The sequence below is a fragment of the Dyella japonica DSM 16301 genome, from assembly GCF_001010355.1.
Classification (GTDB): Bacteria; Pseudomonadota; Gammaproteobacteria; order Xanthomonadales; family Rhodanobacteraceae; genus Dyella; species Dyella japonica.
On record NZ_JPLA01000041.1, the window covers coordinates 1 to 111,088 of the forward strand.

109 protein-coding genes (1 of these 109 cut by a window edge) are annotated in these 111,088 nt (G+C 64.5%); 59 read left to right on the forward strand and 50 right to left on the reverse strand.

The genetic code is table 11. The features are described 5' to 3' along the window. Positions 1-951: 951 nt before the first annotated feature. Positions 952-2,673 (forward strand): copper resistance system multicopper oxidase, encoded by a 1,722-nt coding sequence (locus tag Y882_RS13640; protein WP_046972587.1) that lies wholly within the window; start codon positions 952-954, stop codon positions 2,671-2,673. 23 nt (positions 2,674-2,696) lie between these two features. Continuing rightward, positions 2,697-3,599 carry a copper resistance protein B gene (locus Y882_RS13645; RefSeq protein ID WP_052950002.1) on the forward strand — a complete coding sequence of 301 codons (903 nt, stop codon included), beginning with the start codon at positions 2,697-2,699 and terminating at the stop codon, positions 3,597-3,599. A gap of 67 nt (positions 3,600-3,666) precedes the next feature. On the opposite strand, the gene Y882_RS13650 is transcribed toward Y882_RS13645, so the two are convergent. Beyond that, positions 3,667-4,308 (reverse strand): NAD(P)-dependent oxidoreductase, encoded by a 642-nt coding sequence (locus Y882_RS13650; RefSeq protein ID WP_046972489.1) that lies wholly within the window; start codon positions 4,306-4,308, stop codon positions 3,667-3,669. A gap of 170 nt (positions 4,309-4,478) precedes the next feature. Here Y882_RS13650 and Y882_RS13655 point away from each other — a divergent pair, with 170 nt between their 5' ends. Continuing rightward, the gene (locus Y882_RS13655) at positions 4,479-5,375 is read left to right on the forward strand and encodes a LysR family transcriptional regulator (RefSeq protein WP_046972490.1); all 897 of its coding nucleotides are present in this window, start codon (positions 4,479-4,481) and stop codon (positions 5,373-5,375) included. A gap of 5 nt (positions 5,376-5,380) precedes the next feature. On the opposite strand, the gene Y882_RS13660 is transcribed toward Y882_RS13655, so the two are convergent. From Y882_RS13660 to Y882_RS13675, 4 genes are all read right to left on the reverse strand, one after another. After that, positions 5,381-6,493 (reverse strand): calcium:cation antiporter, encoded by a 1,113-nt coding sequence (locus Y882_RS13660; protein WP_046972491.1) that lies wholly within the window; start codon positions 6,491-6,493, stop codon positions 5,381-5,383. Between the two features lie 84 nt (positions 6,494-6,577). Then, positions 6,578-7,507, reverse strand: a complete 930-nt coding sequence (locus tag Y882_RS13665; RefSeq protein ID WP_046972492.1) for a DMT family transporter — start codon at positions 7,505-7,507, stop codon at positions 6,578-6,580. Positions 7,508-7,559: 52 nt separating this feature from the next. Continuing rightward, positions 7,560-9,719 carry an AsmA family protein gene (locus Y882_RS13670; RefSeq protein ID WP_046972493.1) on the reverse strand — a complete coding sequence of 720 codons (2,160 nt, stop codon included), beginning with the start codon at positions 9,717-9,719 and terminating at the stop codon, positions 7,560-7,562. 100 nt (positions 9,720-9,819) lie between these two features. Then, positions 9,820-10,755 (reverse strand): peptidylprolyl isomerase, encoded by a 936-nt coding sequence (locus tag Y882_RS13675; RefSeq protein ID WP_046972494.1) that lies wholly within the window; start codon positions 10,753-10,755, stop codon positions 9,820-9,822. 193 nt (positions 10,756-10,948) lie between these two features. On the opposite strand from Y882_RS13675, the gene Y882_RS13680 reads away from it, so the two are divergent. From Y882_RS13680 to poxB, 3 genes are all read left to right on the forward strand, one after another. Further along, positions 10,949-11,773 (forward strand): ParB N-terminal domain-containing protein, encoded by an 825-nt coding sequence (locus Y882_RS13680; RefSeq protein WP_046972495.1) that lies wholly within the window; start codon positions 10,949-10,951, stop codon positions 11,771-11,773. Between the two features lie 242 nt (positions 11,774-12,015). Continuing rightward, positions 12,016-14,346 (forward strand): isoamylase, encoded by a 2,331-nt coding sequence (locus tag Y882_RS13685; RefSeq protein ID WP_046972496.1) that lies wholly within the window; start codon positions 12,016-12,018, stop codon positions 14,344-14,346. Positions 14,347-14,502: 156 nt separating this feature from the next. Beyond that, positions 14,503-16,218 (forward strand): ubiquinone-dependent pyruvate dehydrogenase, encoded by a 1,716-nt coding sequence (gene poxB, locus Y882_RS13690; RefSeq protein WP_425479465.1) that lies wholly within the window; start codon positions 14,503-14,505, stop codon positions 16,216-16,218. A 15-nt stretch (positions 16,219-16,233) separates the two neighbouring features. Here the strand turns inward: poxB and Y882_RS18960 are convergent, their stop codons facing one another. Then, entirely contained in the window at positions 16,234-18,414 is a 2,181-nt protein-coding gene (locus Y882_RS18960; RefSeq protein ID WP_052950004.1) for a PAS domain S-box protein, read from the reverse strand. A gap of 130 nt (positions 18,415-18,544) precedes the next feature. After that, positions 18,545-19,375 (reverse strand): alpha/beta fold hydrolase, encoded by an 831-nt coding sequence (locus tag Y882_RS13705; protein ID WP_046972498.1) that lies wholly within the window; start codon positions 19,373-19,375, stop codon positions 18,545-18,547. A 421-nt stretch (positions 19,376-19,796) separates the two neighbouring features. Here Y882_RS13705 and Y882_RS13710 point away from each other — a divergent pair, with 421 nt between their 5' ends. Beyond that, positions 19,797-20,036: a hypothetical protein gene (locus tag Y882_RS13710; protein ID WP_082121122.1), complete on the forward strand. Its 240-nt coding sequence runs from the start codon at positions 19,797-19,799 to the stop codon at positions 20,034-20,036. 186 nt (positions 20,037-20,222) lie between these two features. Here Y882_RS13710 and Y882_RS20515 read toward each other — a convergent pair whose 3' ends face one another. Continuing rightward, positions 20,223-20,378, reverse strand: coding sequence for a hypothetical protein (locus Y882_RS20515; RefSeq protein WP_169748747.1), 156 nt, complete (start codon positions 20,376-20,378; stop codon positions 20,223-20,225). 341 nt (positions 20,379-20,719) lie between these two features. Here Y882_RS20515 and Y882_RS13715 point away from each other — a divergent pair, with 341 nt between their 5' ends. Further along, complete coding sequence (locus tag Y882_RS13715; protein WP_046972500.1) at positions 20,720-21,913, forward strand: aminotransferase class V-fold PLP-dependent enzyme; 1,194 nt, start codon at positions 20,720-20,722, stop codon at positions 21,911-21,913. Positions 21,914-21,968: 55 nt separating this feature from the next. Here the strand turns inward: Y882_RS13715 and Y882_RS13720 are convergent, their stop codons facing one another. Next, entirely contained in the window at positions 21,969-22,763 is a 795-nt protein-coding gene (locus Y882_RS13720) for an SDR family NAD(P)-dependent oxidoreductase (protein WP_046972501.1), read from the reverse strand. Between the two features lie 203 nt (positions 22,764-22,966). On the opposite strand from Y882_RS13720, the gene Y882_RS13725 reads away from it, so the two are divergent. Next, the gene (locus Y882_RS13725) at positions 22,967-23,299 is read left to right on the forward strand and encodes a putative quinol monooxygenase (RefSeq protein WP_046972502.1); all 333 of its coding nucleotides are present in this window, start codon (positions 22,967-22,969) and stop codon (positions 23,297-23,299) included. Positions 23,300-23,343: 44 nt separating this feature from the next. Here Y882_RS13725 and Y882_RS13730 read toward each other — a convergent pair whose 3' ends face one another. The 9 genes from Y882_RS13730 to Y882_RS13770 form a co-directional block, all read right to left on the reverse strand. Further along, on the reverse strand, positions 23,344-23,550 hold the full coding sequence (locus Y882_RS13730; RefSeq protein ID WP_046972591.1) for a dodecin: 207 nt from the start codon (positions 23,548-23,550) through the stop codon (positions 23,344-23,346). A gap of 111 nt (positions 23,551-23,661) precedes the next feature. Beyond that, positions 23,662-24,549: a GTP cyclohydrolase FolE2 gene (gene folE2 / locus Y882_RS13735; RefSeq protein ID WP_046972592.1), complete on the reverse strand. Its 888-nt coding sequence runs from the start codon at positions 24,547-24,549 to the stop codon at positions 23,662-23,664. Between the two features lie 68 nt (positions 24,550-24,617). Next, on the reverse strand, positions 24,618-25,928 hold the full coding sequence (locus Y882_RS13740; protein WP_046972503.1) for a S8 family serine peptidase: 1,311 nt from the start codon (positions 25,926-25,928) through the stop codon (positions 24,618-24,620). Positions 25,929-25,938: 10 nt separating this feature from the next. Beyond that, entirely contained in the window at positions 25,939-26,568 is a 630-nt protein-coding gene (locus tag Y882_RS13745) for an anti-sigma factor family protein (protein ID WP_046972504.1), read from the reverse strand. Then, positions 26,565-27,149, reverse strand: coding sequence for a sigma-70 family RNA polymerase sigma factor (locus Y882_RS13750; protein ID WP_046972505.1), 585 nt, complete (start codon positions 27,147-27,149; stop codon positions 26,565-26,567). Before Y882_RS13750 ends, Y882_RS13745 begins: the two co-directional genes overlap by 4 nt. A 63-nt stretch (positions 27,150-27,212) precedes the next feature. Beyond that, entirely contained in the window at positions 27,213-27,971 is a 759-nt protein-coding gene (locus Y882_RS13755) for a TorF family putative porin (protein WP_046972506.1), read from the reverse strand. Between the two features lie 172 nt (positions 27,972-28,143). Further along, complete coding sequence (locus Y882_RS13760; RefSeq protein ID WP_052950019.1) at positions 28,144-28,491, reverse strand: c-type cytochrome; 348 nt, start codon at positions 28,489-28,491, stop codon at positions 28,144-28,146. 70 nt (positions 28,492-28,561) lie between these two features. After that, positions 28,562-29,896, reverse strand: a complete 1,335-nt coding sequence (locus Y882_RS13765; RefSeq protein ID WP_046972507.1) for a hypothetical protein — start codon at positions 29,894-29,896, stop codon at positions 28,562-28,564. A 52-nt stretch (positions 29,897-29,948) separates the two neighbouring features. Beyond that, the gene (locus Y882_RS13770; protein WP_082121116.1) at positions 29,949-30,557 is read right to left on the reverse strand and encodes a cytochrome b/b6 domain-containing protein; all 609 of its coding nucleotides are present in this window, start codon (positions 30,555-30,557) and stop codon (positions 29,949-29,951) included. A 233-nt stretch (positions 30,558-30,790) separates the two neighbouring features. Here Y882_RS13770 and Y882_RS13775 point away from each other — a divergent pair, with 233 nt between their 5' ends. Genes Y882_RS13775 through Y882_RS13845 form a run of 15 tightly spaced genes read left to right on the forward strand, consistent with a single transcriptional unit; the run spans position 30,791 to position 45,716 of the window. Further along, on the forward strand, positions 30,791-31,228 hold the full coding sequence (locus Y882_RS13775; RefSeq protein WP_046972508.1) for a sugar 3,4-ketoisomerase: 438 nt from the start codon (positions 30,791-30,793) through the stop codon (positions 31,226-31,228). Further along, a complete protein-coding gene (locus tag Y882_RS13780; protein ID WP_046972509.1) occupies positions 31,213-31,878 on the forward strand; it encodes an acetyltransferase in 666 nt (221 codons plus the stop codon). The genes Y882_RS13775 and Y882_RS13780 overlap by 16 nt, the downstream gene beginning before the upstream one ends. 5 nt (positions 31,879-31,883) lie before the next feature. Then, the gene (locus tag Y882_RS13785) at positions 31,884-32,828 is read left to right on the forward strand and encodes a glycoside hydrolase family protein (RefSeq protein ID WP_046972510.1); all 945 of its coding nucleotides are present in this window, start codon (positions 31,884-31,886) and stop codon (positions 32,826-32,828) included. Continuing rightward, entirely contained in the window at positions 32,821-33,753 is a 933-nt protein-coding gene (locus tag Y882_RS13790; protein WP_046972511.1) for a GNAT family N-acetyltransferase, read from the forward strand. Before Y882_RS13785 ends, Y882_RS13790 begins: the two co-directional genes overlap by 8 nt. Further along, on the forward strand, positions 33,753-34,865 hold the full coding sequence (locus Y882_RS13795; RefSeq protein ID WP_046972512.1) for a DegT/DnrJ/EryC1/StrS family aminotransferase: 1,113 nt from the start codon (positions 33,753-33,755) through the stop codon (positions 34,863-34,865). Before Y882_RS13790 ends, Y882_RS13795 begins: the two co-directional genes overlap by 1 nt. Next, positions 34,862-36,112 (forward strand): O-antigen translocase, encoded by a 1,251-nt coding sequence (locus Y882_RS13800; RefSeq protein WP_046972513.1) that lies wholly within the window; start codon positions 34,862-34,864, stop codon positions 36,110-36,112. Before Y882_RS13795 ends, Y882_RS13800 begins: the two co-directional genes overlap by 4 nt. Before the next feature lie 2 nt (positions 36,113-36,114). Beyond that, positions 36,115-37,059, forward strand: coding sequence for a glycosyltransferase (locus Y882_RS13805; RefSeq protein WP_046972514.1), 945 nt, complete (start codon positions 36,115-36,117; stop codon positions 37,057-37,059). Then, positions 37,056-38,231, forward strand: coding sequence for a hypothetical protein (locus tag Y882_RS13810; RefSeq protein ID WP_046972515.1), 1,176 nt, complete (start codon positions 37,056-37,058; stop codon positions 38,229-38,231). Before Y882_RS13805 ends, Y882_RS13810 begins: the two co-directional genes overlap by 4 nt. 11 nt (positions 38,232-38,242) lie before the next feature. Continuing rightward, positions 38,243-39,100 carry a GumC domain-containing protein gene (locus tag Y882_RS13815; RefSeq protein WP_046972516.1) on the forward strand — a complete coding sequence of 286 codons (858 nt, stop codon included), beginning with the start codon at positions 38,243-38,245 and terminating at the stop codon, positions 39,098-39,100. A 54-nt stretch (positions 39,101-39,154) separates the two neighbouring features. Next, the gene (locus Y882_RS13820; protein ID WP_425479461.1) at positions 39,155-40,006 is read left to right on the forward strand and encodes a class I SAM-dependent methyltransferase; all 852 of its coding nucleotides are present in this window, start codon (positions 39,155-39,157) and stop codon (positions 40,004-40,006) included. 4 nt (positions 40,007-40,010) lie between these two features. Beyond that, positions 40,011-41,240, forward strand: coding sequence for an amidohydrolase family protein (locus Y882_RS13825; protein ID WP_046972518.1), 1,230 nt, complete (start codon positions 40,011-40,013; stop codon positions 41,238-41,240). Next, the gene (locus tag Y882_RS13830; protein ID WP_046972519.1) at positions 41,240-41,941 is read left to right on the forward strand and encodes a class I SAM-dependent methyltransferase; all 702 of its coding nucleotides are present in this window, start codon (positions 41,240-41,242) and stop codon (positions 41,939-41,941) included. The genes Y882_RS13825 and Y882_RS13830 overlap by 1 nt, the downstream gene beginning before the upstream one ends. 23 nt (positions 41,942-41,964) lie before the next feature. Further along, a complete protein-coding gene (locus tag Y882_RS13835) occupies positions 41,965-43,479 on the forward strand; it encodes a B12-binding domain-containing radical SAM protein (protein WP_046972520.1) in 1,515 nt (504 codons plus the stop codon). Positions 43,480-43,533: 54 nt separating this feature from the next. Next, the gene (locus tag Y882_RS13840) at positions 43,534-44,607 is read left to right on the forward strand and encodes a glycosyltransferase family 4 protein (protein WP_211259184.1); all 1,074 of its coding nucleotides are present in this window, start codon (positions 43,534-43,536) and stop codon (positions 44,605-44,607) included. Next, positions 44,604-45,716: a glycosyltransferase family 4 protein gene (locus tag Y882_RS13845; protein WP_046972522.1), complete on the forward strand. Its 1,113-nt coding sequence runs from the start codon at positions 44,604-44,606 to the stop codon at positions 45,714-45,716. The genes Y882_RS13840 and Y882_RS13845 overlap by 4 nt, the downstream gene beginning before the upstream one ends. Here the strand turns inward: Y882_RS13845 and Y882_RS13850 are convergent. Together Y882_RS13850 and Y882_RS13855 are read right to left on the reverse strand one after the other, a co-directional pair. After that, positions 45,680-46,930: a nucleotidyltransferase family protein gene (locus tag Y882_RS13850; RefSeq protein WP_046972595.1), complete on the reverse strand. Its 1,251-nt coding sequence runs from the start codon at positions 46,928-46,930 to the stop codon at positions 45,680-45,682. The genes Y882_RS13845 and Y882_RS13850 overlap by 37 nt on opposite strands. 22 nt (positions 46,931-46,952) lie before the next feature. Next, complete coding sequence (locus Y882_RS13855; RefSeq protein WP_046972523.1) at positions 46,953-48,431, reverse strand: B12-binding domain-containing radical SAM protein; 1,479 nt, start codon at positions 48,429-48,431, stop codon at positions 46,953-46,955. Positions 48,432-48,618: 187 nt separating this feature from the next. On the opposite strand from Y882_RS13855, the gene Y882_RS13860 reads away from it, so the two are divergent. Continuing rightward, on the forward strand, positions 48,619-49,641 hold the full coding sequence (locus Y882_RS13860; RefSeq protein WP_046972524.1) for a phosphoenolpyruvate carboxykinase (ATP): 1,023 nt from the start codon (positions 48,619-48,621) through the stop codon (positions 49,639-49,641). A gap of 149 nt (positions 49,642-49,790) precedes the next feature. Beyond that, entirely contained in the window at positions 49,791-51,503 is a 1,713-nt protein-coding gene (locus Y882_RS13865; RefSeq protein WP_052950006.1) for an ATP-binding cassette domain-containing protein, read from the forward strand. On the opposite strand, the gene Y882_RS13870 is transcribed toward Y882_RS13865, so the two are convergent. After that, entirely contained in the window at positions 51,500-52,015 is a 516-nt protein-coding gene (locus Y882_RS13870) for a hypothetical protein (protein WP_244466345.1), read from the reverse strand. The genes Y882_RS13865 and Y882_RS13870 overlap by 4 nt on opposite strands. Positions 52,016-52,384: 369 nt before the next feature. Between Y882_RS13870 and Y882_RS13875 the strand changes: the two genes are divergently transcribed. Both Y882_RS13875 and Y882_RS13880 read left to right on the forward strand, forming a co-directional pair. Beyond that, on the forward strand, positions 52,385-53,521 hold the full coding sequence (locus Y882_RS13875) for a response regulator (protein ID WP_046972526.1): 1,137 nt from the start codon (positions 52,385-52,387) through the stop codon (positions 53,519-53,521). Between the two features lie 9 nt (positions 53,522-53,530). Then, positions 53,531-57,646 carry a PAS domain S-box protein gene (locus tag Y882_RS13880; RefSeq protein ID WP_052950008.1) on the forward strand — a complete coding sequence of 1,372 codons (4,116 nt, stop codon included), beginning with the start codon at positions 53,531-53,533 and terminating at the stop codon, positions 57,644-57,646. Positions 57,647-57,651: 5 nt separating this feature from the next. Here the strand turns inward: Y882_RS13880 and Y882_RS13885 are convergent, their stop codons facing one another. Next, on the reverse strand, positions 57,652-58,116 hold the full coding sequence (locus Y882_RS13885; protein ID WP_046972527.1) for a hypothetical protein: 465 nt from the start codon (positions 58,114-58,116) through the stop codon (positions 57,652-57,654). Between the two features lie 312 nt (positions 58,117-58,428). Here Y882_RS13885 and Y882_RS20090 point away from each other — a divergent pair, with 312 nt between their 5' ends. Further along, positions 58,429-58,665, forward strand: coding sequence for a hypothetical protein (locus Y882_RS20090; RefSeq protein WP_156171476.1), 237 nt, complete (start codon positions 58,429-58,431; stop codon positions 58,663-58,665). A gap of 70 nt (positions 58,666-58,735) precedes the next feature. Here the strand turns inward: Y882_RS20090 and Y882_RS13890 are convergent, their stop codons facing one another. Next, entirely contained in the window at positions 58,736-59,281 is a 546-nt protein-coding gene (locus tag Y882_RS13890; protein ID WP_046972598.1) for a DUF4142 domain-containing protein, read from the reverse strand. Positions 59,282-59,528: 247 nt separating this feature from the next. Here Y882_RS13890 and Y882_RS20095 point away from each other — a divergent pair, with 247 nt between their 5' ends. Continuing rightward, positions 59,529-59,711: a conjugal transfer protein TrbI gene (locus Y882_RS20095; RefSeq protein ID WP_156171477.1), complete on the forward strand. Its 183-nt coding sequence runs from the start codon at positions 59,529-59,531 to the stop codon at positions 59,709-59,711. A 41-nt stretch (positions 59,712-59,752) separates the two neighbouring features. Here the strand turns inward: Y882_RS20095 and Y882_RS13895 are convergent, their stop codons facing one another. Next, positions 59,753-60,292 carry a carboxymuconolactone decarboxylase family protein gene (locus Y882_RS13895; RefSeq protein WP_046972528.1) on the reverse strand — a complete coding sequence of 180 codons (540 nt, stop codon included), beginning with the start codon at positions 60,290-60,292 and terminating at the stop codon, positions 59,753-59,755. Between the two features lie 129 nt (positions 60,293-60,421). Between Y882_RS13895 and Y882_RS13900 the strand changes: the two genes are divergently transcribed. Then, entirely contained in the window at positions 60,422-61,354 is a 933-nt protein-coding gene (locus Y882_RS13900) for an AraC family transcriptional regulator (protein ID WP_046972529.1), read from the forward strand. Here Y882_RS13900 and Y882_RS13905 read toward each other — a convergent pair. Continuing rightward, complete coding sequence (locus Y882_RS13905; RefSeq protein ID WP_046972530.1) at positions 61,351-62,310, reverse strand: GlxA family transcriptional regulator; 960 nt, start codon at positions 62,308-62,310, stop codon at positions 61,351-61,353. The two genes, Y882_RS13900 and Y882_RS13905, sit on opposite strands and share 4 nt — an antisense overlap. 115 nt (positions 62,311-62,425) lie before the next feature. On the opposite strand from Y882_RS13905, the gene Y882_RS13910 reads away from it, so the two are divergent. From Y882_RS13910 to Y882_RS13935, 6 genes are all read left to right on the forward strand, one after another. Beyond that, the gene (locus tag Y882_RS13910) at positions 62,426-63,229 is read left to right on the forward strand and encodes an SDR family NAD(P)-dependent oxidoreductase (RefSeq protein ID WP_046972531.1); all 804 of its coding nucleotides are present in this window, start codon (positions 62,426-62,428) and stop codon (positions 63,227-63,229) included. Positions 63,230-63,384: 155 nt separating this feature from the next. Continuing rightward, the gene (locus Y882_RS13915; protein WP_244466346.1) at positions 63,385-64,419 is read left to right on the forward strand and encodes an NAD(P)H-dependent flavin oxidoreductase; all 1,035 of its coding nucleotides are present in this window, start codon (positions 63,385-63,387) and stop codon (positions 64,417-64,419) included. 92 nt (positions 64,420-64,511) lie between these two features. After that, complete coding sequence (locus Y882_RS13920; RefSeq protein ID WP_046972533.1) at positions 64,512-65,483, forward strand: LysR family transcriptional regulator; 972 nt, start codon at positions 64,512-64,514, stop codon at positions 65,481-65,483. A 104-nt stretch (positions 65,484-65,587) separates the two neighbouring features. After that, positions 65,588-66,298, forward strand: coding sequence for an SDR family NAD(P)-dependent oxidoreductase (locus Y882_RS13925; protein ID WP_046972534.1), 711 nt, complete (start codon positions 65,588-65,590; stop codon positions 66,296-66,298). Between the two features lie 89 nt (positions 66,299-66,387). Next, a complete protein-coding gene (locus Y882_RS13930) occupies positions 66,388-66,624 on the forward strand; it encodes a tautomerase family protein (protein ID WP_046972535.1) in 237 nt (78 codons plus the stop codon). Between the two features lie 80 nt (positions 66,625-66,704). Beyond that, positions 66,705-67,994 carry an MFS transporter gene (locus Y882_RS13935; protein WP_046972536.1) on the forward strand — a complete coding sequence of 430 codons (1,290 nt, stop codon included), beginning with the start codon at positions 66,705-66,707 and terminating at the stop codon, positions 67,992-67,994. A 48-nt stretch (positions 67,995-68,042) separates the two neighbouring features. Here the strand turns inward: Y882_RS13935 and Y882_RS13940 are convergent, their stop codons facing one another. Both Y882_RS13940 and Y882_RS13945 read right to left on the reverse strand, forming a co-directional pair. Beyond that, complete coding sequence (locus Y882_RS13940) at positions 68,043-68,237, reverse strand: hypothetical protein (protein WP_046972537.1); 195 nt, start codon at positions 68,235-68,237, stop codon at positions 68,043-68,045. Next, positions 68,218-68,889, reverse strand: a complete 672-nt coding sequence (locus tag Y882_RS13945; RefSeq protein ID WP_046972538.1) for a glutathione S-transferase family protein — start codon at positions 68,887-68,889, stop codon at positions 68,218-68,220. The genes Y882_RS13940 and Y882_RS13945 overlap by 20 nt, the downstream gene beginning before the upstream one ends. 122 nt (positions 68,890-69,011) lie before the next feature. Here Y882_RS13945 and Y882_RS13950 point away from each other — a divergent pair, with 122 nt between their 5' ends. Then, positions 69,012-69,491 carry an Lrp/AsnC family transcriptional regulator gene (locus Y882_RS13950; RefSeq protein ID WP_046972539.1) on the forward strand — a complete coding sequence of 160 codons (480 nt, stop codon included), beginning with the start codon at positions 69,012-69,014 and terminating at the stop codon, positions 69,489-69,491. Positions 69,492-69,500: 9 nt separating this feature from the next. Here Y882_RS13950 and Y882_RS13955 read toward each other — a convergent pair whose 3' ends face one another. After that, the gene (locus Y882_RS13955) at positions 69,501-70,058 is read right to left on the reverse strand and encodes a VOC family protein (RefSeq protein WP_046972540.1); all 558 of its coding nucleotides are present in this window, start codon (positions 70,056-70,058) and stop codon (positions 69,501-69,503) included. Between the two features lie 341 nt (positions 70,059-70,399). Here Y882_RS13955 and Y882_RS13960 point away from each other — a divergent pair, with 341 nt between their 5' ends. From Y882_RS13960 to Y882_RS13970, 3 genes are all read left to right on the forward strand, one after another. Next, a complete protein-coding gene (locus Y882_RS13960; RefSeq protein WP_046972541.1) occupies positions 70,400-71,236 on the forward strand; it encodes an enoyl-CoA hydratase/isomerase family protein in 837 nt (278 codons plus the stop codon). 22 nt (positions 71,237-71,258) lie between these two features. After that, a complete protein-coding gene (locus Y882_RS13965) occupies positions 71,259-71,651 on the forward strand; it encodes a GlcG/HbpS family heme-binding protein (RefSeq protein ID WP_046972542.1) in 393 nt (130 codons plus the stop codon). A 149-nt stretch (positions 71,652-71,800) separates the two neighbouring features. After that, complete coding sequence (locus tag Y882_RS13970) at positions 71,801-72,670, forward strand: TolB family protein (RefSeq protein WP_052950013.1); 870 nt, start codon at positions 71,801-71,803, stop codon at positions 72,668-72,670. 202 nt (positions 72,671-72,872) lie between these two features. Here Y882_RS13970 and Y882_RS13975 read toward each other — a convergent pair whose 3' ends face one another. Genes Y882_RS13975 through Y882_RS13985 form a run of 3 tightly spaced genes read right to left on the reverse strand, consistent with a single transcriptional unit; the run spans position 72,873 to position 74,683 of the window. Next, on the reverse strand, positions 72,873-73,502 hold the full coding sequence (locus Y882_RS13975) for a DNA-3-methyladenine glycosylase (RefSeq protein ID WP_046972543.1): 630 nt from the start codon (positions 73,500-73,502) through the stop codon (positions 72,873-72,875). A 1-nt stretch (position 73,503) separates the two neighbouring features. Next, the gene (mug, locus tag Y882_RS13980; protein WP_046972544.1) at positions 73,504-74,043 is read right to left on the reverse strand and encodes a G/U mismatch-specific DNA glycosylase; all 540 of its coding nucleotides are present in this window, start codon (positions 74,041-74,043) and stop codon (positions 73,504-73,506) included. A 10-nt stretch (positions 74,044-74,053) separates the two neighbouring features. Next, a complete protein-coding gene (locus Y882_RS13985; protein WP_046972545.1) occupies positions 74,054-74,683 on the reverse strand; it encodes a TetR/AcrR family transcriptional regulator in 630 nt (209 codons plus the stop codon). Between the two features lie 107 nt (positions 74,684-74,790). On the opposite strand from Y882_RS13985, the gene Y882_RS13990 reads away from it, so the two are divergent. The 4 genes from Y882_RS13990 to Y882_RS14005 all read left to right on the forward strand — a co-directional run bounded on the left by Y882_RS13990 (position 74,791) and on the right by Y882_RS14005 (position 79,885). After that, positions 74,791-75,900 (forward strand): HlyD family secretion protein, encoded by a 1,110-nt coding sequence (locus tag Y882_RS13990; protein WP_082121118.1) that lies wholly within the window; start codon positions 74,791-74,793, stop codon positions 75,898-75,900. Continuing rightward, positions 75,897-77,378: a DHA2 family efflux MFS transporter permease subunit gene (locus Y882_RS13995; protein ID WP_046972546.1), complete on the forward strand. Its 1,482-nt coding sequence runs from the start codon at positions 75,897-75,899 to the stop codon at positions 77,376-77,378. The genes Y882_RS13990 and Y882_RS13995 overlap by 4 nt, the downstream gene beginning before the upstream one ends. A gap of 17 nt (positions 77,379-77,395) precedes the next feature. Further along, positions 77,396-78,865 carry an efflux transporter outer membrane subunit gene (locus Y882_RS14000; protein WP_046972547.1) on the forward strand — a complete coding sequence of 490 codons (1,470 nt, stop codon included), beginning with the start codon at positions 77,396-77,398 and terminating at the stop codon, positions 78,863-78,865. Between the two features lie 78 nt (positions 78,866-78,943). Next, a complete protein-coding gene (locus tag Y882_RS14005; RefSeq protein WP_046972601.1) occupies positions 78,944-79,885 on the forward strand; it encodes an aldo/keto reductase in 942 nt (313 codons plus the stop codon). Positions 79,886-79,905: 20 nt separating this feature from the next. On the opposite strand, the gene Y882_RS14010 is transcribed toward Y882_RS14005, so the two are convergent. Both Y882_RS14010 and tehA read right to left on the reverse strand, forming a co-directional pair. Beyond that, a complete protein-coding gene (locus Y882_RS14010; protein ID WP_046972548.1) occupies positions 79,906-81,660 on the reverse strand; it encodes an MOSC and FAD-binding oxidoreductase domain-containing protein in 1,755 nt (584 codons plus the stop codon). A gap of 61 nt (positions 81,661-81,721) precedes the next feature. Beyond that, positions 81,722-82,678 carry a dicarboxylate transporter/tellurite-resistance protein TehA gene (tehA, locus tag Y882_RS14015; protein ID WP_046972549.1) on the reverse strand — a complete coding sequence of 319 codons (957 nt, stop codon included), beginning with the start codon at positions 82,676-82,678 and terminating at the stop codon, positions 81,722-81,724. A gap of 290 nt (positions 82,679-82,968) precedes the next feature. Here tehA and Y882_RS14020 point away from each other — a divergent pair, with 290 nt between their 5' ends. Beyond that, positions 82,969-83,217 carry a hypothetical protein gene (locus Y882_RS14020; RefSeq protein ID WP_052950015.1) on the forward strand — a complete coding sequence of 83 codons (249 nt, stop codon included), beginning with the start codon at positions 82,969-82,971 and terminating at the stop codon, positions 83,215-83,217. Positions 83,218-83,438: 221 nt separating this feature from the next. Here the strand turns inward: Y882_RS14020 and Y882_RS14025 are convergent, their stop codons facing one another. The 5 genes from Y882_RS14025 to Y882_RS14045 all read right to left on the reverse strand — a co-directional run bounded on the left by Y882_RS14025 (position 83,439) and on the right by Y882_RS14045 (position 88,872). Next, a complete protein-coding gene (locus Y882_RS14025; RefSeq protein ID WP_046972550.1) occupies positions 83,439-83,753 on the reverse strand; it encodes a hypothetical protein in 315 nt (104 codons plus the stop codon). Positions 83,754-84,186: 433 nt separating this feature from the next. Further along, complete coding sequence (locus Y882_RS14030; RefSeq protein WP_046972551.1) at positions 84,187-85,233, reverse strand: DUF2955 domain-containing protein; 1,047 nt, start codon at positions 85,231-85,233, stop codon at positions 84,187-84,189. Next, positions 85,230-86,396 carry an HlyD family secretion protein gene (locus Y882_RS14035; protein WP_082121120.1) on the reverse strand — a complete coding sequence of 389 codons (1,167 nt, stop codon included), beginning with the start codon at positions 86,394-86,396 and terminating at the stop codon, positions 85,230-85,232. Before Y882_RS14035 ends, Y882_RS14030 begins: the two co-directional genes overlap by 4 nt. 20 nt (positions 86,397-86,416) lie before the next feature. Then, positions 86,417-87,949, reverse strand: coding sequence for an efflux transporter outer membrane subunit (locus tag Y882_RS14040; RefSeq protein ID WP_156171479.1), 1,533 nt, complete (start codon positions 87,947-87,949; stop codon positions 86,417-86,419). Between the two features lie 80 nt (positions 87,950-88,029). Continuing rightward, positions 88,030-88,872: a hypothetical protein gene (locus Y882_RS14045; protein ID WP_046972552.1), complete on the reverse strand. Its 843-nt coding sequence runs from the start codon at positions 88,870-88,872 to the stop codon at positions 88,030-88,032. Positions 88,873-89,287: 415 nt separating this feature from the next. Between Y882_RS14045 and Y882_RS14050 the strand changes: the two genes are divergently transcribed. Further along, positions 89,288-89,746: a hypothetical protein gene (locus Y882_RS14050; protein WP_046972553.1), complete on the forward strand. Its 459-nt coding sequence runs from the start codon at positions 89,288-89,290 to the stop codon at positions 89,744-89,746. A 63-nt stretch (positions 89,747-89,809) separates the two neighbouring features. Next, positions 89,810-90,166, forward strand: a complete 357-nt coding sequence (locus Y882_RS14055; RefSeq protein WP_046972554.1) for a hypothetical protein — start codon at positions 89,810-89,812, stop codon at positions 90,164-90,166. A gap of 14 nt (positions 90,167-90,180) precedes the next feature. Here the strand turns inward: Y882_RS14055 and Y882_RS14060 are convergent, their stop codons facing one another. Beyond that, a complete protein-coding gene (locus tag Y882_RS14060) occupies positions 90,181-90,699 on the reverse strand; it encodes a cytochrome P460 family protein (protein ID WP_046972555.1) in 519 nt (172 codons plus the stop codon). Between the two features lie 55 nt (positions 90,700-90,754). After that, on the reverse strand, positions 90,755-91,660 hold the full coding sequence (locus Y882_RS14065) for a LysR family transcriptional regulator (protein WP_046972556.1): 906 nt from the start codon (positions 91,658-91,660) through the stop codon (positions 90,755-90,757). A 130-nt stretch (positions 91,661-91,790) separates the two neighbouring features. Between Y882_RS14065 and Y882_RS14070 the strand changes: the two genes are divergently transcribed. Further along, positions 91,791-92,573, forward strand: a complete 783-nt coding sequence (locus Y882_RS14070) for an SDR family oxidoreductase (RefSeq protein WP_046972557.1) — start codon at positions 91,791-91,793, stop codon at positions 92,571-92,573. A 73-nt stretch (positions 92,574-92,646) separates the two neighbouring features. On the opposite strand, the gene Y882_RS14075 is transcribed toward Y882_RS14070, so the two are convergent. Continuing rightward, positions 92,647-95,112: a TonB-dependent receptor gene (locus Y882_RS14075; RefSeq protein ID WP_046972558.1), complete on the reverse strand. Its 2,466-nt coding sequence runs from the start codon at positions 95,110-95,112 to the stop codon at positions 92,647-92,649. Between the two features lie 287 nt (positions 95,113-95,399). Between Y882_RS14075 and Y882_RS14080 the strand changes: the two genes are divergently transcribed. Continuing rightward, positions 95,400-96,197 carry a TOBE domain-containing protein gene (locus Y882_RS14080; protein ID WP_046972559.1) on the forward strand — a complete coding sequence of 266 codons (798 nt, stop codon included), beginning with the start codon at positions 95,400-95,402 and terminating at the stop codon, positions 96,195-96,197. A gap of 94 nt (positions 96,198-96,291) precedes the next feature. Here the strand turns inward: Y882_RS14080 and Y882_RS14085 are convergent, their stop codons facing one another. After that, the gene (locus Y882_RS14085; RefSeq protein WP_046972560.1) at positions 96,292-96,738 is read right to left on the reverse strand and encodes an Ohr family peroxiredoxin; all 447 of its coding nucleotides are present in this window, start codon (positions 96,736-96,738) and stop codon (positions 96,292-96,294) included. A gap of 371 nt (positions 96,739-97,109) precedes the next feature. Between Y882_RS14085 and Y882_RS14090 the strand changes: the two genes are divergently transcribed. After that, positions 97,110-97,568 (forward strand): MarR family winged helix-turn-helix transcriptional regulator, encoded by a 459-nt coding sequence (locus Y882_RS14090; protein ID WP_046972561.1) that lies wholly within the window; start codon positions 97,110-97,112, stop codon positions 97,566-97,568. 6 nt (positions 97,569-97,574) lie between these two features. On the opposite strand, the gene Y882_RS14095 is transcribed toward Y882_RS14090, so the two are convergent. Then, the gene (locus tag Y882_RS14095; RefSeq protein WP_046972562.1) at positions 97,575-98,147 is read right to left on the reverse strand and encodes a zinc ribbon domain-containing protein; all 573 of its coding nucleotides are present in this window, start codon (positions 98,145-98,147) and stop codon (positions 97,575-97,577) included. Between the two features lie 137 nt (positions 98,148-98,284). On the opposite strand from Y882_RS14095, the gene Y882_RS14100 reads away from it, so the two are divergent. From Y882_RS14100 to Y882_RS14110, 3 genes are all read left to right on the forward strand, one after another. Further along, a complete protein-coding gene (locus Y882_RS14100) occupies positions 98,285-98,491 on the forward strand; it encodes a type 2 periplasmic-binding domain-containing protein (protein ID WP_046972563.1) in 207 nt (68 codons plus the stop codon). A gap of 220 nt (positions 98,492-98,711) precedes the next feature. Continuing rightward, positions 98,712-98,888, forward strand: coding sequence for a type II toxin-antitoxin system HicA family toxin (locus Y882_RS14105; RefSeq protein ID WP_046972564.1), 177 nt, complete (start codon positions 98,712-98,714; stop codon positions 98,886-98,888). Between the two features lie 100 nt (positions 98,889-98,988). Further along, positions 98,989-99,408 (forward strand): type II toxin-antitoxin system HicB family antitoxin, encoded by a 420-nt coding sequence (locus Y882_RS14110; RefSeq protein ID WP_046972565.1) that lies wholly within the window; start codon positions 98,989-98,991, stop codon positions 99,406-99,408. A 62-nt stretch (positions 99,409-99,470) separates the two neighbouring features. Here the strand turns inward: Y882_RS14110 and Y882_RS14115 are convergent, their stop codons facing one another. Together Y882_RS14115 and Y882_RS14120 are read right to left on the reverse strand one after the other, a co-directional pair. Beyond that, positions 99,471-99,818 carry a DoxX family protein gene (locus Y882_RS14115; protein ID WP_046972566.1) on the reverse strand — a complete coding sequence of 116 codons (348 nt, stop codon included), beginning with the start codon at positions 99,816-99,818 and terminating at the stop codon, positions 99,471-99,473. A 2-nt stretch (positions 99,819-99,820) separates the two neighbouring features. Further along, on the reverse strand, positions 99,821-100,744 hold the full coding sequence (locus tag Y882_RS14120) for an NAD-dependent epimerase/dehydratase family protein (protein WP_046972567.1): 924 nt from the start codon (positions 100,742-100,744) through the stop codon (positions 99,821-99,823). 32 nt (positions 100,745-100,776) lie between these two features. On the opposite strand from Y882_RS14120, the gene Y882_RS14125 reads away from it, so the two are divergent. Continuing rightward, entirely contained in the window at positions 100,777-101,475 is a 699-nt protein-coding gene (locus Y882_RS14125; protein ID WP_211259183.1) for a TetR/AcrR family transcriptional regulator, read from the forward strand. 26 nt (positions 101,476-101,501) lie between these two features. On the opposite strand, the gene Y882_RS14130 is transcribed toward Y882_RS14125, so the two are convergent. Beyond that, on the reverse strand, positions 101,502-101,999 hold the full coding sequence (locus tag Y882_RS14130; protein ID WP_046972568.1) for a YkgB family protein: 498 nt from the start codon (positions 101,997-101,999) through the stop codon (positions 101,502-101,504). A 110-nt stretch (positions 102,000-102,109) separates the two neighbouring features. Between Y882_RS14130 and Y882_RS14135 the strand changes: the two genes are divergently transcribed. After that, on the forward strand, positions 102,110-103,126 hold the full coding sequence (locus tag Y882_RS14135; protein ID WP_244466347.1) for an AraC family transcriptional regulator: 1,017 nt from the start codon (positions 102,110-102,112) through the stop codon (positions 103,124-103,126). Positions 103,127-103,134: 8 nt separating this feature from the next. Here the strand turns inward: Y882_RS14135 and Y882_RS14140 are convergent, their stop codons facing one another. From Y882_RS14140 to Y882_RS14150, 3 genes are all read right to left on the reverse strand, one after another. Then, positions 103,135-103,842, reverse strand: coding sequence for an acid phosphatase (locus tag Y882_RS14140; RefSeq protein ID WP_046972570.1), 708 nt, complete (start codon positions 103,840-103,842; stop codon positions 103,135-103,137). Then, entirely contained in the window at positions 103,842-106,052 is a 2,211-nt protein-coding gene (locus tag Y882_RS14145) for a TonB-dependent receptor (RefSeq protein ID WP_046972571.1), read from the reverse strand. Before Y882_RS14145 ends, Y882_RS14140 begins: the two co-directional genes overlap by 1 nt. Positions 106,053-106,338: 286 nt before the next feature. Continuing rightward, positions 106,339-108,441, reverse strand: coding sequence for a S9 family peptidase (locus Y882_RS14150; RefSeq protein ID WP_046972572.1), 2,103 nt, complete (start codon positions 108,439-108,441; stop codon positions 106,339-106,341). Between the two features lie 317 nt (positions 108,442-108,758). Here Y882_RS14150 and Y882_RS14155 point away from each other — a divergent pair, with 317 nt between their 5' ends. From Y882_RS14155 to Y882_RS14165, 3 genes are read left to right on the forward strand one after another with little or no spacing between them, the layout of a single operon-like run. Further along, positions 108,759-109,121, forward strand: coding sequence for a PadR family transcriptional regulator (locus tag Y882_RS14155; protein ID WP_046972573.1), 363 nt, complete (start codon positions 108,759-108,761; stop codon positions 109,119-109,121). Then, positions 109,121-110,038: a sensor domain-containing protein gene (locus Y882_RS14160; protein WP_046972574.1), complete on the forward strand. Its 918-nt coding sequence runs from the start codon at positions 109,121-109,123 to the stop codon at positions 110,036-110,038. The genes Y882_RS14155 and Y882_RS14160 overlap by 1 nt, the downstream gene beginning before the upstream one ends. 3 nt (positions 110,039-110,041) lie before the next feature. After that, a complete protein-coding gene (locus Y882_RS14165) occupies positions 110,042-110,488 on the forward strand; it encodes a DUF1579 family protein (protein WP_046972575.1) in 447 nt (148 codons plus the stop codon). A gap of 94 nt (positions 110,489-110,582) precedes the next feature. On the opposite strand, the gene Y882_RS14170 is transcribed toward Y882_RS14165, so the two are convergent. After that, positions 110,583-111,088, reverse strand: partial view of a DUF1501 domain-containing protein gene (locus Y882_RS14170; RefSeq protein WP_046972576.1) — the 3' end only. 697 nt of this gene lie beyond the right edge of the window; 506 of the gene's 1,203 nt are visible here — the last part of the coding sequence; its start codon lies beyond the right edge, outside the window; it ends in the stop codon at positions 110,583-110,585.

Consider the following 111,088-nt stretch of genomic DNA (forward strand, 5'->3'; position numbering starts at 1 on the left):
AACCAAAAGAAAGGGCCCCCCGGATGACGCGCCTTCCGGGCCTTCGGCCCTCCAGGTGCGCGGGCGGGCTCCGGGGTTTTTCGACAGGACATCCCTGTCCTGTCGAAAAACTGGCCGCATCCATGCGGCCACCCTGCGGGCTTTCCTCCACCCGCCCGCCGCGTCATACGGGGACCCCGGGGGTCAAGAGCCACATCAAGAACCACAATCAAGAACCACATCTGGAGCCACATCTGGAGCCAAAGGGCGGGTGTCTCGTTGGGATATGGGCGGAGCGGCCATTTGTGGGAGCGCACCCTGTGCGCGACAAACCTACGGAGCGATACACCCGGGCGGGGCTGTCGCGCACAGGGTGCGCTCCTACAGGTAAGACGGCGCGACAGAGATGAGGGACGAATCGGAGGTGGAAAGCCAGAGCCGGCCATGTGCGGCCATCACGAATCTCTCTCAGCCCAACCAGACCCACCTCCAGAGTTGAGCCCCGACCCGCGCCGTCGCTATCCTCCACCCATGCCCCGCCTCCTGCTCCGCCATCTCCGCCGCTGCCGCACCTTGCTGGTGTTGGCTATGTGCGCGTGGCTGGCGCTGTCCAGCGTGGCCTGGGCGATGCCGCGGCAGGGCGATTGCTGTCCTGCGTCGACGGCGGCCATGGGCACGATGGGGATGCAGCACGCATCGCCGGACCACATGGCGGCACATGGCTCGAATGCGCTGTCCGACAGCTGCTGCACGCACGCTCCGGCGAATGTGCCGGCATCGATGCTGCCGCATGTGCTGCAGGTGCAGTCCGATGCTTCTCCGCGGCAGTCGCATCGCGAGGCTGCGCCGCAGCCTGTCTACGAACCGCCGTTGCGGCCACCGGTCGCCAGATTCTCCGTTGAAAGCAGCAGGCCGGCAGTGGTCGGCCGATTCGATGCGTCTGCGTGCGGACGCGCGACACGGAGCAATGCGATGAACAAGCAGGAACCGCGCGGGTTTCAGTTGCCGCGCCGGCGATTTGTACAAGGTCTGGCGCTGGGCGGCGTGGCGGCGGGGCTGGGCCTTTGGCGCGGCAATGCGATGGCGCAGATGGCGACGCCGCCCGCGGAGTTGCGCGGCCATCATTTCGAGCTGGACATCGATGAGCTGCCGGTCGATTTCACCGGACGCAAGCGCATCGCCACGGTGGTGAACGGTCAGCTGCCGGCGCCGCTGCTGCGCTGGCGGCAGGGCGAGACGGTGACCTTGCGTGTGCGCAATCGCCTGAAGGTGAGCAGTTCCATCCACTGGCATGGCATCGTATTGCCGGCTGATATGGACGGCGTGCCGGGGCTGAGTTTCGACGGGATTCCTGCCGGCGGCGAATACACCTATCGGTTCACCGTGAACCAGTCGGGCACGTACTGGTACCACAGCCATTCGCGCTTTCAGGAGCAGACCGGCCTGTACGGTCCCATCGTGGTCGAGCCGCGTGATGGCGAGCGCCATTCGACCGAGCGCGATTACGTGGTGATGCTCAACGACTGGACTGATCTCGATCCGGAAACGATCTACACGAACCTCAAGAAGCAGAGCGGCTACTACAACATCGGCAAGCGCACCGTGGGCGACTTTGTCCACGACGCCGGCAGCGCAGGTATCGCCAAGGCCCTGGACGAGCGCCGCATGTGGAACCAGATGCGGATGGATCCCGCCGACCTGGCTGACGTTTCCTCGGTCGCCTATACGTATCTGACCAACGGCTGCACGCCGGCAGGCAACTGGACCGGGCTGTTCAATGCCGGCGAGAAGGTGCGGCTGCGCTTCATCAATGGTTCGTCGATGACGTTCTTCGACGTGCGCATCCCGGGCCTGAAGATGACCGTCGTCGCGGCGGACGGGCAGGCCATTGAACCGGTGAGCGTGGACGAGTTCCGCATCGGTACGGCCGAGACCTATGACGTGATCGTGCAGCCTTCGGCTGATCGCGCCTGGACCATTTTTGCGCAGAGCATCGACCGTACCGGCTATGCACGGGCCACGCTCGCGCCGCGCGCCGGCATGACGGCCGAAGTACCGTCGCTCGACGCCCGCCCTTTGCTAGCCATGGGCGACATGATGGGCGTGATGGATCACGGCGCCATGGGACATGACATGCCCGGCATGGCCATGGGCGGCATGTCATCGATGGCGCATGGCCACGGCATTGCCGAGTCCTTGAAGACCGGGCCCGAAGTGGATATGCGCGTGCCCACGCCGCGCAGCAATCTCGACGACCCGGGCGTGGGCCTGCGCGACAACGGTCGCCGTGTACTCAGCTACGCCGATCTGCACGCGGTCGATGCGCCGATCGCTCCACGCGTGGATCGCGAGATGACGCTGCGCCTGACCGGCAATATGGAGCGCTATCTGTGGTCGTTCGACGGCCAGCGTTATTCCGGCGCCGAGCCGCTGCGCCTGCGTTACGGCGAGCAGGTGCGGATCGTGCTGGTGAACGACACCATGATGACGCACCCCATCCACCTGCATGGCATGTGGAGCGAGCTCGAATCGCCGGACGGCAATTTCCAGGTACGCAAGCACACGGTGATGGTGCAGCCGGCCCAGCGCATTGCTTATCGCGTGAGCGCCGATGCCCTGGGCCGTTGGGCCTATCACTGCCATCTGCTCTACCACATGGAAGCGGGCATGTTCCGCGAAGTGGTGGTGGCATGAAGTGGGCTTCTACACGATGGATCATGGCGTGTCTTGGTGCACTGCCGATAAACGTGCTGGCGCAAAGCATGGAGATGCAGGACATGCCGGGCATGGCGATGCCGATGCCTCAAGGCAGCGCCACGGAATCGCATGCAAATCATGACGACATGCAGCATGCCGGCCATGACATGACGAACACGCGGGACGCCAGCGCGCTGCCGCCCAACGACCACCTGGCGCCACCGCCACCGCAAACCGCGCCGCACGACATGTCGCCATCGCAGATGAAGGACATGATGCAGATGGACGACGACGAAGCGATCGGCATGCTGCTGGTCGACCGTCTCGAACGTAGTCGCAGTACCTCGGGTGACTATGCGACGAACTGGGAAGCCGAAGGCTGGTACGGCAGTCCGATCAACCGCCTGTGGTTGAAGACCGAAGGCGAGCGCGGCAGCGACGGCACGCAGGATGCGCGCATCGAGGCGCTGTGGAGTCATGCCTGGACCAGCTTCTGGGATGGGCAGCTGGGAGTACGCCAGGAATTTGGGCAGGGGCCGAACCGCACGTGGCTGGCGCTGGGCGTGGAAGGCCTGGCGCCGTACTGGTTCGAAACGCAGGCCACGTTCTATGTGGGCGAGCAAGGGCGCACCGCGCTGCGCGTGGAGACCAGCTACGACCTGCGCTTCACGCAGAAACTGATCCTGACCCCAAAGCTGGAGCTCAACGTCTACGGCAAGGATGATCCGCAGCGCGGCATCGCATCGGGACTCTCCGAGGCCGAGGCGGGTCTGCGTCTGCGCTATGAAATCAGCCGCAAAGTTGCGCCGTATATCGGCGTGGATTGGACGCGGCGGTTCGGTGATGTGCAGAGCGAGCCCGGTGTGCCGACCGTGCATGCGCGCGAGACAACCTGGGTGGCCGGCGTGCGCTTGTGGTTTTGAACTGGGCAACGGGATGCCGACCATCGTCGGCATCCCGTGTCCTCAGTAAATTTGGAAACCCGAGGCCTCAATAGCCCACCGTGATGCGCTGCCGGCGCGCATCGTTCTTCTCGACCCGGTCGAGCAGCGCGACCGCATAGTCCGGCACGCTGATATGACTCTTGCCGTTGGCATCCATCAGCAGCTGGTCGCTGCCGACGCGGTATTTGCCGGTGCGCGGGCCATCCTCCAGCAGCGCCGACGGACTGATAAACGTCCATTGCACTTCGCCCTTGTCGTGGCGGAACACTTCCAGTGCCTTGATCTGACCCTGGGCCTCGTCCTTCCACGCCGCCGGAAAGTGCGGATCATCGATCACCCGCACACCAGGAGAGGTTTCCAGCGAAGCGGCGCCGCCTACCCATACCAGGCGCTTCACGCCGGCCTTGGGCAGGTAGTCGAGCACCGTCGCGGCGATCGCCGGCACCGCATCGTTGGAGCCGTCGCGACGGGCGGAGATGCTCACGATCATCACATCGGAGCCGCGCACGGCGTCGAGCCAGCTTTCCGGATTGGCGATATCGCCGGTGACAACCTTGACGCGGTCGTCCTTGGTGGTCAGGCGCGACGGATCACGCACGATGGCGGTGACATCGGCACCGCGTGCAAGCGCTTCGTCGAGGATGGCGTGGCCGACATGGCCGGTCGCGCCGAACAAGGCGATCTTCATGGGTAGAGCTCTCCAGCGGGGATGGGGGAGTGCGAGGGACGATGACGCGGGCACCGTGAAAAAACTGCCAGCACCACCAACAGCGCCCAGCATGCGCCCGCGGCAGATGCAGATAAACGCATCAAATGGGAATTCACTGTAAAGTTTCAGTTGACAGTAAGGAGAACGGCATGGCCGAGGTCAATCTCAATCGCTTGTCGGTGTTCACGGCGCTGGTGCGCGCAGGCTCATTCACTGCGGCGGCCGATGTGCTTGGCATGACCAAGGCGATGGTGAGCCAGCATATCGCCCGTCTGGAAAGCGAGCTGGGGGTCACGCTGTTGTCGCGCAGCACACGGCGCATGACGTTGACCGAGGCCGGCAGCACGTTCCACGCCTCGTGTTTGAGCATCCTTGCCGAAGCGAACGCCGCCATCGCCCAGGTCGGGCGCAGCCAGGAACAACCCAGCGGCACCTTGAGGCTCACCGCGACGGGCGATTACGGCACGGCCGTGGTTGCGCCGGCACTGGCGCAATTCCTGCGCGAGCATCCTTCGTTGCAGGCCGACCTGGTGCTCAACGATCACATGAGCGACCTGATTGCCGAGCGTTTCGATCTGGCCATCCGCATGGGCTGGTTGCGCGATTCCAATCTGCGTTCGACGCGCCTGAGCACGTTTCGCCAGCTGATGGTGGCTGCACCCGCGTATCTCGCGCGCTGCGGCCAGCCACGGCTCATCACCGATCTCGCATCGCACGACTGGGTGGCGCTCACCTTGCTGGCCACGCCGCTGCGCTGGACCTTCACCGCGCCCGACGGCACGCGACGCACCGTGCGCATGCGCCAACGCGTGCAAGCGAACAATGTGACGACGGCACATGCGCTGGTACGCCATGGCGCGGGCGTCAGCGTGCTGCCGGACTATCTGGTCACGGAAGATATCCGCCAGGGCAAGCTGGTCGTGCTGATGGCGCAATACAGCTTGCCGGTGTGCGGCATCTACGCGGTGTATCCCGGACGCCAGCCGCCGGCCAAGGTGCGCGCCTTCATCGACCATCTGCGCGCGACGTTGGCCGCGCCGGGCTGATGGCCTCAGACCTGGAACATGTAGAACAGATAGGCCGCGAACAGGATGAGGTGCACGGCGCCTTGCAGCACGTTGGTATGGCCGCTGGAAAACGTCACCAGGCTCACCGTCAGCGTGAGCAGGAACAACACCAGGTCGGTGTGCTGCAGGCCTAGTTCGATGGGATGCGCGGTGAGCTGGCTGATGATGAGGATGGCCGGAATGGTGAGGCCAATCGTCGACAACACCGAGCCCAGGAAGATGTTCACCGAGCGCTGCATATGGTTGCCGCGCGCGGCACGCACGGCGCCGATGCCCTCCGGCGTGGCGACCAGCACGGCCATCACCAGTCCAGCCAGCGCCGCCGGCTTGCCCATCGTTTCCACGACGTAATCGATCGGGTGGGCGAGCTTTTCCGCCAGATACACCACGGGAACCATATAGGCCAGCAGGAGCAGCGCGTGGAAGGTGCTGCGCTTTGCGCCGCCTTGCACCTCCGATGAGCTCTCGTCATGGTCCTCCACGGCCGCGAAATAGTCGCGGTGGCGGCGGGTCTGCAGGCCGATGAACGCGATGTACAACCCGGCGCAGATCACTGCGAGGAAGATCTCCTGAGCCAAGGTGAGCGTCTTGTGCGGGTCGACGGTGTAGTTGGGCATCACCAGCGCCAGGATGCCCAATGGAATGACGACGGCCAGATAGGCGTTCGCGCCCTGCAGGTTGTACTGCTGCTCGCGATGCCGCCAGCCGCCGACCAGCAGCGACAGGCCGACCATGCCGTTGAGCACGATCATGGTGACGGCGAACAAGGTGTCGCGCGCCAGCGTGGGGTTGTTCGCCCCGTGCAGCATGATGGCGGTGATGCTGATCACCTCGATGGTGGTGATCGACAGCGTCAGCACCAGGGTGCCATAGGGTTCGCCCAGCTGTTCGCCCAGGTGCTCCGCATGTCGCACCACGGCCAGCGCGGAACCCAGGATCACGGCGAACAGCCATCCAAAAATGACGGCGAGCCACAGCGGGCGATCGAGCCCGTCCAGCAGTCGTGGACCGTAGAGCAGAAAGACGAGGGCAGTGGCCGCACTGATGGCCAGGAACCATTCGCGCCGTACGATTCTTGGGAATCCGAGCCGCGTCATCGCAAGCACCTCCCCGAAGCCGTGATCGACGCTGGGCGTCGCGAGCGTTCACCCGGCAGCGTATTTCACCGTGGCGACGACGGCCTATTCAACCACATTGTGGCTTTCAGCCGTGCCGAGCAACTCCGGTTGGGAAGCCGGGGCCTGCTTGCGCGTTAACAGCGGATGGATGAACACGGCGCCCAGGATGACTGCCACGCCGGCGTAAAACCAGCCGTCCAATTGGCGCTGCTCGCCCAGCAACAGGATCGCCAGCACGATGGCGTAGACCGGCTCCAGGTTGGTCACCATCTGCGTGCCGAAGGCGCTCATATGCCGCAAGGCGACCAGCGCCAGGGCGAACGGCAGCAGCGTGCAGCCGAAGGAGAGCACGGTCAGCAGCGCGGCGTCATGCAGGCTGGGCAACACGAAGGCGGGTCCGGCGTGCGGCAACAGCGGCGCCAGCAAGGTGAGGAACAAGGTGCCGGTGCCCAGTTCGATGCAGGTGACGGTGAGCGGGTCGCCGTGTTCCACCATGCGCTTGTTGAAGGCGCTGAACAGCGCCACCAGTAGCGCCGAGAGTGCGCCCACGACGATGCCCATGCGCATGTCCATCGGCACGCCGCCCACCACCATGGCCACTCCGGGCACTACTGCCACACCGATCAACAGCTCGCGCGGGTCGAACTTGCGGCGGGCGATCCACGGTTCCACCAGCGACAGAAACACCGGCCCCAGCGCGATGCAGGTGGCGCCCACCGAGGCATTGGCCAGCTTGATGGCCGCATAGAAGGTCAACCAGTGCAAGGACACCAGTACGCCGATGCCGGCATACCCCCAGCGTAGCTTCGCCGGCATGGCCTTGAGGCCGCGCCACACGCGGGGCACCAGCAGCAGCGCGCCAGAGACGAGCAGCATGCGCCACCACACCAGTTGCATGGCCGGCAGGGTGATCAGCTTGCCCAGGATGGCGGTGAAGCCCCAGAGCAGCACGCAAAAATGGATCTGCCAGCGGGCCTTGTTGACCGGTTGCATGCACGAATGTCGACGAAGAGGGAGTCCGGCATTCTAGCGTTGCGGCAGCCCCTTAGTGCGTGGCGGCAGCCTTGGTTTTCTGCGGCAGCGGTGCCGTACGCGCCTTGGATGCGCCACGCATCTGCTCGAGCACGGTGGCGCAGGTATTGTCGGGCTCGCCCTTGCTGGTGGCGACCAAGGGCAGCAATGCGGCCACCGGCGCGGCAAACACAGCCAGCGCCACGGCGCCGCCGCCGCGCAGGATCAGCGGCCCTGGCTGTACGCCCACATCGGGGTCCTTGAGCGTGCCCTTGACGTAAAGCGGCGAGCGCAATGAGAGGATGCGCAGGCCCTTGGATTCCGGCCGCACGTCGAGGTCGAGCTTTTCGTTGGCGAAGTTGACCGTGCCGTTCACACGGATGGTGGCGTCCTCCGTGTCGAACACGAACAGCTGGGTCTGGTACAGGCCGTTGGTAGCCGACAGGTCCGAGGCGGCGCAGTTGATCTTCACCGTCTTGTCGCCGAACAGCTTGACGATCACGATGTTCGCCACATTGAGTCCGGCCGTCTCCAGCAGCGCCTTGCTGATGGCGCCGTCGTTCATCAGCAGCTTCAGCTCGCCGGTGGAGGTGCCCATCAGTTCGCTCACCGAATTGCCGCGCGCATTGAGCGCCGCGTCGCCGTTGATTTCGCCAAAGCTGGTCTGCATGGGCGCGAACTTGGGAAACAGTTCCTTGAGCTTGAGGTGACGCGCCTTGAGCTTGATGTCGCCCTTCATCGGCGTGGTGCTGCCATCGAGGCGCAGGTTGCTGTCGATCTTGCCGCTGGCGAAATCGAAATCCAGCGGATTGAGCGTCAGCACGCCGTTGTCCATCTGCAGGTGGGTCTGCAAGGCGTGGATGGGCAGGGCGGTGTCGCGCACGATCTTCTCGGCGCTGAAGGTCACGTCGGCATCCATCGCGCGCCAGCGATCCGTGCGGAAAGGTTCCACCGGCAACACCTTGTCCGAGGGCTGCGGCGTGGCGTCGCCGCGCTGCTCTTTTTCGCTGTTGGTATCCGCGCCGATCAGCGGCGCCAGATCGGAGAAACGCAGCAGCTGCGACTTCACCGCGCCGGTCAGCTTCGGACGCGCGGCGCCCGTGTCGAAGGCGAGATCGCCGGCCAGATCGCTGCCGCCCACGCGTCCGCGGAAGTGATCGTAGGAGAAATGGCTGGCGCCTTTTTTCAAGGTCGCGCGCAGATGGCCTTCCGTCGCATACGGCGGCGTGTCGGGCAGGGTCACGCCGATCAGCGGATACAGCTTGGCCATGCTGCTGCCGGAGAACCACAGGCGGATATTGAGCGCCGCCAGATGCAGCGGGTCGGTGAGCGTGCCCACCATGGCGATATGCGTATCACCCACATGCATATCGGCCTGCAGCGGAAACGGCTGGTCGGTCTCCTGCAGCGCCAGCACGCCGCCGGTCTTGCCGTTGCCGTCGACCGCGGCGCCCTGGTATTTGCCCTGGGCCTGGAACGCAAACTGGTAGGTGGCACTGGTGTGGCCGGGTTGGTTTTCCTGTGTGCCGGCATCCTTTTCCAGCTGGGTTTTCGCATTGGCGCCGACCGTCTTGCTGGCCTGCTCGCGCGCGTCGGCCGACTGCTGCGAGACGATGTCGCCATAGGGGATGGCGCGCTGCAGTGCTTCCATGGTGATCTGCAGATCGGCCTTGTTGATCGCGTCGTTGAGCATGATATGGCCGCGGTCGAAACCGATCGCGTGCAGATCGAGTTTCCATGCCGAGGGCGTCGTGTTGTTGGTGAACGCGAACTCCCAGTTCGCCTGGCCTTGTGCGTTGCGCTCCAGGTCGATAGTGGGCTGGGTGAGATAGAGCACCGGGATTTCCACCCGATGCACGATCAGCGGCAGCGGCGAAACGCGAAAGCGCAGCGCATCGAGCTGCGCAAAATGCGGCTGGCCGGTCCAGTCCGGATTGCCGATGCTGATGTTCTGCGCGATGAACTCCGGCCAGGGCACCCAGCTTTCCATGCCGCTGGCGCGCTCCTCACGGCGCCAGCGCACGCTAAGGTCGCCATTGATGGCGAACGGCCGCCCCAGCGTTTCGCTGGCGCGCGCGTTGATGGTGGGTTTGAGACGGTTCCAGTCGAAGGTGGCGATGACGATCAACAACACCACGATCAGCGCCAGGCAGACGCCGATGATCCATGACACTATTTTCCAACCCCGCCGCATTCGTGGCTCCCGACGCCCTATGGCGCCGCCATCCTGCCAATGCGGCGGGTGAAGGGGGTGTCGTTGTGTAGTGAGGACCGCTGGCGCGGGTTCACTTACATCAATGCGACGTCTTGGCCTCGCGCACCGGAATGCTCACGCTGCACAGGTCCACCTTGTGCACCGGCAATCGGTAGAAGTCATCCAGGCGATTGCGCTTGGCATCCACCAAAGCCGCGAAGGTGGCACTGTCGGTGCGCATTACTTCCACATGGGGACGCTGGTCGGCGGGCAGGTCGGCGGCGAGGCGCACGGAAGCGATCGCCACGCGCTGCTCGGGCTTTTCATAGAAGCCCAGCGGACCGGTGCCGCGCGGCAGGCCGGAGAGGTACTCCATGCCTTGCAACACGCGGCCGACCACGGCGATGTTGCGATCGAGTGCGCGCGGTGACTGGCCGATCACCGCATACAGCTCGCTGCCGCTGCCGGTTTCCGGATCGATGTCGCGGCCCACGCCCACCATGCCGTAGCAATGGGTCAGCCACTCCTGCTGGCTGGCCTTGTCTCTCGCTACCGGGAAACCTTCGGAAAAGCCGACTTCCGCGGCGTAGAAGTCGCCATCCTTCAAGGCCGTGAAAGGGAGCTTGGCATCGTAGGGGCGGGTGTATTCCGGCGGCAGCTTGTCCTTGGCCGAGCCCAGGGACTTGAGCTTGCTCTTATCGCCCTGGTCGTCGCTGGCCGGATCGCCCCACTGGGTGACGAAGTTGTCGTGCACACGCACGATGGCGAGACCGTCGTAATAGTGCTCGTGCGCCATGGTGCGGATATTGGCGGCATGCAGCGGCGCATAATCGGGCGCCAGCTCAATCAGCACGCGACCCTGCGGCAGCTGCATGACCAGCAGGTTCTGCGGGTCGGGCGTGCGCCACTCCTGTGCCTGCGACTTGGCCAGCAATTCCCTGGGCGAGGGCGTATGGGCAGGCTTCGCTTCGTCGGCCGCCACCGTGGCGGACAGCGAGACAGCGAGCGCAAGGGCAAGGCAATGGCGCAGCAGCATGGAATCCCCCTCGTCGGAAAGCCAGCAAGGTAGCAGAGCCATCCCGGCCTCCGCATGCCCCTCCTGTGGGAGCGCACCCTGTGCGCGACGGCCTCGCCCATACCTGTGCACGTTCCGCCGCCCGGCGCAAGCCGCGAAACGAGCGGCCAGGTTCTCTACAATGCCGCCCCTTTGCCCGCTGCAGCACGCCCCCATGGACATCGTCGTCAACGAAGAACTCAAGGCCTATATCGACCCGCTCACCGCGGACGAATACGAGGCGCTGGAACGCAGCCTGCTCGCGGAAGGCTGCCGCGATTCGCTGGTGCTGTGGGGCAACGTCCTGGTGGACGGACACAATCGCTATGGCATCTGCCGCAAGCACGAGCTGCCGTTCAACACGGTGCAGAACACGCGCTTCCAGTCGATGGAAGACGTGCACCTGTGGATGATCGAGCAACACCTCGGGCGCCGCAGCGTGTCGGACTTCCAGCGCGGCGTGCTGGCGCTGCGCAAGCGCGAGATCCTGCAGGAACGTCGCTCGCGCAAGCAGCCGGCGGAACAGGACGCCGCGCCTACCACCGAGAGCTTGCCCGCATCCGAAGCTGCGCCGGCCACCGAAACGCCCGCCAAGTCCGAGCCGCTGCCGAGCCGCCAGGCCATCGCGCGCGAGGCGCGGCTGAGCAACAACCAGGTGGTGATGATCGAAAAGATCCAGAAGCAGGCCGCGCCGGAAGTGGTGGCCGCGGTGAAGTCCGGCGTGCTGTCGATCAATGCGGCGGCGGCAGTGGCGACCTTGCCGGAGGATGAGCAGCGCGCCGCAGCCAGCGCGGGTGACGACGAACTCAAACAGGCCGCCAAGCGCGTGCGCGAGGCCAAGCGCAAACCCAAGCCGGTGGTCGAGGCAGGCGAGGGCGAGGACGTGCCGACCCTGCAACGCCGCGTCGCCGAGCTCAAGGCCGAAGTGGCGGAGCTCAAGGCCGACAACGACGCCTTGCGCGAACAGCTCGCCCGCTGGGAGCGCTCCGCCGGCGAGTGACGGTTTTGCGGACCGTGTTCGCAATGAATACGTATGCAGCCGCTGGTTGCTGCACTGCGATGCTTTCTACGATGCGACGCACTGCCGCCCGATGGCTGCCGCGCGTGGGGAGTGCGCGCGGCTGAGCCTTTAGTTGCGAACGACAGTGGTGTTCGCTAGTCCGCCAGCCGTGGCAGGGATGTGCCCCATGGCGTTGCTGCTGTTCGACCTGATCGTCAACGAAGCAGGATGGAGGCTCACCCATGAAGTGCTCGAAGATTCTCGCCGCGCTGCTGGCCTGCGCGGCGCTCGCCGGCGTGCCTGCAACATCGACCCACGCGGCCATCAACAGCATGAGTCTTGGCGCCAGCTACAACGCGGCCAAGACCAGCATCACCTTTCGCGTCTACTCGTCCAGCGCCACGCGCATCGTGCTGTACCTGTACGCCAGCGGTTATGGCGCGCAGGAATCGGCGACCTACACGCTCAGTTCCGTCGGCAGCGGCGTCTGGGCGGCGACGGTACCGGTGTCGTCGATCCAGGCGGCGGGCATCACCGGTTCCGTGTATTACGGCTACCGCGCCTGGGGACCGAACTGGCCGTACAGCAGCAGCTGGGGCAAGGGCTCGCAGGCAGGTTTCGTGTCCGATGTCGACGCCAGCGGCAATCGCTTCAATCCCAACAAGCTGCTGCTCGATCCGTATGCGCAGGAAGTGAGTCAGGATCCGCTCAACCCGTCCAGCCAGAACGGCAACGTGTTCGCTTCCGGAGCGAGCTATCGCACGACGGACAGCGGCATCTACGCACCCAAGGGCGTCGTGTTGCCCGCGAGCACGCAAAGCACCGGCACCAAGCCCACGCGTGCGCAGAAGGACGACGTGATCTACGAAGTGCACGTGCGCGGCTTCACCGAGCAGGACACCTCCATACCCGCGCAGTATCGCGGCACCTATTACGGGGCAGGGCTCAAGGCCAGCTACCTCGCCAGCCTCGGCGTCACCGCCGTGGAATTCCTGCCCGTGCAGGAAACCCAGAACGACGCCAACGATGTCGTGCCCAACTCGGATGCCAACCAGAACTACTGGGGCTATATGACCGAGAGCTATTTTTCGCCGGATCGCCGCTATGCCTATAACAAGGCACCGGGAGGCCCCACGGCGGAATTTCAGGCGATGGTGCAGGCCTTCCACAACGCCGGCATCAAGGTGTACATGGACGTGGTCTACAACCATACCGCCGAGGGCGGTACCTGGACCAGCAACGATCCGACCACGGCAACGATCTATTCTTGGCGTGGCCTGGACAACGCCACGTACTACGAGCTGACTTCAGGCAATCAATATTTCTACGACAACACCGGCATCGGCGCCAACTACAACACCTACAACACGGTGGCGCAGAACCTGATCGTGGACTCGCTCGCTTATTGGGCGAACACCATGGGCGTGGACGGGTTCCGCTTCGATCTCGCCTCGGTGCTGGGCAATAGTTGCCTCAACGGTGCGTACACCTCGGCGGCACCCAATTGCCCGAACGGCGGCTACAACTTCGATGCGGCTGATTCCAATGTCGCGATCAACCGTATCCTGCGCGAGTTCAGCGTGCGCCCCGCGAGTGGCGGCAGCGGCCTGGATCTGTTTGCCGAGCCGTGGGCCATCGGTGGCAATTCGTACCAGCTTGGCGGCTTTCCGCCGGGATGGTCCGAATGGAACGGCGTGTTCCGCGACAGCCTGCGCCAGGCGCAGAACGAACTGGGCAGCATGACCATCCATATCACCCAGGATGCGAACGACTTCTCCGGTTCGTCCAACCTGTTCCAGGCCAGTGGACGTTCGCCTTGGAACTCGGTGAACTTCATCGACGTGCATGACGGCATGACGCTGAAGGACGTCTATTCGTGCAACGGTTCCAGCAACAGCCAGGCATGGCCTTATGGCCCATCCGACGGCGGCACCAGCACCAACTTCAGCTGGGACCAGGGCATGTCCGTCGGTACCGGCACCGCAGTTGACCAGCGCCGCGCTGCGCGCACCGGCATGGCCTTCGAGATGCTGTCGGCCGGCACGCCGCTGATGCAGGGCGGCGATGAATACCTGCGCACGCTCCAGTGCAACAACAACGCCTATAACCTGGACTCGAGCGCGAACTGGCTTACCAACAGCTGGACCACGGACCAGAGCAACTTCTACACCTTTGCCCAGCGGCTGATTGCGTTCCGCAAGGCCCATCCCGCCCTGCGTCCGGCCAGCTGGTATTCGGCCAGCCAGGTGGTGTGGTACCAGCCCAGCGGCGCGGTGGCGGATACCAACTACTGGAACAACACCAGCAACTACGCGCTTGCATACACCATCAATGGTCCGTCGCTGGGCGACAGCAACTCCATGTACATCGCCTACAACGGCTGGTCGGGCAGCGTGACCTTCACGCTGCCGGCGCCGCCCTCGGGCACGCAGTGGTATCGCGTCACCGACACCTGCAACTGGAACGATGGCGCCAATACCTTCGCATCGCCCGGCAGCGAAGCCTTGATTGGCGGCGGCGGAACGACGTATGGACAGTGCGGGCAGTCGCTGTTGTTGTTGATCTCGAAGTAACCCGCAGGCACGCATCCGCATGGCCCACATGGGTGATGCGGATGCGTGGCGAGGCTGACATGGCTGTCACGCGCTCGACGCGATACTCGTTGGACTGCTGCGCCATCTGTGGCGCGGGTTCTCCATCGAAGGGGTCGGGTTATGGCACGTACGAAAGTGGCTGATGTCGTCACCGAAACACTGCATGTCGCCGGCGTGCGCCGCATCTATGGCGTGGTGGGTGACAGCCTCAACGGCATCACCGAATCCCTGCGGGCACGTGGCGACATCGACTGGATCCATATGCGGCACGAAGAGGCCGCGGCATTTGCTGCCGGCGCCGAGGCGCATCTGACGGGAGATCTTGCGGTCTGCGCGGGTAGTTGCGGCCCTGGCAACCTGCATCTGATCAACGGCCTGTTCGATTGCCATCGTTCGCGTGTGCCGGTGCTGGCGATTGCGGCGCAGATCCCCAGCGCGGAAATCGGTCGCGGCTATTTCCAGGAGACGCACCCGGAATCGCTGTTTCGCGAGTGCAGCCATTACTGCGAACTGGTGTCGACGCCGGAGCAATTGCCCGGCGTGCTGGAAAGCGCCATGCGTGCCGCGATCGGCATGCGCGGCGTGGCGGTGGTGGTGATACCCGGCGACGTGGCCTTGCTGGAACTGGAGGCGAAGCCGTCGGCCGGGCCGTCGATCGCGCTGCGTCCGCCGGTGGTGCGTCCGGCGCCGGAGGACGTCGATGCGCTGGCGCAGCTGCTCAACAGCAGCAAGGACATCACCTTGCTGTGTGGTCGCGGCTGCGCAGGCGCGCACGACGCCGTGGTGAAGCTGGCCGAAACGCTGCAGGCGCCGATCGTGCACGCGTTTGGCGGCAAGGAATACCTGGAATACGACAACCCCTACGACGTGGGCATGACCGGCCTGATCGGTTTCAGTTCCGGCTATCACGCCATGTTGAACTGCGACACGTTGCTGATGTTGGGCACCGGTTTTCCGTATCGGCAGTTCTATCCCACCGACGCAAAAATCGCGCAGGTGGATCTTCGCCCGGGCAGTCTTGGTCAGCACGCGCGCCTGGACCTGGGCATGGTGGGCGATGTGGCGGCCACCATCGAGGCCTTGCTGCCAAAGCTGAAGGCGAAGCAGGATAAAGCGCATCTCAATGCCTGCGTGGCGCACTATCGCAAGGCGCGCGAGGGGCTGGACGAACTGGCGACGGGCAAGCCCGGCCGCAAGCCGATCCATCCGCAATACCTCGCCAAACTGCTGAGCGAAGCTGCCACGGACGATGCAGTGTTCACGTTCGACGTGGGCACGCCATCGATCTGGGCGGCGCGCTATCTGACCATGAATGGCCGGCGCCGGCTGATCGGTTCGCTGGTGCATGGGTCGATGGCCAATGCGATGCCTCAGGCCATCGGCGCGCAGGCTGCCTATCCGGGCCGACAAGTGATCAGCCTTTCCGGCGACGGTGGCTTCGCCATGCTGATGGGCGATTTCCTCACCCTGGTGCAACAGAAATTGCCGGTGAAGATCGTGGTGTTCAACAACCACACGCTGGGCTTCGTGGCGCTGGAGATGAAGGCGGGCGGCTATCTGGAAACCGGCACCTCGCTGGTCAATCCCGACTTTGCCGCGATGGCTCGTGCCGTCGGCGTGCATGGCATACGCGTGGAAGATCCCGGCGATCTGCCTGCCGCCGTGAAGGACATCCTCGCGCACGATGGCCCGGCCTTGCTCGATGTGGTGACCAACCCGCAGGAGCTCGCCATGCCGCCCAGCATCAAGCTGGAGCAGGCCAAGGGCTTCAGCCTGTGGGCGCTGCGCACGGTCATCAATGGGCGGGGCGACGAATTGATCGAACTGGCCAAGACCAACCTGTTCCGCTGAGCGCAGGCAGCGGGCTCAGCGTCCCTGGTAGCCGCGGTCGCGCCGCACGCGATAGAGCTGGCTGTCGGCGCTGGCCAGCGCGGCGTCCAGCGGCATGTCACCGATGCGTATGGCATACCCCATGGTGAAACGGTTGGGCGCGCTGGCACGCGCCATTTCCAGTCGTCGCACGATGGCCAGCGTTTCCTGTTCGCCGGCGTGCGGCAGCAGCACGACGAATTCATCGCCGCCGGAGCGGATCACGATGTCGTCGGGTCGCACATGCATGGTGAGGAAGTGGCCCATCGCCACCAGCACTTCGTCGCCGCGCTGGTGGCCATGCGTATCGTTGACCGACTTGAAGCCCTCCAGGTCGATCACGATGCAGCCCCAGCGCTCGTTATGGTTCAGCTGTTCGGAGACCTGGCCCAGGTAGCGTCGATTGAACAGGCCGGTCAGCGAATCGCGCACGCTCCATTCGCGCAGCTGGCTTTCATGGCGCATGCGTTCGGTCACATCCAGCGCGTGGCCGAGCACATAGGGTTCCTCGTCCTCGGTATCGAGCGAATTGTGGAACTGCCAGACCAGGTTTCGTCCGTCCTTGGACTTGATCTGCAGCAGGCCATGCGCGACGCCTTCGCTGGTGACGCGGCGCAGATAGGCGTCAAAACTGCCGTGCAACGACGGATCCATCATCTCCTTGAACGGACGTCCCAGCAGCTCGCCGATCGAATACCCCAGCGATTGCGCCGCCGCCGGATTCACCGAAAGAATCGTGCCGTGCAGATCATGCGTGCAGATCAGGCCCAGGCTTTCCTCGAACAGCTTGCGGAAGCGCCGCTCGCTGCGCTGCACCGATTCCACCGCCTGCTTGCGTGCCGTGATGTCCTGGATCGCGCCGATCAGCAGGCAAGGTTTGCCATGCTCGAATTCGACTGCACCCGCGGCGCGAACCCAGATGTGGCGTCCCTTGGCGGTGATCATCGGCAGCTCCAGATCCCAGCCTTTGCCGTCCTCGGCACCTCTGGCCACGGCCTGTTGGATCTGCTCGCGTGCTTCGGGGGCGTAGTAGTGGATCGCTTCGCCGAGCGTGGGGATATGGCCGGCCGGAAGATCGTGGATGGCGCAGGTCTGGTCCGACCAGGTGAGTTGGTGCGTGGCCAGGTCGAGCTGCCAGCCGCCCACGCCGGCCACGCGTCCCGAACGATCGAGGAAGGCCTCGCTTTCATGCAGGCGGCGCTCCATGCGCTTGCGCTCAGACACATCCACCAGCGTGCCATACATCCATAGCGCCTTGCCGTCGTCGGTGCGGCTGATGACGCGGCCGCGCAGCAGGCCCCACAGCCAGTGGCCATGCTTGTGGCGCAGGCGCGCTTCGCTTTCGAACAGCGGACGTTCGCCGCGCAGGTGTTCCTGCAGGCATGCGTCCATCTGCGGCAAGTCGTCGGGATGGGTGAGGCGACGCTGCGCACCCTGGATGATGCCGCCTTCGTCCGCCTGCACGTCGCGCCAGACGCTGGAAGAGAGCAGATCCAGATCCTCCAGCGCATATCCGAGAATGCTGGCCCACTGTTCGTTGAAGCGCATCTCGCCGGTCTGTACGTTCCATTCCCAGGTGCCTGCCTGCGACGCATCGAGGATCGCCGCCAGCCGCGTGCGGTCTTCCACCAGCAGGCGATGCAGCAAGGCTTCGCGGTGCAGCGACTCGCTGCGCTCGAGCGCGGCCTTGCGTTGTTCCAACGCCTCGGCGGCGGCAATCGCCAGCGCCTGCAGGATGGCCGCATGCTCCCCGGACAAGCGCCGGGGCTGGCGATCGATCACGCATAACGCGCCCATGCGCAGGCCATCGTTCAGGGTGATCGGCGCGCCGGCGTAGAAGCGGATATGTGGGGCGCCGGTCACCAGCGGATTGTCGGCAAAGCGCGGATCTTCCGCCGCATCGGGCACGACGAAGGGCTGGTCGCCAAGTATGGTGTACGAACAGAAGGCCACGGCGCGCGAAGTCTCGCGGGTGCCCTCCAACCCCACGTTGGATTTGAACCATTGCCGTTGTTCGTCGACCAGGGTCATCAGCGCGATCGGGGCGCCAGTCAGCAGGGAGGCCGCCTTGGTCAGGGCATCGAACAAGGGCTCCGCTTCGGTATCCAGGACGCCCAGCTCAAGCAGGCGCTCGAGCCGTCGTCCTTCGTCGATGGATAGCGGAGCCGACACTGCCATAGAACCCCCGGGCATTCGTGCGCCAGACTATCCGCCGGTATTTGTGAGCACGCTGTGGTTGCGGTCACAGGGCGTGCCGCGGCCGCGATGAAAGCAGCCCCCACGCCGGGCGCAGGGGCTGCCTGGTGCATCAGCTCTTGAAGAACTCGAGCAGGTCCTTGTTGATCACGTCGTGATGGATGGTGAAGGCGCCATGCGGGTAGCCCGGATAGATCTTCAGCGTGGCGTTCTTGAGCAGCTTGGCCGACAGCAAGGCGGCGTCCTTGTACGGCACGACCTGGTCGTCGTCACCGTGCAGAACCAGGGCGGGCTGGTCGATCTTCTTCAAGTCTTCGGTGAAATTGGTTTCGGAGAAGGCCTTGATGCAGTCGTAGTGGGCCTTGGTGCCGCCCATCATGCCCTGGCGCCACCAGTTGTCGATGATGCCCTGCAGCGGCTTGGCGCCCGGGCGGTTGTAACCGTAGAACGGCCCTGAGGCGACATCCACGTAGAACTGCGCGCGGTTGGCCGCGAGCGCCTCGCGGAAGCCGTCGAACACCTCGATCGGCAGGCCATCGGGGTTGTCCTTGGTCTTGAGCATGATCGGCGGCACGGCGCTGATCAGTACGACCTTGGCGGTGCGTTTCATGCCGTGGTTGGCCACGTAGTGGACCACCTCGCCGCCGCCGGTGGAGTGGCCCACATGGATCGCATCGTGCAGATCCAGTTTCTCGGTCAGCGCGGCCAGGTCGGCCGCGTAGTGGTCCATGTCGTTGCCGTCTTCGGTCTGCGTGGAGCGACCATGGCCGCGACGGTCATGCGCGATGACGCGATAGCCGTGATCGAGGAAGAACAACATCTGTGCATCCCAGTCGTCGGCCGACAGCGGCCAGCCGTGGCTGAAGACAATGGGCTGGCCCTTGCCCCAATCCTTGTAATAGATCTCGACGCCGTCTTTGGTGGTGATCGTACTGCTGCCCATGTGCTTGCACCTGTTGGTTGAGTTGCGCGGGACGGAGACCTGGCGTCGTCGACGCCAGTTGAGGAGTGGAGCGATGGAACGTTGATGGCGAGTGGCAGCCGCGCACGACGACGTGGAAACGTGACCGTCTCCCGTACTCGTTGATCCCTGTGGCTGGCGTGGCATCCGATCCGGGCGCGGGGAACAGCCAACGCCGGGCGGGTTATTGGCTGCGAAACCCAGCGTTGCGAGACAGCGCCGGTCGCACGACACGCCGAAAAAGAGTCCACTTTTGCGAGTGAAGTCGACGTCAAGCCAAACGGGCGTCACGGCTTGCTGCAGCGCGCTTGCTGAGCGGCGGGAATCGCGCCATGCGGGCGACGAAATGGACGAGAAAGGGACCGGTGCAACGGTATCGCCTTTCGACCGAGGTCCCAAGAACGTGCGTTACTCCAAAGAGCAATGGGCAACGATGTTTGCCGAGCTGGACGAGGAACTCAACGGATTGGCCATGCGCGATGCGCCGGAAGAAGACTTGTGGGCTGCCTTCGAGCGGCTGGTCCAGGTGCCGTCATCGTCGATCGACCGTGCGGACAGCCGCTGGTGGTGGGAGCAGGTCTACGCCACGATGGAACGTCACGGGCTTACCGAGCTGAGCCGGCAGGTGTCTGTCGCGCGCTGAGCTTCCTGACGACGCAGCCGCCACGCCTGCGATCCTGCGCGTAGCTGCATCGGCGGCCAGTGAGATGATCTGGCGTTTGCGTCTATCGAGCCCCGGGATGCCCCGGGGCTAGCAGTCGGTGCGGGTCACGCTCGCGTGACTGTGCGTGCTTGCAATGGTGAGCAGCGCGGTGCGCAAGCGGGCGTCTCAACCGGCCGGCTGTGCCGAGGTGGCAACCGGTGCTGCACTGGCGACAGCGGCGTTGGTGGAGATCGGAGCGGCAATCATCGCACCCAGGGTCAGCACGCAGACCAGCATGCAGGCGGCGAACAGGCTGTGCAGCATCAGGTTCTCGAATTTCATGGTCGTACTCCTTCACGGGGTTGGGTGGCTTTCACTGGGTATATGGCAAGCCCCGTGCCAACCGTGGCCATCGCTTGAAACCCGCATTCCCAAGCCATTTCTGCGCACCATCGCGCAACAGCGGCAGTGTCCGCGGACGGTGTCCGGACAAGCCCGGCGGACTGCGGACACGTGCAGCGGACGCGTTGGACGTGGAGACCGCGTGAACGCCGTTCGTTTTGGCGGAGCGATCCATCGAAAATCCTTGTGCTAGCGTGCGCCATCTGTTTGCCGCGGCCGCGCCCATCGGAGATGGACGGCCATCGGCTCTACCGCATCAAGGAATACGCGCTGTGCCGCCGATGGCCCCCCTGATTTCCCGCGAGCTGTTCGACATGCCGCCCACCGTGCAGTGGTTTTCGCATTGCAAGGATGGCCCCTTGCCGCGCGCCTCGGCCGCCGCGGTGCGAGCGTTGATGGCGTCGGAGTTGCGGCCCTGGGAGGTACGCTGGAACGAGGACTTCCTCGACGTGCAGCGTTCGTTGCGCGAGATCGGCGCCACGCTGCTGGGCGTCGATACGCAGGACATCAGCCTGGTCACCTGCACCTCCACCGGCCTGGAAGCGGTGGCCTTGGGTTATGCGTGGCAGGCCGGCGACGAGGTGGTGATTCCCGCCGGCGAGTTCCCCAGCAATCGACTGCCGTGGCTGGCGCTGGCCGGCAAGGGCGTGCGGTGCAGGGAAGTGGAGCTGTGGACAGGCCAGCTCGCCCAGCCTTCCGTGGCGCCGGATGCCAGGATCGAACCGGAACAGCGCTTACTCGATGCGATTACCCCGAGCACGCGCGTGATGGCGGTGTCGTGGGTGCGCTATCAGGATGGCATCCGTCTCGATCTGGAAAAGCTCGGGCGTGGTTGCCGCGCACGCGGCGTGCATCTGGTGGTCGATGGCATCCAGGGCGCGGGCACGGTGGCGACTTCGTTGGAGGACGTCAGTGCGTTTGCCAGCGGCGGGCACAAGGGTCTGCTCGGCATGCAGGGGCAGGGGCTGCTGTGGACCGAGCGCGGCTTCCGTCAACAACTCATACCGCTGGGTACCTGGCTCTCCGCGCCGGATGATTTTTCGCAGAGCGGTGCACAGGCGACCAGCGACGCGCTATGGGCCACCGACGGGCGGCGCCTTGAAGCAGGCAGCCCGTCGATCGTGTCATGCGCCGCGCTGGCGTCGTCCATCCGCCTGCTGGTGGAAAGCGGCGGTGCGGCCAGGCTGCAGGCGCACATCGTGGGCCTGCAGCGCGGCCTGCTGGCCGCCTTGGCGCAGAGTCCGGCGTGGGCTGACGAAGCGCGCCGCTTGGACGAACTCGTCACTGCCGGCAGGTTGGGATCCATCCTGTCGTTCGCTGTTTCGGCGGAACACTGCGAACGCTTCCTTCGCGCCGCCGACGCGCAAGGCATCAGCGCCAGCACACGCGAAGGCTATCTGCGCATAGCCCTGCATGGCTGGCATGACGCAGGCGATATCGACCGCTGCGCCGCGTGGTTGTTGGCGCAGAGCTGACCGCTCACCCGACACAGATGCCCACACGATCGCGGGCATCCGTAGCAGCTGACGATCAGGCGATCGAGCGCACCACGCCGCCATCCACGCGCACCGCCGCGCCATTGGTGGCCGAAGCCTGTTCGGAAGCGAGATAGACCGAGAGGTTGGCCACTTCCTCGACCGTGGCCAGACGCTTGATCAGCGACGACGGGCGATGGGTCTGGATGAAATCGCGCTCCACCTGATCCTGCGAGATGCCTTGATCGTTGGCGATCTTTGCGAAGAAATCGCCGACGCCTTCGGAGCGGGTCGGGCCAGGCAGGATCGCGTTCACCGTCACGCCGGTGCCGGCGAGCGTTTCGGCCAGGCCTCGCGACACGGCCAGCTGCGCCGTCTTGGTGGTGCCGTAGTGGACCATCTCGGCGGGAATCTGCAGGCCCGATTCGCTGGAGATGAACTGGATGCGGCCCCAGCCGCGCTTGGCCATGCCTTGCGCATAGTGGCGCGACAGGCGCACGCCGCTGAGCACGTTCACTTCGAAGAAGCGCGTCCAGTCCTCGTCGGGAATATCGAAGAACGCCTTGGGCTCGAAGATGCCCAGATTGTTGACCAGGATGTCTGCCTCGGGCACCTGCGCGATCAGCTGGCGCGCACCTTCGGCGCTGCCCAGGTCGCCGGCCACGCCGCTGAGCGTGGCCTTCGGCACGCTGCTCTTGATGGCGGCGATGGCCTCGTCCACGCGCGCCTGCGTGCGGCCCGTGACGACCACGTGGGCGCCGGTGCCGGCCAGGCCGGTGGCGATGGCCAGGCCAATGCCGGCGGTGGAACCCGTGACGATGGCCGTGCGGCCGGTGAGGTCGATTTGCATGCGATGGACTCCGGAAGGGGGATGGGAACGTGTGGTCGAGCCGACCTACCCGAGTCAGCTTGAGGCTGTCCGTGTCAATCGCAAGTCCACGCCGGGCCCTGTTCGACGAAGTCGCACATGTTCATCGACGGGGCCGGACGTGTTGGCATCGCGCGCATCCGATCATGCATCACCCCCATCCTTTCGATCCAGCGAGCATCCCCATGAGCGAGACGATTGCCTTCATCGTTCGACTGCCGGCCAGACACGACCACGTACGCGACCTCGAACAGGGTTTGCTCGAGGTGCTCGATGCCATGGCGGGTGAACCGGACTTTGTCACCACCTATCTGCATCAGCCGCCGGACGATCCGGACACCTTCGTGCTGTACGAAGTGTGGGCATGCAGCAGGGAGCATTTCATGCAGCATCACCTGGGCAAGCCGTACCGGCAGGCCTATGAGGCGCAGCTGCCGCAGTGGTTGCGGGCGGAGCGCAGCATCGAATTCCTGGATCTCAAGCGCAGCTATCACGCGGCGCTGGCGGAAGCCGCGTGATCGGTTCGCTATGACAACACAGCTGCCGCCGACACCGCGGCCGGCTATTCGATGGTGAAGCCGACCTTCAACGTCACCTGCCAATAGGCAACCTTGCCCTCATCCACGTGCCCGCGCGTTTCGATCACGTGGAACCAGCGGATATTGCGGATCGTCTTGGAGGCATGCGCGATGGCGGTGCGGATGGCGTCGTCGCAGCTGGTCTTGGAGGAGCCGGTCAGTTCGATGGACTTGTAGACGTGGTCGGACATGCGCGTGGTCTCGGTGGGAGCCTGCCCATACACAGGCGTCCACCCAGTCCATACCCACGCTCGCCAACGAGATGTGAAGAGCGGCGCGGCCGCTCTTGGCTCTCGCCGTGCCTATCGACGCTTGCTCGCGTACGCCACGGCGTCATGCGCGTGCAGACTTTCCTGGTGTTCCAGCCGCACGTGGAAATCGGCGAGACGATCGTCGGCGTCCAGCACGCGCTGGATGCGCCGCGCGGCGTCCTCGCAGAACATCAGGTTGGCGCCGTTGGCGAGCGCAAACGCCTGCTCGTCCTCGCGCTTGACCGCCGTCTGCACCGGCGTGCCCAGCGCCGCTTCCACCTGGTCGATCAGGCTGATCACATCCAGCGGCGCGCCGTGCGCGATCCGTGCGGATACATGCGCCACGCTGCGCTGGGCATGCGGCGTGGCCACGATGCCTTGCTCGCTGCCCAGCCAGGCGAACACGTCGTCATGCTGCAAGGGCTCATGCGCCGGGAAATCCTGCGCGAAATGCTGCTGGATCAACTGGCGCGACAAGGCCGCCGAGGCAGGGCAGGTGGAGGAATAAGTGATGTCGGTGGCCAGGCTCAGCTCGAAACCCTCGTGGCCGAGCGTGGCTTCGAGCGTGACGGGATAGCTGCGCCAGCCGTAGTAATCGCTGCGCAGTGCCTTGCGCGGCAGCAGCTGGTCGAAGCGCAGGCGGATGCGCGCGCGGTCGGCGAGCTCCTGATGCGAATGCAGGAAGGCGCGCAGCAGGCGTTCGAGCGTGAACGGACTGAGCGCCGTGGCGCCCAGGTGTTCGTCGATCAGGAGATACAGGCGCGACATGTGGATGCCGCGTCGGTCGGTGCGCACCAGGTTGACGAAGGCGTCCAGTCGGGCATGCACCTGCTGGATGTCGCCGTCGCCTGCGTCGATGCGCACGGGAGCGTCGATGCCTGCCATGCCGACCCAGTCGAGTGGGCCGCCCAGATAGGGCTGGGTGGCGACGTCGGGCATGCAGGAGGGGGCTTCGGCAATCTGCTTCACGGTGGGGATCCGCGATAAGGGAGAAAACGGGTGTGACGTCAACGCCGCGAGGTGCTGAGGTTCTTGCGCAGCGCGACGACCGCCGCGGCGGCATCGACCTGGCGCATGCCGCCGACCAGCTTGCTGCTGCTCAGCAGCAGTTCGCGGATGCTGTTGGGATCCAGGTTCGGCGAGATCGACAGCAACAACGCAACAATGCCGCTCACGTGAGCGGCAGCCATGGACGAACCGGAGGTGAAATCGTAGCCCCCGTCGGGTTGGGTGGTCAGGATGTCGCTGCCTGGCGCGCTCAACACGCCTGGCGGCGCGGGCGTCGGGCCGCTCACGCGCACCACCAATACCCCGGGCGAGCTGTCGGGAAATCCGCGCGTGCTGCCATCGGGCGGCATGGCGGCGACCACCACGCGCCGTTCCTCCAGCAGTTGCATCAATAGCTTGTTGAGCAGCGGATCGGACGGACCGCCCAAGCTGAGATTGATCACGCGCGCATCGGTGTCGAGGATGGCGGCGAGCGCCTTGGCCAGGGTGAACGAATTGCAGCGCGCGCCGGCTTGCAGCGTGGTGGGATACCAGCATGCCTTGTAGCTGCTGATGGTGGCCTTGGGCGCGATGCCCACGATGCCCACATGGTTGTCGCCGATGGCGCCGATAATGCCGGCGACCTCGGTGCCGTGTGCGTCGCGCATGAACGCGGCATCGTCGCCGTCGACCTCGTTGTTGGTGTCGTGGATGCGGCCCTGCAGATCCGGGTGCGCGGTGTCGATGCCGGTATCGACGATGGCGATCTGGACGTGATCGCCTTGGCTGGTGTTGTGCGCGAGCGCGGCATCGGTCTCGACGAAGCCGCGCTGCAGGTCCGCATACGGATCGTTGTACTTGTGCGCGCCGTCGGTGTTCTGCGCGGAATACACGGTGTAATCCTGCAGCGGCTGGGCCAGCGCCACGCGCTCGTCCTTGGCCAGCGCGGCGAGCAACTCGTCGCGGCTCATGCCTGCGGGCGGTTCGAGCACGATGCAGTAGAGGCTCAGCGCCTTGATCGGCCAGCCGGCCACTTCATGCCAGCCATAATGTTCGCGCATGCTGTCGAGCATCGAAATGGCGCGCTGTCCCTTGCCGTAGGTGGACGGCGGCGCGTAGCCGAGCATGCTGGAGCCCGCGTGGGTCGGCGGCGGCTCCTGCGGGTTGGCGACAGCAAGCACGATGTCGCGCGCGCTGTTCATGCTGGCCACGTGGTCGCTGCCGGAGGCGCCCGGGCGGACCGTCGCGCCCGGCAACGAGGAAGGGCGCGCCGCCGTGCACGCGCCCAACACCGTCATGGCCAGCAGTAGCAGCAGGGCGCGGATCTTCATGGGCAGGTGTTCACGGGCTCGCGGTGGCCGGTTCGGCCAGGCGGATGCCATGCATCGCGCGCAGCTGCTGCAAGGTGTCCTGCGTGGCCGTCGCATGCTCCGGCACCACGGTATACGCACCCACATCATTGGGACCGCCCACCACTTGCAGCTGCAGCGAGTGCAGCAGGCTGTCCCAGTCGGCCAGCTTCATGTTGGCGTCCGGCACCACGTGGATGGCGCCAGGCATCGCCATCGGCGAGGGCTGGCTGAGCGTGCGATACGGTTGCACGGCGTCTTCGGACCACAGTTTCACGCCCAGCACGCCGATGCCCAGCGCCTGTACCAGCACGGCGGCCACCAGTGCACGCGTGAACCAGGTGCCGCTGCGCACGTGCGCGGTGGTTGTCTGGGCCTCGTCGTCGATGCGGCTCAGCAGGCGCTTGAGGCCGACCTCCGGATCGAGCTGTACGTCCGTGGGCAGCGCAAGTGCAAGCCGCAACTGGCTCTGCTGCGCGAATTCCTCGCGGCAGGCCTCACATTGCGCAAGGTGCTCGGTGAGCCAGGCGCTCTGCTCCGGCGGGGCGCTGTCCTGCAGCACCCACGGCATCGCTTCCCAGGCTCGGGAACAGTCCCTGTCGGTATCCTTCGTCAACTTCATGGCACGCTCTCTTTCTGCGTGAGCTGGTCACCAGCCAAGGCTGGCAGTACGTTGCGTAATTTCACTCGGGCGTGGAACAGACGCGCCTTCACCGTGCCCACCGGGCATTGCATGATGGCGGCCACGTCGTCCAGCGTGTGGCCCACCCCATAAACCAGTTCCACCACCACGCGCTGATCGGCGGAAAGACGCTCCATGCCCTTGCTCAGCCAGTCGCGCAGTTCGCGGTCCTCGCCGGGATCGTGCGAGGGCATGCGGTCTTCGGGCATGCCTTCGTCGTCCACCGGTTCGTCGCCGCGCTGGCGCAGCGCCTTCAGGCCGCAGCGGTAGGCGATGCCGATGATCCAGGTGGACACGCGCGACTCGCCTTTGAAGCTGCCGGCCTTCTGCCAGACGATCCAGAAGCAGTCGTTGATGACCTCTTCGATCAGGTCGGCCCGCCGCGTCAGCCGCGACAGGAAGCGGCACAAACGTCCGTGATAACTGCGATAAAGCGTCGCCAGCGCGGCGCGGTCGCCCGCCACCATGCGTTGGAGCAGCAGGCGGTCCGTCTCGTCAGCGTCGATATCGGCGTCTTTCATGGCTGGAACTACCCATGGGGTTACACCACGTAAGTGCCCGATCCGCTCCAAATGGTTGCGTGATCAAAAAGTGAAGGAAATTGTGGCCACCCAAGGCGAGGCGGCCAGGTTTTCCTCGCGCATGCGGTGGTCGACCACCATGCGGTCGAGCTCCACCCGCCACGGTCCCTGGCCCCAGATCAGGCCCACATGCCCGTAGCCATAGGAGTTTACGCGGTCGCCGCCGTGATAGCCGTAACTGCGGTGGCCGTTGGGGTAGGTGAGGTAGTAGGGCACCTGGGCCTGGGCGTAGCCAGCTCCGGCGGAAAACGAGAACTGCCAGGGCAAGGGCCAGTGGAAGCCCACGTCGGCGGCGCCGCGCAGCTTGTGGCTGGTGCTGCCGACGGGCTCGATGGCGGTGACGCCCAGGGTCAGCACGTCGCGGTAGAGCCAGTTGGTGCTGGCTTCCACCCGATTGAAGGTGCCGCCGCCGCGGCTGGGATAGTCGTAGTAGATCAGCCCGGCCTGGAATTGCCAGTCCGGTGTCAGCCGCCAGTAATGGGAGGCCTGCACGAAGGCTTCGGACAACGGCGAGAGGTCCCGTATTTCCCCGCTGGCCGAGGCACCGAAGACCCAGCCCGAGGGCAGGCTCACCGAGCCGGCCGCCTGGAGGATGGCGGTATCGGGCGTAATCGCCAGTCCGCGGTCCACCAGTTGGGAGCTGAGCGCCACGGTGCCGCTCCAGGTCGCGCTCTGCGCCTGCGCCACCGCCCACGGCAGCCCGGCGCCCGTGGCCAGAGCCGCGAGCGCAAGGCGACGATGGACCTGTCGCGGTATCGCCATTTCAGGCACCCATACCCGCACGCCGCGGAAGCTGGCCCGCCGCGGGAAGAGGTGCCTGGCAATCACTGGCTAAAAAATCGACCTGCAACATCGGTCCTTTGAGCGAGCCGCGTCGGCGCCGTCCAAGGTTAGTAGGAGGAAGGCGTTTGTGCACACACCTGACGCGGTGTCCTCAATGGTTCGATTGCAGATAGGAGATCAGGTCGTCGAGCTGCTTGGCATCGTTGAGGCCCGAATACTTCATCTTGGTGCCGGGATTGGCCTGTTTTGCAGGCTGTGACAGGTACCAGTGCAGCTTGTCCTCGGTCCACACCCATTTCGCATTCTTCAGTGCGTCGGAGTAGTTGTAGTCGGAAATGCTGCCCGCGTTGCGGCCCACGATGCCGAACAGGCTCGGTCCCTTTTTGTTCTTGCCTTCCCTGGGGCTGTGGCATTCGGAGCATTCCTGCTTGAACACATCTTTGCCGGCATCGGCATCACCGGCCAGCGCGGGCAAGGCGCCCGCGCCGTAGCACAACATGCCGGTCATCAAGGCGCAGCGCGCCGCTCTTGCAAGCCTTGCTTTGGTCACGTCCAGGCTCCTAGGGGTGTCAGAACGCAAGACTTGCGCTCAAGGTGAAGGCATTAAGGTCTTTCGCATCGGTGATCAGCGCGCCGGGCGGTGCGCCGAAAATATTCGAGCTGGCGCCGTTGAATCGCGTGAAGCGGTACCACGTAGCGGCGAGCTTCAGGTTGGCGATCGAGGTGAACGACTCGTCCTTGCCGAACGGCGTCCAGTACAAGGTGATCATGTTGGCGGTGCTGTCGGGCTTGCCATAGGGCGGATAGCGCGCGGCGTCCTGGCTGCCCGTGCTGATCAGATGCGCCACCTGCAACGCGTAACTCTGCTTGAAGGTGTAGGTCACGCTCAGCGTCTGGTCGCGTGCATTGCCGTTGGGTTTGGCCACGATGCCGTTGACCACCGGCGTGCTGCCATAGTCGCGTTGTTCCAGGATGTTCACGTAGCTGGCCTGGATGATGTTCTCGCGATTGCCCAGGAACTGGTAGGTGAGGTCGTAGCCCAGGTCGGTGATGTCGTCGCTGGGTCCATTGCGCGGCAACGCGCGCTTGGTAGTGAGCGCCACCACGCCGGCGGAGAAGAACTGACGCTTCATGTCCTTCATATAGGCGAAGCGGAAATAGCCGGTATCGCTGATATGGCCCGGATCACTGGCCGGGTTGAAGCCCAGGTGATCCTGCACCGAGGTCGGCATGGTGTTGTAGGTGCCCACTTCGCCGTACCAGTTATTGTTGTACAGGGCATACACGCTGCCGCCGATCACCTTGTTGTAAAGCGAGTGCGCGCTGGACAGGTTGAGCAGGGTGCCGGACACGGCCGGCGGGCCCAGGCCCGAGGCATACGGCAGCGAGGAAATCGGATCGTCGAAGCCCGGGCTGTTGTTGACGCTCACGCCGACGATGGTGTCCTTGCCGGCAACCTTCAGGTCCTTCGCCACGAAGCGCAGGTCCAGATTGCTCAGCTTGGTGTTGTAGTGGTCGTTGCCGGTGTTGTCCGTCTCCACCTTGACGAAGCCGCCCAGGTGATCGCTGATACGGCCCGCGAGATAGACGTCCACTTCGCTGAGCTGGGTGGTGTTGTCGCCGCGCGCGGGCACGTTGTGCGCGCCGGTGATCTGTGCCGCCACCGGAATCTTGGTGCCCTGGCCGTCGGTATCGGTATAGCCGTTGAGCTTGAACCGCATGCCGTACGGCGTAAGCGCCGGGCCGTAGGCGCCGGCGTGGCAATCGGCGCAGGCGTTGCCGGTCTGGCGCGCATAGGCGGGCACGGCATGGGCGCTGTGGCTGGCCAGCATCAGGCATGCGATCAGCAGCGCCCACGGTGCGTACGCGGCCCGTTGCAGGATTCGGGTCAGAGAGGGCGACATGAAAGCTCCTTGTCTCGGGTGGTGCGGCGGCAGGGGCGGGCTGCGACGCTCATCAGCGACGACGCTTGGGCAACATCATGCGCAGCGTCCGGTCACGCAGTACGAAGTGGTGCCACAGCGCGGCGCCCGCGTGCAGCACGATGAAGGCAAGCAGCACCCAGGCCACGTCCTGGTGCCAGGTGGTCAAGGTGTCGGCGAGGTCTTCGTCGCTGGCCACCAGCGCGGGCAGGGTGAGGCCGAGAAAATGCACCGGCTTGCCCTCGGCGCTGCTCAGTGCCCAGCCCAGCAGCGGCTGGACCAGCAGCAGGACGTACAGCGCCACATGGGTCGAACCGGCCGCGAGCCGGAGCAGGGCGGAGGTGTTGCCTTCGGCAGGCAGCTTGCCGACGCGGAAGCGATACGCGACGCGGGCCACGAACAGCAACAGGATGAACAGGCCAAAGTGACGGTGGCCTTCCAGCAGCCACATCCGCGGGCTGCGGCCGTCCACCTGGTCGCGCCACAGGATGAAGGTGGCGGCAACGATCAGGAACAACACCGTCAGCCAATGCATGATGACCAGGGCGCGTGGCCGCGTTGGCAGCTCCTCCGGCAGGCCTGGGTCGACGCTGGGCGTCGCGTCGGCTTGCGCTGCTGGCGGCGTGTCTTTCTGCCATTCCATGTCCAGACCTCGGCATCTCAATCAGGGGCATCCACCTCGCACGCGTCCCTCCGGGAACGACCTGGGGACAGGAAGACGCGTGGAATGAAACTCGCTTTGTGCGGGTATGTGCCGGGCAGGCGCGGAAAGGTTGTCGCGGATCTGACGTCCAGGCGTGACGCAACCTTTGACGATGGGGCCGGCACTCAGTTGCGTGGGTCGTCGTCGACGGCCACCGAGCCACGGCCGAGAACATGGAAATCGAACACGTCCAGTTGCAGAAACATGGCGATCACGGCGGCATGCTCATTGCCCTCGAGCAGGACCGCAACGTGCCCTTTGAAATTCGTCGCGTCTATTACATTTTCGCCACCCAGCACGATGTCCACCGTGGCAAGCACGCGCACCGCCATCTGCACCAGCTCGCCGTGGCCGTGCGCGGTTCGGTCACCTTCCTGCTCGATGACGGCACCGGGCCGGTGGAGGTGGTGCTCAACGATCCGTCGCAGGGCCTGCTGCTCGGCCGCATGGTGTGGCGCGAGCTCTACGACTTCAGCGACGACTGCGTGCTGATGGTGCTGGCCGATCATCTGTATGACCCTGCCGACTACATCACCGACTACGACGAATTCCTGCGCGAGGTGCGCGGTGCGGTGTTCGCCACGGAACTGGTCGCATGCCAAAGCGCCTAGTCCTGATCGGGGCGGGCGAGATGGCGCAGATCGCCTGCGAATACTTCGAGCACGACAGTGACTACGAAGTCGCCGGCTTCAGTGTCGAAAAACAGTATCTGACCGATGCCACGCTGGCCGGCCGGCCGGTGGTGCCTTATGAAGAGCTGGAGACGCATTACCCCGCGGCGGAGTTCGATGCCTTCGTGGCCATTCCGGCCAGCCAGCTCAATCGGCTGCGCACGCGCTTCTACCTCGACGCCAAGCGGCGCGGCTACCGCTTCGCCACCTATGTGAGCTCGCGCGCCTTCGTGTGGCGCAATGCCCAGATCGGCGAGAACAGCTTCATCTTCGAGAACAACGTGATCCAGCCATTCGTGCGCATCGGCAACAACTGCATCCTGTGGAGCGGCAACCACGTGGGTCACCGCACCGTGGTGCACGATCATGTGTTTGTCGCTTCGCATGCCGTGATATCCGGCTTTTGCGAAATCGGCGAGAGCAGCTTCATCGGGGTCAACACCACCTTCAACGACCACATCAAGGTGGCCGCGGACAACGTGATCGGTTCGGGTGCGCTGGTGCATCGCGATACCGAGCAAGGGCGCATCTACGTCGGCTCGCCTGCCAAGGCGGTGCCGGACCGATCCAGTTTCGACGTGAGGCTCTGACGCCCATGGCGGCGTGGCGCAAGCAGGGGCTGGTATTTGATACCGCGCGGCAGGGCGTGGGCGGATGGATGCGCCATTCCGCGCTGACTCCAACGCCGTGGCGGCTGGACGAGGAAACCATCCGTGTCTATGCGGGGTTTCGCGACGATGACGGCGTGAGCCGCATCGGCTATGTCGACGTGAGCGCAAGCGATCCGTCTGAGGTGTTGCGCGTGAGCGCGCAGCCCGCGCTCGACATCGGGCGCGGCGGCTGCTTCGACGACAACGGCATGATCCTTGGCGACATCGTGCAGGCTCCCGGTGGACTGCACATGTTTTACGTGGGCTTTCAGCGCGTGGCGCGGGCGAAGTTCCTGGCCTTCACCGGCCTGGCCGTCTCCACCGATGGTGGCGAGCATTTCGTGCGCGTGCAGGAAACCCCCATCCTCGATCGCGCACCGGGGCGCAGCACGATCGCGGCCGTGCACTCGGCCATGTTTGACGGCGGGGAATGGCGCCTGTGGTATGCCGTGGGTGACGACTGGGAAGTCATCGACGGGCGTCCATTTCCCCGCTACCACATTCGTTGCGTGAGCACCGGCGACCTCTCGCGCATACCGGGCGAGGACCACGTCTGCCTGCAGCCTCGCGGCAGCGAGTACCGCATCGGGCGGCCGCGCGTGTATCGCGTGAACGGCCGCTACGCGATGTATTTCACCCGCGGCAACGTCGGCGGCGACTATTTCCCGGGCCTGGCCTTCAGTGACGACGGCATCCATTGGGAACGCCGCGACGAGGCGCTCGGCATCGCCTTGTCCGAGCGCGGCTGGGACTCGCGGACCCTGTGCTACCCGGCGCTGATCGAACGCGGCGACGACGTCTTGATGTTCTACAACGGGAACGACATGGGCCTGGATGGTTTCGGCGTGGCGGTGTCGCACCAGCCCATGGCGGGGATCGCGCATGTTTAGCCTGCGCCCCTATCGCGCCCAGGACGCCGCCGCGTGGGACGCCGTGGTGGGCCGCTCGCGCAACGGCAACTTTCTGCATCGACGCGGCTACATGGATTATCACGCCGATCGCTTCATCGACAGTTCGCTGGTGGTGGAGCGCGGCAGCGAAATCGTGGCCGTGTTTCCGGCCAGTCGTCGCGACAACGTGGTCACCAGCCACGGCGGCCTGACCTATGCCGGCCTGATCACCACCCACGAGCTGCGCGCCGATTCCACCTTGTCGGTGTTCGAGATGCTGGGTGAGCACTACCGCCAGGCCGCGGTGGATCGCCTGATCTACAAGGCTGTGCCGCATATCTTCCATGCGTATCCGTCGGAAGAGGACCTCTACGCCTTGCAGCGTGTTGGCGCCAGCCTGAAGCGGCGCGACATCTCCTCGGTGGTGCCGCTGCAGCACGCCGTGGGGTTCTCCGAAGCGCGCCGCCGGGCGATCCGGCGGGCGCGCGCGATGGGCGTGGAAGTTCGTCGCAGTGACGATCTCGCCGGCTATCACGCGCTGTTGGGCGAGGTGCTGCGCCGGCACGAAGCCGTGCCCACGCACAGCCTGTCCGAGCTTGAACTGCTGTGCTCGCGGTTCCCGGGACAGATCGCCTTGCACGAAGCGCGGCAAGGCGACGTGCTGCTGGCCGGCGCCCTGGTCTACGACTTTGGCCGCACCGTGCATACGCAATACCTCGCCGCGTCGGAGGAGGGCAGGCGCGTGGATGCGCTCAGCCTGCTGCTCGGCAGCCTGGTCACCGAGGCTTATGCGGACCGCAGCTATCTGAGTTTCGGGATCTCCACCGAACACGAGGGCACGGTGCTCAACAGCGGCCTGATCGCGCAGAAGGAATCGTTCGGCGCACGCGGCGTGGTGCACGATATCTACGAGTGGGAACTGTGATGGACGTGCCCTTCCTTTCGTTGCGCGAAGTCAACGCCCGTTACGCGGACGAGCTGAAGGCGGCGGCGTCGCGCGTGATCGATTCGGGCTGGTACGTGATGGGCGAGGAGCTCGCCGCGTTCGAGCGCGAGTTTGCGGCCTACTGCGGCGTGGCCCATGCCGTGGGCGTGGGCAATGGCCTGGATGCCTTGTCGCTGATCCTGCGCGGCTACAAGGAACTCGGCGCGCTGCGCGACGGCGACGAGGTGATCGTTCCCGCCAATACCTTCATCGCCACCTTGCTCGCGATCACCGCCAATCAGCTGGTGCCGGTGCTGGTGGAACCGGATCCGGCAAGCTTCAACCTCGATCCGCAACGCGTTGAGGCGGCGCTGGGTCCGCGCACGCGCGCCATCATGCCCGTGCACCTGTACGGCCAGCTGGCGGATATGGCTGCACTATCGGAGCTGGCCAATCGACATGGCCTGCTGCTGATCGAGGACGCCGCCCAGGCGCATGGCGCGAGCAGCGCAGGCCGGCGCGCCGGCGCGTTCGGCGATGCGGCCGGCTTCAGCTTCTTCCCGGCCAAGAACCTGGGTGCGCTGGGCGATGGCGGCGCCATCGTCACCGACAACGACGAGCTCGCCGCGCGCGTGAAGGCCCTGCGCAACTACGGCTCGGAAGTGAAATACCAGCACCTGTACCTGGGCGCCAATTCGCGGCTGGATGAAATCCAGGCCGCCATGCTGCGGGTGAAGCTGGCCTATCTGGATGAAGAAGTGGCGATCCGCCGACAAGTGGCCAGTCGCTATCTCGCCGGGATCCGACATCGGCACATCGTGTTGCCGCGCGTCGAGAGCGCGGAGCGGCACGCGTGGCACTTGTTCGTGGTTCGCTGCGACCAGCGCGACGCCTTGCGGCGACATCTGGAAAGCCATGGCGTGCACAGCCAGGTGCATTATCCGGTGCCGCCGCATCGGCAGGCAGCGTACCCGGCGCTGCATGAGCTGCGCCTGCCCATCACCGAGCAACTGCACGATGAAGTGCTGAGCCTGCCGATGGGGCCGACCATGAACGACGCGTCGATCGAGCGGGTGATCGCCGCCTGCAACACGTTCGAGCGTGCGCCATGAACATCCTGCGCGCCGGCTTCTATGCCTCCTTCGCCACCGCGGCAAAACTGCTCGCGGGCCTGGTGATACTCAAGCTGGTGGCGTGGATGGCCGGGCCCGAGGGCGTGGGGCGGCTGGGTCAGTTCATGAGCCTGATGTCCATGCTGGCGGTGCTGGCGGGCGGCGGGATCAGTGCGGGCGTGGTCAAGTACGTGGCCGAATATCGCGACCATCCCGAACGGCTGTCGCGCTTGCTGTCGGCGGCGCTGTGGTATGCGCTGTGCGCGTCCTGCCTGATCGGGTGCCTGGGCCTGCTGCTCAGCCGGCAGCTGGCGGTGTGGCTGCTTGGCGATATCCGCTACCAGGGGCTGATCGCCGTGCTGGCGGCGGCGCAGCTGGGCATTGCACTGGTCAACTACATCCTTGCCGTGATCAACGGCTTCATGGACGTCAAGCGCCTGGCCTTTGTGCAGGTGCTCGGTTCGCTGCTCAGCATCGTGGTGGCCTTGCTGCTGGCGCGCTGGCTGCAGCTCTACGGAGCGTTGCTGGCGCTGGTGATCGGCCAGCTGCTGGTGCTCGCCGTGAGTCTGCCGGCCTGGTGGCGCAGCCCGTATTTCCACCGCGGCATGTTGCGCATCCGCTTCGATCGCGACATGACGCTGAGGCTGGCCACCTTCTCGGTGATGACGCTGACCTCGGCGCTGGTGCCGCCGCTGGTCAATATCGCCGTGCGCGATCATCTGGCCGCGCAGTTCGGCTGGGGGCAGGTGGGCTACTGGCAGGCGGTGAGCAAGGTGTCGGACGCCTACCTGCTGTTCCTCACCACTGCCATCAATGTCTATTACCTGCCCAAGCTCGCCTCGACCCACGAACGCGCGCCGCTGCTGGCGGAATTGCGGCTCGCCTATCGCTACATCATGCCGGTCGTGCTGCTGCTGGCGGTGGGCGTCTATGTCTGCCGCAGCTGGGTGACGGCGCTGCTGTTCAGTGCGGACTTCTCCGCCGCCAACAGCCTGTACGCGCCGCAGCTGGTCGGCGACGTGGTGAAGATCGCCTCGTTCGTACTCTCCTACGTGATGCTCGCCAAAGCCATGACGCGGCTGTTCGTGGCCTCCGAATTCGCGTTTGCGATCAGCTACGTGGTGCTGGTGTACCTGTTCACCGCGCGCTTCGGGCTGGTCGGGGCGATGTACGCCTTCACGGTGAACTACGCGCTGTACCTGGTCTTCAACGTGATCGTGGTTCGCCGCTATCTGAGGGAGCTATGACGATGAATGACGCCAAGTCGACGGGGGCGCGGATCCCGCTGGTCTCCATCCTGGTGCCCGCGTTCAACCACGAGCGCTTCGTGGAACGCTGCCTGGACAGCGTGCTGGAAGATCCGTATCCGTGCAAAGAGATCGTGATCATCGATGACGGTTCCACCGACGACACGGGCCGACGCATCGCCGCCTGGATCGCCAGGCATGGCAACGAGGTGCCGGTGGAGTACGTGCGCCGCGCCAACAAGGGCGTGGCGGCCACGCTCAACGAGCTGGCGGCGCGGGCGCGTGGGGAATTCCTGCGACTGGGCGCCAGCGACGATTACCTGCTGCCAGGCGGGCTCGATGCGCAGGTCGACTACCTGCTGGCGCATCCCGACAAGTGGGCGGTGATCGGCGATTCGGAAGTGGTGGACCAGGACGGCCATCGCCTGTACGACAGCGGCATGCGCGACCTGCACCATGCGGACAAGGCGCTGTATCGCAGTGCCGAGGGCATCCGCCGCGCGGTGATCACGCAATGGGCCGTCGGCGGGCCGGTGACCCTGGTGCGTCGCCGTGCGCTGGAAACCGTGGCCGGCTGGAGCGAGACGCTGCGCATCGACGACTGGGATTTCTTCCTGCGCCTGGCCGCGCACGATGCGATCGGCTTCATCGATTGCAATGTGTGCGCCTACCGCATCCACGGCGGCAACCTCAGCCGCACGCGCGACGTGCGTACGCGCATCCACAACCTGATGGAGGCGCGCGACGTGGCGATCCGCCGCTCGGCGATGTTCGAGGAGCCGTACCGCACCCTGCTGCTGGCGCAGTCGCATCACATGGGCGCCAAGATCGCCTTCCTCGAGCGGCGGGTGTGGGCCGTGGGCTTGCACATGGCGGGCTACGCCTTGCTGATGCTGAGGTCGCGCACGCGCAGCCGCTGGCCGCACCACCAGTTGGAGCGCGCATGAAACAGCTGCTGCGCCTGCCGGCGTTCTACCTGAGCATGCCGCTGCTGCTGACCTGCGGCCTGACCCTGCTCAGCTACGATCTGCCGCCGGACTATCTGCAGGGCATCCTGCTGCTGGCGGTGATGGCCATCGCCATCTTCGCGTTCGATGCGGTGGCCGGCATACGCCTGCCGCGCAGCACCGTGTTCCGCCATCGTGATTATGTCGGCACCCGCGACGCCCTGATCGCGCTGCTGTTTGCCGGCCTGATCGTGGTGTTCTGTCTGCTCGATCTCACCTTGTTCCCGATCCCGCTGTTCTCCACGCCCTCGTCCTACGCCAACATGGAGGGCGGCCGCGACCATATCCGCCACGTGTCGGACATGTGCTGGGTGCTGCCGCCAATCGGCCTGCTGTGTGCACGCAGCAAGTGGCTGCGCGTGGCGCTGGTGGTGGCGGGTTTGCTGTTTCCGGTGCTGGTGATCGATCGCAATCGCATCTTTGCCGCGCTGTTCGCGATGGCCCTGGTGATCCTGTTCCGTCGCGACGATGCGCGTCCGTTGCCCTGGAAGACCGTGGCGGTGTTGGCGGTGGGCGGGGCGGTGGTGTTTTCGGTGCTGGGCATCCTGCGTTCGGGCACGCTCGACTACGTGACGCTGCCCTTCAGCGACCTGTACAAGGCCTCGCCACAAGGCGTGAAGTGGTTGTTGCTGTACGCCAGCGCGGGGCCGTACAACTTCGGCTCCATCCTCGCCAAGCACTACACGGACAGCCATTTCCTGATCAACCAGCTGGTGCCGATGTCCGGCTCGATCGCCACGGCCGGCACGGGCATACCGCTGGATGCCGCGAACATCAATGTCGGTACGGAGTTCTTTCCGTTCCTGATGGCGTTCGGCCCCGTCGGCGCGGTAGGTTCGATCATCGCGCTGTATGCGCTGCTGCTGTGGAGCGTGCGCCGGCTGCAGCCCACCGTACCGCTGTTCGGCTGGCTGATCTTTCTGCGTGTGTCCTATACCTGCCTGATGGCGCCGTTCGCGCCGCAGGCGTTCACCTGGACCAATGCCGGTTTCATTGTGCTGTGCCTGCTGATGCAGCTGATCGCCGCGCTGTTGCCGAACCGTCGGCAGGGCCGCCCCCAACACCCCTATGCCCACGCGCTGTCGAGCGTGGTCCCGCCCTCTCTTCCATGAGTCACGCCACCATGCAAAACGATGAAGTCTACGTATTGGATCTCTGGCACATCCTGGCGCGCGAGTGGGCGTGGTTCCTGGCCGGCCTGCTGGTGGTGCTGCTGGCGGTGTTTGCCTATACGCACACGGCTCGGCGGCAGTGGGAAGCCACGGCGTTCATCCAGATCGGGCAGGTGCCGGCGCTGCAAGGCACCGATCCCAAGGTGGAACCGCTGGCGCGCGTGCTTGAACGCCTTCAGCTGGTGCCGTTCCAGAATCATGTGCTGGCCAATCTCGGCATCAAGGACGATGCGCCGGAAGCGAAGCTGTATCGCAAGAGCGTGAAACTCGATCCCTTGCCCTATGCGGGACCCCTGGTGAAGTTCAGCGTGCGCGGCTGGTCGCCGGAGCAGGCACGCCAGTTCGCCGAGGCCACCGTGGCGGAGCTGCAGGTGGTGCACCAGGCCTTGATGGCCAAGCCGCTGGCGCTGACCCAGGCGCGCCTGGAACAGGTGACGGCGGACTTGAAGGCGGCTGAGGCCGAACGCAGCCAGCTGTTGCAGGCGGCCACGCCGGTCGGTACCCGTGACAAGGACGCGCAGGGCGCGGGCGTCGCCTCGATGCTGTTGACGGCCACCGATGCGCAGATCCGCGAGCTGCGCCAGACCCAGGGCGAGCTCAACGTTCGCCTGGCCCATAACTTCACCTACCAGACCTCGTTGATGTGGCCGGTCTATGTGCCACAGGGGCCGGCGTCTCCGAATCTCGCACTGATCTGGGGCATGGGCGTGCTGTTTGGCCTGTCGCTGGGCGCATTGGCTGCGATTGTGCGCAATGCGCTGCGTCGCGCGCATGTCGCCACCGTCTCATTCAACCAAACGCACGCCTGAGGGCACCTACAACGGACCGCATGCGCGGCCGCATCGATCAACCTGTAAATACTGTTGGAATCAGCCATGGAACAAGCGAGCCGGCGCCCCTTGGAGGCCACCTTGAACGAGGCGCAGCTGCTGGACACGCAGCGCGCCTTCGACAGCGTGGCTGCCGACTATGACGGGCCGCGCGGCAACAATGAGCTGATCCAGCGCATGCGCGTCACGCTGTGGAACACCGTCAGCCGCGAAGTGCCCGCCAACGGCCAACTGCTCGACATCGGCTGCGGCACCGGCATCGATGCGCTCGAATTCGCCGGCCGCGGATACCAGGTGGTGGCCACCGACTGGTCGCCGGCGATGGTGGGCCGCACGCGTTCGCGCGCCGCCGTGGCGGGCCTGGAATCGCATGTCGAGGCCAGGCATCTTGGCGTGCAGCAGCTGGACCAGCTGCAGGAGGAGTTCGACGGCATCTACTCCAATTTCGGTCCGCTCAATTGCGCGCCCGACCTGCACGCGGTGGCCGAACAGTGCGCCCGGCTGCTCAAGCCCGGCGGGAAACTGATCTTCTCGGTGATCGGCCGCATCTGCCCGTGGGAAATGGGGCACTACGCCATGCGTGGACGCTTCCGCCGGGCCAGTGTGCGCGGTACGCGCGGGCCTGCCGCGGTGGGCATGAACAAGCATACGATCTGGACCTACTACTACCTGCCGCGCGAGTTCTATCGGGCGTTCGCCGATCTGTTCACGCTGGACGACTATCGCGCGCTCAGCCTGTTCATGCCGCCGCCCTACCTGGTGGACTACTACCGCCGCCGCAAGCCCTGGTACGAAAAGCTGGGCCGTCTGGACGATCGCCTCGGTGCGCTGCCCTTGCTGCGCGACATGGGCGATCACTTCCTCATCGTGATGCGCAAGCGCTGACGCCATGGACGCCTGGTTCGCCCGAACCCATGCCAGTCTCTGCGGAGCGGCATGCGTCGTGCCCGAAGGCATCACGCGGGAGCCACTGCGGATACGCGGCAGCCGCATCGATGCCTCGGTGCCGGCCTGGGCGCACCGCATCGACCTGCGCGATCACCTGATCTTTCCCGGCCTGATCAATGCGCACGAACACCTGCAGGTGAATGCGGTGCCGCCGCTGGCGGGCACGCAGGTGTTTCCCAACAGCTATGCGTGGATCGAGGCGTTCCAGTCGCACTTCAGCGATGCGGCGGTGTTGGCGGCCTTGCGCGTGCCCAAGGCATTGCGCCTGCGTCACGGCGCACTGAAGAACCTGCTGGCCGGCACCACCTGCGTGGCGCACCACGATCCCTGGCACGAGGCGCTGGACGCCGCGGATTTTCCGGTGGCGCTGCTGCGCGACTACGGCTGGAGCTACGCACTGGGCTGGAGCTCGTATGGTCCGCCGGTGCAGCAGAGCTTCGCGCAGACGCCGGTAGACCGGCCCTGGATGATCCACCTTGCCGAAGGCAGCGATGCCACGGCGCAGGCCGAACTGGCCGAGCTGGACGAGCTGGGCTGCCTGGCCGCGCACAGCGTGCTGGTGCACGGCGTGGGCATGCGCGAGCAGGATATCGATCGGGTGATCGAACGCGGCGCCGGCGTGGTGTGGTGTCCCACCAGCAATCAACGTCTGCTCGGCTGCACGCTGGATCCGCGCCGGCTGGCCGAGGCAGGGCGTCTGGCGTTGGGCACCGATTCGCGGCTCAGCGGTTCGCGCGACCTGCTGGAAGAACTGCGCGCTGCATCGACGCACGGCGAGTTGACTTCGCAACAGCTGCTGGGGCTGGTGTCCACCGATGCATCGCGACTGCTGCGCCTGCCATGGCACGGCAGCCTGCAGGCCGGCGCGCATGCCGACCTGCTGATCGTGGAAGACCGCGGCGGCGATCCGCAGGCTGCGCTGCTGGCGCTGGAGCGCAGCGACATCCGTGCGGTGGTGCGCGACGGGCGGCCGCGCATCGCCGATACCGACTTTGCCGACTGGTTTGCGGTGGCGGGCGTGGAGACGGTGTCGGTGCTGCTGGATGGCCGCCCGAAGTTGCTGGCCAAGGCGCTGGCCGATCCTGAGCTGCTGGCGCTGGAGCCGGGGCTCGAACTTGCCACGGTGCGCCACGCGCCGATCAACGTTCTGACCGTCGAGGCGCGCTGCTGATGTTGCACCACACTCCCATCCTCGATCCGTCCGACGCCTACGCGCTATGGGCGCCCAGCTATCCGGCACGCGCGCACAACCCGGTGATGCTCGCCGAGGAGCGCGCCATGCTCAGCCTGCTGCCGCAGGATTTCAGTGGGCGTAACGTGCTCGATGCCGGCTGCGGCACCGGACGCTATATGCGGCATGCGGTGCAACGCGGCGCTGCGCGCGTGGTCGGCGTGGACCTGTCGCCCGATATGCTGATGCGTGCGCACGACGAACTGGGCAACGTGCGTCGACGCGCCTCGATCGAACTGATGCAGGGCAGCCTGGACCGAATGCCGGTCACCGACGCCTGGGCCGACCTGACCATCTGCGGGCTGGCCGTGGGGCATGTCGAGCAACTGGAGCCGGTGCTGGCCGAACTGTGCCGCGTCACCCAGCCGGGCGGCATGGTCTTGTGCAGCGACGTGCATCCGATTGGCCACGCGCTGGGCTGGTTGCGCGATTTCAAGGCCGACGGCCGCCGCTATGCCGTACGCCACACGGCGCATCTGTACAGCCACTGGCATGTCGCCTGCGCGCGGCTGGGGCTGGATATCGGCTGCGTGCTCGAACCCATGCTCGATCCCACCGATATCCCGCCGGGTGCGCATTTCGACCGCGCGGCGCTCGAGGTGCCGGTCGCCCTTATTTTCCAGTTGTGGCGCAAGCCATGATCAACGCAACGACTCGTCCGCCCATGAACCACGCGCCGCACACGCTGTTGATCAACCCGACCATCACGTCGCCTTCCAGCGCGCGGTTTCCGTTGTCGTTGCTGCATTTGTCGAGTTCGCTCGACCGTGCGGGCAGCAGTCGCATCATCGATGGCAACGTGGAGCGCGACTTCGTCCAGCAGACCCTGCACGCGCTCGATGAAGGCCAATGCACGGCGGTCGGCATCAGCGTGATGGGCGGTCCGCAGATCGAGCCCGCCATCGCGGTTTCGCGCGCGATCCGCGATCATCGACCCGACGTACCGATCGTGTGGGGCGGCTATTTTCCCACGCTCTACACCGAGACCGCGCTGCGGGCGCCGTACGTGGATTACGCCATACGCGGGCAGGGCGAGGACAGCCTGCCGGAACTGGTCGCCGCCTTGCATGCGGGCGACGCGGACAAGCTCTCGACGATCAACGGCCTGTCGTGGCTGAAGGACGGCGAGTTGGTGAACAACGCGAGTCGTCCGTTCTCGCGCAACGGACCGCCGACGGTGCTGCCTTACGACAAGCTCGGCGATCCGAGACGCTATCTGGCGCGCACGTTCCTCGGTCGTCGCACCGCCGCGCATCAGGCCTCGGTAGGTTGCCGGTTTCGCTGCACGTTCTGCGGCGTGGCGGCGATGTTCGGCGGCGCCACCGCGCTGCCGCCACTGGCGCGCCTGGAACGCGACCTCAAATATCTGAAGTACGAGCTGGGCGCCGATTCCATCCAGTACTTCGACCACAACTTCTTCGACCGCGAGCAGGACATGTTTCCGCTGCTGGAAATCATGGCGCGCTATGAGCTGCCGTGGTGGTGCTATGCGCGCGCCGATGCCTTGCTCAATCTGTCCGACAGCACCTGGAAGCTGGTACGCAAGAGTCGCCTGCGCATGGCCTATATCGGTGCGGAGTCGGCCAGCCCGGCCATGCTCAAGGAAATCCGCAAGGGCACGCGGCCGGACCAGACGCTGGCGGTGGCCGAGCTGTGCCGGCGCCACGGGGTGATCCCGGAATTGTCTTTCATGGTGGCGCCGCCGGAGAATTCGGAAGAGGAAACCGAACACACCTTCGAGTTCATCCGCGAACTCAAGCGCGTCAATCCGCAATCGGAAATCATCGTCTACGTCTACACGCCGCTGCCGGAAAGCAGCAAGCATGAGAAGGATCGCGGCAAGCGCGCCTCCACGCCGCTGCTCGATCGCCATGGCGAGCCGCTGGTGTTTCCCGCGACACCGGAGGAGTGGACGCAAAAGCAGTGGGTGGACTACGCCTGCCATGCGGATGCGCCGTGGGTGAGCGACAAGCTGCGTCAGCGCATCCATGATTTTGTCACCGTGCTGCGTTGCCGCTATCCGACCGTGCAGGACCTGCGTTCACCGACCTGGGCCAAGCGCACGCTGTCCGCGGCGGCCTCGTGGCGCTACCGGATGCGTCGCTACGACCGGCCGTGGGAGCTGAATCTGGCCAACCGCCTGGTGCGCCTGCGCATGCCTCAAGTGTCGGGGCTCTGACCCGTGCCCTTGCATGTCGCGCAGATCAACTTCTTTCCTGCACCGGTGGACCTTATGCCGGCCGACATCCTCCAAGCCTGGCCGTCGCTGGTGGACATTGCCGAGATCGCCGCGAGTGCAGGCACGCGGGTCAGCGTGGTTCAGCTGGCGGCGCACGCGCAGAGTTTTCAGCGCCATGGCGTCGACTATCACTTCGTCGCCGGCCACAACGGGAACGCTGCCGATCGCATCAGGCGCATCGCGCAGTTGCTTGGCGAACTGAAGGTCGACGTGGTGCATGTGCACAGCCTGGGCGCGGCCGGCGATGCATACGCCTTGTCGCGCGAGCTGCCACAGCTGCCGATCCTGTTGCAGGATCACGCCGATCGCATGCCGCCGCGCTGGCGTCGGCTGCGCTGGCGGCGCTGGTATGCCGCCGCGGCGGGCGTCGCCTTCACCGCGCCGGAACTCGCGCGCCCCTATGTGACGGCCGGGCTGTTGAGCTCGTCGCAGCGCTTGTTCGTGATACCCGAGTCCACCAGCCGCTTCACACCGGGCAGTCGTGCCCAGGCGCGAACCGAGACAGGTCTGCACGGTGATCCCTGCGTGGTGTGGGTCGGGCATCTGCAGACGGGCAAGGATCCCTTGACGGTGCTCGATGGCATCGCCGCGGCATCGACCCGGCTGCCTGGCCTGCAGCTGTGGTGCGCGTTCGGCAGTGCGCCATTGCTGGCGCAGGTGCAGCGGCGCATCGATGGCGACGCACGCCTGTCGGGGCGCGTGCACCTGCTGGGCAAAGTGCCTCACGAGCAGGTGCAGTCGTTGATGCGCGCTGCCGATATCTACGTCTCGGGCAGCCATGCGGAAAGCTGCGGTTACGCCGTGCTGGAGGCCCTGGCCTGCGGCGCGACGCCGGTAGTGACCAACATCCCTTCGTTTCGCGCCCTGGTGGGCGAGGTGGGCGAGCTATGGCCGCGTGGCGACGCCAAGGCCTTGACCAGCGCCTTGTTGCGCAGCGCCACGCTGCGTCCATCGCCCGCCGAAGTGCGCCGTCATTTCGACCAGAGTCTGTCACTGCAGGCGGTGGGTCGCCGCTGGGCCGATGCGTATGCGCAGCTGCATGCGGGGCGACGCGGAGGCGCGGCATGAAACTGGCGCTGGTGGTTCCCGGTGGCGTCGATCGCAGCGGCGAGTTCCGCGTGATCCCGGTGCTGCTGGCCTTGATTCGCAGGCTGGCCTGCGAGCATGAGGTGCATGTGTTCGCCTTGCGGCAGGAAGCGTCGGCCGACTGCTGGCATCTGGCTGGTGCGCATATCCACAATATCGGCGACGGCTGGTCGCGCCTGCGCGCGATCCAGGCCATACGCAACGAGCATCGCCGCGCGCCGTTCGACCTGGTGCAGGCGATTTTCTCCGGTTCATGCAGTTTCGTGGCGGTGGCCGCGGCGCTGTTGCTGCGCCTGCCCAGTTTCGTGCACATCGCCGGTGGCGAGCTGGTGGCCTTGCACGACATCGGCTATGGCGGCCGCCAGCGCTTGAAAGGGCGCATACGCGAGGCGCTGGTGCTGCGCAGTGCGGATGCCGTGACGGCGGCGAGCGTGCCCATCATCGACTCGCTGCAGGCGCTGGGCCTGAGCGCCCGCCGCGTACCGCTGGGCGTCGATCTGCGCGCCTGGCCGCCGTTGCCGCCGCGCTGCCGCCGCACCGGTCGCGCGCGCCTGATCCATGTGGCAAGCCTCAATCGCGTCAAGGACCAATCGACCCTGTTGCGGGCGCTGACCGTGCTGGCCGAATCAGGTGTGGACTTCCAGATGGATATCGTGGGCGTGGATACGCTCGATGGCGAGATCCAGCGTCTGGCCCGCGAACTGCGGCTCAACGGCCATGTGCACTTCCACGGCTTCAAGACGCAGCGCGAGTTGCGGCCGATGATGGAAGCGGCCGACGTGCTGGTGATGTCCTCGCGTCATGAGGCCGGCCCGCTGGTCTTGCTGGAAGCGGCGGTGATGGGTTTGCCTACCGTCGGCACCGCCGTGGGTCATTTGGCGGAATGGTCGCCGAGCGCCGCACTGGCCGTGCCGGTGGGCGACTGGAAGGCGCTGGCCGAATCGATCCGGCAGGTATTGGCCGACGACGAGCTGCGCCTGCGATTGGCGGTAGCCGCGCAGCGCCGTGCCATCACCGAAGACGCGGACTACACCGCCCGCGCGTTCGAGGCGCTCTACCTGCAGGTGCTGACGGCCGGTTCCGGGCGCTGAGCCCACGTGGTGGTGGTCTGCGCCAGCGCGGCGCGCACCACGTACATGGTGTCCATGCGCGGCACCGATCGGGTCAGCAGGGTGACGATGCGGCTGAGCTGGCGCGACTTCACCCATGGCGAGCCCTGCAGCCACAGCTGGGTGCGGATCATGTCGTCGCGCTCCTGCTTCGCCTCCTTGGAGGGGCGGATGCGGTTGAACATATAGTGGCCTGCTTCGCGCAGCGAGCGCACCCATTCCAGACCCGGCCATGCATGCAGCCACAGTTCCGAGCACGACACCTGGGTCAGCGTGTGGTGGCGCGAGACGCTGCGCAGCAGGGCATGGCAGTCGAACTCCAATTCATAGAGCAGGGCAGCGGGCACCGCGCCCTGGTAGTAGCGCGAGACCAGCTGCAGCGGCGGCAGGGCCCACCATGGCGCGTCGCCGTTGTCGTGATCCCACAGGACATGCCAGTCGTTGCGCAGCATGCGCGAGGCCAGCAGCGAGATGTCGTTGAGATGGATCAGGCGCAGCGTACGACTGCAGATATTGCCGGCGGCATGCAGCAACAGATGGCACATCAACGCGCCCAGCGAGGGATAGGGCTGGATGCCCGGCACCGGGTGGCGTGGATAGATGCGATCGGTGATGTCGACCGTCGCCACCGGCATGCGTTCCTGGATCCGCGTATGCAGCTCGATATTGATCGGCGTGTCGCGATGCTCGCCCAGTCCTACCGTCGGCTGACCGTTGACCGGTTTGTAGACGCGGTGCTTCCAGCAGGCATACGACTGCAGGTAACCCAGCGCCTCCAGCAGAGCACCGGCGCGATCGGCATCGGTGTCGCTCACCAGCAGATCGATATCTGCCATCGGCCGTTCGCCCGGTGAGTAGACCCCAAGCGCATGCAAGGCCGAGCCCTTCAGCGCGACCAGCGCGATGCCCGCGTCTCGCGCAGCGGCATCGATCCGTTTGAGCAAGGCAGCGATGCGTTGATGGCGTAGCGCCACGTGTTCGTATTGGCTCTCGGTGAAACGGGTCCATCCCGGGTTCTGCCAGCGTGGCTGGATCGAGAACAGCGGCGCCACGCCGTGCGCAGCGGCTACCGCGGTGGCCAGCTGCCATTCGAGTTCGGTCCAGCCCGGCGTTTCGCCGCTGGGGTGGGCCAGCTCCGCAGCCAGCTTCTCGGTGGTGTGCTGCAGACCGGATTTGATGATGTCCAGCGGTGGCATCGAGGCGGACATGGCGGAGGCATCACACATGACAGGTCGTTCGCGGCCGCAGCGTGATCTCCGCGGCGCCGGTGCGGTGCACCGCCTCGGTGGCGACCAATGCGTCCCAGCGCGCGTCGAGCGCATGCGCTGCGGTGCGATGACGATCGGCCTGGCCCACCACTTTCCATTGCTGCACGATCACCTGTTCGTGCAGCAGGTCGCGCACGTGCCGGTAGAATTCCGAGTCATAGGCGCCCTGGAACATCATGGCGAGATCGTCGCTGTCCTGCCAATGCGTCTTCTCGCCGAGCTGCGCCTTCACCTGTTCGTAGAAGCGCGTGCCGGGCAGGGGATAGGACACGCTTACGCCGATGTCGTCGGGCGCGGCGCGGGTGATCAGATCGCGCGTCGCCATCAGATCCTCGAGCTGCTCGCCGAGATAGCCCAGCTGGATGAAGTAACCGACGCGGATGCCTGCCTTGCCGAGTCGCTCGCGCGCCGTGATCAGTTCCTCGACCTTGGTGCCCTTGTTCATGTGATCGAGCACGCGCTGGCTGCCGCTCTCGGCGCCGATCCATGCCTCCTTGCAGCCGGCGTGGCTCAGCGCGGCGGTCATGCGCTCGCTCATCAGGTCCGCGCGAGTCTGGATGGTGAAGGGAATGGAGCCGTTGGACGCATTCACGTGCTGCGCAAACGCTTCCACCCAATCCACATGGAAACCAAAGATGTCGTCGGCCAGCCAGATGTGGTCGGCCTGGAAGGTGTGCTTGAGGTAACTCATCTCCGCGGCCACGTCTTCGGCGGTGCGGCGGTTGTAGTGATTGCCCCAGATCGGTTTGGCGCACCAGTTGCAGCGGAACGGGCATCCGCGCGACGCCGCCATGTTGAGGCTGAAGTAGCCGTGGCGTTCCTTCCACAGTGTGCGGTAACGCTCGATGTCGACCAGGTCCCAGGCAGGGTGGCCGACGATGCGCGGATCGGGCGGCACGGCGCCGACGCGGGTCAGTTGCAATTGACCGCCGCTGCGCGAGGCGACGCCAGGAAGATTGGCCACCCACTCCTGCGTGCGAATCGACGGATCTTTGTCGAGGCGATTGATCAGTTCGATCAGGGGCGCGATGCCTTCGCCGATCAGCACCGCGTCGGCGCCTGCAGCAAGAAAGGCTTCCGGTTGATCGGACGCATCGGAGCCGGCCACGATCACGCGGGCGCCTTGGGCATGCGCCATGGCGATCATCTCGCATGCCGCATCGCGCATGCGGCCAAGACACATCTTGGTCAGGTAATTGAAGTTGTCTTCATAGATGACAACCAGCTTGGGCGACGCGGCGCGCAAGGACGTGTCGAACTCGTCCACACCTTCGGCGAGCATGGAGTCGAACAGCGAAACCTCGTGGCCCATGCGTCGCAACAGAGCGGCGACATGCAGGGTCGCGAGCGGCGGATACGGCTTGCCACGCTCCCATTGCTTGCGGTCGAACCGCAGGAAGTAGGAGTGGCCGACCTGAATCGTTAGCATCTTGGAAGAGCCTCAATAGGTGAGCCAGTCCCACGGCAGACCGACGGCGCGGTCTCCTGCGTTCAAAGCTCGTCGCAGGTGAGTGCCGGGCAGGGACGCGGGGGTTGCGGGCTGTTTCGAAAATATTTCGATGTCGCCGCGTGAAGGCTTGTGCTATCACAGCGCCGCAACCTAGGTGAATGACTCGATGGCCGCGACCCTGGACCTCCTGACGGGCGACCTCAGCCCCGACCCCTTCCTTGAACGCATGCCTGAACGGTATGCGATGGACGTCCATGTGCTGGGCGGCCATTTTCATTTCAGCAGTGACAGCGCCGCCTTGATGGAGGTGGTGGCGATGGCCTATGCGGGCCTGCCGGCGCACACGCTGCCGATGGCGTCACCGGGCTTTCACGTCGAGCTGCGACTCGCGCCGGCCGGTGCCGAGCCATCGGCGCAGGAACCTCCGCCGGTGCGCATGCAGTCGGGTGCCGGTTTCCTGTGCGGCGTGATGGACGCGAGCAACTATGCGGTGCTGTTTCCCGAGCAGCGCCGCGCGCTGGTGGTGGCTTCGGCGGACCAGCTGGTGCGCCCCTATCACCTGCGTTATGAGCTGATCGAATTCGCCGTGTTCACCTTGGCCACGCGTGCGCTGTCGCTGGCGCCGCTGCACGGCGCCTGCGTGGGCTGGCATGGGAGGGCAGCATTGGTGATGGGCGCCAGCGGCGCAGGCAAGTCCACGCTGGCCCTGCACAGCCTGCTGCGCGGCATGGACTTCCTATCCGAGGATGCGGTGTTCGTGCATCCGGCCAGCGGGAAGGTCACCGGTGTCGCCAATTACCTGCACGTGCAGGCGGACGCCCTGCGTTTCGTCGACGATCAGCGCCTGCGCGACTGGATCGAGCAGTCGCCCGTCATCCGTCGCCGCAGCGGCGTGGAGAAGTTCGAGGTGGACCTGCGTCACGGGCACGGTCAGCTGGCGCCAGAGCCCTTGGAACTGGCCTGCGTGGTGTTCGCCTCCCCTCGTCTGGCCGACGATCCGCAGGCGCTCGTGCAAGCCATGCCCGATCACGAGATCGAAAGCCGCCTGCGCGCCGAGCAGCCCTACGCCGCGTCGCAGCCAGGGTGGGACGCGTTCGTCAGCGCCATCCGGCAGCGCGGAGCCTACGAGCTTCGGCGCGGCCGCCATCCCGGCGACTCGGTCGACGCCTTGATGCGGCTGCTGGACTGAGCAAACCGTCGCGCCATGCAACCTTCCGCGCTCCGCCGCGCACCCATGGGCATGGGAGCTGAAGCGGATCGAGAGGTTTTTCTGCACTGTCATCAGGTGCCACCTGTGCCGCGACGGGCGCGTGTAAGAAGTCGTGTGGTCCGTTAGTCATGCAGAACGGGACCGCACGATCGCATCAGCAGTTACGTGGCCTGTCGCGGCCTTTTTTTGCCACGCTCGCCAGCCTCGGGGCCGGCGGCATCGCGTGGTATGTCGCGTTGTCGCTGGGCAGCGCGTTGATCGGCAATTTCGCCGCGATCTGCCTGGTGCCGCTGGTGGAACCCGGGCAGCCCCTGCCATCGGGTTTTGGCTGGCTGGTGCGCGGGCGACCCGATACACAGGCCATCGCCTTCCTTGTTGCCTCCGCGGTGTTCGCCTTGTTGCGTTGGCAGGCCGCGCGCGTGGGAGCACGACTGAGCGGACGCTACGCGATGACGCTCAGACAGACGGTGCACGCTCGCCTGATCGATGCACGGCTGTCGTCGCTGTCCGATGCCACCTCGGCCGAGGTGGCCAATGTGCTCACCTACAATATCGAAGTCGTCACCCAGGGTTTCAACGCGCTGCTGCAGTTGCTGGTGGCCGGCATGACGGCCGCCGTGACGCTGGGCATGGCGCTGTGGCTGTCGCCGCCGCTGCTGCTGGCGGTGCCGTTCGTGGTGGCGTTCGCCTTGATTGCTGCGCGCATCACCAGTCGCGAGCAGGTGGTGGTGAGCCGCCAATACGTGGCTGACCTCACGCGCCTGTTCTGGCTCAGCGAGGATTTCCCGCGGCGCTGGCGGCATATCCGGTCCTTTGGCCGTGAAGACGCCGAGAAGGCGCATTACGCCGATATCGCGCAGCGGCTCGGCCGCGGCTATCGACGGCAGCAGGAGCTGATCGCGTCGGGTCGGCTGGTGCTGGAGATGCTGGCGGCGATCGGTATCGCGTCGATCTTCCTGATCGCCAATCAATGGCACGGCGTGGACCGCGCCGCCCTGATCGCGGTATGCCTGTTGCTGGGGCGCTTGCTGCCTTATCTGGTCTCCACCCGGCAAGGTTTCCAGCAGGTGCGTTCGTCCATTCCGGCGTTCGAACTGTGGCTGCGCCATGTGGGCATGGCTGCGGACCGGGCACCGGTGGCGGCAACCTCGGCGCGCTTGAACGAGCCATTGCATATCCATCAGCTTCGGCTTGAGCAGCCCACAGCCTTGGACCTGCGCGAACTCACCCTGGTGCCCGGCGAACTGACCCTGGTCTGCGGCGATTCGGGCATCGGCAAGAGCAGCCTGGTCGATGTACTGGCCGGCATGGTGACGCCCGCGCTGTTCCGTGCGCGGGCTGGCGGCAAGGCGATCGACTTCGCCAGCTACGCCGCCCTCGTGCGCAAGGCGGCCTACGTGAGCCAGAGCGTGCGGCCGTGGCAGATCACCGTGCGCGAATGTCTGTTGTGGGCGGCACCGGAGGCCACCGAGGCGATGATGCTGCAGGCGCTGGTCGACGTGGGTTTGGGCAAGCGCCTCGCCGATGCATCCACTGCGCTCGATACCACCTTGAACAGCTCGTCCAGCCGCCTGTCCGGCGGTGAGCTGCAGCGCTTGCTGCTGGCCCAGGTGTTGCTGCACGGGCCGTCCATCGCGCTGCTGGACGAGGCCACCAGCGCGCTGGACGCGGAGTCGGAACTGGCCGTGCTGTCCGTGCTGAAACGCCGCTTGTCGCAGACCGTGCTGATCGTGGTATCCCATCGCGCCGGCGTGGCCGCGGTGGCCGATCAATGCCTGGCGATCGCCGAGGGCAGCGCCACCGTGACCGTCGTGGAAGCCCCGAACGCTGCCGTTTCCTAAGCGTCGCCGACGACGCTCGACTTCGGCGGCATGGGTCCGAGAAACATGGCGCGTAGCCGCTCGATGCCGATCACGCGCGCCAGCTCGGCAAACACGCAGTAATTGAAGATCAACACCAGCAGCAGGATCTGGATCGCCAAGAAGTGGCTCCAGACCGTGTTGGTGAGTACGTCGTGATTGGCCGCGGCGAGCGTGTGCGTGTCTTTCCAGGACTCGTGCAGGCGTTCCAGGTAATGGATAAACGTGGCGACGATGGTGTAGATCACGGTCTTCCAGGCCGCATTCCAGATCAGCGGCTTCTCCGGAAAACGGTTGATGAAGGGCAGCATGTTGGCGAGCAGCACGGCCTTGCCCAGGATCAGCGCGGAAATCAGCACCGTGGCAAAGGTGGGCAGGGACAGGCCGGTGCCCCGCGTCAGCAACGCGCGTATCAGCAGCACGATATTGAGCATGACGAAAAAGAAGATGGTGGGCGGCAGCATCTTCAACATCTCGTGCTTGATTTTCGCCATCGTTCCCATGCTGTTCTCCGCCCGTTCGCCAGGCCGTGTGGGGAACGGGATTCGCCTGCGCTGGCGGCGTCCCGCGACGCTTCGACCCTGGCTATTTCATACGCTTGGATACGCAGGGTGCTAGCGAACATCTACGTGCATAAACCTAAGTAAATTCCCCTAGGTAGACGCAGATTCCGCCACGTCGTCGCAGACGACGCTGACCTACGCGCGATCTTCACGTCGGTTGCGCGCTTATTCCGCATGGGAAACCGGCGCGCGCACGCCGCGTCCGTGCGGCATCGGCGGGTTTCGCCGCGGGGGACTGGACATGCCTGATGGCCTGCAACCACGACGACTCATCACACCGCATGCGGAAGGAGCGTTGACATGGGTGCGACTGGCATGACCGGTGTCCCCACCGTGCTGGTGGTGGACGATGCCCCCGACAACCGGATGATCCTCTGCGAACTGCTGAAGCCGCTTTATCGGGTCATCGAGGCGCCGGATGGAGAGGCTGCCATGCACATGGCCGTCGCCGAACAGCCGGACATCATCCTGCTGGATGTGGTGATGCCCGGCATCTCGGGCTTCGATGTCTGCCGCCAGCTGAAGTCCCATGGCGAGACGCGCGGCATTCCGGTGATCTTCCTGACCTCGCTCAATGCGCCCGAGGACGAAACGCGCGGACTGGTGCTGGGCGGCGTCGACTACATCACCAAGCCGGTGAATCCACCGGTGGTGATGGCGCGCGTGGCCAATCACCTGCGGCTGCGGGCGGCGGCGGATTTCCTGCGCGACCAGAATGCCTTTCTCGAACAGGAGATCTCGCGTCGCACGCGCGAAGTGACGGCGATCCAGGAGGCCACCGTGGTCGCCCTCACCTCGCTGGCCGAAACACGCGACAACGAAACCGGCAACCACATCCGGCGCACGCAGCATTATGTGAAGGCGCTGGCGGACAGGCTGAAGGATCATCCGCGTTTCGCTGCGGCGCTGGACGAAGTCACCCGCCAGATGCTGTTCCAGTCGGCGCCGCTGCACGACATCGGCAAGATCGGCATACCCGATCGCATCCTGCTCAAGCAGGGACGCCTGACGCCGGAGGAATACGAGATCATGAAGACGCACACGACGCTGGGGCGCGATGCCTTGCAGCGGGCCGAGGAGCGTCTGACCACGCCGGTGTCGTTCCTGCACATCGCCAAGGAGATGGCCTATAGCCATCAGGAGCGCTGGGACGGCAGCGGCTATCCCGAGGGCCTCAAGGGGAATGCGATTCCCGTCGCGGCTCGCCTGATGGCGGTCGCGGACGTCTACGATGCCTTGATCAGCAAGCGCGTCTACAAGCAGGGCATGACGCACGAAGCGGCAACGGCCGCGATTGCCGCCAAGCGTGGGATCGATTTCGACCCCGACATCGTGGATGCCTTTCTTTCCATCCAGGACACGTTTCGCGAAATAGCCCATCGCTTTGCCGATGACGAGGCCTCCCACAGTGGTTCGGCGCATCACCTGGCGAGCTGACGCTACGCCATGAGCACGCTGCTTGAACGCCTGCAACGACAGCCTCTGCGTCGACGGCTGCAGCTGGGGTTTGGCGGCATTCTTCTGCTGATGATACTGCTGGGTGTGTACAGCCTCGGGGTACAGCATCTGCAGAAAGAGCAGATGCGCCGGCTCTACGAGCAGGACATGCAAGGCCTGCTGCATATCGAGGCGGCGCGCGCTGCTCTGGCCGACATGGGGCAGGATCTGCGGGAAGCCGTCTTCATGCGCCAGGGCCCGGGCCGCGCGGAGGCGCTGCACCAGCTGGCCGGTGCGCATACGCTGGTGCGGCGCGAAATCGAGTTGGCCAGGACGAGGATCTACCGCGACGCCATTGTGCGCAGCCTCGCCGAGTTCGAGCTCGCCTTCGCCGACTATGAGCGGCGGGTGGATACGATTGCCGAACTGCTGGAAACCAAGACGGACAGCGGACGCTCCGCCGCCGAACTGATGGTGTCGCCGGAATTTCAACGCGCCGACGAGGCAGCCAAACATGCGCTCGAGCGGGTCGAGCGCCTCAAGCGGGATGGGGCCGACGAAGAGGTCAAGAACGCCAACGCCCGCTACCTGTTCGGGGTGCAACTCACCGTCTGGCTGCTGGTCCTGGGGCTGGTCGCTGGCGTCCTGTTCGGCAGCCTGATCAGCCGTACCATCCGGCGACCTGCCACCGCTTTCCGACGCGCACTGGATTCGTTGAGCGCCGGGCGCCTGGATATCGCGGTGCCCTATACGGAGTATCCCAACGAAGCCGGCGATCTGGCGCGCGCCATCGTGACCCTGCGGGACGAGGCGCAACAGATGGCCGCACGGCGCTGGGTGAAGACGCACGTCGCAGCGATTGCCGGCGAGCTGCAGTCGCTGACCGAGCTGGATGCGCTGGCCCATCGCTTCCTCTGCGCACTGGCGCCCTTGCTGGCCATCAAGCATGGCGCGCTCTATATCTTCGAAGCGGGCATGCAGCGACTGCGTCTGACGGGCAGCTACGCCGCCGCCGATGCACGCGAGTTGGTCATGCTGGGCGAGGGGCTGGTTGGACAATGCGCGCTGGACGGCAAGACGCTCAGCCTGCGCGAGGTGCCGGCGGATTACCTCAAGATTGCCACCGGCCTGGGCGAGACCACACCCAACCACCTGGTGGTGATGGCTATCGTGCGTAACGATCGAGTGCTGGGCGTGGTGGAACTGGCCAGCCTGTCGTCGTTCAATGAGGCACAGCAGGAGCTGCTGGACGAATTGATGCCGCTGCTGGCGATGAATGTGGATCTGCTCGAACGCGCCGCGGATCTGCGCAGCCTGCTGGCCAGGAGCCAGGAACATGCGGAACTGGCCGCGCGACAGGCGACCACGCTCTCGGAGAAAACCAGGGAGCTGGAAGCCACGCAGCACGCCATCGAGGCCGCCCGTGCCTGGTATCGCGGGATCATCGAATCGGCACCCGACGGCATGATGATCGTCGATCAGGATGGGCGCATCCTGCTGGCCAACCCGCGTCTGGAAGCCATCTTCGGTTATGCCCACGGCGAACTCGACGGCGTCCTGGTGGAGCAGCTGGTGCCTGCGGGGATGGACCGCAGACACCTGGGGCTGCGCGGCGATTTCTTTGCCCAGGGCCTCAGTCGCAAGATGGGGCGCGGCAATGTCGATCTGCGCGGCCGGCGCAAGGATGGCAGCGAGTTGTCGGTGGAGATCAGCCTGTCCTTCCTGCCCGAACTGGACGGGCAGGGGCGCTGCGTCTGCGCCGCCGTGCGCGACGTGAGCGAGCGCCGCATGATGGAAATGGCGCTGGTGCAAAGCCAGGAGCGCCTGCAGAGCATCCTGGACAACTCGCCGATCAGCATTGCGGTCTCCACGCAGGGACGGATCTGCTTCGCCAATCCGAAATTCGTCGAGACCTTCGGCGCCGGGCTCGGCGACAGCACGGCGCCCATCTACGTGGAAACCGCGGCGCGTGCGCATATCTGGGCGACGCTGGAGCGCGAGGGCTCGGTGTCCAACCAGGAGATCCGCATGCACGATGCGCAGCGTCGCGAACGCGACATGGTCGCCACCTTCCTGCCGATCGACTTCGACGGCGAGGCGGGCGTGCTTGCCTGGTTGCTCGATGTCACCGAAGCGAGGGCGGCCGAAGCCGCCATCCGCCATGCCAAGGAAGTGGCCGAGGAGGCCACCCGGGCCAAGAGCGCCTTTCTGGCCAACATGAGTCATGAGATCCGCACGCCGATGAACGCCATCATCGGCATGAGCCATCTCGCCCTGGAATCGTCGCAGGATGTCAGGCAGCGTGGTTATCTGGAGAACATCCATCGATCCGCGGAAAACCTGCTGCGCATCATCAACGACATTCTCGACTTCTCGCGCATCGAAGCCGGCGCCATGAGCCTGGAGCGGGTGGCCTTCAACCTGGACGAGGTGATCGGTCAGGTCGCCGGCATCATCGGCCTCAAGGCGCAGGAGAAGGGGCTGGATCTGTTGTTCCAGTACGGTGCCGATCTGCCTCGGCATTGGCTCGGCGATCCGCTGCGGCTGGGCCAGATCCTGGTCAACCTTGGCAACAACGCGGTGAAATTCACCGAACGCGGCGCCATCGTGGTGGGCATCGACAAGGCGGGCGTGGAGGGCGAGGAGGTCATCCTGCATGCCCGTGTGCAGGACACCGGCATCGGCATGACCGAGGATCAGTGCCAGCGCATTTTCCATTCCTTCGTGCAGGCCGATTCGTCCACCACGCGAAAATACGGCGGCTCCGGGCTGGGTCTGGCGATCTCCAAGACGCTGGCGGAAATGATGGGCGGCACCATCTGGGTCGACAGCTCACCCGGACAGGGATCCACTTTCCACGTGGAGTTGCGCGTGGGCGTGGCGCCCGAAAGTGCGGGCGTGACGCCGTGGCTGGCGCCGCCAGGCACCCGCCTGCTCATCGTTGCCGGCAACGATCTGGCGAGGGGCGTGGTTGCCGGCATGGCACGCGGCCTGGGCTTCGAGGTGGAGGCGGTTGCCAGCGGCGAGCAGGCCGGGCAGCGCCTCGCCGATGCCCGCGAGACGGCGCGCCCCTACGGCATCGTGCTGGTCGATGCCCGCCTGCGCGACTTCCGTGCCTTTATGGAGCGAGTGCATCCACCCGCGCTTGCCTCGTCAGCGCAGCAGCTGCTGGTGATGGCTTTTGTCCATGGCGACGACGCGGCGATCGAAGCATCCTGCGCCCATGGCGTGCTGACCAAGCCAGTGACACCGAAGGGCTTGCGCGAGGCCTTGCAGAAGGCGCTTGCCCCACCGGGTGCGGATGTGGCCGCAACGACAGCTCAGCGCTCGCAACCTGACGTATCGCTCGCCGGCACCCGCGTGCTGCTGGTGGAGGACAACGAGCTCAATCGCGAACTGGCCACCGAGCTGCTGCGACGCGCGGGCATCGATGTGTTGACCGCCGTCAACGGACGCGAGGCGGTCGAGCGGCTCGCGCAAGATGCGAATGTCGACGGCGTGCTGATGGATTGCCAGATGCCGGTGATGGATGGCTACGCCGCCGCGCGGGCGATCCGCGAACAGCTGCATCTCACCTCGCTGCCCATCATCGCCATGACGGCCGATGCGCTGCCTGCCGACCGCGACAAAGCCATCGCGGCGGGCATGAACGACCACATCACCAAGCCGCTGCACATCCGCAATATGTTCGCCACCATGGCGCGTTGGATCAAACCACGGCAAACGGAGCAAGCATCGCCAGCACCCAAACAAGCGATAGCGGATTCGCCTTCGCTACCGGGCATCGACCAGGCGGCCGGGCTGCGCACCTGCGGTGACAACGCCTCGCTGTACCGGCGGCTGCTGCATCTTTTTCTCGAGGGCCATGCGCACTTCGAGCAATCATTCCGGCAGGCGACGCAGGGCGCGGATGCGTCCGCGGCCTATCGCATCGCCCATACGTTGCGCGGATCGGCAGCCAATATCGGCGCGATCGATGTGGCGGCCGCTGCCGGTGAGTTGCAGCAGGCCTGCAGGGAAGGGGCGCCGCCGGCCGAGATCGATCGCCTGCTGGGCAAGCTGACGAAGGCACTGGCTCCGGTGCTCGAGGGGCTGGCCCGATACGATCCGCCGCCGGCGATCTGAGTGGTTCAATGCAGACGCGGCTTGCCTTGCTGCGAGGCGAAGATCGCACGGTCCACGTCGGACTGGCTGCCCATGGCCTGTTCGGGCCACAGCGATGCATCGTCTTCCTGCAGCGCTTCATTCGGCAGCACGTGCACATCGACGGCATGCAGCCCACGCAGGATCTCGGTCACTTCTTCGATCTGGGCATCGTCGTCGATTTCCACCGTAAGCACGGCGAAGCCGATCTCCACTGCCGGCGGCAGGCTGGCCGGTTCGCGCAGATGATGCTGCCTGCCTTCGCGTTCGCCGCGGTGGCTGAGGCGCGACACCACGCTGGTCGGTGCACTGGCGCTTGCCGCGCAGCCACCCACGCTTTCATCGCACTGGACCACGCCTTTGCGGCGGGGAAGGCCGCGCGACATCAATTTGTCGAACGCGGAGGCCGCGCCGAACTGATTGCTGAACTTGGCAACGACAAGGGCGCTCATGGCTCTCTCCGGCAGGGATGGCTCGGCGCGCAAAGCCTTGCATGACAGGTGTTAACGGCGCGATGGCACGGTGTGACCGGGAGCGCATCAGCATGAGTGTCCACTGAATGTTTTCCCTTGTTGCGCAAAAGGATGACGCCAGCTCCACATCCCGTGGCTTAGACGTTGAGACACACTTGAACGGGATTCCGCCCCATGCCCGAGGCAAGAACGCGCAAGGCCGTTGCACGGGATAAGCGGCAAGGCAAATCGGCCAGTGAATCACTGCGCATCGCATCACCTCAGTTGACCCAACGCCCATGGAGGTAAGACATGGTTTTCTCGACCCGCAAGGTCTGTGCGCCGCTGGTGCTCGCATTGCTAGCCGTTGCCGGCTGCAGTCATCAGGGTGACGACAACGCCTCGACGCCGCCGCCCGCACCCGCCAGTACCGCAGCGGCGCCATCGCCGGCAACACCTGCCACGACGCCTGCGTCCAGCAGCAGCGCGATGACGCCCAGCCCCGCGTATCCGCAAAGTTCGCCGGCGCCGGCCGCGTCGACGCACTGACGGCGCCAACGCGATGACCACGCGATCCCGGTTTGCGGGATCGCGTGGTCTGCTGCTGCCGCGCGGCAGCTCAGGGTGTGCTTAGCGGCTGCTCCGGCGAGAGCTTCTGCGCCATCTGCAGATGATGCTTGAGTGTGGGCAGCGTCGAGCTTGCGAAAGCGGCGACATCCGGATCGCTGCTGTGCGAGGCGGAATCAAATAGCGCAATGGCTTTCTGGTGGCCACCCACCATGGCCGACGCATAGGCTTTGTCGAAATCGCCGCCGTTGAGCGACTGCAGCTTGTCCATCACGTTGGAGGGCTGCGGCTGCAGGACCACGTTGGCGTGCTTGCGATTGGCCAGCGCCGCCAGCTGCTTGTTGGCGGCGCTGTGATCTTTCACCAGCTGTTGGGCGAGATCCTTGATCTGCGGCGACGATGCCTTCTGCACCGCCAGTTGACCCATCTGCACTTCGGCCGCGCCATCGCTCGAGGCCTTGGTCAAGAACTCCTGGTCGGACACCGGGCTCTTGGCCGATGGCGACGCGCCCGTGGTGGCGGCCTGCGCCCACAGGTCGTTGCACACCGGCGCTGCGAGCAACAGCGCCGCGGCGATCAACAGAGACGGTTGTTTCATGGCTGCCACCTTGATCCGCATGGGAGTGGCGTGACCCTAGTGCCAGCGCATTCGCGGACGTGTGACACGCGTGTGTGCATCGCCTTGTCGTGCGCGTACCGTTGTCCAAACGTGGCATTCACGGCGGATGGACATGCCTGCCGTCGAAGTTGAACGTATCGAAACAGCAACGCCTTGCTGACGCGGCCATGACCTATGCGCCGACAACCAAGCCTACGCTAGTGACTTCTGTCACCGGAGCCTGGCCATGCCGACCGGTTTTCAATGCGCGTATCCACCCTGCCAGTGTTATGTGGAGAAGCGGGGCGAGTTCTGCAGTGCCCATTGCCGCCAGGCGCAGGCTTCGGGTCACCTGGAAGGCCAATGCCATTGCGGTCATCCCGCCTGCATGGGCCGCTCCGAGGAAGACCAGGACGGTTCGACCATTTGAACCTGCAAGGCCGCGACGTGGGTCGCGGCCTTGCCAGGGCGTTACGCTGCTTTCGGGAAGTCGAGCACCGTGTCGTTGACCCGGTTGACCATGTTGGTGAACAGAATCGCGCTGATGGCGAGGATGGCTTCGAGGATCTGTCGATCGGTGTAGCCGGCGTTCTTGACGCTGGCCACGGCCTCGGCGGACAGCGTGTTGCTGGTGGTGACCAGGGTCAGTGCAAACTTCGCCAGCGCATCGATCTTCGGGTTGCCTTCCAGTCCACCCTTGCGCAGCTGCTGGATCTGCTCGGCCGTGTAGCCAGCCATCTTGCCGGTCATGGTGTGCGCAGCCAGACAGTAGTCACACTGCGACGCTTCGCTCACGGCCAGGTTGATCGCTTCCAGTTCCAGCGCGGACAGCTCGCCTTGCTTCAGCACCGCGTTGGTCTGCAGCACATGGGCCAGCACGTTCGGCGCACTGCTGCCGACCGCGGCGTAAGCGTTGGGAACTTTGCCCATGGCCTTCTTGATGCCGGCGAAGAGGGCGGCCGAGGCTTCCGGGGCGTCGGCGAGGTTGGTGAGAGTGGTGAGACGGTTCATGACAGGTACTCCTGGATAAGGTGGTGAAACCGGTGTGGGAGAAGCTTGACCGTGTGAAAATGATAGGAACGAGGCCCGCCTTCGTCCGCACACGCGCGTCTCAACCTCTTGCTCCGGAGTCTCACGCCGATGGATGGTCTTGATCGCCTGGTCCACGCCATTGCACCCACCGGTTCGGTGGAGCTGCAATGCCGCTTTGCCGGGGAGTGGACGCTGGATCACCCGCCGTTGCCGCCGAACCATCTGCCGTACCACGTGATACTCAACGGCAGCGCCGAGCTGGAGATCGATGGCCAGACCACCGTGCTGGCGCCCGGCGATGTCTTGCTGTTTCCCTATGGCGATGCACACATCCTGCGCAGCGTCGTGGCCGACGCCGATGGTCGTCGACCGGTGCTGGAGAACCGCCGCAGCGCAAAGGGACGGGTCACCCTGATCGAACATGGCGGCGAGGGCCCCGCACTGGACATGCTGTGCGGTCAGTTCGAGCTATCGGGTGCGACAGATGCGTTGTGGACAGGCTTGCCCAAGGTCCTGCATGTGCGCACCGATCGCCGCGATGCACTGCTGGGGCTGATCCAGGTTCTGCGCGATGAAGCGGGGGGCACACTGCCCGGCGGCAGCGCCGTGATCGAGATGGTCACCGGTGCGATGTTCACGCTGATCCTGCGCAGCATGACGGCGAGCGGGCAATTGCAGCTGGGCATCCTCGGGCTGCTGGCCCATCCACGGATGGCCAGCGTGGTGGACGCGGTGCTGAAGGATCCGGCGCAGGCGTGGACGCTGCAAAGCCTGGCGGAGCTGGCCCATGTCTCGCGCGCCAGTTTTGCGCGGCACTTCAGCGAGATCAGCGCGATGACGCCGATGGAGTGGGTCAATGGCGTGCGACTGGCGGTGGCCGCGCAGTCCTTGCGCGCCGGCAGCTTGTCGGCGGGCAGGGCGGCGGAACTGGCCGGCTACGCCTCGGAAGCGGCGTTCGCGCGAGCCTTCAAGACTCGCTACGGCACACCGCCCGGGGCCTACGGCCGCATGCACGCACGCGACGCCAGCCGCGCCTCCTAGGCGGTGGTCAGCTCATCCACTTCCTGCGGCGTCGACTGTCGCCGGATCGCCTGCGGCGGCTGGCCGTAGGCGCGCAGGAACGCGCGGCGCATGCGTTCGCGATCGGCGAAGCCCACTTCGCGCGCCACCACTTCGACCGGATGGCGCGTCTGCTCCATCATCAGTCGCGCTGCTTCGAGGCGCAGATGCTCGACTGCCTTCGCCGGCGATTGCCCGGTTTCGGCGCGAAACGCGCGACTGAACTGGCGTGCGCTGAGGTTCGCCGCTGCCGCGAGTTCCTCCACGGACAGCGCCGATTGCAGATGGCTCTTGGCGTAAGTCAGCGCACTCTGGATGCGGTCCGACTTGGGCTCCAGTTCCAGCAGGGTGGAGAACTGCGACTGTCCGCCCGCGCGCCGGTGATACAGCACCAGCTTGCGCGCCACCTGCCGCGCGACTTCGGCACCCAGATCCTTCTCCACCATGGCCAGCGCCAGGTCGAGGCCGGCGCTCATGCCGGCCGAGGTCCAGATCGGCCCGTCGATGATGAAGATGCGGTCCTCTTCCACCAGCACCTTGGGAAAGCGTTCGGCCAGGTCGCGCGCGAGCAGCCAGTGCGTGGTGGCGCGGCGTCCATCGAGCAGGCCGGTTTCGGCCAGCAGGAATGCCCCGGTGCAGATCGCCGCGATGCGCCGGGTATGGGCGGGCGCTTCGCGGATGAAGTGGAGCAGGGCGGGCGTGGATTCGGGCACACCCACGCCGCCGCAGATCAGCAAGGTGTCGATCGGCTGCGTCGAAAACGGCTCGCTCTGCGTGGTCATGCCGAACGAGCTGCGGATGGTCGCGCCGCTTTCGGACAGAAAGCGCACGTCATAAACCGTCTCGCCCAGCTCGATATTGGCGAATTCGAAGGCCGACGCTGCTGCCAGACTCATCGCCTGGAACTCAGGAAACATCACAAAACCAATGACTTGCATGGCTTGGCCTCGCTATGGCCTAAAAGGTGGCATATACGACATTTAAGTCTTATGACGACGAGCATACAACGTTCTCCAGACGCCGGCATCCCGCCGGACGCTGTGGAGTATCGATATGACGACGCAAGCCAAGGGCACTGCCCTGATCACCGGCGCTTCCTCGGGCATTGGTGCCATTTACGCCGAGCGCCTGGCGCGCCGCGGCCATGACCTGATCCTGGTGGCGCGCAATCGCGAACGCCTGACCGAGCTGGCGCGCCGCCTTACCGACGCCACCGGCCGCTCCGTGCAGGTCTTTCCTGCCGACCTCAGCGATGCTGCTGATCTGGCCAAGGTGGAAGACTTGCTGCGCACCGACCGCAGCATCACCGTGCTGGTGAACAACGCCGGCTTCGGCGCCGCCACGCCGCTGCTGCAGTCGGATGTGGCGCGCATGTCCGAGATGATTTCGCTCAACGTCAATGCGCTCACGCGCCTGACCTATGCGGTGGTGCCCGGCCTGGTGGAGCGCGGCAAGGGCACGGTGATCAACATCGCCTCGATCGTGGCGGTGGCGCCGGAGCTGCTCAACGGCGTGTACGGCGGCAGCAAGGCCTATGTGCTGGCATTCACCCGTTCACTGCAGCACGAACTTGCAGACAAGGGCGTGCGCGTGCAGGCCGTGCTGCCGGGCGCTACCGCGACCGAATTCTGGGATGTGCTCGGCCATCCGGTCACCAACCTGCCGCCGTCGTGGGTGATGTCGGCTGCCGATATGGTGGACGCCGCGCTGGCCGGTCTCGACCAGGGCGAGGTGTATACCGTGCCGGCCCTGCCCGATGCGGGCGACTGGAGCGCCTATGAAGATGCGCGACAGAAGCTGATGCCCAACCTGTCGCATGCGCAGCCTGCGTCGCGCTACGGTGTAGCCAAGGCCTGAAGCGCTGATTCTTCCGCTCGATGGAAGACTGCCTGCCGGCGCTGACGGTTTCGAGGTGACATACGGGGCGCGTAAAGTCCCGTATGTCCCCAAAGAGCCAGGAGTGGTCCGTCATGGCGAATGCCGCGTCTTCATCATTGCTCCGTGCGATCGGCATGAGCGTGCCCATCATCCAGGCCCCGATGGCCGGCATTTCGTCGCCGGCCATGGCGGCGGCGGTGAGCGACAGCGGCGGCCTGGGTTCGCTGGGTGCGGGCGCCATGACGGCGGCCAAGGCGCGCGACGCGATTCACGCGTTTCGCCAGCTCAGCAAGGGCCCGCTCAACGTGAATCTGTTCGTGCATCGGCCGGCTCACGCCGATGCCGCGAAGCAGGCAGCGTGGATTGCACGGCTCGCACCGGAGTTCCAACGCTTCGGGGCGACGCCGCCATCGTCGCTGGGCGAGATCTACACGTCCTTCCTGGTCGACAACGACATGCTCGCCATGCTGGTGGCCGAACGGCCGGCCGTGGTGAGTTTTCATTTTGGTCTGCCCACGGCAGAACAGCTCAAGGCGCTGCGCGGTGCCGGCATTTACTTGATGGCCTCCGCCACCGATGTGCGCGAAGCCAAGGCCATCGAAGCGGCCGGCATCGACGCGGTGATTGCGCAGGGCTACGAAGCGGGTGGTCATCGCGGGATGTTCGATCCCGACGCTGAGGACAGCCAGCTGGGCACGTTAGCCTTGACCCGCCTGCTGGTGGAAAACGTGCGCATACCCGTGATCGCCGCGGGTGGCATCATGGACGGCGCGGGCATCGCTGCGGTGCTCAAGCTGGGCGCAGCGGCGGCGCAACTGGGTACCGCATTTGTCTCCACCGACGAATCCCTCGCCGATGCCGGCTATCGCAAGGCGCTGGCCAGCGATGCCGCCCACGCGACCGTGATGACGCGCGCCGTCTCTGGTCGCCCGGCGCGCAGCCTGGCAAGTCTGTTCACGCGACTTGGGGCGAGCGTGCCCGACGCCGACATTCCCGACTATCCCATCGCCTATGACGCAGGCAAGGCGCTGAATGCGGCAGGGCGCGCCGCCGGTGAGGCTGGCTATGGCGCACACTGGGCCGGGCAGGGTGCGCCACTGGCGCGCGCCATGTCCACGCGGTCGCTGATGCAAGTGTTGATCGGCGAATGGCGGCAGGCCACCGGCTGAGCGGGGCGGCCCGCCGCTGCTAGCCGCGATCCGAACAGTTGTAGGACACTTTCCCGACCCCGGTTTTCGCGCTGACAGGCAAGGCTCGTCCTATGGATCGTATCGATGCCATGAAGGTGTTCGTCGCCGCACTGGACGAGGGCAGCCTCGCCGGCGCGAGCCGCAAGACCGGGCGTTCCGCGGCGGCGGTGAGTCGCGCCATCGCGTTTCTCGAAGACCACGTGGGCGTGCCCTTGCTGCACCGGACCACGCGCTCGATCAAGTTGAGCGAAGCAGGCGAGCGCTACGCCATCGCCTGCCGCAAGCTGCTGGCGGATCTTGAGGAAGCCGATCGCAATGCGGCCGGCGAACGCTCGGTGCCGCGCGGCACGCTGACCATTTCCGCCACGGTGTTTTCCGGCGTGGAAATCCTGCGCCCCATCGTCGACGCCTTCATGGACGAATACCCTACCGTGAATGTGCGGCTGCATCTGCTCGAACGGCCGGTCAACCTGGTCGAAGAAGGCATGGACCTGGCCCTGCGCATCACCCATCTGTCCGACTCCACCCTGGTGGCGCATCCCATCGGCGAAGTGCGGCGAGTGATCGTGGCGTCGCCGCGCTACCTGGCCACGCATCCGCACATTGCCGGCATCGCCGATCTGGGCAAGCAGCAGATCATCGCGATGGAGAACATGGGCATGGATTCGTGGAGTTTTCCGCCGCTGGAAGGCTCCTCGGTGTCGCGCTCGGTGTCGTTCACCGCGCGACTGGTGGTCAACAATATCCGCGCGGCGATCGAATCGGCGGTGGACGGCTACGGCGTGACGCGCCTGCTGTCCTACCACGTGGCGCCGGAAATCAAGCAGGGCAAGTTGCAGGTGCTGCTGGCCGATGAGGAGCCAGCGCCGTTCCCCGTCAACATCGTGTCGCCGTACGGGCGCCTTGCCGTGCCCAAGGTGAGGGCCTTCGTCGACTTCGCCTTGCCGCGCCTGCGCGCGCGCTTCGCCTGCCTGGCCAAGGACGCCGCATCGGCGCCTCAGGCCCCCATTCAACCGCCACGCGGAAGAGTGTCTGCCGAGTAGCAGGAATTCTCCAACGCCTGTTGGGCTCCTAAATTGTGGGTGTCGGCAAACACAGCCGATCAGTCTTGAACTGAATCCCCCATCCCAATCTGGAGTAAACCCTCATGAGCAATCAGCAGAAAGTCGCCGTCATCACCGGTGCGTCGCAGGGCATTGGCGCGGGCCTGGTCAAGGCGTTCCGTGACCGGAATTACCGCGTGATCGCCAACTCGCGTTCTATCAAGCCGTCCAGCGATCCGGACGTGATCACGGTGGCCGGCGATATCGGCGACCGCGCCGTCGCCAAGCGCGTGGTGGAAGAAGCGATCAAGCATTTTGGTCGCATTGACACGCTGGTGAACAATGCCGGCATCTTCACCGCCAAGCCGTTCACCGCGTTCACCGAGCAGGACTACGCCGACAATATCTCGGTCAACCTCAACGGTTTCTTCCACATCACGCAGTTCGCCATCGCCGAGATGGAGAAGCAGCGCAGCGGCCACATCGTCAACATCACCACCAGCCTGGTCGACCACGCCATCGACGGCGTGCCGTCGGTGCTCGCTTCGCTCACCAAGGGCGGCCTGAACGCTGCTACGCGCTCGCTGGCGATCGAATACGCCAAGCGCGGCATCCGCGTGAACGCCGTGGCCCCGGGCGTGATCAAGACCCCGATGCATGGCGTGGAAACGCACGCTGCGCTGGCAGGCCTGCATCCGGTGGGCCGCATGGGCGAGATCTCCGACATCACCGACGCGGTGATCTACCTCGACAACGCCGGCTTCGTCACTGGCGAAATCCTGCACGTCGACGGTGGCCAGGCCGCCGGTCACTAAGTCGTCACGAGGGGTGGACAAACGTCCATCCCTGGTCGTTGCAGCGGGGTGGAACTGTGTCCACCCCGCCTTACTTCAAGGAGAACACCATGCCGATCGTGAACATCAAGGTGACCCGCGAGGGTTCTGCGCCGGGTCGCAGCGCAGTGACCGCGGAAGAGAAGGCGCTGCTGATCAAGGGCGTCAGCCAGCTGCTGCTGGACGTGCTGCACAAGCCGCTGGATTCGACCTTCGTCGTCATCGATGAGGTCGAGATGGAGAACTGGGGCTGGGGCGGCTTGCCGGCTGCCGAGTTCCGAGCGCAACGCGCTGCGGAAAAGAAATAACGGTCGCGATGGCGCGATTGATCGCGCCATCGCGGAACATCTGCGCCTTGTCGCCGATGCCACGCCATCGAAGTGAACGCATGTCTGCCCAGATCGTTGCCACCCAGCCTTCCATTGAAGTGAATCGTGTCGCCGCCAGCTATGCCGAACGCAACGAGGCGTACTGGAAGCGCAATCTCGCCATCGCGGTGTTCGGTTCGTTCACCACCTTGGTGAGCCTGAGCATGCTGTTGCCGTTCCTGCCGCTCTACGTGGAGCAGCTGGGCGCGCGTACACCATCTGCCATCGTGCAGTGGTCCGGCATCGCTTTTGGCGCGACCTTCCTGGGCACCGCGCTGACCGCGCCGTTATGGGGTCATCTGGCCGATCGTTACGGCCGCAAGCCCATGCTGGTGCGTGCGGCGATCGGCATGGCGGTGGTGATGTCGCTGATCGGCACCGCGCACACCGTCACGCAACTGGTGCTGCTGCGTCTGGTGGCGGGGCTGGTGGGCGGCTATGCGTCGGCAGCCACCGTGATGGTCGGCACGCAGGCGCCGCGCGAGCGATCGGGTTGGGCGTTGGGCGTGCTGTCGATCGGCGCGCTGTCCGGCAGCCTGATTGGTCCGCTGGTGGGCGGTTTCCTGCCTGATCTTGTCGGTATTCGCGGCACGTTCTTCGTGGGCGGCGGCGTGATTGCCGTGGCGGCCCTGGTCACGATCTTTTTCGTACGCGAAGACTTCAACCATGAGTGGGATACCCGGCCACCGCCGGGCGGCAGCGACGATGCCACCGGCATGGCGCACAAGGGGCTGATCGTCACCCTGCTGGTGACCGCCATGATGGTGCTGCTCGCCAATATGTCGATCGAGCCCATCATCACCGTCTATATCGCCCAGCTTGGCGTGCCGCACGAACATCTCGCGCGCATGGCCGGCATCGTGATGGCCGCCTCCGCCTTCGGCAGCATGCTCACCTCAGCACGGCTTGGATCCCTGGCCGATCGTGTGGGCAGCAACAAGGTCATCATCGGATGTCTGCTGGTCACTGCGCTGCTGATGGTGCCGCAGGCCTTTGTCACGCAGTGGTGGCAGCTGGCGGTGCTGCGTGGCCTGATGGGCATGTCGATGGCCGGCATGCTGCCCGCGGTGGCCAAGGGTGTGCGCGCCCTGGTGGAGGATCGCAAGACCGGCAAGACCCTGGGCTATCTGCAGTCCGCGCAATTCGCGGGTCAGGTGATCGGGCCGCTGATCGGCGGCCAGATCGGTGCCTGGGTGGGCCTGCGCGATGTGTTCTTCGTCACCGCCGTGCTGCTGGTGCTGTGCGCCTGGTTGAACCGCTGGGCAAATCGCCAGGATACGAGCCTGCTCGCGCCGCATCGGGCCGGGTAACGGCTGCGCGCGACGACTCACTTGCGCCTGCAGCGATGCTTGGTCGATTCACTGCGTGCGGATGGCGCCATCGCCGATGCCCAGGCAGAGGCGCAGCGCAGCCAGGCTGCGTCGACTGAAGCTTGGGGCCGGCGGCTTTTCCTTTTCGTTGGCGGAGCTTTCCTCCGCGACGTCAGCAGACGTCAGCGAGGGTTCGACGATATGGCCATGCAGGAACAGCAGATCACGCCATGGCCAGCGCATGCGAGTCTCCCGTGCTTGAATCAGTAGTCGGCGCAGTGTCGACGGTGTCGCCTGCGAAGAGCGTGGCCATCATCGAGGGGCGTTCGCTCATGCGTTCGTGCCAGGCCGCCAGGCGCCGCCGGCCGTCGCGGAAAGCATAGACCTGCCGGAATTCGACCCAGCTCAGTGCCGTGGCCAATGCGATATCACCGATATCGATGACCGAGCCATCGCCGAGATGCGCCTCCAGGAAATCGCAGGTAGCCTCGATCTTCTGCAGATGGCCATCGCGCAGCGGCGCCCAGCGAAACGCTTCGGGCCGGCGCGTGGTTTCCCATCGCACTGCGATGCCCGCATCGGCGATACCCATCGTTATGGCCTGATGTCGCAATGCCATGAAGCGCCGCCCTGGTTCGGCGGGAAAAAGCGGGTGGCCATGGTGCAAGCCATCCAGGTACTCGCAGATCACGCTGGAATCGAAAAGCACCGCACCGTCGTCGCAGATCAGGACGGGTACCTTGCCCAGCGGATTGAGTGCAAATACCGCGCTGTTGCGCAAGGTCGGGCTGGTTTCGTGATGGATCACTTCAAGCCGCTCGGCGAGGCCGATTTCGTGAGCGGCAACCAGCACTTTTCGTGCATAGGGCGAATGGGACTGATACAGGAGCCTCATGGGACGTGCGCACTCTTGGGTGGGGGACGGTGCGAGCTATGCTAGGGTGCGTTCGCGCGGCCAGACCGCGATTGAGCAAGGCAAGACAGGATTTTTCCCCGCCTCACGGAGATTTCGCGCCCATGGCCACGCCGCTGGACAAGATCGATCGACGCATCCTGGCCATTGTGCAAAAAGACGCGCGACGTCCCGCCGAATTGATCGGCGCGGACGTGGGACTGTCGGCTTCGGCCGTGCAGCGACGCATGGCGCGGATGCGCGACGAACGCATCATCACGGCGGAAGTGGCGGTGATCGATCCGATGAGCGTCGGCCACCCCTTGACCATGATCGTCGACGTGGAAGTGGAGCGCGAACGGCCGGAGCTGCTGGCGAGCCTCAAGCAATGGATCGCCGCCCAGCCTTTCATCCAGGAGGCGTGGTACGTCACCGGTGCGGGCGACTACGTGCTGATCGTGATCGCACGCGACGTCGATGATTTCGAAGCATCGATGCAACGCATGATCGCCGAGAACGCGAACGTGCGGCGGTTCCATACGCGCGTGGCGCTGAGCACGCTCAAGCGTGGACTGCTGGTACCGATGGCAGCCATGGACGACTAGGCCGGTGCGTTAGCCGCCGTGGATGGCCTGCAGCACCTGGCTGGTGAAGCGCGTGTCGCCCAGCTGCAGATCGGGAGACAGGCGCGCCGTGATCTCCTGCAGCAGCCAGACGTTGCCGTCGGGGTCCTTGAACGAGGCGAAACTGGCGTAGCTTTGTCGCGTCGGGTTGAGGCCGCGGACCACGCACTGGTCGTCCGCATGGTGGAACACGCCGCCGGCGTCATGGAAGGGTTGGCTCACCTCGACACCGCGGCGTATCAACTCCTCGCGCGCCAGTTTGAGGTCGGCCACGATGAGGTAGTGATCCCGCGCCGAGCCCGGCGCCGCCGTGGTGACGTTCTTGCCGAAGATGATCGAGCACCCCGAACCTGGCGGGGTGAACTGGATCACCCGATAGTCCTCGCCCTTGCGGAAGTCCAGATCGAGCCGCCAACCCAGCGCGCCGTAGAAGCGCTTTGCGTGGTCGACATCCGAAACCGGCAGGACCACGATTTCGATCTTCATGTCGAAGGTGAGTGGGCTTGGTGCTTCGGTAGTCGTTTCGTGATGCTCTTGCACGAGGCTCATGCATGGCTCCTTGGTGGCTCGAGGTGCCGGGCTTCGTGTGGGAGCGCACCCTGTGCGCGACTGCGACGCTTCGATGTACCACGGTCCCGGACGTCATCGCGAAAAGCTGTCGCGCACAGGGTGCGCTCCCACAACATCGTCGTCCGCTCGGTCGAAGCGCGATGCTAGGCAGCCAGCCTCCTGCATGCCATTGCACCAAGGTGTCGCTCCATCGGCGTGGCGAAATCGCCGTGCTGCGCATGCATACCATGGTCGTGCCGATACCAAAGTGTGCTGGTCCGGCGCCATGGCCGGCGGGACACTGTCGCCTCCCTTCGCCCATGCCTGCGACAGGAGCCACCATGAATGACAGCAAGCCTTCCGCGCAGCTGCGCATCACGCGGCGTACGCCCGCTTACTGGCGTGTCACCATCGACAATCCGCCGATCAACGTGATGGGTCCGCCCATGGTGCGGGACTTCCAGCATGTGATCGAGGCCATCGAAGCGGATGAGCAGGTTCGCGTGGTGGTATTTGACAGTGCCGTCGATGGCTACTTCCTCAACCACTCCGATTTCAACGCGCGGTTCGAGGACCTCACCAGCATGCCCAACGGTCCCACCGGGCTGCCGCCATGGCCCGATGTGCTGGTACGCCTCACGCATGCACCGGTGGCGTCGATCGCGCTCATACGCGGTCGCGCGACCGGCAACGGCAGCGAACTCACGCTTGCCTGCGATATGAGTTTCGCCAGTCGCGAGAAGACCATCATTTCGCAATGGGAGGCCGGCGTCGGCCTGGTGGCTGGCGGCGGACCGATGGCGCGCCTGCCGCAGCTGATCGGCCGCAATCGCGCACTGGAAGTGCTGCTGAGCTCGGAAGACCTGAGCGGCGATCAGGCGGCTGCTTACGGTTACGTCAATCGCGCCTTGCCTGATGCCGAACTCGACGATTTCGTCGAGGCGCTCGCTCTGCGCATCTCGCGCTTCGACAAGTGGGCGCTGGCCAATACCAAGCGCCTGGTCAATACGCAGCTGCCGCCGGAGGTGGAGATTGGCGCCGGCTGGGATACATGCATGGCGTCGATTGGCCGCGAGCACGCGCAGCAGAGCATCAAGGCGCTGATGGCGAAGGGCTTCCACCAGCCGGGCGATATCGAAGAACGCCTGGCCTATCACATCGGCCAGCTGGGTCAGTGACAGTTATCCAAAGGAGAATCTTATGGACCTGCTTGCGACGGCGAAGGCCCTGGCAGAACGCGTGGAGGCCGAAGCGGCACGGGTCAAGGTGCCGGTAGCGGTATCCGTGATGGACGTGCACGGCAACCTGATCCTGCAGCATCGGATGAATGATGCGCCGCTGTTCGCGCTCGAGATTTCCGAGCGCAAGGCGTATACGTCGGCGCTCATCAAGGTGCGCACCGCCGATCTTCTCCCGCTGGTGCAGCCGGGACAGGATCTGTTCCCCTTGCTCACGCTGGCCTGTGGACGCTTTACCGCAATGGGCGGTGGCGTGCCGATCCGCGAGAGCGGCCAGGTCGTCGCCGGCCTGGGCGTCAGCGGCGGCGCCACCACGCAAGAGGATATGGCGATCGTCGACGCCGTGGTGACCTAAGCGGCGTGCAAGTCGCGCATCGTCGTTGAAGACCACTGGACATGCAGCACGGGCCGCTGGTCACCCGGACGACGCCGGTCAGCACAGATGCGTAGACCGTTCGGCGGGATCGTCCCTAGCCTTGGTGACTCTCCCAACGGTCAAACATCATGCGCACGTCGTTCCTCTTGGTTGCCCTGCTGATCGCTGTTCCCGTCCACGCCGCCGATCCCTGGCAACTGGTCGACGATGCCTCGCCCGCATTCGCGCCGGATGGGCGATCGGTAGTGTTCTCCCGTGGCGAAGGCGCCGAGCGGCACCTCTATGTCGCCGAACGCGGCGCGGCGGATTGGATGCCGGCGACACGCGTTCCGTTCTCGGCATCGTGGATGGACCTGGAGCCGGCGATGGCGCCGGACGGTTCGTACGTGGTGTTTGCGTCCAACCGTCCGGCTCACAACGACGGTGCGGCGCTGGACGGCTACTTCATGGGCAAGCCCAGGCCGGGGCGTGGCGGCAACCTGTGGCGGGTGGATCGCACTGCGCAAGGGTGGGGTGTGCCGCAGCGTTTGCCTGACACCATCAATGACGGCAACGCGATTTTCTCGCCGGCCGTGGCGGCCGATGGCAGCCTGTATTTCATGAAGCCTGACCCAAGCAGCGGCAAGTTCCGGCTGTATCTCAGCCGCTGGCAGGACGGTCGATTCCAGCCGCCGAGTCCCTTGAGTTTCAGCGACGGGACGGCCGGCGACTACGATCCGGCCGTGGCGCCCGATCAGTCTTTCGTGGTGTTCAGCTCGTCGCGGTCGCCTGCGGCGGCGAGCGGCAGCGCGCTCTTCATCAGCGTCGCCACGCCGCAGGGCTGGAGTACGCCGCAGCCGCTGGGCCCGCTGGGCATCGAAGCGAGGCTTGCGCCCGATCTTGCCACGCTCTACTACAGCGGCAAGGATCAGCATATCCACGCCTTCGCGTTGGCGCAGTGGCGCGCGACGCATCGAGACGTTGCGCCTGCGATGACGAGCGCCATGCCTGGAAAGTGAACTGGCTCGCGCGCCGCGCCAATAAAGAGGGGCAGTGGGTCCCAGGAAAAGCATTGGGACACTGCCCCGTTGCGCTTACCGTAGCGTCGCCAAGACATGCGGTGCCTGGAGGGCTTGTGGTTGAAGCGCACAGTGATATTACGCGGCCGTGTGTTAGCCGCGATGCAATCCGCGTGGATTCGTTGTTAACGCGCTTGTTGCGTCAGCCGCGCTGCGCCGAGGAGCCGGATACATAAGGGCTGCCGCGCACGCTCCATCGCCAGGGATGCTCCTTGCCCACGCTGATGCCAATGCGCAGGCTCACCAGCGGATCCTTGGGCGGCGCCATGCCGTCGTCGACGATGGCGAAACCGTCGAGGGCCTCCACCAGATCGATGCCGTTCTGGGCGTGGTCGATACCCATCGCCTGCGTGAGGCGGGCGGGCCCGCGGCACAGGTCGCGATCGACCAAGGTGTTTGGGCGTGCTGCACGCATTTGCGCGAGGCCGTGCACAGGTTCCAGCGCGCGCAGGAGCACGCCGCAGCCGCTGCCCGCCGGACCGCTGACGCAATTGCTGCACCAGTGCATGCCATAGGTGAAGTAGACATACATATGCCCCGGCGGGCCGAACATCACGGCATTGCGTGGCGTTTTTCCGCGGTAGGTGTGCGCTGCTGGATCGATGGCGCCCAGATAGGCTTCCACTTCCACGATGCGTCCGGCCCGGCCATCGGTGGAGGCCAGGACTTTGTTGAGCAGACGCGGCGCCAGCGTGGTGGCGGAGCGCTGGAAAAAGACACGCGACAGGGGCTTGCCTGGCCAGCTGATCGGCGCGGTTGTCGATTGACCCACCCTAACTCTCCATCCGCGCGCTGTGTGCCGAGGCCACCGTCATTTCCAGATAGAGCTCGCGGTAGGCGTCCACCAGGCCGTCGAGCGTGAAGGCCCGGTTTCTGCCGCTGGGGTTGGGAAGTATCCACACGATCGCGCCTTCGAAGGTGTCGGCTTGTCTGCCCCAGGCGAGTTCGCGCTGACCGGACAGTCCCGCATAGGCCGCCTTGCCCAGAAAGGCCACAAAGCGCGGGGCGTGGCGGGCGATCTTGCGCTTGAATGCCGCGGCGGCCGCGGTGAATTCCGCCGGCGCCAGCTCATCGGCGGCTGCGGTCGCCCGCGTCACAACCGTCGTCAGACCATAGCCGTAGCGCAGGATGCTGCGGTCCTGCGCGGGCGCGATCTGTTCGGGCGTAAATCCCGCGAGATGCAGCACACGCCAGAAACGATTGCTTCCGCTCACGAAATGATGACCCGCCGTGGCCGCCGTCATGCCCGGGTTGATGCCGCAGAACACCACCTTGAGCCCATCGGCCAGGAGGTCGGGTAGCTGCCTGCTCACGAGCCGACCGTCACTCGCACATCACGCTGACTGCCTTTTGCGCCAGCTTGCGCAGCTCAGTCTTTGAACTGCCGGAGCGGGCGCGCACGGCCAGCGAGTGCATGGTGGCGGAGGCGAGCAGGGCGAGCGCCTTGGGATCGGCATCCGCATTCAACTCACCGGCACTGCGAGCAAGCTTGAAGCGTGCTTCGAAATCCGCATCGAGCTTGCGAAAGCCATCCGCCGCCAACTTCTGGATCTGTGGATCGCCGGGCGCCTCGGTAATCGCCGTGCCGACCACGAAGCATCCCAGCACCTGGTCGTCGCCGGAGAAATAGATCGACAGCGCGGCGTCGTAAACCTTCATCAAGGTCTCGGCCAGGCTTCCGCCGCTGGCGAAGGCCTTGTGCATCAGCTCGAACTTGCGTTCCCAGTAGTCGTTCAAGGCCTTGACGTAGATGTCGTGCTTGTCGCCAAACGCCGCGCGAAGGCTGGGGCGGTTCATGCCGGTCGCGGCGGAGATGTCGTCCAGCGACGTGCCCGAGTAGCCGGTCTTCCAGAACGCCTCGGCGGCCTGGCGCAGCGCTGTTTCCGGTTCGTAGGCACGGGGCCGCCCGCGGGGCCTTTTTTCGGTCTTTGCTGTTTTTGTACTTGATCGCATAAAAAACTTGACCTCTCGTCGATAGCGGGATTATTATCCTGATAAGTACAAAATTCAACAGGCATGGCGCAAAGCCTCCATGCCGTGCCAGTCAATAGGAACCAGTCATGCGTAAGCAGTTTGATGAAACCAGCGATGGCCTGGGCTCAGGTCATGCCGAGACGGCGGGTCGGGGCCTGAAGGAGCGGCTGCGCTGGCCCCTGATGGCGGCGCTGCCGCTGCTGCTGATCGTCGGTGGCGGTGCCCGATACTTCCACGGTGCGCATGACGTGTCGACCGACGACGCCTTCGTGCGAGCCGCCAAGGTGTCCATCAATGCCCGCATTCCCGGCCAGGTGGTAAAGGTGGCGGTGATCGACAACCAGCCGGTCAAGGCCGGCCAGCTGTTGTTCGAAATCGATCCCGAACCCTATCGCATCGCGGTGGAGCAGGCGCAGGCGCGTCTCAACAGCGCGCGCCTGCAGGTGGAAGCGCTCAAGGCGACCTATCGCCGGCAATTGGCCGACCTGGAATCGGCCAAGGCATCGGCAGATTTCGACGGTCGCGAATACGCGCGCAAGAAGGCCTTGCTCGCCTCCGATTTCGCCTCGCGCGCCTCCTACGAGCGTGCCGAGACCGACATGCAGGTATCGCGTCAGCACATTGCATCGGCGCAGCAGGATGTCGCCAACACCGTGGCTGGCTTGAACGGCGATCCCAATATCGAGGCCGATCGGCATCCGGCCGTGCGCGAGGCGCGGGCTCAACTGGATCGTGCGCAGCTCGATCTTTCCTATACCCGCGTGTTGGCGCCGGACGATGGCGTGGTCACCAAGGTGGACGATCTGCAGGTCGGTGATTTCGTCAGCAGCGGGGCCACCGTGTTCTCGATGATGTCGAGCCGGCATGTCTGGATCGAAGCGAATTTTCGCGAGACCGGTCTGACCCATATGCGGCCCGGCCAGGCGGCGACGATCGATGTTGATACCTATCCCGGGCATGGCTTCAAGGCGCATGTGGTGAGCATGAGTCCGGGCACCGGTTCGGAATTCGCGCTGCTGCCGCCGGAAAACGCCACCGGCAATTGGGTGAAGGTGGTGCAGCGTCTGCCGGTGCGCCTGGAACTGGATGCGATTGATCCGAACTGGCCGCTGTACTCGGGCATGAGCGTCACCGCGCAAGTGGACACGCGCCAGCAAGCCCAGGCGACCCATCGTGCTGCGGGAGCAGGGCAGTGAACACCGCCCACGACCACAACAGCGAGGTGCGGGCGCATGGGAGCCTCGTCGCCGCCGCGTTGCTGGCGACGTATATGCAGGCGGTGAATATCTCGATCCCGAACGCGGCGGTCCTGCATGTGCAGGGCGGCCTGTCGATGACGGACGATGAGATTGGCTGGGTGTTCTCCTCGTATATCGCCGCAAGCGCCATCGTGATGCCGTTGACGCATTGGCTGGCCGGCCGCTTCGGCAGGAAGCGGGTGTTCCTGGTGTCGCTGGCGCTGTTCAGTCTTGCGCTGGTCCTCGACACGCTGGCGACGACGCCGCTGCAGTTCGTATCGGCGCGCATCCTGCAAGGCGCCGCCAGTGGCACGCTGGCGCCGCTGTCGATGGCGATCCTGCTGCACGAACTGCCGCCCCTGCGCCACGGCCGCATCGGCATGGCCTGGAGCGTGATTGCCTTGCTCGGCATCTTGAGCGGCCCGGCGATCGGTGGATGGCTGGGTGAATACGTCGGCTGGCATGCGATCTTTTATTTCAGCCTGCCGATGGCTGCGTTCATTGCTGTGGCGATGAGTGTGTACCTGAAGGAAAAGAAGCTGCACAAGCTGGAGCACTTCGACTTCTTCGGGCTGGTGACGTTTTCCATGGGCATCGCCGGCCTGCAGATGATGCTCGACCGCGGCGAACGCCTGGAATGGTTTGCCTCGCCGGAGATCTGGGCGGAAGCGATCGCTTCGGCGCTGGGTTTCTATCTCTACATCGCGCATGTGCTGACCAAGGACCATCACTTCCTGCACAAGGCCTTGTTCAAGGACCGCAACTTCCGCGTGGCGACGGTGATGTTCTTCGCGTTCGGCTTTGTGCTGCTGCCGACGCTGGCGCTGACCTCGCCGATGCTGGAGGAACTGCTCGGCTATCCGGCGGATACGGCCGGTTACCTGAGCATTCCGCGCGGCGTCGCCCTGGTCGCGGCCTTGCTGCTGACCTGGCGCGCACCGTCGCGTTTGGACAATCGCTGGCTGATCCTCGGTGGCCTGGCGCTGGTGGTCTACGGCAACTGGCGCATGCTGGGCTACTCGCCCCTGATGGACTGGTGGCCGGTGGCGGCGGCGGGGGCCATTCAAGGCGCTGGCCTGGGCATGCTGATGCCGGCGCTCACGCGCGCTGCCTTCAGCACGCTCGATCCCCAATTCCGCGCGGAAGGGACGGTGCTGTTCAACCTGTCGCGCTTGTACGGCAGCACGATCGGCATCGCCATCGTGCAGATCTACTTCTACTGCAACACACAGAGCATGCACCTGGCGCTCGCCAGCAACCTCAGGCCGTACCGCACCGGGCCTCTGACGGGGCAGGCGCTGGCCATGATGAATGAGCTGGTGACCGGCCAGGCGGCGTTGGTCGCGGTGATCGGTCAGTTCAAGCTCTTGATGATCGCGATGCTGATCGTCAGTCCGCTGGCTCTGTTCCTGCGCAAGCCGCGTACCGGCATCTGAAATTCTGGAGTCACAGCATGAAACCGCTCAATTCAACCGCGTCGGGACGTTTTGTCCGCACGCTCCTGCTGGCCGCTGCCGCGCCCGCGCTTTTGTCCGCGTGCATGGTGGGGCCCAACTTTGAACGGCCGGCGGCGCCGACCACCGGGCACTACGATGCGCAGGCCGAGCAGGCGCTCGACGCCAGTCATCCGACGGCAGGCGCGGCGCATGTCGAGCCTGGCAAGAAAATGCAGGGCGACTGGTGGTCGACACTGGGCTCGGCCAAACTCGACGAGGTGATGCGCAAGGCGATCGCCGGCAATTTCAACCTGCAGGCCGCCGACGCGACCATCGCCCAGGCCAATGAAGCGGTCGCTGCCACTGCCGGCGCCTTGAGTCCGCAAGTGGGGTTCGGCGCCACAGGCGGCCGTCAGAAGTCCGGCAACGGATCCGGTGTCGGCACGTCCAATTTCTATGCGGTCGGGCCGCAGGTGAGTTTCGACTTCGACCTGTTCGGCGGCACCAGGCGCAAGGTCGAGGAGCGCACGGCGCTCGCCGAGCTGGAGCAGCATCGCTTCGATGCGGCCTATCTCACCGTGACCGGCGATGTGGCGAGCCAGGCCATCCTGTTGGCTTCGGCTCGTGCACAGATCAAGGCGGTACAGGTGTTGATCGCCGACGACCAGAAGAACCTGGAGCTGGTGCGCAAGGCCCACGAATTGGGTACAGCCACCCAGGTTGATATCGCGCTGGCCACCACCCAGCTGGCGCAGGATGAAACCCTGCTGCCGCCGCTGGCGCAGCAGCGTGATGTGGCGCGGCACGCCTTGTCGATACTGGTGGGCAAGAGTCCTGGTGACTGGACGGCGCCGGATTTCGATCTCAGCGATTTCGCATTGCCCGAAAGCCTGCCGCTGAGTTTGCCCTCGGAGCTGGCGCGCGAACGCCCCGACATCCTTGAGGCCGAGGCGCAGCTGCATGCGGCCAGCGCCGAAATTGGCGTGGCCACGGCGGACATGTATCCGCATCTGACCCTGTCTGCGTCGCTGACCCAGGCTGGCCCTGGCATCGGAACCCTGTTTGGTATCGCCGGCGCGCTGGCCGGGCCGATCTTCGACGGCGGCACCTTGAAGGCCAACCGTCGCGGCGCCGTGGACGGCTACAAGGCGTCGCTCGCGGGTTACCAGCAAACCGTCATCACCTCGCTGGGCCAGGTGGCGGACGTGCTGCAGGCGATCAACCACGACACTGAAGAGTACTCAGCGCAGGAGCGCGCCTTGAGCGCGGCCGAGACCAGCTTGAAGTTGAACCAGCAGGGTTATCGGGTGGGCGAAATCGGCGTGCTGCAGGTGCTGGATGCCGAGCGTGCTTATCAGCGCGCCTTGATTGGCCATGTGCAGGCACAGACGGCACGTCACCTGGACAGTGTGCAGCTTTCGATCGCCCTGGGTGGCAATGCCAATGGCGTCTCCGAACAGCGCGTGGCGTCACGCAACCAGCCCTGAGCAGCTGCACCGATGGACATCCTCAACTCACGCCGCGGCTGCCCTGCGCAAGCCGCGCATCCGACTAGCGAGCACGACATGCGTACCTCCGATCCTCTTCGTTACACCACCATTCCACTGGCTCACGGCACCGGCGAGATGCCCGCGGTCGGATTCGGCACACTGATCGCCAACCGCGATGCCGCCAAACAGGCCATCAAGGCGGCGCTGGAAACCGGCTTCCGCCATCTCGACGCCGCAGAACGTTATCTCAACGAAGATGTGGTCGGTGCAGCGATGCAGGAGGCTTTCGCGGCCGGCATCGTGAAGCGCGAAGAGCTCTTTGTCACCACCAAGCTGTGGAACACCAATCATCGTCCGGAACGCGTACGGCCAGCGTTCGAGGCGAGCCTGCGTCGGCTCCAGCTCCACTACATCGATCTGTACCTGATCCACACGCCGTTTGCGTTCCAGCCGGGCGACGAGATGGACCCGCGCGATGCGCACGACCAGCCGATCTACGATACCGGCGTGACCCTGGTGGAAACCTGGCGCGCGATGGAGCGCCTGGTGGATGAAGGAAAGTGTCGCGCCATCGGGCTATCGGACATCACCCTGCCCAAGCTCAAGGAAATCGTCGAGGTGGCGCGCATCAAGCCCGCGGCAGTACAGGTGGAATGCCATCCGTATCTGCCCGAATGGGAACTGTTCGAATACTGCCAGCAACACGGCATCGTGCTGCTCGCGTTTGCGCCGCTGGGGCATGGCATGGAGCCGCGCATCACCGACGATGCAGTGATCACCGGCATCGCGCAGCGTGTTGGCAGGACGCCGGCCCAGGTGGCACTGGCCTGGGCGGCGCAGCGCGGCACGGCGTTTCTGACCACGTCGACCAACCCGGCGCATATCGAAGAGAACTTCGACATTGCCTCGCTGCCCGACGAGGCCATGCAACAGATGAAGCATGACATCACCACGACCATTCGCTTGAATGCGGTGGTGGAGACCGGCGTGCCAGGCTTTGTGCCACGGCGCAAATAAACGGGTGATGGTGCGCGGCCCTAGAGATCAAGTTCGATGTCGCTGCTGGGGCGCGCACAGCAAATCAGCACGCTCCCATCGGCGGGGGCGCCCACCGGCTCGGTGTCGTAGCGAATCTGGCCGGCAATCAGTGCGGTCTCGCAGGTATGGCAGACACCGGCGCGGCAGGACCAGCGCACCGGCACATCGCAGGCTTCGGCAAATTCCAGCAGGCTCTGATAGCGATCGGACCAGGGCAAGGCCAGGCTGCTGCGACTGAAGGAGACCGTGGGACCTTGTCCTGCGGGACCTGCCGGCGGATGCGGCGACCTGGCGGGGCCCGCAGCGATGCCCGGCGTGATCGACCCGACGCTGCCGAAGATCTCCGTGTGCAGATGCGTGGACGCGTAGCCCACCGCTGCCAGTCCATCCATCAGGTCAGACATGAAGCTGGTTGGGCCACATAGATAGAACTGCGCGTTGCTGGGCACTCCCAGTCGCTGGATCGTCGCTGCACTGATGCGTTCGGCGACGTCGAAATCGCGGCCCAACTGATCTTCAGCACGAGGCTGGCTATAGGCTACGAGCGCATGGACATGGGGCAGTTCGCCGAGCAAACGGCGGACTTCCGATGCAAACGGACGTTCGGCGCCGTTGCGCGCGCCGTAGATCCAGTAGACCTCGCGCCTGGCCGCCACGCCTTCCGCCGCCAATTGATGCAGCATGCCGAGCACCGGCGTGACACCGATGCCCGCGCTCACCAACACCACCGGATCGTCGCCTGCCTGCAGCGTAAACGTCCCACGTGGCGCACTGACCTCCATCAGGTCGCCCGCATGGACATGGCTGTGGATATATCGGCTGCCCTCGCCGGAGCCGCGCTTGATGCTCACGCGATAGCAGCCGTCTTCACCGATATTGGAGATCGAATAGCTGCGCGTGACTGCACTGCCACCGTCGGCTGCAGGCAGGCGCAGGACGACGAACGATCCTGCGGCCGGCGGCGCGAGGTACGGCGGCTCGGTCGCAATCAGCAGCAGGGACTTCACTTCGCTGCTTTCCTCCACCACGCTCACCACCTTCAGCGTGCGAAAGCCGGGCCATGCAGCCGGCGCCATCACCGGAGCGAGCCCGGCGTTGCCTGGCAGTCCCGCCGTGTTGGCCAGCAAGGCATCGAAGGACTGCTTCCAGCCAGGGCTGAGCGAAGGCTCGCTGGCTGCAAGCTGCAGGCGGTCCTTGGGATGATCGGGCAGATAGAGCAAGCCATCCACTTCGGCCACGGTCATGCCGGCACGTCCGCGCTCGACGCGCACGATCTCGTCGCCCGCGCCGATCTCGCCTTCCTCGATCACCCGAAGATAAAAGCCGGGCCGGCGATGCGAGACGAGCAGGGCAGGCATGCGCGGCTCGTCCATGCGTATGCCGACGCGGTAGCAGGTGACGCGTGGCTGCGATACCTCGAACAAGGCCCCGCCGATCCGATAACGGTCGCCGACGCAGACATCGTCATCGGCCAGTCCATCCACCGTCAGATTCTCGCCGAACATGCCGTATTCGCCCAGCGTTCGCTGCAGCACGTGCTCCCAGTAGCGGTACGAGGCGACCTGGTAGACCATCACCGCGCGATGCACGCCGCCGTGACCTTGCAGGTCGCCCTGGCCGTCACCGTCGAGATTGAGGCGGCGCGCCATCACGCGTCCGCCCACGGGACGTTTCCAGACCGCCGTCCGAACGGTTTTGCCGCGCCATGACACGTCTGCGGGAAGGCCGACATTGACGGATACGACGTGGCTCATGGATAACGACTCCGCACACATCAAGAGCGGTTGGCCCAAGGCCAGCGCCCATGGCATCGACTCACTTCGGAGACACCAGTTTTCCCTGCACGAGCAGGCGAATGGTTGCCACCGTCATGACAAGAATCACCAGGTTGCCGCCGACGAACAGATACGGCGCCATCAGGGCGAACGGACCGGTCTCGCCATGTTGGATCAGCCGCAGTGGTGCCGCCGTGAGCGAGGTTACCCCGAAAGTGAAGCCCCAGTAGCTCACTGAAAACGGCTGCTCACGTATCCATGGCAGCAGGCGCAGCAGGACCACCGCGATCATCAGGCCATAGGCCAGCATGGCGTGGATGAACAGGTCCGGCGGGCCGCTGCTCAGGTTGATGTACGCGATCGCGCCGACGGTCGGCGGCGCCAGCTGGATGCCCAGGGTAGGGCGGATCATCGGCGCCATCGCGTCGGCGGTGTAGAGCCGATGCAGCAACACCGCATCGATGGCCAGCCAGGTGAACGCACCGGCGCCAAACGCCAGCTCGCCCCAGTCGGCGTAACCCAGGTTGGCCGCCACGGCTGCCGCCACGAAGGACCCGCCCACCACCGGCAGATAGAGTGCCGCGGTGGTGCATGCCTTGTCGCGCCCACCCACCCACAGCGTGCCGGTCAGCCACACGGCGAAACTCACCGTGTGCAAAAAGCCGAGCACGAAGAGCACCAGCGCGGCGTCGCGCGAATAGGGCAATACGGCGCCGGCCATCACCATGGTGGTAAGGCCGGCAAGTCCCACGAAGCAACTCTGCACGGGATGGCTCAGTTCAGCGAGCGCGGCCGGTCGCGCATAGATCCACTTGGCCGACGTCAGCACCAACAAAGTGAGCCACACCACGGCGGCCAAGGCGAGCAGTGTCTCGCCGATCCACGCGGGCAGTTGCCAGACCTGATGCGCCGCACGCCATGCATTGCCCAGCCCGCCGATGCCAAGCACGATGCCAAAGAAGCTCGCAGGAACAACCGGCAACCTGCTAAGTGCCATGGTGTCAGGCCTCGATGGAGTGCTGCGGTTTGCCGGACGGCTTGCGCCGGATGCTTCCCGAAGAATGCGCTCTCAGGGACGCCACGCCTGAGCCTGCATCCGAAAGACGCTGTCACCCGAGTGGGCACCATAGGCAGGCCACCCGACCGGCACCATTGCACCAAGGTGTCACTCATACTTTGGTATCGCCGCTGTGCGCAGGAGCGGCTTGTCGCATGGTCGGCACCCCAACGCGCAAGCAGGTAACATCGGTCGTCGACGGCCTGATGCAGTTGCACGAGGAGTGACCCATGATTTTCGCCGTGTTCCTTGTTGCCCCCCACGACGTGAAAACCGAACACGTCGAAGAAGCGCCCGAACTGCTTGAGCGCGATGGCGTGCTGTTCTCCTTGCGCGGCGGCCCCCGCCAACCGCAGACCACCGACCGCGTATGGGATCCGGTGGCCGTGTATGCGCCCGACGAGCTCAGCGAAGAGGAGTTTCAGGATCTGTTTGAGCTCAATCGGCCGGGTGTGCCGGAGTTGAACCTGAGGTATTGAAGACGCGCGAAGCCGGGGCGTGACCCTGCGCTGTTGAAGGCGTGCCGGCGCCATGGTGCTGCCAGGTGGCGCTCTCGTGCTTACTTGCGGTTTCGGTCAGGCATCCTTGCCTGCGATGGCGCGTTACCGCTGCGGCGGCAGAACACACTCGCGCGCCATCGCTTCAGACCCGTCGTGCCGTTCGTGGTGATACGCCGCGTTCAATCGCGGCCTCACAGGTTTCAGCGCACTGTTACCTGAGTCGACTCAGCCGCCGCTGCGGACTCTGCGACGTGATCGGCGTGCCTGGCGGTATGAACAGGCTGCGGCGCGAGCTGGGAAGGGTAGTCCACGTCCCAATCGATGCGGCCGTTGATGCGGCTGCTGGACACCTCGAGGGCCTCGCTGTTGCGAGTCTGCGCTGCGGCTTGCGGTGCTGCGTTGCTCTGCGTGTTCTCTGTCGCCAGCAGCGGACCAGCGACCACGGTCGCCCCCAGCATCAGGGCAGTCGCGAGCAGGCGTTTGGCTGAAAACGTAGATGATTGTGTGACGTTCATGGTTAGGGCTCCGATAGAGTGGCGATCAGCGCCTTGAGCTGGCTCCCTGCATCAAGTCGGCATCCCTGCTGGGCGCGTCTTATTGTGTACAAGTACGCATAATAATGAGTAGCGACCGGATGTCAAGCCTTTTTATGCGTATATGTATAAAAATATAGCGACGCACACGATGGGCGCCACTTCTTGTCTGTGGGAGCGCACCCTGTGCGCGACAGCCACGCTGCGGTGCACCGCTCCGTAGGGTTGTCGCGCACAGGGTGCGCTCCTACAAATGAGGGGACCGGCAGCTTTGCCCCGCCATCGGCAGACCTGCGCCCCCCCCTTGTAGGAGCGCACCTTGTGCGCGACCGCAGCGCTGCGATGTACCGCTCCGTGGGGTTGTCGCGCCAGCGTCGGCATCGCTGGAACTACGGATCATCGAAGCGAGCGAACATCAACGACTGGCGGAAGGATGCTTCGCCAGCGGTCGATTCATCGCGCGGTGCCAGGCCAGCGTCATCATGCCCACCGCGAAAGCACCGGCGAGGGCGAACTGGATGACGCGAGTCAGCCACAGCCAAAGCGTGCCGGTGTCGGAGGAAATCGACGTGCTGAGGATGATCAGCATCGCATTGCACGCCAGCACGGCCACGGCAGCGGCCGGTCCGCCGGCACAGACGCGCTGGCCGAAGCCCAGCAGCGCCACCAGCAGGAGACCGGCGAGGAAGGGCAGGCTGGGTGAGGTCAGCAACAGCGTATGCATCAGCAAGCCGAGCAAACCACCGGCGAAGTTGCCGATGATCATGCCCATGGCGTGGGCGCGGCCACGCTGCAGATCGAAATTGGCCACCAGCATCACGGTGGCAATCATTACCGGCAGCACATCGGTCAGGCCAAAGAGCAGATAGACCAGCATCAAGGGCATCACGATGGCTACGCCGGCCAAGGCCATGGCCACCGGCGACTGCCTGCCCGGTGCGGCGTTGGCCGGTGGCTTTGGCGCTGCCGTGAGCGGCCATGCGGCGTATACCACCCAGATCGCCAGCAGCGCGACCGCCATGCTGCGGATAAAGGCCAGTGGCAGGATGCCTGCCTGGGCCGGCGCCACCATGACGACCACCGGGATGGTGGCCAGGCTGATCAACAACAGCAGCGGTGGCAGCGGCGGCGCGCCCCGGAGTATGCGAAGAAAAGCCAGGAACACGCCCAGGCCAATCAAGCCGAACAGCACCACCGGCGTGTCGCGAAACAGCGAAGCGATGGCAAACGCGAACAGCGACGTCACCGACATCACCACCATCAGGCCCACCGCCATCTTCAGCGGCGGTCGCATCGGCAGGTTGGACAGCAGTACGGCGGCAAGCACTGGCCCGAGGAAGCTTGGCGCCCATTGCAGCATCTCGCTGAGCACAAACGCCGCCGTGACGCCCACCGCAAAGCGCAAGGTGGCATGCAGGGTCACATCGCCCTGCGATGGAGCCTCGGTGCGGGACGCGCTCATCGCACGTAACTGAGCATGGCGATCATCCAGATCCACACGCGCGCCAACGGATTCATCAGCGAGTGTTCGCGCGTGAGTACAACTACGTTGGCTTGCGCACCGCTGCGGCCGGGCGGCAACGTTTGTTCCGGGCTGCGGGGCGGATCGAGCATGATGCGCACCGGAAAGCGCTGCGGCTCGCGTAGCCATCCGCTGGGTGCATTGACCGTGGGCAGCTGGCCGTTCGGCGCCTCGTCGCCCTGTGCAATACCCCAGCCTACGCTGTCGACGTGCGCGGGAAAGACCTTGCCCGGCTGGTCGTCGAACACCACCAGGGCGCGGTTGCCCGTGGCGATATGGCCGAGCTGGTTCTCGCGCATGGCCGCACTGATCCAGCGCGGGCCGTCGGCGACGAAACTCATCACGGGCTGGCCGCGGCTGGCGAACTGGCCAGGCGAAAGGCGCAGATTGGTGACCACGCCATCGCTCGGGGCGACCACGGTCGTGTGGCGCAGATCGAGTTCGGCCTGGTCGAGGGCGGCGCGCGCTTGCCGTACCTGCGCATTGCTGGGACCGGTCTCGCCCATGCGTATGCGTGCGCGTTCGGTTTGCGCCTCGCCCTGGCCGATATCGGCAATGTTCTTGGCGATATCGGAGCGGGCGCGGATCGCCGAGGTTTCCGAGAGCGCGCGTTTGGCCGACAGATCCAGCACGATCTTGCCTAGCTGCTGGGACGCCGCCAGGTCCACGCGCTGCCGGTTCAATTGCGCTTCGGCCACCTGGAGATCGGCGGCCGAGGCGTCGGCCGCCTGCGTGGCCAGCACGAGATTGGCCTGGGCCGCCCGCAGCGCAATCTGGAACGGCCGCTGGTCAATGCGGAACAACACGTCCCCTTGCTTCACCCGGCGGTTGTCGGACACCTCGACCGTCACCACTGGTCCGGTGACCTCCGGTGCGATCTGCACCAGGAATGTGTCGATCGCTGCCTGGGAGGTGTACGGCGTGAAGCGGTCGGCGATCATGTGATAGACGAAGATCGCCAGCAGCACCAGCAGCGTCACCAGCACGATACGCCGTTCCCGTGACGCGCCAGCTGCGGGGGCAGCGGGTGCTGCCGCAGCTGACGACTCCTTCGCTGTGCTCTCGGCGCGCTCTTGGCTCTCGTTGGACGGCTCGGTGGGCATGGGCGCTCTCGTCTCGTGAATCACGGTAAGGCTGGCCGGGCGCCGGGACGGCGCGATGCATCAGTGGCGTGGTCCTGGCTGGTTCCCTGGTGCGCCACCGGTAGCGGCGCCACCTGGCCGATCCAGTCGCCGCCCAGCGCACGGTACAAAGCCACCAGCGAGCGATAGCCGTCGCCGCGCGCAGAGCTCAACGACAGTTGCGCGGAGAACAGGCTGCGTTCGGTGTCGAGCACTTCCAGATAATCGGTATAGCCGTTGTCGTAGCGCTCCCGTGTGAGCTCCACCGCACGCGTCAGTGCCGCCACCTGCCGTTCCAGCGAGGCGACCAGAACGCGCTTGGCCTGGATCGCCGCCAGCGCATCGTCGACATCGCGAAAGGCGTTCTGGATCGACTGCTGATAGACCTCCAGCGCCTGGTCGCGGCGCGCCTCCGCCTGGCGATTGGCGGCATCGATGGCGCCTCCCGAAAAAATCGGGCCCAACAGCTGGCCGGCGAACGACCACGTGCGGGAGCGGCCGGAAAACAGCCCGTTGAGCTCGGGGCTGGCGCCGCCTCCGGCAGCGGTCAGCGAGACGGTGGGAAAGTACAGCGCACGCGCCGCGCCTATCAGTGCGTTGGCCGCCACCAGCTGTTGCTCGGCCTGCAGGATGTCGGGACGCCGGGTGATCAACTCCGACGGCAGCCCGGCCGGAACGCGCGGCACGCTCAATTGCTGCAGCGTGTGTCCACGTTTGATGGGACCCGGGTTGCGACCGATCAGCACCGACAGCGCATGCTCCTGCTGGGCGATTGCCTGCTGCAGCACAGGGATCGCGGATGCGGCGGTTTCGTACTCGGCCGTCACCTGCATCATTTCGAACTCGGACACCGCGCCGCCATCCAGCCGCAGCTGAAACACGTCGACCGTCTTCTTGCGGCCGTCCAGCGTGGCCTGCGAGATCTCCAGCTGGCGATCCAGATCGAGCAGCGTGATATAGCCGGAGACGATATTGGACACCAGGGTCAGGGCCACGCCCAGGCGCGCTTCCTCGGTCGCGAACAGATTCGCGCGCGCCGCTTCGTTTTCACGACGGATACGCCCCCAAAGATCCAGCTCCCAACTTGCCGACAAGAGTGCGGAATAGCTCGTAATCTCGGGATTGGCGCCCGCCGGCAGCGGCGTCGTGCTCTGGCTCACGCGTTGCCGGCTGGCATTGGCGCCATAGCCGAGCTGGGGCAGGCCTTGCGCGCGCGAGCTGATCACGAGGGCAGCAAATTCATCGACGCGCGCGGTCGCGATACGAAGATCGTGATTGGCTGCCAAGCCTTCATCCACCAGGGCGTCGAGTTCCGTGTCGCCGAAACTTCGCCACCAGGCCGGTACCTCGGCCAAGGTCGACGTGGGTACGGCGTAGCCTTTGGCAGCATCGGCGAAACGATAACCCTGCGGTACCTCAGCCGTCGGCCGCACATAGTCGGGACCGAGTGTGCAGCCCGCACCCACGCATGCCAGCGCGATCACGACGAACGCGATGGGCAAGGGAAGCTGGTCGATGCGCCGCTTGCGACTCACGCTTCCCCCTCTCGCGTTGGCTCAAGACGCCGGGTGACCAGGTCGCATGTTCGCCCGGGCGATCGGCAACGAACGGGCCACTAGAAGCGCACCTTGAGCAGCAGCTGGAACCCGTTGAACTTGAAACTCGTGTGCCCCTTGAAGCTGCTCTTGTCGATGTCCGCGTTGATCTTGTTGTACGCGTACTGGGTCACGATGCCAAAGTTGGTCCACGGATAGAACTCAACGCCCAGGCGCGCGTTGTAGAGCTTGGCGTCGATGTCGCCGATATTGGCCTTGAACGCCCCGGCGTCGGCGACGAAGCGGGCCCAGTCCTCGATCTGGTAGCGATAGGACACGCCGATGGACGGATCAGGAAGGTCGGTGGACGCACTGGCCGAAACCGTGCGCGTCGCCGAGGCGCTGCCATTTGCGCCGGCCGCATTGACGGTGCCCTTCAGGCGCAGGTCGAAACTGTAGTTCTGCAGGCCGCCGGCTAGCGCAAAGGCGCCCTTGTCGCCGATCCAGATCCAGTACCGATAAGTCAGGCCGCCGGCGTCCAGCGTGAACTTGGAGCTCAAGGTGCTGCCGACCGCAATGGTCTGGTTGTTGAACACCAGCGACCGGTTGATGGTGCGCGAGTGGTCGTTGTCGTCATGGAAGTAAGTCAACTCGAATTCATGGCGCTCCCAGGGGCGCCAGCTTGCCGAGATGAAGGGCAGGCTCTTGGTGCCACCTTGGCCCAGGTCGCGCGAAAAATCGAGCGATGTGCCGGAGCGCTTGATATCGCCGTCGACACGCATCGTCGCCGACAGGTCATTGGAAAAAATGCCGGCATCGACGGCGATATAGTCGAGCATCGGATGCTCGTCGGCGAGGGCAGGACCTAGCGCATCGGCAAGCATGCATGACAGCAGTGCAAAGGCGATGAGTGGATACTTCATATATCCCCCTACGTTGAATCACTACCCAGGGGCCATGCACTGATCTGCACAGCCGGTCGTGGCCAGATGATTCACGCGACACCCCGATCGCATGGAAGATCCCTACCAAATCATGAAACCCGTGACGTAGCATCCTTGTGAATTTGCGCGGCATGGCACTCGCGCCAGGCTCGATGGCGAGCGCGGAATGGGAGCGATGTAAGCTTGCTCAGTAGATCTACTTAAATCCGCTACGTAGAACTTTTCGCGCTGTCCAATGTGCGGCCATGTCGCGTGTACATCCACTTGCGATCATCGAAAAAGCTAAGCACCGCATCGACAAACTCTGCGCTATCTTGAGACAACGGCGCGGGAAGCGGTTGTGTCCGAAGATGGTCTGCCAGGCGCCTGGGACTGACACCGAAGGGGAATAGCGATGACGAGCGAAGCGCTCCTGCCGGTCACGGGCGAAGCACCCTCGAACAGGCAACGCCTGTTCGTTCGCTACTACACCGGGATCCTGATGGACCTGGTGGTGCTCAATCTTTTTGCCGAGTACTGGAAGAACGTTTACGTCGACACGTTCACCACCTCCTTGCTGTGCGCGATCGTGTTGCAGGTGCTGCTGAAATTGACGGTGGCCCTCGAGCATAAGGTCGGCGGCTACTTCAAGACGAAGCCCGGCGGGTGGATGAAGTTCCTCCGCTTCTTCTGCGCCTGGTTGATCCTGTTCGGATCGAAGTTCGTGATACTGGAGGCGATCGTCCAGCTGTTCGGCGAGGACGTGCGGTTCTACGGCGCATTCCACGGCATCGTGGCGCTCATCGTGGTCGTCGTGGTGATGCTGTTGGCCGAGGAGCTGATCGTCCGCCTTTATCGCAAGCTGGCTGATTGAAGCGGTCGACCGGGAGACGTCGCGTTGGCCCGCAGTGGCAGCCGCAAACGCGGGGGAGATCTCATGCGTACGACCTCGGATTCACCCATCACAGCGCTATTTGATCGAGGCGGCCTGAAAGCCATCTTCGAGCACGCCCGCAATGCCGTGGTGGCCACGCTCATCGTGGCGGCGGGACTGGGCACGGTGCGGACGCCGGACCAGTCCGACCTGGTCGGCGTCCCCAATCCCACCATCGCCGGCTATATCGTGGTGGGACTGGGTTGCGCGCTGGTCGCACTGAACTTCATCGACGGACTGCGCAGACTGGCCCGCCTGCGCTGGCATATCGCGCTGCAGATCGCGCTGGGCCTGGGCTATCTGTTTGCGTCGATACGCATCGTGCAGTTCCTGATCTTCATGCGCACGCACGTCTGCTAGACGGACGATGCCTCTCAGGGCGAATAGCGCGTAAACACGAAGTCGCGTTGCTCCACCGGCACATGACACGCGTAGCAGGCATGGGCATCCATGTGGGCGGGCTTGCCGCCATTGAACTGCACGTAGCCCCATCCGCCCGTTGACGCGTAGGCCTTCGAGTTCTTGATCATGAACTGGACATTGGTGGGCTGGCCCGCGATGAACGACTGTTCGCGACCGAAGGCCTTGTTGTTCTCTTCGGACGGCACGTATTGCCAGGCGATCCGCGCGATGATGGCGCCGTCGGGAAAGGGCAGCTTGCCCGATCGATAGGCCTCGATCGCGATGTCGTTGCCGAGGATGGCCCGTATGTCGTTGAGATTGCCTTCCTCATGGGCCACGGACACCAGCTTCCAATCGCGGTAGCCCGCGGGCATGGCATCGGCGATGGCCGCCGCATGGGTGCTTGCGTCCTGTGCCAGTACGGGTTGGATGGCGCCGGCGAGATTCAGCGATAGAGCGAGGAGCAGGGCAGGCTTGTTGATCTTGTTCATGGAACCTCCAGCGTGCGTACCGACGAATGCCGCGCCATCTTCGGCGGCGGGTTTGCTAAGCGTCCTGGTGTCGCGCATAGACCTCGGTGATCCAGCTGACAAAGACTCTGACCTTGGCGCTCAACTGCCGGCTGGGAGCGTAAACGATATAGACGTCCAGGGGATCGGGACGCCATGGCTCGAGCATGGGTACCAGCTCGCCGCGCAGGATCGAAGGGCGGACCATGAAGTCCAGCGTATGGATCAGGCCCAGTCCGGCAAGCGCTGTGGCCAGATGCGCATTGCTTTCGTTGACCGTGACGCTGGTGACCGGCTCGATTTGGAACGCACCGTTTTCGTCCTGAAAGTGCAGTGGCTGGACCAAGCCGCTTCTTGCGGAGAAATAGCCGGCGACGGGATAGCTGCCGGTGAGGAGCTGGCGAGGATGATCAGGCACGCCATAGCGCTCGATGTAGGCAGGGCTGGCGCAGGTGGTCCAGCGCAGTTTGGCGATGCGACGGGCGATCAGCGAACCGTCGCTGGCCGTGCTTCGAATGGCGCAGTCGACATTTTCGCCGATCACATCCACCACGCGATCCGTCACGCCGATATCGAGATGGATGTCGGGATAGCGCTCGCGAAACTCCGGCAGCGCCGGGATCAGGATGCCGCTGGCGGTTGAGCCGCCGGTGTCGACCCTCAGGCGGCCTCGCGGGTTGGCGTTGGTGCGGCCGAGTGTCGACTCGACATCGTCCAGCTCGGTCAGCAACTGGCGCATGCGCTCGTAGTAGGCGGTGCCTTCGTTGGTGACCTGCACCCGACGCGTATTGCGTTCCAACAGTGCTACGCCGAGGTGGACCTCCAGCGAGCGCACCCATTTGCTGACGGTGGCGTTGGGCATCTGCAGCGATTGGGCAGCGCGATTGAAGCCGCCGGTTTCGACGACGCGGCAAAAGACACGAATGGCTTGCAGATGATCCATGGGCCGCTCCGGAACGTTGCTCGATTATCCACCTGGGTGGATAAACAAACCACCGGGCACGCATTTATTCACGTGATTGCACACCCATTAACAGGGCTCGCCGGGCGCATTGACCCATAGGAGAGCACTCATGAACACCGCAAACAGCAGCAAGATCAACGTTGAACGTCATGCAGGGAAGGTCGCCCTGGTCACCGGCGGGAGCTCCGGCATCGGTCTGGCCACCGCCAAGCGGCTGGCCCTGGAAGGCGCCAAGGTCTACATCACCGGCCGACGCCAGAAGGAGCTGGATACGGCGGTCGCCGACATCGGCCATCAGGCGACGGCCATCCAGGGCGACGTCGCGGACAACGCCGATCTCGACCGTATCTACCAGGTCATCCAGACCGCCGAGGGGCGCCTGGACCTGCTCTTTGCCAATGCCGGCGGCGGCGAGTTTGCGCCGTTGGGTGCGATCACCGAAGCGCAGTTCCACAAGTACTTCAACATCAACGTCAAGGGCACGCTCTTCACGGTCCAGAAGGCATTGCCGTTGATGCGGCCGGGCTCATCGATCGTGGTGACCGGGTCGATCGCGGCGGTCAAAGGGCTACCCGCGTTCGGCGTGTACGCCGCAACCAAGGCTGCCTTGCGTTCCTTCGTACGCAGCTGGGCGACGGACCTCAAAGGCCAGGGCATCCGCGTCAATATCGTCGCCCCCGGCACGGTGGTGACGCCGGCGTACAAGTCGGAGCTTGGCCTCAACGACGAGCAGATCGAGCAGTTCGTGGCCCAGGTGTCCGAAAGCAACCCGCTGGGGCGCACGGGTACCAGCGAGGAAATCGCGAGCGTCATGTCCTTCCTCGCATCCGATGAAGCCAGCTTCATCACGGCGACGGAAATGTTCGTGGATGGCGGCCAGGCGCAGATCTGACCGGGTCTGATCGATCTCTGCACGGACCAAGTCAACGGTCCGCGCAGAGTCAGATCTCATCAAGCGAAGTCACTCAGAAATTCGCACGGACTGTCACCCCCACCATCCTCGGATCGCTGGGCTGGCCCAGGATCAGGCCGGAGTTGCCGGTCTGGATGGTGAGCGCGGTGATGTAGTTGCTGTCGAACACATTGCGCGCGAACACGTCCGCTTCCCAGTGATCGTTGAAGCGGTAACCCACGCTGGCATTGGTGACGTTGTAGCCGGCAATCCTCGTGTAGATGGAATTGCTGGTATCGCTGTTGTAGCCGCTGCGCGCACTCGAATCGACATGGAACAGGAAGGCGCCGGTACGGAACGGCAAGACATAGTCGAAGCCCAGGGACCCCGCCCATTTGGAAAGGCCCGCCAGCGGCAAGCCTGTGAGCACGTAAGCGCCCGGCACATTCGGGTTGCCTCGCGGATTGGACGTCTTGTTGGCCAGCGAGGCCGGTGCCTTGAACGGCTGGCAACCGCCCGCCGCATTGGGGTTCTGCCATTCCAGCGGGCAGGGGCCCAGTGGGTAATCGGAGTACTTGCCATCGGCATAGGCCAGCGATGCGTGCACCACGAAGCCCTGGAACACTTGCGCGGCGAAGTCCGCCTCGAAGCCTTTGACGGTGACTTCGGGGATATTGGCCGGGTACGTGCGCAACGCCGCCGTCTCGACGCTGGAGGTGATGTTCGCCTGGTAGTTGTTGACGGTCGTGTGGTAGGCGGCGAGGTTAAGCGTTGCGCGGCCATCCCACCACGCCGACTTCAGGCCCGCTTCCCAGGTCTTGTTGGTTTCGTCCTTGATCACGGCGGTGGCCAGCGCCGGATTGTTCAAGGCATCCAGCGGCAGGCCGGACATGTTGAGTCCGCCGGATTTGTACCCGCGCGCATAACTGAGATAGCTCATCAGGTTGTCGGTGAACTGATAGGCCAGGTTGGTGCGTCCCGATACATTGCCGCCGCTGTCGGAGGCCGAGTAACTCTGCGGCCGGAACAGCGAGAGCTTCGCGTTGTCCTGGATGGTGCCTGGCGTGGTCGGCAAGCCGCCGGACACGGTGGTCGAATAGTCGCCGTTCTTGTCTTCGTAGGTATAGCGCAGGCCCAGCGTCGCGGTCAGTTTGTCGGTGATGCGGTAGTTGGCCTCGCCAAAGGCGGCGTAGCTCTTCATCTCGAAATGCGAGTTGCCGTATTGGCCATAGCCATCGGCGAGATTGTCCGGCATGCGTGGAAAATTGGTGGTGCTCACCAGCCAATACGTGGCGGCCGGACCATACACACTGATCGGCTTGCCATTGATCTCCTGCGTGTAGAAATACAGGCCACCGACGTAGCTGAAAGGTCCCTCGCCGTTGGAGGCCACGCGGAATTCCTGGCTGTACTGATCTTGCCGCGACGGTATGCGCTGCACGGTCTGGATCGGCAGGCCGGTGTAGTCGCGATCGTTGGCGACATCCCACTTCCAATAGCGCCACGCGGTGATCGAGGTCAGCGTGACCGCGCCCAGGTTCCAATCCGCATTGAGCGACACGCCACCGTCCTGCGTATTGATATGCAATGGCGCGTCGATATCGGTGAGCCGGTCGTAGACGTCGCGGCTCGGCGGCGCATAGGCTGGAAAACCGTGCGCGGGCAGGTTGGCGGACAGTCCTTCGAATTGACGCGCGGCGCTTTTGAGGCTGGTGCCGACGCGCAGGTAGTTCTGCGTGCAGCAGTCCGAATCGAGGTTGGACACATCGGCGATCAGGCGCACGTTGAGATCGTCATTGGGCTTGAACAGCAACTGGCCGCGCAAGGCGTAGTTGTCCAGTCCGTTCACATCCTTGCCCGTGGTGACGTTGTGCAGGACGCCATCGCGCTCGGTGAATTGCGCGGCGAAACGGCCGGCGACCGTGTCGCTGAGCGGGCCGGAGACATTCGCCTTGGCCTGCACGAAGCCGTTCTCGCCGAGGGAAAGCTCGCCGCTGCCCTCAGGCACGAAGGTGGGTTCGCGGCTGGTGATATTGATCGCGCCGGCCGTGGTGTTCTTGCCGTACAGCGTGCCCTGCGGACCGCGCAGCACTTCGATGCGTTCGATATCGGTGAAGTCGAAGGCAGCGGTGGCCGGTCGACCGTGATAGACGCCATCCACATAGAAACCCACGCCCGGCTCGATGCCATCGTTGGCCGCACTGACCGACAAGGTGTTCGAGCCCAGGCCGCGTATCGTGTAAGCCGTGTTGCGCGGGTTCGCGGAGTTGTAATACAGCGAGGGGACCAGCAGGCTTAGCTGCTGCGTGTTGACCGTGTACGAACGGTCCAGCCATTCGCCGCTCACCACCGACACGGCGACCGGAACTTTTTGCAGTTCCTCTTCGCGCTGGCGGGCGGTGACGGTGATCTTGTCCAGTGTGGTGGCGTCGTTCTTGTCGGCGGGTGGCGTTGGTGCCGGCGCATCCTCGGCCTGGGCGAACGCGGCTATCGTGGTCGAACACGCCAGGATGGCGGCGAACAGAGGTGCACGACGCATGGGTGTTGAATCCTTGTGGTCGACACAGCAGTTGGCTAGCGCACGTGAGAGCGGGGGTGCCTGTTCTTGCGGTATATACGCAACTATATAGCGAAGATCTGACCCGCATCATCTTCTTGCGACATTTTTTTGCGGCAGGTATTTGCTTGCCTAGGCAGGTATCTGGGGCGGCGACGTCAACGCGCATGGGCTGCCGCATGCATCCGCCAGATGTACGCTAGGGCGGTCGTGTCCCGGCGCCCTCGGCGCAGGGGCGCACGTGCCGGGCACGAATAGGAGCAAGCCCCATGCTAGCCATCAAGGGAACGCTCGGCCTGGAGGCCGATGGGCGCAACTTCGGCGGGCGCGAACGCATCGCGTTGCTGATGAAAATCGACGAATCGGGTTCCATCGCCGGTGCCGCGCGCGAAGTGGGCATGAGCTATAAAGGCGCGTGGGAGGCCGTCGACGCGATGAACAACCTGGCGGGCGAACCGCTGGTGCTGCGGGCCGTCGGTGGACGAAGCGGTGGGGGGGCCGTGTTGACTCCGCGCGCGCGTCGACTGATCGACGTCTTCCAGCACATGGAAGCCATCCATCAACAATTCCTCAAGCATTTGGCCAATATTGCGGACAACCCGCTTTCCGATATCGACCTGGTGAGGCGCTTCATGATGAAGACGAGTGCAAGAAATCAATTGGCCGGTACCGTGTCTGCGGTGGACTCCGGCGTGGTCAACGATGTGATCCAGCTCGACATCCAGGGCGGCCAGCAACTGGTGGCCACCGTGACGCACGAAAGCGCGCAGAACCTCGGCCTCACCGCCGGCAAGGACGCCTTCGTGTTGATCAAGGCCTCGTCGGTGATCATCGGCCTGCCTGATAAATCGACGCGTTTGTCCGCACGCAATCAGCTGCAGGGAAAAGTCTCGTCGATCAAACGTGGCGCGGTGAATGCCGAAATCGGCATCGAACTGGATGGCGGCAACGCCCTGGTTTCCATCATCACCATCGCGAGTCTCGATTCGCTGGCCCTGCGTGAAGGCACGCCCGTCGTCGCGATCATCAAGGCATCGAGTCTGATTGTCGGCACCTTCGATGCCTAGAGCGTCGAGCGCAACTCCATAAGCTTGCGTGCCGATGCTTGGTGCGCAGCCGGTTCGACCCAGGGGAGACTGGTCGAACCGGCAACGCGGCACGTCAGGCGGTGACGACGTTCACGGCGACTTCGATATTGCCGTTGACTGCCTTGGAGTAGGGGCAGATCTGATGGGCGGAGTGCGCGATGGCTTCGGCGACGTCCTGCGGCAGACCCGGCAGGCGCACGCTGAACTTGGCGCCCAGGAACCAGCCCGGGCCGGTCTGGCCGACGTCCACCTGGATGTCCACCGCCGTATCCGCCGGAAGCGCGATCTTCTTGAGCGACGCGGCGATGCCTAGCGCGGTGATGTAGCAAGCCGACCAGGCGCCGGCAAACAACTGCTCGGCCGTGGGGTGGGGTTCGGCGGCGATGAACTCGTAGCTCTCGCCACCCGGGGCCGACAGCTTGAGATCGACCACGCCGTGGTCACCGCGCTGGGCATTGGGATTGTGGTTGACGACGGTGTGGGTCTTGCCCGTGAAGATGACTTTCTCGATCTTGGTCATGGCATATTTCTCTTTGTGAATTTGCTGTTTAATAATATCGTTTGCGATTACATCGCATGCGACATATATGGGGGATTGGCAACGCGTGAGACAGGGTGGGGCCGGGAAGGGGGCGCTTGGGAATCTGCCATCGCATGCGATTGAATCGTGTGCGATGGATAAATCTTGTCACCCGGCCAGGCCGGCGTCAAACGCATTTTTGTATCGCAATGTATCTGCCCGCTCTTCGCGCAGGGTTGCGCAGCCGTCGCTGGGTAGATACCGCGCGATGAGACGCGCCAGCCTCCCGCACGAACAGCGGTAGTGATTAGATCGTATGCGATGTATATTGCCCGGCGTCGGGCACGGGCCCGCTACTTCGAGAGCCAGGCATGAAAGCGAAGGCGGGCAGCAAATCCTCAAACCTGAAACTGGCCGATTTCCTGTGCTTCGCGGTCTATTCCACGAATCTGGCGTTCGGCAAGGTCTATCGGCCGGTACTGGAGGAACTGGGACTCACCTACACGCAGTACGTGACGATAGTCGCGCTGTGGGAAGAGGACGACCAAACGGTGAGCGGCCTCGGCGAAAAGCTCTTTCTCGAATCCAACACCTTGACGCCCATCCTCAAGAAGCTCGAGGTCATGGGCTATGTCGAACGTGCACGCGATGCATCCGATGAACGGCAGGTGCGCATCAAGCTCACCAGGAGCGGGCGACAGCTGCGCGAACGCGCGCTGAGCGTGAACCTCGACGATGCCTGCGGGCTCACCGCCAGGGATTTCTCGCGTCTGCAGAAAGAGATTGTCACTCTTCGCGACAACCTGCTGCGATCGACCCGCGACGAATGAGATCTATCACCGCAAGCGGACACGGGCAGTGACATCCGTGCCCGTCTGCTGCGCACATGACTTCGCCTCATCGGTTTGTTCGCCGCCCACATCGGCATGGAGCACCTGACGGTCGGGCAATAGCACAGCGGTCTTGGCGTCCGTGCCACCGGACGGATTTCGCGTGTGATAGCTGTAACAAACCGTGCCATCCTCCATCAGCATCGCCCGATCCACCCCATAGCCATCCGTGTTGAGCTGGGCATCGTGAAGCATGATGCTGCCGAGCACGGCGCGGCGTATGGCGTCGTGACGCTTCGCGTCCGCGTCGCCCCGCTCGCGCATCTCTGCGGAGGGTGCCATGGCGGCATCGGCAGCTTTCTTGTGCTGGTGGGCGAACCAGACCGCGGCAATCACCCCCACGATGAGTAGCGCTCCGACGAGCACCGGAAGCACGGGAAAAGAGCCCAGTGATTTCTTCTCGGTGACTGCTGCCGCGGGCGGGGATGCAGTTTTCGACATGGCCGCCCCGCAGGAAGGACAGACGCGCTCACCTTCGCCAACCTCCGCTCCACATTGGGGACAGGTGATCAGGGCCATGGGGGCGCATCCGCGTCTAGGTACGCGTTTATCGCTCCAGCGGTGTCGATTTCGTGTGGACAAAGGCTCGCGAAACTTCGCGATGCGCCTTTTGCATGGGCGGGACTTCGCTACCTGGTCGTTATCGGTGACGAACGTTGGCCAAGGCCAAGGAATCGCTGGTGGCGCTGGTGCAGAGCGACCATGCGTTGACGGTGCGAGCCTCTGTGTGTGCCAAGAATCTCGCCGACCTGCCGTTCATCGCCATGGCAAGCAAGGCGAAAGTGGTGCGCTCGGTGATCGACCAGTACCTGGAATTGGCCGGCGTCTTTTGCACCGGTTTCTTGCCCATCTGGATGAGTTGAGAACGAGTGTGACGTCCACCCTTGCGCTCGGCCGCCCAAATACCACAGGCGTCAAAGCATTTGCCTGCTGTCCTCTCCGCCATCCAAGTTGAAGAATTGCCACAGACCAGGAAGTCGTTGAGCAACTTCAGATCAAACCGATCGATGCCATAACAACAAAAATGTTGTTAACAACATATGTGTTGCTATAACATCGCTTCGCAGGAGCCGGGCCGGAGGTATGAAGTACAGCGAATTTCGGCGATGGCTTCAGCGGCAGGGTGTCCAGATAGAGCCAGGGAAGGGCAGCCACCATCAGCTTCGGTTCAAGGGAAAGCGTTCGACATTCCCCGACCATGGCGCCAAAGAGATACCTGAGCCGCTGCGCAAGAAGATCCTGAAGGACCTCGGCCTGTAAGGGCCAAGGGATTCAGATTCCGTAGGCGGTGATTTGTGCTGACCGTTGACCACTTCTCAACAGCCCGTTTTCAGACCTTTAGAAGCTATCGAGGCCGCTCATGAACTACCCCGTAGCAATGGCTCGCACCGATGGGGTCGTCATGCTCACCTGCCGCGACATCCCTGAGTTCGCCACCGTAGGCGATGACGAGCCAGAGGCTCTGCTTAACGCCATCGATGGACTGGAAACCGCTTTGATGGGCTATATGCAGGACCGCGAACCCATTCCCGCAGCCAGCGCCGCAAAGCGAGGCGAACGCATCGTGCGCCTGCCTGCATTGACCGTGGCGAAGCTTGGCCTTTACGAGGCGATGCTGGATAACAACATGCGCAAGGCTGACCTCGCGCGCTTGTTGGGCGTCCATATGCCACAGGTGGACCGCATCCTGGATCTTCGCCACGCAACGAAGATCGACCAAGTGGAGCATGCGCTGGGCTTGCTCGGACGTAGGATTGAGTTGACCGTCCAGGCCGCATGATCCATTTTGTTTCGGGTTACCCAGCAACGCACTGCACGTTCAGCATCAAAAGACGCTCAGCGCTACGAGAGGCGGGCCACCACGGTAATCACAATGAGGGCCGAAAAGATCAGCGCAGGAGCAAGATGTCCAAACGGCTCGCGGTTTCGTAGCAAGGTGAACAGCGCGCCGATCATGATCGCGCCGGCAAGCGCCAGGCCCCATACCCTCGTTTGTTGGCCAAGAAGAAGTGCTGCGCTGAGCAGCTCGAGTGCGCCACAGAGCAACTGAAACCATGTCGGGTAGCCCCAGCGTGCAAAGTCTCGCTTCACCGCGGCGGGTCTCGCCAGGTTGACTACCCCGGCGATCGCGAACAGAGCCGCGACCATCATCGCGAGGATCGATTCGAAAGACGCACTGGTCCAGGTCATCGTCATGCTCCGTCGATCTGCTGAACGTGCGTCTGTGCAGAGAGGTCCGCCAAGAGGCCTGGGCCGTGCGGTTCCCACCCAAGCGCTCGTCGGGCAAGCTCGCCGCTTACGCTCTGGTCGAGCGCCAGCGCGTCAGCAAATGGTCCCAGCGATTTGCGGGCATCGTCGAGTGGCCATGGTTCGACGCGATCAGCGCTCAGCGAGGTCCGAATGGCTGCACCGATGTCCGCCATGGCAACGGCATCTTCGGCGACCACATTGAAGATCCGCCCCGTAACTCGATCGTCCCCACGGGCTGCCCGCTCCAAGGCGCTCAGATAAGCCGCGGCAAGATCATCGACGTAGACGGCGGGCCAGTGGTTTAGACCGTCACCGACGACTCGCACACAGCCGGCCTGACGGGCCATGCCTGCAAGCATGCCGAAGATGCCGCCGCCGTGGCCGTGCACCATCGCCGGCCGGAGGACGGCTGACGCGATCGAGCGACTTGCGGCCAATGCCTGTACGTGTCGCTCCACTGCGGGCCGCCAGGCGACGAGTGGTGTCGGATTGAGGGCTGATGTTTCCGTCACCGTCTCTGCGCCCGTATTGCCGTAGACCCAGATGCCCGACGTATAGACAAACGCCGTGCCCGGACGCAGATGCGACAGCATCGCCACCACCGCCGCCTCATCTGCGGCGGCGGCGGAAGCATCGTTGGTCGAGGCGGCGTGCACCACGCCATCGGCGGCACCGGCAGTCGCCGCGAAAGACAGTGGCTCGCGCAGGTCGCCGGAATGGAGTTGCACGCCGAGCCGTGCCAGCGCGGTAGCCGCCGCCGACGTCTCCTGGCGCACCAGCGCCGTTACCTGATGGCCGAGGCTGATGGCCTTGCGCGCGACCGCCTGTCCTATGTAGCCCGTACCGCCTGTCATGAATAGTTTCAAAGCGTTCTCCCGGCGACTCTTTGCGGAGTCCGATGATCACAAACGAGACCAGTGGGTCTCGTTTGGTGAATCTAACGAGACTGATCAGTCTTGTCAACTATTCGGTGATCTGCTACTTAGCCCCTATGGACGATGCCTCTCTCACCGCCTTGAGCCCGCTGCAACGCCGCAAGCGGCTTGCCATCCTCGATGGCGCTAAAACCGTTTTCCTGCGTCAAAGTTTTGCGCTGGCAAAGATGGACGATGTCGCCGCCGCTGCCGGCGTCGGCAAGCAGACGGTCTACCGCCACTTCAAGTCGAAGGAGGCTCTCTTCGTCGGCCTGGTGATCTCGATGTGCGCTCAAGTGGGCGCTTTTCTTGCCAGTCATCAGGGCAGGCCATCCGACGGCTCACCCGAAGCCGGGTTGCGCGAGTTGGCGCAGTCGCTGGTACAAAACCTTATCGAGCCGGACAACCTGAGGCTTTACCGGGCCATCGTTGCTGAGGCCGAGCGCCTTCCGGAACTCGGCCAGGTGTTCTACGAAAACGGTGCAAAGGTTGTGCGCGCCATGGCTGCAGACATTCTGCGAAAGCGATTTGATCCATCGACGGCTGCCATGCGGGCAGCGACCTTCGTCCAGTTGGCGCTAGGCGATGCGTATCTGGAGCTATCCATTGGCTTCAGCGTGCCTGATGTTGAAGCACGCTTTGCCTTGCAGATTGACGAGGCAGTAGCGGCTGCTCTTCGCTAAAGGCCCGCAGTCTCTCCCGCTCGAACTTAAGCTCCACGACCTTCGTGACCGATCGAGCGTGCAACGTCCTGCTTGAGCAGATAGATCGAGACCACCAGCAGAACGAGGTCCTTCAAGAGGAAGGCCGCATTCATCGCCATCGCGGGAAAACCGCCGGCGCCCGCATCCCAGCCATCGGGGACGAACGGGAGAATCGTCAGGGTGGAGATGAAGGTCGCGATGGAGCCGAGGGCGCCCAGCACGCCCAGCTTCTTGTTCCAGAAGCCAAGCAAGAGCAGCGAACCGAAGGTCCATTCGGCGGTGCCCAACAGAATCGCGGTGCCATGAATGCCAAGGACCGGGATGGTCCAGAAGATCAGCGGTCCGTGTTCGATCAACGGTGCCAGTGCCGTGATCTCTGACTGGAACCATTTGTCGTATCCGAACCAGGCAAAGATGACGACCATCGCCGCACGAAGCAGGTGGTAGTCGAGATCCTTTTTCAGGAGGCCGGACTTTGCGAGCAGTTGGATCAGCGCGTTCATGGCTATCTACCTCAGTCGTGGTGATGGGATGACCGGGACGAACGCCGTGACATCGGTCGGCGTCTCGTTGGTGGCGTAGCGCACTTTACGCGGCAGTGGTGAGCACGTTAATGTTCTGGTGTCTTGCTTTTATGCTCAAAAGTCTCAATGGAGGATGGCCCATGTCTCCACCGCTCGACTGGCTGAGCCGGCTGCTGGAAATGACGCCGGTTCGTGGGCAGCTGGATCTGCGTTGCCAATATGGCGCGCCGTGGCGCATCGATCAGGACGCTTTTGCCAGCGGCGAGATGGCTTATCACATCGTCCTTCGAGGCTCCGCGTTGTTGGAAAACCCCGAAGGGGGAGGTCCGGAACCGCTGGAGGCAGGCGACATCCTGCTATTGGCCAATGGCGAGGCGCATACCTTGCACGACGGTGGTGGTGCGCGCGCCAAGCCGGCCAGGAGTCGCATCGCTGCCAACCTGGTTTTCAGTGAGAACGCGGGGAAGGGCGATCGCCTGGATATGTTGTGCGGTCGCTTCGTGTTGACGCCGCCGCACGCCCGGCTCTTGCGCCGCTATTTGCCCTCGCGGCTGGTGGCGCGTACCGGCATCGCCAAGGCATCGCCCAGCGATCAGGAAAGTGGGGCAGAGCTGCATGGACTGATGGCACTCATGCAGGCGGAGAGCCGGTCGGATTTTCTTGGTGGGCGCGCCATGCTCGACGCGCTGTCGACGGCGTTGTTCGCTTTGACCTTGCGCTTTGCCAGCGAATCGAAGGAGGCCCCTTCCGGGTTGCTCGCCCTGGCAGGGTACCCGCGACTGGCGCCGGCACTGGATGCCATGTTTCACGATCCAGGGCATCCATGGACGCTTCCGCTGCTCGCGGAGAAATGCAGCATGTCGCGAGCGACGTTTGTGCGTCTTTTCCAGGACAAGCTCGGACTCTCCGCCAGCGAGTTGCTGACGGATATCCGCATGACGATGTCCGCGAACGAACTGCGCAAGACGTCCGTTTCGACGGGAGCGATCGCGGAGGCCGTGGGTTATCAATCCGAGGCGGCCTTCCAGCGGGCCTTCAAGCAGCACATGGGCGTCACGCCAGCTCGCTGGCGAAAGTCAGCCGGGACGAAGGAAGGCCTTGCCTAGGCGATGCTTCAAGGTGTTTGCGCGGGGGAAACAGGCAAGTGCAGTGCCGCCCGAAGTTCGGTGCGCGCCGCCTGGTAGTCCGCCTGCCAATCGCTTTGCTGCAGCAACTGCGCACCGATGACGGTGCCGGCCAGCCGGCCGGCTTCCACGTCGCTTGGGTAGTGCACGCCCATCACCACGCGATGCTGCCCATACAGGTCGGCGCGGGCGAAAATCGCCGCGCGCTTTTCCGGCACCATGTTGGCCAGCAGGATGGCCGCCGTATAGCCGAACGTGGCGTGTCCACTGGGATAACTCCAATCGTCCGGCTTTTCCTTGGATAACGGATGCACCTGATCGGACGTCACCGGGGGACGGGCGCGTCGCCAGTAGAGCTTGGCGTCCTTTATCTCGGCCTTGTCGAAGTCGGCGACGCGTTCAAAGAAGGCGGCCGTCTTCGGCAAGGTCGCCGCTTGCAAGGATGGACCGAGCGCATCCGCAAAACGGAACACGGAGCGTTCCATATCCGCCTTGGCCGCCGACTGTTCGGCGGGCGTGCGCGATCGCTGTACGGCAAGCACTACCTGCAGATCCTGCCCGGCTGCAGCCGAACCTGCCGCCGGCGGAGGCGGCAGCAGGTTGGATAGTTCGATGGCAGCACCATTCGGGCTGATACCGTCGGCCAGTGCGGGCTGGCCGATCAGCAACATCAACGACAAGAGCGCAAGGCGTTTCATCAGAACAGATCAGCCGAAATGGTGAAGTTGAAGTTGCGCGCCGGAATGGTCCAGTACAGCGGCGTGCTATCCGCCGCCGTGACGCCGGCCAGGGCGTTGATGTGGGTGTTGTCGAACAGATTGTTGAGCTGCACGCCGATCTTGATGTCCTTCACATCGCTGATGTGGGGATCGAACTTGTAGCTGGCGGCAAAGTTGGCGATCGCATAGCCGCCGATCGGCGTGTCATCCTCGGCATTGGCCGTGTAATAGGTTTTGCCGACGAACTTGTCGAACAGCGAGGCGTAGAAGGAACCGTCGCTGTAGATGAAGCCCAGTGCGGCGGTCTTGTGCGGCGTGTTCGCGTTCCACTGGTTGTCGGTGGTCTGGATTGCACGGTTGAGCGAGCCGTTGGCGTAGACGCTGAAACCGGCGCCAAGCAGGTAGGTGCCTTCCAGCTCGAGACCTTTGTAGTGCACGCCGCCGGCGTTGTAGAACTCGGTGACGCCGCCGACCTTCTGGCTCTGCACGAAGTTGTTGAAGTCGATCTTGTACACATCACCCGATACCGTCAGGCGATCGTCGGTCCAGGTCGTGCCGAGCTGGATATTGGTGGTCTTTTCCGGCGCGACGGCGCTATCGGAAACCGCCGGATTGGGCACGTACAGCAGGTTGAGGTTGGGCGCCAGGTAGCCCTTGGCCCACTGCGCATACGCAGTCCAGTTCGCGCTGAAGTTGTAGTGGAACGATGCCGAAGGCAGGGTGGCATTCCACTTCTTGGAATAGTCGAGCGGCGTCTCCGTCTTCTGGTTCACCGATGCATCCAGATCGCGCTCGAAGTTGTTGTACTTCACGCCGCCGATGACATACGCGTTGTCGGTGATGTTCCACTGGTACTCGACGAACGGCTGGATCGTGACCAGCGTGTCGTTCATGCGCCGATCCGCCGAAGCGAGCGCCAGCGAGGACGCGCCGGGCGCGATCACCGGATTGAGCTGGTTGATCGTATCGTCGAATTCATACAGCCAGCGGATATCGTCCTGGTGGTCGTACCACACACCGGCGCGCAGTTCGCCTGGGCCCAGTTCCTTGCCCACGCGGAAGATGTCGCCCCAGGAGCGGTTCGTGTTGCGCATGTGCTGGCCGGGCACGTCGGTGGCGCTATAGAACGTACCGTTCGGCGTTTCGCCGTTCGGATCCAGGCCGTTGAAGCCGAAGTGGTTGTAGCCGTAGGTGTAGACCTTGTTGTCGATCGTCCAACCGTCAAAGGCCGAGTGCAGGCCGATGTAACCGAAATTGGTGTTGATCTCGTCCTTGTTGTAGCGGTAGTAGGCCTGGCTGGTCGGATCGTCGTTCAGACCATAGTTGACGCCGTGTTCAGCGATCTGGGGCTTGGTGGCGCCGAACGGCACATACTGGTTCAGCTCGTTGTCCATGGCCACGAAGGTCAGCGTGGTGTTCTCGCCCAACGGCTGCACCACCTTGGCAAACACGGTCTGGCGACGCTGGCCGGCATAGGTGAGGTAACCGTCCGACGAGCTGTTCTGCAGATTGATCACCGCGCTGGTGCCGCTGCTGGTAAACGCGCCCGTGTTGATCGTCGCGCCTTCAATCGCCGTTTCCCAGCTGCCCAGGCTGATGTACGGGTTGATGCCGAACTGCTGCTGCGGGTTGAGCGAATCCACCGAAATGGTGCCGCCGAACGTGGCGTTGCCGAGCGTGCCGGCGGTGCCCGGGCCGCGATCCACCGTCACCGCGTTGGTTTGCTGGTTGGTGAAGTACGACGTGGAGTGATGCGTGAAGTCGTTCGAGTCCATCCACGGAATGCCATCGAACGTCACGTTGTACTGGCCGTCCTGGAAGCCGCGGATGGAGACGACCGGCGCCTCCATCAGGCCCGAACCGTTCGGCGTCACCGTGTACACGCTCGGCGAGATCTGCGCGATGTCGGTGTAGTCGCCGGTGGGCGGCACATTTTCCTGGATGTAGACGCGGCCGATGGTCGACTGCGGCTCGGTGGCCACCATGGAGGCTTGCGACGGGGCGATCGTGGTCACCGTGTCGGTGCCGGTCACCTGTACGGCATCCAGGCTCTTGGCCTGCTGCGGCGTGGCGCTGGTATCGGCGGTGCCGTTGTCGCCGGCCCATGCGGGGGACGCGATCGCGGCGGCCAGGCAAAGAGCAAGCGTAGTGCGGGAGCGCCCGAATAGCGCCGGAGTATGCCGTGTCATGATGTGCCCGTTTGTTGATTTTGGGGGGTGGCGACGTGGGGCGACACCGTAATCACGGTAAATGACAATATGGCAACAAAATGATTATTCGATAATTTGGCAAATAATCGTATTTATTTTCGCTAAGATAATCATAAGATTTGTGAAATTGATTTTATAAGGTAAATCTAAGGATTATTAATTCGAATTAATAAGCTGACCATAAGGGTTGCCGTGCAAGGGGATTTGCGCTGCTTCGGATGGGGCAGGCGCGAACGACGTCGTTGGATCTGGCATCGAATCGACTTCACCGAGCGACCTGACTTCGTTTCGCGCTCGCAGCGCTGGATGTCCACTTGTCCATCCATTTGAAGACCTCGTCGTACCACTGGATGGTGTCCGCCGCTTTTACTTCGTAGTGCCCTTCGTCGGGGAACACGATCAACCTGGATGGAATATTTCGCTCCTGCAGCGCCGTAAATGCCGCCACGGCCTGCCCACTGGGGCTTCTGAAGTCCTTTTCGCCGGTGATCACCAGCTGCGGCGTTCGCCAATGTGCAACGGCATTGACGGGATTCCAGCGCTCGTATTCGGTGGGCGCGGCATAGTACGGCTTGTTTCCGAAGTCCCAGTGATCCTGGGCCAGTTCGTCCGTCTCGTAGGTCATGCCCCGCTCATCGAAGATGCCATCATGCTGGACGATGCATTGGAATCGGTCCGGCCAATGGCCTTCGATCCAGTTCATCATGTAGCCGCCGTACGAAGCGCCTACCGCGCAGGCGCGATCCCCATCGAGGAAATCGAAGCGCTCGATCGCTGCCGCCAGGCCGAGCTGGATATCCGCAAGAGGCAGGTCACCCCAATGGCGATTGACCGCATCAGTGAACGCCTGGCCATGTCCCGTGCTTCCATGGAAGTCGATGGAAACCACGCCATAACCGTGTTCCGCGTAGAGCGCCAGATTCAACGGCCATCGGGCGTACCAGATATCGCCTAGCGTGGATTGCGGACCACCATGAACCACCAACGCGACGGGGGCCTGCTTGCCGCGAGCCAGCCCAGGCGGGCGCAGTGCCAGACCCCAAACCTCGTCCCCGTTGGCGCCGACAAACTGGAACCGGAAAACTTGTGGCCAGTCGATCCCGGCCAGCTTTGCAGCATTGACGTTGGTGAGCCTCTCAAGCTTGCCAGAGGCTTCGCGACGCCACAGATCCGGCGGCTCCGCGAGGCCATCTTTCTTGAGGACCAGCGAACCATCGGGCGCGACAGCCATCAGCGTGATGTGTCCAGTAGCTGTCAGCCGCCGAACGGTGCCACCTTCAATATCGACGCTAAACGCAGGATGGTCCAACGTGTCATTGGCGGTCACGTAGAGCGTTCTTGAATCGGGGGACCAAACGATGGCATCAGGAGACCGATCCCATCCTTGGGTGAGCGGATGAGTCATTCCAGTTGCCAGGTCACGAAGCCAAACCACGCGCCTGTCATCGGCATATCCCGGCCGCGAAGTCGCGAGCCACGCCAGCCACCGCCCGTCGGGCGACACCGTGGGCATTTCATCCGCCGCCGCATTCGCCGCGGTGAGGTCCAGAGGACTATCGGAACAATCCGCGGACCGCGCGAAGATGTCCGAGTTGGTTGATAGCGGTTCGATCCGGTCGGCAACTCTTAGCGAGAAGTAGATCGTCTTGCCGTCCGGCCCCCAAGTCGTATCCTCCTTGCCGCCGTTGGGCTTGGACGGAACGTCTCCAACGAGCGCGGGCGCAACAGCGCAGCCTCGTCCACTTGCTTGGCCGTTGCGCAGGCGCATCAGGAACAGCTGGGAGCGTTGGCCGTCCTCCCATTGGTTCCAGTGCCTGATGGGTAGGTGATCGAAGATCCGCGCGCTACCGATGGCATGGGGCGCGCCGCCCTTGTCATCGAGGAATGGCGTGTGCGGCGGTCTATCCGCCCAGACCAGAACGGCATCGCCCTGTGGGGAGATCCGAAATCCCGCAAGTCCATCGGACGTCAAGACGGCCGTCGGTCTGGTGTCGCCCATCGAGATCCGGAGGATCGCCGGCGTCGCCGATGGCCGTTCGGACAGGAAGTACAGCGCACCGTCCACCCCGAATTCAGGGGCCGTCGGCGCGGCGTCATCGAGGGAGGTGATTCGCTCGGGCCTGCTGTCACGTTTTGCCAGATCAAGGCGCCACAGCGAGTGTTGCGTTCGCTTCGTCTGCAAGTCCTCTGAAGATTCCTCCCACACCAGCCATTTACCGTCGCTCGATACGGTGGCAGCACCAATCTGGGCTAGATCGACCAGATCGGACTGGGTAAGGGAGCGAGCGAGAATCGGGTTTGCCACCGCCAACATCAGCCCAAAGGCGAAGACGGCTGCCTTCACTTTTTGCATACGCGCACGCTTCATTTCCGACTCACTCTCGCGGCGACTGGCGGTCTCTTGGTCCCAGCCTGAGACGGTTGGATGCATCGGAGGAGGAGATCGATGCCATGACCTTTGCCCCATGGAAGCTCTCTGCCTCAATGAGGAACTGCCAAAAGCCCGATGTTCCGAACCGGAGCGCCCCGATGGTTTCCTGGCGCATGCAAGGTGCGCAGGTCAGGCGCCACCATTGATGTCATGGCCCACGGGGGCCGCGACGCCCCCCATGACTTCATACCCATGCACTAGTACGAACTTCACACTATTGTTCACTCCATGATGAGTAGCAGTGCGGGTGGGGCGTGGAAGACAACAGCAGCCATCTGAAGAAATTCCAGAAGGAGCTGTCGGCGGGCACTGTGTCGTTGGTGCTGCTGGCGGTGCTGGGGCAGTCGCGGCAGCCGATGTATGGCTACCAGATCGCCAAACGGCTGGAAGAGGTGGGGGAGGGCGTGCTCGCCGGCAAGCAGAGCGCGCTGTATCCGGTGCTGCGCAATCTCGAAGGGGCGGGGTTGTTGGCCAGCGAGGTGGAGCCTTCCATCAGCGGTCCGCCGCGGCGCTACTACCGCATCACCAAACAAGGGCGCGAGGTGTTGCGCGACTGGGTGCAAGCCTGGGCGGCCACGCGCGATTCTGTCGACGGGGTTTTGCAAGGAGGGGTGTAATGAACGCACCACGCACGATTGCTGAATATCTGAATCAGTTGCGCGCTGCGCTCAAGGGCGCGGATCCGGCCTTGATCCAGGATGCGCTGTACGACGCCGAGGAACACCTGCGCGCCGAGCTGGCCGAGGATCCCAGGCGCAGCGAAGCGGACATGCTGGCCCACGTGGTGAGCACCTATGGCGCGCCGGAAGAGGTTGCCGATATCTATCGCGACCAGGAGATCAAGATCCAGCGCGCGCTGCGTCCGCCGCCGATGCCGCGGCGCCGCTCGGTGCTGGGCCGCTTCTTTGGCGTGGCGGTCGATTCCCATACCTGGGGCGCCTTGTTCTACATGTTGCTGGCGCTGGGCACGGGCATCTTCTACTTCACCTGGGCGGTGACGGGACTGTCGCTGTCGCTGGGCCTGGCAGTGCTGGTCATCGGCATTCCCTTCATGATCCTGTTCCTGGGCACGGTGCGCGCACTATCGCTGCTGGAAGGGCGCATCGTGGAAACCATGCTCGGTGTGCGCATGCCGCGCCGCCCGCCCTATCCGACCAACGGCAGCAAGTCGTTCTGGGGGCGCGTGGGTGCGATCGTCACTGATGGCCGCACCTGGACCACCATGTTCTACATGATCCTGATGCTGCCGCTGGGCATCCTGTATTTCACGCTGACCATCACCTTCCTGAGCATCTCGCTGGGCTTCATTGCGACGCCGATCCTTAAGGCGCTGAGCGTGGCCGATGTGATCTACCTGCAATGCGGCATCCCGCATTGGCTGTGCGACAACAACTACTGGCCGCTGGCCATACTCACCTGCATCGGCGGCGTGTTCCTGTTGTTTGCCACCCTGCACATGGTGCGCGGACTGGGCAAGCTGCATGGCGCCATCGCCAAGGGCCTGCTGGTGCGCAGCGTGAACGAGGGCGCCTGAGCCATGTCGGCGAACATGCTGGCGCGCCTTGCGGGCGAATGGCAGGGCGAGGAAACCATCGCCACCACGCGCTGGGGACAAGGCGGCGCAGCGAGGGGCTGGTTCACGGCGCACACGCAACTCAACGGCCGCGTGCTGATCCAGGACTACCGCCAGGAGCGCGATGGCCAGCCGTCATTGCAGGTGCATGCGGTGTTCGTGGCCGAGCCCGAGCATGACCAGTACAGCCTCTATTGGTTTGACAGTTACGGCTTCGTGCCCGGTACGCCGGCGCCGGGATTGTGGAATGGCGAGCGGCTGACCTTCGTGCGCAGTTCGCCGCGCGGGCAGACGCGGCATGTCTATGTGTTCGAGAGCGCCGAGGTGTTTACCTTGAAGCTGGAGAGTTCGTTTGATGGTGGCGTGAGTTGGGAGTTGGTGATGACGGGGCGCTATAGCCGTTGTGGGTGATGGCGAAGAGCGTCGCGCACAGGGTGCGCTCCCACAACAGGGGTAGGGCGGCCATCACCCTCTGTGGGAGCGCACCCTGTGCGCGACTCGGCGATCAGACAAGCTGCAAATCTCGCGGCTTTGCCCCCGGAAACACCGACAGCAACTGGCTGTTCGACAACCCCCACATCCTCCCCATCACGCCAGCCAGCACATCGCGATAATTGTTGATCACCGGATAGTCCCGGTTCTGCAGCAGGCTCTGCGCATTCACCGCCACCTGCTCGCCCGCGATGCGACCACCGTTCACCTTGCCGCCCAGCACCCAGTACACCGTGCCGTGTCCATGGTCGGTCCCCTTGTTGCCGTTCTCGCGGAAGGTGCGGCCGAATTCGGACACCACCACCACGACGGTGTTGTTCCATTCGTCGCCCAGTGCTTCGGCGTAGGCGGCAAGACCCTTGCCAAGGTTGCTCAGATTGTTCGCCAGCTGGCCGGTGGTGTTGCCCTGATTGACGTGCGTATCCCAGCCGCCGACATCGACGAAGCCGAGGCGATACTGATCGCGCATCATGGTGGCGATGCGCTGGGTCTCGTCGGCGAAATTCTTCGCGTTCGGTG

What these genes read in the sequence shown, in the direction of transcription:
- Y882_RS13850 (WP_046972595.1), bottom strand. Translation starts at nt 46,930, where the DNA reads ATGCCACCGCTGGACATCATCAAATCCGGTCTGCAGCACACCACCGAG.
- Y882_RS13720 (WP_046972501.1), bottom strand. Translation starts at nt 22,763, where the DNA reads ATGCAAATCGACCTCACCGGCCGCACGGCCATCGTCACGGGTTCCACC.
- Y882_RS13970 (WP_052950013.1), top strand. Translation starts at nt 71,801, where the DNA reads ATGCGCACGTCGTTCCTCTTGGTTGCCCTGCTGATCGCTGTTCCCGTC.
- Y882_RS13955 (WP_046972540.1), bottom strand. Translation starts at nt 70,058, where the DNA reads ATGAGCCTCGTGCAAGAGCATCACGAAACGACTACCGAAGCACCAAGC.
- Y882_RS13880 (WP_052950008.1), top strand. Translation starts at nt 53,531, where the DNA reads ATGAGCACGCTGCTTGAACGCCTGCAACGACAGCCTCTGCGTCGACGG.
- Y882_RS14000 (WP_046972547.1), top strand. Translation starts at nt 77,396, where the DNA reads ATGAAACCGCTCAATTCAACCGCGTCGGGACGTTTTGTCCGCACGCTC.
- Y882_RS13705 (WP_046972498.1), bottom strand. Translation starts at nt 19,375, where the DNA reads ATGGGCAGCAGTACGATCACCACCAAAGACGGCGTCGAGATCTATTAC.
- Y882_RS13920 (WP_046972533.1), top strand. Translation starts at nt 64,512, where the DNA reads ATGGATCGTATCGATGCCATGAAGGTGTTCGTCGCCGCACTGGACGAG.
- Y882_RS13990 (WP_082121118.1), top strand. Translation starts at nt 74,791, where the DNA reads ATGCGTAAGCAGTTTGATGAAACCAGCGATGGCCTGGGCTCAGGTCAT.
- Y882_RS20095 (WP_156171477.1), top strand. Translation starts at nt 59,529, where the DNA reads ATGCCGACCGGTTTTCAATGCGCGTATCCACCCTGCCAGTGTTATGTG.
- Y882_RS13655 (WP_046972490.1), top strand. Translation starts at nt 4,479, where the DNA reads ATGGCCGAGGTCAATCTCAATCGCTTGTCGGTGTTCACGGCGCTGGTG.
- tehA (WP_046972549.1), bottom strand. Translation starts at nt 82,678, where the DNA reads ATGGCACTTAGCAGGTTGCCGGTTGTTCCTGCGAGCTTCTTTGGCATC.
- Y882_RS14145 (WP_046972571.1), bottom strand. Translation starts at nt 106,052, where the DNA reads ATGACACGGCATACTCCGGCGCTATTCGGGCGCTCCCGCACTACGCTT.
- Y882_RS13840 (WP_211259184.1), top strand. Translation starts at nt 43,534, where the DNA reads ATGCCGGCCGACATCCTCCAAGCCTGGCCGTCGCTGGTGGACATTGCC.
- Y882_RS13680 (WP_046972495.1), top strand. Translation starts at nt 10,949, where the DNA reads ATGGACATCGTCGTCAACGAAGAACTCAAGGCCTATATCGACCCGCTC.
- Y882_RS13760 (WP_052950019.1), bottom strand. Translation starts at nt 28,491, where the DNA reads ATGTTGTGCTACGGCGCGGGCGCCTTGCCCGCGCTGGCCGGTGATGCC.
- Y882_RS14090 (WP_046972561.1), top strand. Translation starts at nt 97,110, where the DNA reads ATGAAAGCGAAGGCGGGCAGCAAATCCTCAAACCTGAAACTGGCCGAT.
- Y882_RS13685 (WP_046972496.1), top strand. Translation starts at nt 12,016, where the DNA reads ATGAAGTGCTCGAAGATTCTCGCCGCGCTGCTGGCCTGCGCGGCGCTC.
- Y882_RS14050 (WP_046972553.1), top strand. Translation starts at nt 89,288, where the DNA reads ATGACGAGCGAAGCGCTCCTGCCGGTCACGGGCGAAGCACCCTCGAAC.
- Y882_RS14025 (WP_046972550.1), bottom strand. Translation starts at nt 83,753, where the DNA reads ATGAACGTCACACAATCATCTACGTTTTCAGCCAAACGCCTGCTCGCG.
- Y882_RS13800 (WP_046972513.1), top strand. Translation starts at nt 34,862, where the DNA reads ATGAACATCCTGCGCGCCGGCTTCTATGCCTCCTTCGCCACCGCGGCA.
- Y882_RS13730 (WP_046972591.1), bottom strand. Translation starts at nt 23,550, where the DNA reads ATGTCCGACCACGTCTACAAGTCCATCGAACTGACCGGCTCCTCCAAG.
- Y882_RS13895 (WP_046972528.1), bottom strand. Translation starts at nt 60,292, where the DNA reads ATGAACCGTCTCACCACTCTCACCAACCTCGCCGACGCCCCGGAAGCC.
- Y882_RS14095 (WP_046972562.1), bottom strand. Translation starts at nt 98,147, where the DNA reads ATGGCCCTGATCACCTGTCCCCAATGTGGAGCGGAGGTTGGCGAAGGT.
- Y882_RS13725 (WP_046972502.1), top strand. Translation starts at nt 22,967, where the DNA reads ATGAGCGAGACGATTGCCTTCATCGTTCGACTGCCGGCCAGACACGAC.
- Y882_RS14055 (WP_046972554.1), top strand. Translation starts at nt 89,810, where the DNA reads ATGCGTACGACCTCGGATTCACCCATCACAGCGCTATTTGATCGAGGC.
- Y882_RS14005 (WP_046972601.1), top strand. Translation starts at nt 78,944, where the DNA reads ATGCGTACCTCCGATCCTCTTCGTTACACCACCATTCCACTGGCTCAC.
- Y882_RS13910 (WP_046972531.1), top strand. Translation starts at nt 62,426, where the DNA reads ATGACGACGCAAGCCAAGGGCACTGCCCTGATCACCGGCGCTTCCTCG.
- Y882_RS13885 (WP_046972527.1), bottom strand. Translation starts at nt 58,116, where the DNA reads ATGAGCGCCCTTGTCGTTGCCAAGTTCAGCAATCAGTTCGGCGCGGCC.
- Y882_RS13670 (WP_046972493.1), bottom strand. Translation starts at nt 9,719, where the DNA reads ATGCGGCGGGGTTGGAAAATAGTGTCATGGATCATCGGCGTCTGCCTG.
- Y882_RS14140 (WP_046972570.1), bottom strand. Translation starts at nt 103,842, where the DNA reads ATGAAACGCCTTGCGCTCTTGTCGTTGATGTTGCTGATCGGCCAGCCC.
- Y882_RS13860 (WP_046972524.1), top strand. Translation starts at nt 48,619, where the DNA reads ATGGCCGCGACCCTGGACCTCCTGACGGGCGACCTCAGCCCCGACCCC.
- Y882_RS14115 (WP_046972566.1), bottom strand. Translation starts at nt 99,818, where the DNA reads ATGACCTGGACCAGTGCGTCTTTCGAATCGATCCTCGCGATGATGGTC.
- Y882_RS13890 (WP_046972598.1), bottom strand. Translation starts at nt 59,281, where the DNA reads ATGAAACAACCGTCTCTGTTGATCGCCGCGGCGCTGTTGCTCGCAGCG.
- Y882_RS13740 (WP_046972503.1), bottom strand. Translation starts at nt 25,928, where the DNA reads ATGAAGATCCGCGCCCTGCTGCTACTGCTGGCCATGACGGTGTTGGGC.
- Y882_RS13790 (WP_046972511.1), top strand. Translation starts at nt 32,821, where the DNA reads ATGTTTAGCCTGCGCCCCTATCGCGCCCAGGACGCCGCCGCGTGGGAC.
- Y882_RS13835 (WP_046972520.1), top strand. Translation starts at nt 41,965, where the DNA reads ATGAACCACGCGCCGCACACGCTGTTGATCAACCCGACCATCACGTCG.
- Y882_RS13855 (WP_046972523.1), bottom strand. Translation starts at nt 48,431, where the DNA reads ATGCTAACGATTCAGGTCGGCCACTCCTACTTCCTGCGGTTCGACCGC.
- Y882_RS14075 (WP_046972558.1), bottom strand. Translation starts at nt 95,112, where the DNA reads ATGCGTCGTGCACCTCTGTTCGCCGCCATCCTGGCGTGTTCGACCACG.
- Y882_RS14035 (WP_082121120.1), bottom strand. Translation starts at nt 86,396, where the DNA reads ATGCCCACCGAGCCGTCCAACGAGAGCCAAGAGCGCGCCGAGAGCACA.
- Y882_RS13775 (WP_046972508.1), top strand. Translation starts at nt 30,791, where the DNA reads ATGGAAATCGAACACGTCCAGTTGCAGAAACATGGCGATCACGGCGGC.
- Y882_RS14060 (WP_046972555.1), bottom strand. Translation starts at nt 90,699, where the DNA reads ATGAACAAGATCAACAAGCCTGCCCTGCTCCTCGCTCTATCGCTGAAT.
- Y882_RS13755 (WP_046972506.1), bottom strand. Translation starts at nt 27,971, where the DNA reads ATGGCGATACCGCGACAGGTCCATCGTCGCCTTGCGCTCGCGGCTCTG.
- Y882_RS14125 (WP_211259183.1), top strand. Translation starts at nt 100,777, where the DNA reads ATGATCACAAACGAGACCAGTGGGTCTCGTTTGGTGAATCTAACGAGA.
- Y882_RS13950 (WP_046972539.1), top strand. Translation starts at nt 69,012, where the DNA reads ATGGCCACGCCGCTGGACAAGATCGATCGACGCATCCTGGCCATTGTG.
- Y882_RS13745 (WP_046972504.1), bottom strand. Translation starts at nt 26,568, where the DNA reads ATGAAGTTGACGAAGGATACCGACAGGGACTGTTCCCGAGCCTGGGAA.
- Y882_RS18960 (WP_052950004.1), bottom strand. Translation starts at nt 18,414, where the DNA reads ATGGCAGTGTCGGCTCCGCTATCCATCGACGAAGGACGACGGCTCGAG.
- Y882_RS13645 (WP_052950002.1), top strand. Translation starts at nt 2,697, where the DNA reads ATGGCGTGTCTTGGTGCACTGCCGATAAACGTGCTGGCGCAAAGCATG.
- Y882_RS14080 (WP_046972559.1), top strand. Translation starts at nt 95,400, where the DNA reads ATGCTAGCCATCAAGGGAACGCTCGGCCTGGAGGCCGATGGGCGCAAC.
- Y882_RS13930 (WP_046972535.1), top strand. Translation starts at nt 66,388, where the DNA reads ATGCCGATCGTGAACATCAAGGTGACCCGCGAGGGTTCTGCGCCGGGT.
- Y882_RS14045 (WP_046972552.1), bottom strand. Translation starts at nt 88,872, where the DNA reads ATGAAGTATCCACTCATCGCCTTTGCACTGCTGTCATGCATGCTTGCC.
- Y882_RS13640 (WP_046972587.1), top strand. Translation starts at nt 952, where the DNA reads ATGAACAAGCAGGAACCGCGCGGGTTTCAGTTGCCGCGCCGGCGATTT.
- Y882_RS13770 (WP_082121116.1), bottom strand. Translation starts at nt 30,557, where the DNA reads ATGGAATGGCAGAAAGACACGCCGCCAGCAGCGCAAGCCGACGCGACG.
- Y882_RS20090 (WP_156171476.1), top strand. Translation starts at nt 58,429, where the DNA reads ATGGTTTTCTCGACCCGCAAGGTCTGTGCGCCGCTGGTGCTCGCATTG.
- Y882_RS13715 (WP_046972500.1), top strand. Translation starts at nt 20,720, where the DNA reads ATGGCCCCCCTGATTTCCCGCGAGCTGTTCGACATGCCGCCCACCGTG.
- Y882_RS13960 (WP_046972541.1), top strand. Translation starts at nt 70,400, where the DNA reads ATGAATGACAGCAAGCCTTCCGCGCAGCTGCGCATCACGCGGCGTACG.
- Y882_RS13865 (WP_052950006.1), top strand. Translation starts at nt 49,791, where the DNA reads ATGCAGAACGGGACCGCACGATCGCATCAGCAGTTACGTGGCCTGTCG.
- Y882_RS13965 (WP_046972542.1), top strand. Translation starts at nt 71,259, where the DNA reads ATGGACCTGCTTGCGACGGCGAAGGCCCTGGCAGAACGCGTGGAGGCC.
- Y882_RS13845 (WP_046972522.1), top strand. Translation starts at nt 44,604, where the DNA reads ATGAAACTGGCGCTGGTGGTTCCCGGTGGCGTCGATCGCAGCGGCGAG.
- Y882_RS13915 (WP_244466346.1), top strand. Translation starts at nt 63,385, where the DNA reads ATGAGCGTGCCCATCATCCAGGCCCCGATGGCCGGCATTTCGTCGCCG.
- Y882_RS13925 (WP_046972534.1), top strand. Translation starts at nt 65,588, where the DNA reads ATGAGCAATCAGCAGAAAGTCGCCGTCATCACCGGTGCGTCGCAGGGC.
- Y882_RS13945 (WP_046972538.1), bottom strand. Translation starts at nt 68,889, where the DNA reads ATGAGGCTCCTGTATCAGTCCCATTCGCCCTATGCACGAAAAGTGCTG.
- Y882_RS14165 (WP_046972575.1), top strand. Translation starts at nt 110,042, where the DNA reads ATGTCGGCGAACATGCTGGCGCGCCTTGCGGGCGAATGGCAGGGCGAG.
- Y882_RS14020 (WP_052950015.1), top strand. Translation starts at nt 82,969, where the DNA reads ATGATTTTCGCCGTGTTCCTTGTTGCCCCCCACGACGTGAAAACCGAA.
- Y882_RS13805 (WP_046972514.1), top strand. Translation starts at nt 36,115, where the DNA reads ATGAATGACGCCAAGTCGACGGGGGCGCGGATCCCGCTGGTCTCCATC.
- Y882_RS14110 (WP_046972565.1), top strand. Translation starts at nt 98,989, where the DNA reads ATGAACTACCCCGTAGCAATGGCTCGCACCGATGGGGTCGTCATGCTC.
- Y882_RS13935 (WP_046972536.1), top strand. Translation starts at nt 66,705, where the DNA reads ATGTCTGCCCAGATCGTTGCCACCCAGCCTTCCATTGAAGTGAATCGT.
- folE2 (WP_046972592.1), bottom strand. Translation starts at nt 24,549, where the DNA reads ATGCCCGACGTCGCCACCCAGCCCTATCTGGGCGGCCCACTCGACTGG.
- Y882_RS20515 (WP_169748747.1), bottom strand. Translation starts at nt 20,378, where the DNA reads ATGAAATTCGAGAACCTGATGCTGCACAGCCTGTTCGCCGCCTGCATG.
- Y882_RS14160 (WP_046972574.1), top strand. Translation starts at nt 109,121, where the DNA reads ATGAACGCACCACGCACGATTGCTGAATATCTGAATCAGTTGCGCGCT.
- Y882_RS13780 (WP_046972509.1), top strand. Translation starts at nt 31,213, where the DNA reads ATGCCAAAGCGCCTAGTCCTGATCGGGGCGGGCGAGATGGCGCAGATC.
- Y882_RS13675 (WP_046972494.1), bottom strand. Translation starts at nt 10,755, where the DNA reads ATGCTGCTGCGCCATTGCCTTGCCCTTGCGCTCGCTGTCTCGCTGTCC.
- Y882_RS13810 (WP_046972515.1), top strand. Translation starts at nt 37,056, where the DNA reads ATGAAACAGCTGCTGCGCCTGCCGGCGTTCTACCTGAGCATGCCGCTG.
- Y882_RS13750 (WP_046972505.1), bottom strand. Translation starts at nt 27,149, where the DNA reads ATGAAAGACGCCGATATCGACGCTGACGAGACGGACCGCCTGCTGCTC.
- Y882_RS14030 (WP_046972551.1), bottom strand. Translation starts at nt 85,233, where the DNA reads ATGAGCGCGTCCCGCACCGAGGCTCCATCGCAGGGCGATGTGACCCTG.
- Y882_RS14135 (WP_244466347.1), top strand. Translation starts at nt 102,110, where the DNA reads ATGTTCTGGTGTCTTGCTTTTATGCTCAAAAGTCTCAATGGAGGATGG.
- Y882_RS14070 (WP_046972557.1), top strand. Translation starts at nt 91,791, where the DNA reads ATGAACACCGCAAACAGCAGCAAGATCAACGTTGAACGTCATGCAGGG.
- Y882_RS13815 (WP_046972516.1), top strand. Translation starts at nt 38,243, where the DNA reads ATGCAAAACGATGAAGTCTACGTATTGGATCTCTGGCACATCCTGGCG.
- Y882_RS13985 (WP_046972545.1), bottom strand. Translation starts at nt 74,683, where the DNA reads ATGCGATCAAGTACAAAAACAGCAAAGACCGAAAAAAGGCCCCGCGGG.
- Y882_RS14105 (WP_046972564.1), top strand. Translation starts at nt 98,712, where the DNA reads ATGAAGTACAGCGAATTTCGGCGATGGCTTCAGCGGCAGGGTGTCCAG.
- Y882_RS13650 (WP_046972489.1), bottom strand. Translation starts at nt 4,308, where the DNA reads ATGAAGATCGCCTTGTTCGGCGCGACCGGCCATGTCGGCCACGCCATC.
- Y882_RS14130 (WP_046972568.1), bottom strand. Translation starts at nt 101,999, where the DNA reads ATGAACGCGCTGATCCAACTGCTCGCAAAGTCCGGCCTCCTGAAAAAG.
- Y882_RS13825 (WP_046972518.1), top strand. Translation starts at nt 40,011, where the DNA reads ATGGACGCCTGGTTCGCCCGAACCCATGCCAGTCTCTGCGGAGCGGCA.
- Y882_RS13870 (WP_244466345.1), bottom strand. Translation starts at nt 52,015, where the DNA reads ATGGCGAAAATCAAGCACGAGATGTTGAAGATGCTGCCGCCCACCATC.
- Y882_RS13905 (WP_046972530.1), bottom strand. Translation starts at nt 62,310, where the DNA reads ATGCAAGTCATTGGTTTTGTGATGTTTCCTGAGTTCCAGGCGATGAGT.
- Y882_RS14065 (WP_046972556.1), bottom strand. Translation starts at nt 91,660, where the DNA reads ATGGATCATCTGCAAGCCATTCGTGTCTTTTGCCGCGTCGTCGAAACC.
- Y882_RS13830 (WP_046972519.1), top strand. Translation starts at nt 41,240, where the DNA reads ATGTTGCACCACACTCCCATCCTCGATCCGTCCGACGCCTACGCGCTA.
- Y882_RS13785 (WP_046972510.1), top strand. Translation starts at nt 31,884, where the DNA reads ATGGCGGCGTGGCGCAAGCAGGGGCTGGTATTTGATACCGCGCGGCAG.
- Y882_RS13795 (WP_046972512.1), top strand. Translation starts at nt 33,753, where the DNA reads ATGGACGTGCCCTTCCTTTCGTTGCGCGAAGTCAACGCCCGTTACGCG.
- Y882_RS14150 (WP_046972572.1), bottom strand. Translation starts at nt 108,441, where the DNA reads ATGAAGCGTGCGCGTATGCAAAAAGTGAAGGCAGCCGTCTTCGCCTTT.
- Y882_RS14085 (WP_046972560.1), bottom strand. Translation starts at nt 96,738, where the DNA reads ATGACCAAGATCGAGAAAGTCATCTTCACGGGCAAGACCCACACCGTC.
- Y882_RS13900 (WP_046972529.1), top strand. Translation starts at nt 60,422, where the DNA reads ATGGATGGTCTTGATCGCCTGGTCCACGCCATTGCACCCACCGGTTCG.
- Y882_RS13665 (WP_046972492.1), bottom strand. Translation starts at nt 7,507, where the DNA reads ATGCAACCGGTCAACAAGGCCCGCTGGCAGATCCATTTTTGCGTGCTG.
- Y882_RS13875 (WP_046972526.1), top strand. Translation starts at nt 52,385, where the DNA reads ATGGGTGCGACTGGCATGACCGGTGTCCCCACCGTGCTGGTGGTGGAC.
- Y882_RS13940 (WP_046972537.1), bottom strand. Translation starts at nt 68,237, where the DNA reads ATGCGCTGGCCATGGCGTGATCTGCTGTTCCTGCATGGCCATATCGTC.
- Y882_RS13765 (WP_046972507.1), bottom strand. Translation starts at nt 29,896, where the DNA reads ATGTCGCCCTCTCTGACCCGAATCCTGCAACGGGCCGCGTACGCACCG.
- Y882_RS14010 (WP_046972548.1), bottom strand. Translation starts at nt 81,660, where the DNA reads ATGAGCCACGTCGTATCCGTCAATGTCGGCCTTCCCGCAGACGTGTCA.
- Y882_RS13660 (WP_046972491.1), bottom strand. Translation starts at nt 6,493, where the DNA reads ATGACGCGGCTCGGATTCCCAAGAATCGTACGGCGCGAATGGTTCCTG.